Origin of the sequence: Basilea psittacipulmonis DSM 24701, assembly GCF_000743945.1 — a bacterium.
GTDB classification, from domain to species: domain Bacteria; phylum Pseudomonadota; class Gammaproteobacteria; order Burkholderiales; family Burkholderiaceae_B; genus Basilea; species Basilea psittacipulmonis.
Map to the genome: position 1 here is coordinate 57,672 of NZ_CP009238.1, position 115,343 is coordinate 173,014.

The 115,343-nt window shown below is 41.2% G+C and carries 100 protein-coding genes and 1 riboswitch (2 of these 101 cut by a window edge); of the genes, 63 read left to right on the plus strand and 37 right to left on the minus strand.

All coding sequences use genetic code 11. From position 1 onward, the window contains the following. Window positions 1–608: the 3' portion of a glycosyltransferase family 25 protein gene (locus IX83_RS00250; protein WP_038497796.1), read on the plus strand. The gene continues 73 nt to the left of window position 1, outside the view; the window shows 608 of its 681 coding nt (coding positions 74–681); its start codon lies beyond the left edge, outside the window; it ends in the stop codon at window positions 606–608. Between the two features lie 25 nt (window positions 609–633). Here the strand turns inward: IX83_RS00250 and IX83_RS00255 are convergent, their stop codons facing one another. Then, window positions 634–1,074, minus strand: coding sequence for a hypothetical protein (locus IX83_RS00255; protein ID WP_038497798.1), 441 nt, complete (start codon window positions 1,072–1,074; stop codon window positions 634–636). Between the two features lie 2 nt (window positions 1,075–1,076). Next, window positions 1,077–1,331, minus strand: a complete 255-nt coding sequence (locus IX83_RS00260; RefSeq protein ID WP_038497801.1) for a class III extradiol ring-cleavage dioxygenase family protein — start codon at window positions 1,329–1,331, stop codon at window positions 1,077–1,079. Window positions 1,332–1,670: 339 nt separating this feature from the next. On the opposite strand from IX83_RS00260, the gene IX83_RS00265 reads away from it, so the two are divergent. Continuing rightward, window positions 1,671–2,120 carry a Panacea domain-containing protein gene (locus IX83_RS00265; RefSeq protein ID WP_236620612.1) on the plus strand — a complete coding sequence of 150 codons (450 nt, stop codon included), beginning with the start codon at window positions 1,671–1,673 and terminating at the stop codon, window positions 2,118–2,120. A gap of 468 nt (window positions 2,121–2,588) precedes the next feature. Here IX83_RS00265 and IX83_RS08995 read toward each other — a convergent pair whose 3' ends face one another. Together IX83_RS08995 and IX83_RS00275 are read right to left on the minus strand one after the other, a co-directional pair. Continuing rightward, the gene (locus tag IX83_RS08995; RefSeq protein WP_143244849.1) at window positions 2,589–2,795 is read right to left on the minus strand and encodes a hypothetical protein; all 207 of its coding nucleotides are present in this window, start codon (window positions 2,793–2,795) and stop codon (window positions 2,589–2,591) included. 24 nt (window positions 2,796–2,819) lie between these two features. Further along, entirely contained in the window at window positions 2,820–3,419 is a 600-nt protein-coding gene (locus IX83_RS00275) for a glycosyltransferase family 25 protein (RefSeq protein ID WP_051918950.1), read from the minus strand. A gap of 182 nt (window positions 3,420–3,601) precedes the next feature. Here IX83_RS00275 and IX83_RS00280 point away from each other — a divergent pair, with 182 nt between their 5' ends. From IX83_RS00280 to IX83_RS00300, 5 genes are all read left to right on the plus strand, one after another. Next, window positions 3,602–4,621, plus strand: a complete 1,020-nt coding sequence (locus tag IX83_RS00280) for an SMEK domain-containing protein (protein ID WP_038497807.1) — start codon at window positions 3,602–3,604, stop codon at window positions 4,619–4,621. Further along, window positions 4,618–4,851: an ABC-three component system middle component 6 gene (locus IX83_RS09140; protein ID WP_038497809.1), complete on the plus strand. Its 234-nt coding sequence runs from the start codon at window positions 4,618–4,620 to the stop codon at window positions 4,849–4,851. Before IX83_RS00280 ends, IX83_RS09140 begins: the two co-directional genes overlap by 4 nt. Beyond that, window positions 4,823–6,541 carry a DUF2326 domain-containing protein gene (locus tag IX83_RS00290; protein ID WP_038497812.1) on the plus strand — a complete coding sequence of 573 codons (1,719 nt, stop codon included), beginning with the start codon at window positions 4,823–4,825 and terminating at the stop codon, window positions 6,539–6,541. Before IX83_RS09140 ends, IX83_RS00290 begins: the two co-directional genes overlap by 29 nt. Window positions 6,542–6,728: 187 nt before the next feature. Continuing rightward, window positions 6,729–6,773, plus strand: a riboswitch (PreQ1 riboswitch). A gap of 4 nt (window positions 6,774–6,777) precedes the next feature. Continuing rightward, window positions 6,778–7,422, plus strand: a complete 645-nt coding sequence (locus IX83_RS00295) for a 7-cyano-7-deazaguanine/7-aminomethyl-7-deazaguanine transporter (RefSeq protein ID WP_038497815.1) — start codon at window positions 6,778–6,780, stop codon at window positions 7,420–7,422. A gap of 777 nt (window positions 7,423–8,199) precedes the next feature. Then, window positions 8,200–9,240 carry an ornithine cyclodeaminase gene (locus tag IX83_RS00300; protein ID WP_038497818.1) on the plus strand — a complete coding sequence of 347 codons (1,041 nt, stop codon included), beginning with the start codon at window positions 8,200–8,202 and terminating at the stop codon, window positions 9,238–9,240. A 289-nt stretch (window positions 9,241–9,529) separates the two neighbouring features. On the opposite strand, the gene IX83_RS00305 is transcribed toward IX83_RS00300, so the two are convergent. After that, window positions 9,530–10,921 carry a DHA2 family efflux MFS transporter permease subunit gene (locus IX83_RS00305; protein WP_051918953.1) on the minus strand — a complete coding sequence of 464 codons (1,392 nt, stop codon included), beginning with the start codon at window positions 10,919–10,921 and terminating at the stop codon, window positions 9,530–9,532. 345 nt (window positions 10,922–11,266) lie between these two features. On the opposite strand from IX83_RS00305, the gene IX83_RS00310 reads away from it, so the two are divergent. The 13 genes from IX83_RS00310 to rpsJ all read left to right on the plus strand — a co-directional run bounded on the left by IX83_RS00310 (window position 11,267) and on the right by rpsJ (window position 24,198). Next, complete coding sequence (locus IX83_RS00310; RefSeq protein ID WP_038497821.1) at window positions 11,267–12,097, plus strand: shikimate dehydrogenase family protein; 831 nt, start codon at window positions 11,267–11,269, stop codon at window positions 12,095–12,097. Window positions 12,098–12,361: 264 nt separating this feature from the next. After that, window positions 12,362–14,299 (plus strand): MFS transporter, encoded by a 1,938-nt coding sequence (locus tag IX83_RS09065; protein WP_051918956.1) that lies wholly within the window; start codon window positions 12,362–12,364, stop codon window positions 14,297–14,299. 64 nt (window positions 14,300–14,363) lie between these two features. Further along, complete coding sequence (gene rocF, locus IX83_RS00325) at window positions 14,364–15,293, plus strand: arginase (RefSeq protein WP_038497825.1); 930 nt, start codon at window positions 14,364–14,366, stop codon at window positions 15,291–15,293. A gap of 6 nt (window positions 15,294–15,299) precedes the next feature. Further along, complete coding sequence (locus tag IX83_RS00330) at window positions 15,300–15,734, plus strand: PACE efflux transporter (RefSeq protein ID WP_038497828.1); 435 nt, start codon at window positions 15,300–15,302, stop codon at window positions 15,732–15,734. After that, window positions 15,734–16,624: a DMT family transporter gene (locus IX83_RS00335; RefSeq protein WP_038497831.1), complete on the plus strand. Its 891-nt coding sequence runs from the start codon at window positions 15,734–15,736 to the stop codon at window positions 16,622–16,624. Before IX83_RS00330 ends, IX83_RS00335 begins: the two co-directional genes overlap by 1 nt. Beyond that, the gene (locus tag IX83_RS00340) at window positions 16,617–16,874 is read left to right on the plus strand and encodes a DUF1289 domain-containing protein (protein ID WP_038497834.1); all 258 of its coding nucleotides are present in this window, start codon (window positions 16,617–16,619) and stop codon (window positions 16,872–16,874) included. Before IX83_RS00335 ends, IX83_RS00340 begins: the two co-directional genes overlap by 8 nt. Before the next feature lie 439 nt (window positions 16,875–17,313). Then, entirely contained in the window at window positions 17,314–17,772 is a 459-nt protein-coding gene (gene queF, locus IX83_RS00345; protein ID WP_038497837.1) for a preQ(1) synthase, read from the plus strand. Window positions 17,773–17,836: 64 nt separating this feature from the next. After that, a complete protein-coding gene (locus IX83_RS00350; protein ID WP_038497840.1) occupies window positions 17,837–19,045 on the plus strand; it encodes an aromatic amino acid transport family protein in 1,209 nt (402 codons plus the stop codon). 378 nt (window positions 19,046–19,423) lie between these two features. Beyond that, complete coding sequence (rpsL, locus tag IX83_RS00355) at window positions 19,424–19,801, plus strand: 30S ribosomal protein S12 (RefSeq protein ID WP_038497843.1); 378 nt, start codon at window positions 19,424–19,426, stop codon at window positions 19,799–19,801. A 165-nt stretch (window positions 19,802–19,966) separates the two neighbouring features. Next, on the plus strand, window positions 19,967–20,437 hold the full coding sequence (gene rpsG, locus IX83_RS00360; protein WP_038497846.1) for a 30S ribosomal protein S7: 471 nt from the start codon (window positions 19,967–19,969) through the stop codon (window positions 20,435–20,437). 15 nt (window positions 20,438–20,452) lie between these two features. After that, window positions 20,453–22,555 carry an elongation factor G gene (fusA, locus tag IX83_RS00365; protein ID WP_038497848.1) on the plus strand — a complete coding sequence of 701 codons (2,103 nt, stop codon included), beginning with the start codon at window positions 20,453–20,455 and terminating at the stop codon, window positions 22,553–22,555. A 65-nt stretch (window positions 22,556–22,620) separates the two neighbouring features. After that, on the plus strand, window positions 22,621–23,811 hold the full coding sequence (tuf, locus tag IX83_RS00370; protein WP_038497853.1) for an elongation factor Tu: 1,191 nt from the start codon (window positions 22,621–22,623) through the stop codon (window positions 23,809–23,811). A gap of 75 nt (window positions 23,812–23,886) precedes the next feature. After that, entirely contained in the window at window positions 23,887–24,198 is a 312-nt protein-coding gene (gene rpsJ / locus IX83_RS00375; protein ID WP_038497856.1) for a 30S ribosomal protein S10, read from the plus strand. A 303-nt stretch (window positions 24,199–24,501) separates the two neighbouring features. Here rpsJ and IX83_RS00380 read toward each other — a convergent pair whose 3' ends face one another. The 9 genes from IX83_RS00380 to IX83_RS00415 all read right to left on the minus strand — a co-directional run bounded on the left by IX83_RS00380 (window position 24,502) and on the right by IX83_RS00415 (window position 34,894). Then, on the minus strand, window positions 24,502–25,209 hold the full coding sequence (locus IX83_RS00380; protein WP_038497859.1) for a 5'-methylthioadenosine/adenosylhomocysteine nucleosidase: 708 nt from the start codon (window positions 25,207–25,209) through the stop codon (window positions 24,502–24,504). After that, window positions 25,206–25,685, minus strand: coding sequence for an S-ribosylhomocysteine lyase (locus IX83_RS00385; protein WP_038497863.1), 480 nt, complete (start codon window positions 25,683–25,685; stop codon window positions 25,206–25,208). The genes IX83_RS00380 and IX83_RS00385 overlap by 4 nt, the downstream gene beginning before the upstream one ends. Before the next feature lie 681 nt (window positions 25,686–26,366). Continuing rightward, window positions 26,367–27,413 carry a fimbrial protein gene (locus IX83_RS00390; RefSeq protein ID WP_038497866.1) on the minus strand — a complete coding sequence of 349 codons (1,047 nt, stop codon included), beginning with the start codon at window positions 27,411–27,413 and terminating at the stop codon, window positions 26,367–26,369. 9 nt (window positions 27,414–27,422) lie between these two features. Continuing rightward, a complete protein-coding gene (locus IX83_RS00395) occupies window positions 27,423–29,957 on the minus strand; it encodes a fimbria/pilus outer membrane usher protein (protein WP_038497869.1) in 2,535 nt (844 codons plus the stop codon). A 75-nt stretch (window positions 29,958–30,032) separates the two neighbouring features. Continuing rightward, window positions 30,033–30,761 carry a fimbria/pilus periplasmic chaperone gene (locus tag IX83_RS00400; RefSeq protein WP_174407396.1) on the minus strand — a complete coding sequence of 243 codons (729 nt, stop codon included), beginning with the start codon at window positions 30,759–30,761 and terminating at the stop codon, window positions 30,033–30,035. Between the two features lie 72 nt (window positions 30,762–30,833). Further along, window positions 30,834–31,388, minus strand: coding sequence for a fimbrial protein (locus IX83_RS00405; RefSeq protein ID WP_038497871.1), 555 nt, complete (start codon window positions 31,386–31,388; stop codon window positions 30,834–30,836). Window positions 31,389–31,504: 116 nt separating this feature from the next. Then, a complete protein-coding gene (locus IX83_RS00410; protein ID WP_316242963.1) occupies window positions 31,505–32,302 on the minus strand; it encodes a subtype B tannase in 798 nt (265 codons plus the stop codon). After that, a complete protein-coding gene (locus tag IX83_RS08490) occupies window positions 32,215–33,273 on the minus strand; it encodes an alpha/beta hydrolase (protein WP_051918962.1) in 1,059 nt (352 codons plus the stop codon). The genes IX83_RS00410 and IX83_RS08490 overlap by 88 nt, the downstream gene beginning before the upstream one ends. 406 nt (window positions 33,274–33,679) lie before the next feature. Further along, window positions 33,680–34,894 (minus strand): multidrug effflux MFS transporter, encoded by a 1,215-nt coding sequence (locus IX83_RS00415; protein ID WP_038497874.1) that lies wholly within the window; start codon window positions 34,892–34,894, stop codon window positions 33,680–33,682. 462 nt (window positions 34,895–35,356) lie between these two features. Here IX83_RS00415 and lgt point away from each other — a divergent pair, with 462 nt between their 5' ends. Then, window positions 35,357–36,142 (plus strand): prolipoprotein diacylglyceryl transferase, encoded by a 786-nt coding sequence (gene lgt / locus IX83_RS00425; RefSeq protein WP_038497878.1) that lies wholly within the window; start codon window positions 35,357–35,359, stop codon window positions 36,140–36,142. 75 nt (window positions 36,143–36,217) lie between these two features. On the opposite strand, the gene IX83_RS00430 is transcribed toward lgt, so the two are convergent. Continuing rightward, window positions 36,218–36,670, minus strand: coding sequence for a Fur family transcriptional regulator (locus tag IX83_RS00430; protein WP_038497881.1), 453 nt, complete (start codon window positions 36,668–36,670; stop codon window positions 36,218–36,220). Window positions 36,671–36,825: 155 nt separating this feature from the next. On the opposite strand from IX83_RS00430, the gene IX83_RS09000 reads away from it, so the two are divergent. From IX83_RS09000 to lipA, 13 genes are all read left to right on the plus strand, one after another. Next, window positions 36,826–36,984, plus strand: coding sequence for a hypothetical protein (locus IX83_RS09000; protein WP_158074706.1), 159 nt, complete (start codon window positions 36,826–36,828; stop codon window positions 36,982–36,984). Window positions 36,985–36,986: 2 nt separating this feature from the next. After that, on the plus strand, window positions 36,987–37,682 hold the full coding sequence (locus IX83_RS00435; protein ID WP_038497883.1) for a metal ABC transporter ATP-binding protein: 696 nt from the start codon (window positions 36,987–36,989) through the stop codon (window positions 37,680–37,682). A 1-nt stretch (window position 37,683) separates the two neighbouring features. Continuing rightward, on the plus strand, window positions 37,684–38,523 hold the full coding sequence (locus tag IX83_RS00440; protein ID WP_038497886.1) for a metal ABC transporter permease: 840 nt from the start codon (window positions 37,684–37,686) through the stop codon (window positions 38,521–38,523). A 168-nt stretch (window positions 38,524–38,691) separates the two neighbouring features. Next, entirely contained in the window at window positions 38,692–39,603 is a 912-nt protein-coding gene (locus tag IX83_RS00445; protein ID WP_038497889.1) for a metal ABC transporter substrate-binding protein, read from the plus strand. A 130-nt stretch (window positions 39,604–39,733) separates the two neighbouring features. After that, entirely contained in the window at window positions 39,734–41,059 is a 1,326-nt protein-coding gene (locus tag IX83_RS00450) for a 3-deoxy-D-manno-octulosonic acid transferase (protein WP_038497892.1), read from the plus strand. 24 nt (window positions 41,060–41,083) lie between these two features. After that, complete coding sequence (locus IX83_RS00455) at window positions 41,084–41,941, plus strand: biotin--[acetyl-CoA-carboxylase] ligase (protein ID WP_038497896.1); 858 nt, start codon at window positions 41,084–41,086, stop codon at window positions 41,939–41,941. Then, window positions 41,938–42,747 (plus strand): type III pantothenate kinase, encoded by an 810-nt coding sequence (locus IX83_RS00460; RefSeq protein WP_051918967.1) that lies wholly within the window; start codon window positions 41,938–41,940, stop codon window positions 42,745–42,747. Before IX83_RS00455 ends, IX83_RS00460 begins: the two co-directional genes overlap by 4 nt. 191 nt (window positions 42,748–42,938) lie before the next feature. Next, the gene (locus IX83_RS00465; protein ID WP_038497899.1) at window positions 42,939–43,586 is read left to right on the plus strand and encodes an alpha/beta hydrolase; all 648 of its coding nucleotides are present in this window, start codon (window positions 42,939–42,941) and stop codon (window positions 43,584–43,586) included. 31 nt (window positions 43,587–43,617) lie between these two features. Next, window positions 43,618–44,853 carry a D-alanyl-D-alanine carboxypeptidase family protein gene (locus tag IX83_RS00470; protein ID WP_038497902.1) on the plus strand — a complete coding sequence of 412 codons (1,236 nt, stop codon included), beginning with the start codon at window positions 43,618–43,620 and terminating at the stop codon, window positions 44,851–44,853. A 15-nt stretch (window positions 44,854–44,868) separates the two neighbouring features. After that, window positions 44,869–45,735, plus strand: coding sequence for a D-amino acid aminotransferase (locus IX83_RS00475; protein WP_038497905.1), 867 nt, complete (start codon window positions 44,869–44,871; stop codon window positions 45,733–45,735). Further along, window positions 45,732–46,034: a YbeD family protein gene (locus IX83_RS00480; RefSeq protein WP_038497907.1), complete on the plus strand. Its 303-nt coding sequence runs from the start codon at window positions 45,732–45,734 to the stop codon at window positions 46,032–46,034. Before IX83_RS00475 ends, IX83_RS00480 begins: the two co-directional genes overlap by 4 nt. Window positions 46,035–46,137: 103 nt before the next feature. Beyond that, entirely contained in the window at window positions 46,138–46,794 is a 657-nt protein-coding gene (gene lipB / locus IX83_RS00485; protein WP_038497910.1) for a lipoyl(octanoyl) transferase LipB, read from the plus strand. 313 nt (window positions 46,795–47,107) lie between these two features. Then, window positions 47,108–48,055, plus strand: coding sequence for a lipoyl synthase (gene lipA, locus IX83_RS00490; RefSeq protein WP_038497913.1), 948 nt, complete (start codon window positions 47,108–47,110; stop codon window positions 48,053–48,055). Between the two features lie 207 nt (window positions 48,056–48,262). Here lipA and IX83_RS00495 read toward each other — a convergent pair whose 3' ends face one another. From IX83_RS00495 to IX83_RS00505, 3 genes are all read right to left on the minus strand, one after another. Next, complete coding sequence (locus tag IX83_RS00495; protein WP_038497915.1) at window positions 48,263–49,048, minus strand: ChbG/HpnK family deacetylase; 786 nt, start codon at window positions 49,046–49,048, stop codon at window positions 48,263–48,265. A 572-nt stretch (window positions 49,049–49,620) separates the two neighbouring features. Then, entirely contained in the window at window positions 49,621–50,628 is a 1,008-nt protein-coding gene (locus IX83_RS00500; protein WP_051919620.1) for a glycosyltransferase family 2 protein, read from the minus strand. Between the two features lie 213 nt (window positions 50,629–50,841). Beyond that, on the minus strand, window positions 50,842–52,443 hold the full coding sequence (locus tag IX83_RS00505; protein ID WP_051918970.1) for an ArnT family glycosyltransferase: 1,602 nt from the start codon (window positions 52,441–52,443) through the stop codon (window positions 50,842–50,844). Window positions 52,444–53,038: 595 nt separating this feature from the next. Here IX83_RS00505 and IX83_RS09145 point away from each other — a divergent pair. The 5 genes from IX83_RS09145 (at window position 53,039) to IX83_RS00525 (ending at window position 66,733) form a co-directional block, all read left to right on the plus strand. Next, on the plus strand, window positions 53,039–53,239 hold the full coding sequence (locus IX83_RS09145) for an ESPR domain-containing protein (protein WP_077315876.1): 201 nt from the start codon (window positions 53,039–53,041) through the stop codon (window positions 53,237–53,239). Further along, a complete protein-coding gene (locus tag IX83_RS00510; RefSeq protein ID WP_143244804.1) occupies window positions 53,193–60,884 on the plus strand; it encodes an autotransporter domain-containing protein in 7,692 nt (2,563 codons plus the stop codon). Before IX83_RS09145 ends, IX83_RS00510 begins: the two co-directional genes overlap by 47 nt. Before the next feature lie 302 nt (window positions 60,885–61,186). Further along, window positions 61,187–62,266 (plus strand): Fic family protein, encoded by a 1,080-nt coding sequence (locus IX83_RS00515; protein WP_038497921.1) that lies wholly within the window; start codon window positions 61,187–61,189, stop codon window positions 62,264–62,266. A 531-nt stretch (window positions 62,267–62,797) separates the two neighbouring features. After that, entirely contained in the window at window positions 62,798–64,996 is a 2,199-nt protein-coding gene (locus tag IX83_RS00520) for a FepA family TonB-dependent siderophore receptor (protein ID WP_038497922.1), read from the plus strand. A 609-nt stretch (window positions 64,997–65,605) separates the two neighbouring features. Beyond that, a complete protein-coding gene (locus IX83_RS00525; protein ID WP_038497925.1) occupies window positions 65,606–66,733 on the plus strand; it encodes a Fic family protein in 1,128 nt (375 codons plus the stop codon). A 78-nt stretch (window positions 66,734–66,811) separates the two neighbouring features. On the opposite strand, the gene dcm is transcribed toward IX83_RS00525, so the two are convergent. From dcm to IX83_RS00560, 7 genes are all read right to left on the minus strand, one after another. Next, window positions 66,812–67,849: a DNA cytosine methyltransferase gene (gene dcm, locus IX83_RS00530; protein ID WP_051919623.1), complete on the minus strand. Its 1,038-nt coding sequence runs from the start codon at window positions 67,847–67,849 to the stop codon at window positions 66,812–66,814. 157 nt (window positions 67,850–68,006) lie between these two features. Further along, a complete protein-coding gene (locus IX83_RS00535) occupies window positions 68,007–69,539 on the minus strand; it encodes a class I SAM-dependent methyltransferase (RefSeq protein WP_038497926.1) in 1,533 nt (510 codons plus the stop codon). 243 nt (window positions 69,540–69,782) lie between these two features. Then, window positions 69,783–70,718 carry an autotransporter domain-containing protein gene (locus IX83_RS00540; protein WP_158074710.1) on the minus strand — a complete coding sequence of 312 codons (936 nt, stop codon included), beginning with the start codon at window positions 70,716–70,718 and terminating at the stop codon, window positions 69,783–69,785. Next, window positions 70,669–70,956: a hypothetical protein gene (locus tag IX83_RS09005; protein WP_038497933.1), complete on the minus strand. Its 288-nt coding sequence runs from the start codon at window positions 70,954–70,956 to the stop codon at window positions 70,669–70,671. Before IX83_RS09005 ends, IX83_RS00540 begins: the two co-directional genes overlap by 50 nt. 387 nt (window positions 70,957–71,343) lie before the next feature. Further along, window positions 71,344–71,946 carry an autotransporter outer membrane beta-barrel domain-containing protein gene (locus tag IX83_RS08760; RefSeq protein ID WP_077315886.1) on the minus strand — a complete coding sequence of 201 codons (603 nt, stop codon included), beginning with the start codon at window positions 71,944–71,946 and terminating at the stop codon, window positions 71,344–71,346. Window positions 71,947–71,954: 8 nt separating this feature from the next. Further along, on the minus strand, window positions 71,955–73,277 hold the full coding sequence (locus IX83_RS00555) for a hypothetical protein (RefSeq protein WP_038497941.1): 1,323 nt from the start codon (window positions 73,275–73,277) through the stop codon (window positions 71,955–71,957). Between the two features lie 271 nt (window positions 73,278–73,548). Then, a complete protein-coding gene (locus tag IX83_RS00560; RefSeq protein ID WP_201770244.1) occupies window positions 73,549–73,902 on the minus strand; it encodes a winged helix-turn-helix transcriptional regulator in 354 nt (117 codons plus the stop codon). Window positions 73,903–74,078: 176 nt separating this feature from the next. Between IX83_RS00560 and IX83_RS00565 the strand changes: the two genes are divergently transcribed. Together IX83_RS00565 and IX83_RS00570 are read left to right on the plus strand one after the other, a co-directional pair. Then, a complete protein-coding gene (locus tag IX83_RS00565) occupies window positions 74,079–74,732 on the plus strand; it encodes an NAD(P)-dependent oxidoreductase (protein ID WP_038497947.1) in 654 nt (217 codons plus the stop codon). A 166-nt stretch (window positions 74,733–74,898) separates the two neighbouring features. Beyond that, entirely contained in the window at window positions 74,899–75,765 is an 867-nt protein-coding gene (locus IX83_RS00570; protein ID WP_038497949.1) for an MBL fold metallo-hydrolase, read from the plus strand. Between the two features lie 699 nt (window positions 75,766–76,464). Here IX83_RS00570 and IX83_RS00575 read toward each other — a convergent pair. The 6 genes from IX83_RS00575 to gluQRS all read right to left on the minus strand — a co-directional run bounded on the left by IX83_RS00575 (window position 76,465) and on the right by gluQRS (window position 84,744). Then, window positions 76,465–77,655 carry an acetylornithine transaminase gene (locus IX83_RS00575; protein ID WP_038497952.1) on the minus strand — a complete coding sequence of 397 codons (1,191 nt, stop codon included), beginning with the start codon at window positions 77,653–77,655 and terminating at the stop codon, window positions 76,465–76,467. 251 nt (window positions 77,656–77,906) lie between these two features. Beyond that, window positions 77,907–79,067: a 2-methylaconitate cis-trans isomerase PrpF gene (prpF, locus tag IX83_RS00580; protein WP_038497956.1), complete on the minus strand. Its 1,161-nt coding sequence runs from the start codon at window positions 79,065–79,067 to the stop codon at window positions 77,907–77,909. Between the two features lie 7 nt (window positions 79,068–79,074). Beyond that, complete coding sequence (gene acnD / locus IX83_RS00585) at window positions 79,075–81,675, minus strand: Fe/S-dependent 2-methylisocitrate dehydratase AcnD (protein WP_038497958.1); 2,601 nt, start codon at window positions 81,673–81,675, stop codon at window positions 79,075–79,077. 38 nt (window positions 81,676–81,713) lie between these two features. Beyond that, a complete protein-coding gene (prpC, locus tag IX83_RS00590) occupies window positions 81,714–82,868 on the minus strand; it encodes a bifunctional 2-methylcitrate synthase/citrate synthase (protein WP_038497961.1) in 1,155 nt (384 codons plus the stop codon). A 49-nt stretch (window positions 82,869–82,917) separates the two neighbouring features. Next, the gene (prpB, locus tag IX83_RS00595) at window positions 82,918–83,784 is read right to left on the minus strand and encodes a methylisocitrate lyase (RefSeq protein ID WP_038497964.1); all 867 of its coding nucleotides are present in this window, start codon (window positions 83,782–83,784) and stop codon (window positions 82,918–82,920) included. Between the two features lie 99 nt (window positions 83,785–83,883). Continuing rightward, window positions 83,884–84,744 carry a tRNA glutamyl-Q(34) synthetase GluQRS gene (gene gluQRS / locus IX83_RS00600; RefSeq protein ID WP_038497967.1) on the minus strand — a complete coding sequence of 287 codons (861 nt, stop codon included), beginning with the start codon at window positions 84,742–84,744 and terminating at the stop codon, window positions 83,884–83,886. 111 nt (window positions 84,745–84,855) lie between these two features. Here gluQRS and IX83_RS00605 point away from each other — a divergent pair, with 111 nt between their 5' ends. The 6 genes from IX83_RS00605 (at window position 84,856) to IX83_RS00630 (ending at window position 93,959) form a co-directional block, all read left to right on the plus strand. After that, a complete protein-coding gene (locus IX83_RS00605; RefSeq protein WP_038497970.1) occupies window positions 84,856–86,064 on the plus strand; it encodes a trans-sulfuration enzyme family protein in 1,209 nt (402 codons plus the stop codon). A 15-nt stretch (window positions 86,065–86,079) separates the two neighbouring features. Then, window positions 86,080–87,762 (plus strand): arginine--tRNA ligase, encoded by a 1,683-nt coding sequence (gene argS, locus IX83_RS00610; protein ID WP_038497973.1) that lies wholly within the window; start codon window positions 86,080–86,082, stop codon window positions 87,760–87,762. A gap of 1 nt (window position 87,763) precedes the next feature. After that, window positions 87,764–88,414 (plus strand): SPOR domain-containing protein, encoded by a 651-nt coding sequence (locus IX83_RS00615; RefSeq protein ID WP_038497975.1) that lies wholly within the window; start codon window positions 87,764–87,766, stop codon window positions 88,412–88,414. Between the two features lie 17 nt (window positions 88,415–88,431). Next, window positions 88,432–89,064, plus strand: a complete 633-nt coding sequence (locus IX83_RS00620; RefSeq protein WP_038497978.1) for a thiol:disulfide interchange protein DsbA/DsbL — start codon at window positions 88,432–88,434, stop codon at window positions 89,062–89,064. A 623-nt stretch (window positions 89,065–89,687) separates the two neighbouring features. Continuing rightward, complete coding sequence (locus IX83_RS00625) at window positions 89,688–93,203, plus strand: DUF6531 domain-containing protein (protein ID WP_236620613.1); 3,516 nt, start codon at window positions 89,688–89,690, stop codon at window positions 93,201–93,203. A 396-nt stretch (window positions 93,204–93,599) separates the two neighbouring features. Then, a complete protein-coding gene (locus IX83_RS00630; protein ID WP_038497985.1) occupies window positions 93,600–93,959 on the plus strand; it encodes a DUF1840 domain-containing protein in 360 nt (119 codons plus the stop codon). 348 nt (window positions 93,960–94,307) lie between these two features. On the opposite strand, the gene leuA is transcribed toward IX83_RS00630, so the two are convergent. Continuing rightward, window positions 94,308–95,996, minus strand: a complete 1,689-nt coding sequence (gene leuA / locus IX83_RS00635; protein ID WP_038501357.1) for a 2-isopropylmalate synthase — start codon at window positions 95,994–95,996, stop codon at window positions 94,308–94,310. 425 nt (window positions 95,997–96,421) lie between these two features. On the opposite strand from leuA, the gene rpoN reads away from it, so the two are divergent. The 3 genes from rpoN to IX83_RS00650 all read left to right on the plus strand — a co-directional run bounded on the left by rpoN (window position 96,422) and on the right by IX83_RS00650 (window position 100,302). Further along, window positions 96,422–97,804, plus strand: coding sequence for an RNA polymerase factor sigma-54 (gene rpoN / locus IX83_RS00640; protein ID WP_038497988.1), 1,383 nt, complete (start codon window positions 96,422–96,424; stop codon window positions 97,802–97,804). Between the two features lie 318 nt (window positions 97,805–98,122). Next, the gene (locus tag IX83_RS00645) at window positions 98,123–99,733 is read left to right on the plus strand and encodes a peptide chain release factor 3 (protein ID WP_038497991.1); all 1,611 of its coding nucleotides are present in this window, start codon (window positions 98,123–98,125) and stop codon (window positions 99,731–99,733) included. 8 nt (window positions 99,734–99,741) lie between these two features. Beyond that, window positions 99,742–100,302, plus strand: a complete 561-nt coding sequence (locus IX83_RS00650; RefSeq protein ID WP_038497994.1) for a hypothetical protein — start codon at window positions 99,742–99,744, stop codon at window positions 100,300–100,302. Window positions 100,303–100,381: 79 nt separating this feature from the next. On the opposite strand, the gene IX83_RS00655 is transcribed toward IX83_RS00650, so the two are convergent. Both IX83_RS00655 and IX83_RS00660 read right to left on the minus strand, forming a co-directional pair. Further along, window positions 100,382–101,689 (minus strand): MFS transporter, encoded by a 1,308-nt coding sequence (locus IX83_RS00655; protein WP_236719519.1) that lies wholly within the window; start codon window positions 101,687–101,689, stop codon window positions 100,382–100,384. A gap of 94 nt (window positions 101,690–101,783) precedes the next feature. Next, window positions 101,784–102,365, minus strand: a complete 582-nt coding sequence (locus tag IX83_RS00660; RefSeq protein ID WP_038497997.1) for a peptidylprolyl isomerase — start codon at window positions 102,363–102,365, stop codon at window positions 101,784–101,786. A gap of 346 nt (window positions 102,366–102,711) precedes the next feature. On the opposite strand from IX83_RS00660, the gene rplC reads away from it, so the two are divergent. From rplC to IX83_RS00715, 11 genes are all read left to right on the plus strand, one after another. Further along, complete coding sequence (gene rplC, locus IX83_RS00665) at window positions 102,712–103,401, plus strand: 50S ribosomal protein L3 (RefSeq protein ID WP_038498000.1); 690 nt, start codon at window positions 102,712–102,714, stop codon at window positions 103,399–103,401. Beyond that, window positions 103,401–104,021 (plus strand): 50S ribosomal protein L4, encoded by a 621-nt coding sequence (gene rplD / locus IX83_RS00670; RefSeq protein ID WP_038498003.1) that lies wholly within the window; start codon window positions 103,401–103,403, stop codon window positions 104,019–104,021. The genes rplC and rplD overlap by 1 nt, the downstream gene beginning before the upstream one ends. Continuing rightward, complete coding sequence (gene rplW, locus IX83_RS00675; protein ID WP_038498005.1) at window positions 104,018–104,320, plus strand: 50S ribosomal protein L23; 303 nt, start codon at window positions 104,018–104,020, stop codon at window positions 104,318–104,320. The genes rplD and rplW overlap by 4 nt, the downstream gene beginning before the upstream one ends. Beyond that, window positions 104,320–105,147 carry a 50S ribosomal protein L2 gene (rplB, locus tag IX83_RS00680; protein ID WP_038498008.1) on the plus strand — a complete coding sequence of 276 codons (828 nt, stop codon included), beginning with the start codon at window positions 104,320–104,322 and terminating at the stop codon, window positions 105,145–105,147. The genes rplW and rplB overlap by 1 nt, the downstream gene beginning before the upstream one ends. 11 nt (window positions 105,148–105,158) lie before the next feature. Continuing rightward, a complete protein-coding gene (rpsS, locus tag IX83_RS00685; protein ID WP_038498011.1) occupies window positions 105,159–105,434 on the plus strand; it encodes a 30S ribosomal protein S19 in 276 nt (91 codons plus the stop codon). Window positions 105,435–105,437: 3 nt separating this feature from the next. Next, window positions 105,438–105,767: a 50S ribosomal protein L22 gene (rplV, locus tag IX83_RS00690; protein WP_038498014.1), complete on the plus strand. Its 330-nt coding sequence runs from the start codon at window positions 105,438–105,440 to the stop codon at window positions 105,765–105,767. A 9-nt stretch (window positions 105,768–105,776) separates the two neighbouring features. Further along, the gene (gene rpsC / locus IX83_RS00695; protein ID WP_038498016.1) at window positions 105,777–106,541 is read left to right on the plus strand and encodes a 30S ribosomal protein S3; all 765 of its coding nucleotides are present in this window, start codon (window positions 105,777–105,779) and stop codon (window positions 106,539–106,541) included. Between the two features lie 2 nt (window positions 106,542–106,543). Then, on the plus strand, window positions 106,544–106,960 hold the full coding sequence (rplP, locus tag IX83_RS00700) for a 50S ribosomal protein L16 (RefSeq protein ID WP_038498019.1): 417 nt from the start codon (window positions 106,544–106,546) through the stop codon (window positions 106,958–106,960). Between the two features lie 10 nt (window positions 106,961–106,970). Beyond that, window positions 106,971–107,162 (plus strand): 50S ribosomal protein L29, encoded by a 192-nt coding sequence (gene rpmC, locus IX83_RS00705; RefSeq protein WP_038498022.1) that lies wholly within the window; start codon window positions 106,971–106,973, stop codon window positions 107,160–107,162. Window position 107,163: 1 nt separating this feature from the next. Continuing rightward, on the plus strand, window positions 107,164–107,433 hold the full coding sequence (gene rpsQ / locus IX83_RS00710; RefSeq protein WP_038498025.1) for a 30S ribosomal protein S17: 270 nt from the start codon (window positions 107,164–107,166) through the stop codon (window positions 107,431–107,433). 169 nt (window positions 107,434–107,602) lie between these two features. After that, window positions 107,603–107,998 (plus strand): diacylglycerol kinase, encoded by a 396-nt coding sequence (locus IX83_RS00715; RefSeq protein WP_038501359.1) that lies wholly within the window; start codon window positions 107,603–107,605, stop codon window positions 107,996–107,998. Window positions 107,999–108,086: 88 nt separating this feature from the next. Here the strand turns inward: IX83_RS00715 and uvrA are convergent, their stop codons facing one another. Continuing rightward, window positions 108,087–110,942, minus strand: coding sequence for an excinuclease ABC subunit UvrA (gene uvrA, locus IX83_RS00720; protein ID WP_051918978.1), 2,856 nt, complete (start codon window positions 110,940–110,942; stop codon window positions 108,087–108,089). A gap of 453 nt (window positions 110,943–111,395) precedes the next feature. Further along, a complete protein-coding gene (locus IX83_RS00725) occupies window positions 111,396–112,016 on the minus strand; it encodes an opacity family porin (RefSeq protein WP_077315884.1) in 621 nt (206 codons plus the stop codon). A gap of 437 nt (window positions 112,017–112,453) precedes the next feature. Between IX83_RS00725 and IX83_RS00730 the strand changes: the two genes are divergently transcribed. Then, window positions 112,454–113,365 carry a delta(1)-pyrroline-2-carboxylate reductase family protein gene (locus IX83_RS00730; RefSeq protein WP_038498031.1) on the plus strand — a complete coding sequence of 304 codons (912 nt, stop codon included), beginning with the start codon at window positions 112,454–112,456 and terminating at the stop codon, window positions 113,363–113,365. 141 nt (window positions 113,366–113,506) lie between these two features. On the opposite strand, the gene IX83_RS00735 is transcribed toward IX83_RS00730, so the two are convergent. Beyond that, window positions 113,507–114,664 (minus strand): metallophosphoesterase, encoded by a 1,158-nt coding sequence (locus IX83_RS00735; RefSeq protein WP_077315883.1) that lies wholly within the window; start codon window positions 114,662–114,664, stop codon window positions 113,507–113,509. Between the two features lie 89 nt (window positions 114,665–114,753). Here IX83_RS00735 and IX83_RS00740 point away from each other — a divergent pair, with 89 nt between their 5' ends. Continuing rightward, a protein-coding gene (locus tag IX83_RS00740; RefSeq protein ID WP_038498034.1) for an MFS transporter crosses the window boundary here: on the plus strand, window positions 114,754–115,343 show its 5' end (the start). 592 nt of this gene lie beyond the right edge of the window; only the first 590 of its 1,182 coding nucleotides appear in the window; it begins with the start codon at window positions 114,754–114,756; its stop codon lies beyond the right edge, outside the window.

A 115,343-nucleotide genomic window follows, 5' to 3' on the forward strand; every position in this document is an offset into this window, starting at 1 on the left:
GTCGATTAGATGCATTAAATATATCTTTTTCATTTTTTGATGCAGTAAATGGTAAGGCATTAACTGAAGATGAATTATCTCAAGTGGATTTTTCGTTTTATACCAATGAAATAAAATCAAAGAAACCGCTAACTTTAGGTGAGGTTGGTTGTGCCATGAGTCACATTAACCTTTATGAATACATAGTAAAGAACGGTATTGCAGAAGCGATTATCTTTGAAGATGATGCTATTGTTCCGCATGAGTTTAAAAAAATTATAAGCACAGCATTAGCAAAAGTCCCTAAAAGAAAAGAGATTGTTTTTTTTGCACATGGAAAAGGCAATATTTGGCCTGTTAAAAAGAAACTCCCTGAGCGTTACTATTTGGTTCGTTATAGAATACCTTCTAGAAATTCATTGAGGTTTATAACAAATACGTCAGCCTATTATATTACTTTGGAAGGTGCGAAAAAGCTGTTAAAACAGGCTTATCCAATTAGGATGCCAGCAGATTATTTAACAGGCCTTTTACAAAGAAATAAATTAAAAGCATATGGTATCGAGCCGTCATGTGTTTTTTCAGGGGTTCAGTCTGAAATTGACAATATGGAAAAAAGAATAAGGTGATATCTTTCCCCCATATTTATTACAATCAATCAAACACCAATTGATCCAACCCTAAGTGGTGCATGATTTCACGTATAAAAACAAGCAATACCACAGACAAATGATGGCGTAATAGTGGCACAAACTGGTCGTGTGGGTGTTCGATACTCATCGCAACATTATTGAACGCTTGTTCTACTTGTTCACGAGTAAGCTGTTTGAGGTTATCCACGTCCATCACCGTTTTAAACAAATTTAATCCCTCTGCACTTTGGTTGAGCAACGTGTTTGCATGGACGTGTTTGAGTTCGGTCATGTGTGTTTCGAGGAACTCTTCAATTTCATAGATCAATGTTTCAATCTCGAAGAATGAGGCACTGGGCTGTTTTAGATGGTAATACAGAGGTTTTAAATCGAGTCTTAAATTAAGGCTTTCTGCTTTGATCATCAAAACATCTTGTTGTACATTCAATGTAATCGGTTTCATGTTCAACTCCACAAAAAACTGGTCATGGACAAAGAGGCCATTTCGTAGTGACGGTTAAAGATATGCAACTTATCTGTTTGAGCAGACGCACCTAAGCAGTAGATCAATGGATAAAAATGTTCTGGTGTGGGAGCGGCATAAGAAGCCAAAGGATGTTGGCGATAATGCAATAGCTCCTCGATATGTTGCGTGAGGGTATCATTCTGAATCGCATGCATGGGGCTGCCATGTCCGATAAATAATACAGGTGCTTTCATATGCTTTCCTTTATTTAAAACACTATCATAATGATCGCTTGCTTAAAAATAAAGTCAAAAAACTGAAAACAATTTTTAGTAAAGTTAAAGAATCAAAGTGGTAGAGGGATGATAATTGAATACAATAGTGATGGTTGGTGAGTGGTGTGTTAGAACGAGTGAAAAACGGTTTCTGTTGTCGTTGTGTCAAGGTCTTCAATATAAATACGGATTTACTTTAATCACTCCCTATGATAAGGTAGATAGTGTCTCGTACGTTTTATTAATCAGCTAAGGGTTGAAGGAATTAAAGCTTAAAAAGTTAGTCTTATAAGTGGTGCTTTTTTACGATGAGGGGGAATGATGTTAACTTGTTATGATGTGGCTAAGTATTTTTTGTCATTATGTAACGATGACGAAAGTGGCGATTTGATTTCTAATTTAAAAATCCAAAAACTAGTGTATTACGCACAAGGATTTTCTTTGGCTATCCATAACAAACCTCTTTTTCAAGAAAAAATTCAAGCTTGGATGCATGGTCCAGTGGTTCCCGATTTATACAATAAATATAAAAAATATGAAAATGGGGCTTTACCTACTACGGATTTAAATATAGATTTCGATAAATTTTCTGTTGAAGAGAAAAAACTACTTGATGATGTTTATGATGTCTACGGTCAGTTTTCTGCTTGGAAGTTAAGAAATATGACTCATGACGAAATGCCATGGAAAAGTACCTATCAGCTAGGTAAAAGTAATGAAATTTCTAATGAAGTGTTAAAAGAATATTTTCTTACCTTAACTGAGTGATAATGGTCAAAATAAAGAAAAATTACTCGATAATTCAAAGTAAAGGCAAGGTGGGTTTGTCTAAAGCAAGTTTGTCGAATGTTGAAAATAACGATAAAAATCACCTATCTTTTCTTTTTATCAAATGGGAAGACATTATTGTTTAGATGCTTGTGAAGGTGAAGAGAAAATTGCTCTTTTAGAAACACTTCATAAATTAAGTCAACGCACATGGCAGGAATTAAGAAACTCCAATAGACATGGTCTAGGAACTGAAAAGATAGCGTATACTGCCATTAAAGGATGTCCTGTACCAGATTTTATTGTTGAGCAAAATATCCCGTTACTGGCTTTTAGATTTCATGAAAAAAAGCCGATGGTCGGGTATAGGGAGAATCAAATATTCCATATACTTTGGTTAGATAGAAATTTTACTTTATATAAACACTGAGACCCATGCTCGGTAAATCGTTATAGTCGTTCTCTTGTCTAGATTCCCCGCTTCATAATATCAAAGATTTTTTTGTGAAGATTGTCTAGAAATTTAAACCATTCTCGTCTGATGCGAATGGCAAGGGTTCGATTTGATCCGCCTTTATCGTAGGGAATATCGGTATCGTTGATGTGAGGATGGTAAGTAATACAAAAGGGCATCAGTGCAAGGTAAGGGACGTTATGTTCCCAATAACGACTCATTACAATATCTACTTCGTATATCCATTATTGTGCGTAATTCAGGAGTTTTTGGGCGGCTTGAGGGGTGAGGTAGTAACCCATCGTGTTTTCCCAATTTTTGTGACAACGTTGAATGCTGATTTTTTCATTGTATTGTTGAACCAATGTCGTGTGGCGATAGAATTTTTCATATCGTGCTTGGGCTAGCCACATAAACTCAAAGGTGTTATCGAGAGAATTCAGGTATGAATAGATCTCAGTGAAGTTATCTTGAATATAAATATCATCCTCTAACACAATCATGGGCATGTTGAGTGTCACGCATTTCTCCCACAATAGATAATGGCTCGCAAAACAACCGAGCTGCCCTAAATTCATGTGATTGCCTTTTCTAAAGAAACGTTTGGCATCGTTGTATTTTTTGAAGAGAGGATGGTGTGGCTGTTCTTTGCCATAAACCGCATCAAAGAATTCAAAGGTAATGGGTGTCTCGCTAAGGCGGTTAATGCGTTGGAATTGTTCCTGAATCTCAGAACGGCGATGCGTGGATTTTTTTAAATTAATCACAAAAATGGGCAAAGAAGTTGTGTGGCGGGCTGATTGAGTTATAAAGAATGTGGGGATAACAATATTGAGTGAGTTCATTTTATCAAATGTTGGGTGGTAAGGAGTGAGGAGAGGTGTTTTGAATGAGGTGTTGATGATGATTTTGGTAGAGGTGGTTTGGTCTAAGTATTTGTAACAAAAGGATAAGTTCGGATGTTTTGTTCGGTGGTTTTGTGCGAAAATAGGTTTTGTGGTGAAGTGAGTGTATGTATGTTTATTAAATGGATAAGTTAGTGACTATGTTAAATGAAAGGCAAAAGATAATTGCTAATATTAGCCATATATTAGCCACTATAAAACTGGATATTGAACACAGACTGAGAATAAGAGATCTTAGTTTAAATTTTTTTAGCGAAAACTATTTCAGAGATATTCTTAATTTTGTATATGGATATGAATTGGAAAATGAAAATGTTTATATTGAAAATAGTCCATATATTGATTTGATCGATAGAAAGAGAAAAGTGGCGATTCAAATTACGTCTACGCCTACAGTTAGGAAAATGGATGAAACCTTTTCTGCGTTTAAAGACGATAAGTTTAAAGGGTATGATATTAGAATATTCTTTCTGTTAGAGAAGTCTAATCCCACGAAAAAGACACAGGATAAATTTCGTGATAAATATGGGATTGATTTAAAAGCTTGTCTATTTGATAGTAAAGATTTGTTTGTTGATATTAATAATTTGGAACTCACTAAATTAGTTGAGCTTTATGAGAAATATTTTAAATCTATTAAAGAAAGATACACCGATCATATCGTATTAAATCTAGTATGTAATAAGTTAATTTCTAATGTAAATACCATACAGAAAAATTATGACGATGATTTTGGTAGTGTTCATGTGGATAAAAAATTGCAGTTAAATAATCTTAATGAACGAGTAAGGAATTTGATTAATACTGGATTAGATTATGTCACCATACTTTATTCTGGCGATGAATCCATGTTAACGGATTTAAGAACCTATGTGATAGATGTACTCTATAAACAGACGCTTATAGAGTTGTTGTGTTCTAACATATCGGATATTTCGGTGCGTGCAAGGCTAAAAGAAAAAGAAATAAATGAATTGCATCAGTTGGCAGTGAACGCTAAGGTGGATTTTAATAAGGTTATTTTTCAGTTATATCATAAAATAAAAAGTGAAATTCATGAATCTGATTTCAATGCTAGAGATGTCATTGGAGTCATTATTGCTTATTTCTTTGAGATTTGTGATGTAGGAGTAAAATCATGATCCTGCCAAGCAAAACCGTCGCGCCCGTTGATAGTTTAATTTGCATATCGGCATATGTAATTGAGATATTAAAAGATAAGGCGATGAACATTGATGAGTTGCTAGAGCTATTTAATGAGCGATATGACAAACCCATATCTATGGATAAAATGATGTTAGCCATCAATTTTCTATATCTTATTGACGTAGTGGAATATCACGATGAAATTATTAAAATTAACGTCAAGTAACCCTAACTTCCGAACAATAGTGTTCAAATCTGGATTGAATATTGTTGTGGGTACTCAGTTAACTAAGGAACAAAAAAAATCTATTAATGGCATTGGTAAAAGTATGTCATTAAATCTTGTTCATTACATTTTAGGTGGCAGTTTTAAGAAAAGATCTGAACAGAAGTTTGAAAAATTTTTGGCTGAATATGGTGACTTTATATTAATGTTTCACCATAAAGGTAAGGACTATACCATTAAGAAGAATTTTGGGCAGCCTGAATTTTATATTAATGATGAGAAGGTCAGTAAGTCAGCGTATCCTAAAAAATTAAATGAAATTTTTTTGGGAGCAGAAACCACACAGCCCTCGTTTAAACAGATTTTTAATTGTTTTGCAAGACGGTATAGTAGTCAAACCGCTTATTATGGAAATGTGTTGACTCAACAAGGTCGTGATGTGGAAGATTATTTTCAGCGACTGACAAACTTATATTTGCTGGGGTTTGATGTAACGTTAATCCAAGCGTGTCATGACATTAAAGAAAGTATCTTAAAGCTTGAAAAAACACAACAAGTGATTAATGAATATAAAAAAGAGTGGGATGATTCCATTCTCAAAGATATTGAAGAGGGGATTGCCGAAGAGATTCGAGAATTAAGTGTTAAGCTTGAAAATTTTCGGATACAAGAAAATTTTGATTTCTTAAAGAAAAAGGCTGATGATATGACGGCTACGATGGGGAGAATGAGAAATCAGATTTATGATCTAGAACAGGTACTAGCACGGAAAAAAGACAGTTTTGAAACATCGAAAAATACGGAAGTTGATTTAGAAAAAATTGAAAAATTGTTTAATGAGGCCAGTGTCTTTTTTGATGAAAAAATCAGCAAGCGATTGGCGGACGCACAAAACTTTCATGAACAACTGATTAAAAATAGAAAAGAACGATTGGAAAAAGAAATTCAAACCATTAAAGGCCAGTTAATGGATTTGGAAAAAGAACTTATCAAAGTGGGTAGTGAACGAGATAGTTTGCTCAAGGATTTAGATAATTCGGGGGCATTGGAAGAAAGGGACTCGATTAAAAATCGTATTGTTACTTTAAAAAATAAACAGGCGGAACTTGAAAAGTACGAACGCTTATTGGAAGATTTTAAGCAAGACAAAATTCAATTAGAACTTAAAAAAGTACAAAACAGAAAAGAGGGCTTGGATTATTTGGCTATTCATAAAAATAGACTCAATGAGATAAGTAAAACGTTTCGAAGTTTAGTCAAAAAGTTTTATGACCATACTGGCGGTTCTTTGAGTATTGATGTGGCTAAAGATGCTAAATATCTTTTTGATATTTCGGTGAGTATTCCTAAAGAAGATTCTCAAGGAGTCGGCGAAGTTAAGATATTTTGTTATGACGTATTATTGTTTTTGATGAATAAGGCGTTGCTTGGTTTTCTGGCTCATGATGGTTGTCTTTTTTCAGAGATGGATCCAAGACAGAAATCGACTATTTTTAAAGTTGTTTTAGAGTTAATGAAAGAATCAAATGATTTTCAGTATGTTGTGAATATCGGTAATCATTCGCTTAAAGAGGTCTTAGAAGCCGATGTTCTAACGCCAGAACAAAAACGTGATATTGAAAATAGTATTTGTTTAGAACTTTCTGATAAAGATCCCAAAGATTGGTTATTTGGGGTGAGTTTTCATTAAAGCCGCCCCATCCATATAGGTGGCTACTTATGATGAGGTCAATAATGAGTGTTTCCGCCGTGCCTGTTGCAAAGAAGTTATTGGATTTATCTCGAGAAGAACAGATTCAGTTAAATAATATGAATCTTGAGAAACCTCACTTTTAAAAATCCACTATAAATTTTTCTATAAAACCGATATAATCGTGTGTTCAGTGGTTCGTAACCATCCCACTATAAAAAACTAAGGAATGTAAAATGAAATTATTATCGTTAGATTCGTCTTTGGAAAAGAAGACGGTTTTTTGGCTGTGTTTTTGGCATATTGTTGTCATTATTAGTAGCAATTATTTGGTTCAATTCCCTTTCAGAATCGGCCCGTATCACACGACTTGGGGTGCATTCACTTTTCCATTTATCTTTTTAACGACTGATTTGACGGTGCGTTTGGTCGGTCGTGATATTGCACGTCGGATCATTTTTATGGCGATGGTGCCGTCGTGGTTGATTTCGTATTTGATTTCAGTTTGGTTTCATGATGGGCAATGGCAGGGTTGGTCAGCATTGAGTGAATTTCATTCTTTTGCTTTCCGCATTGCGTTTGCAAGTTTTGCTGCTTATGTAACGGGACAATTATTAGATATTTACGTATTTAATCGTTTAAGACAGTTAAAGTCTTGGTGGGTGGCTCCTTCGGCTTCGACAATCGCGGGCAATGCTTTGGATACAGTGGTTTTCTTTGCGGTAGCTTTCTATGCATCCAGTGATCCCTATATGGCGGCACATTGGGTGGATATCGCGTGGGTAGATTACGTCTGGAAAATCGTGATTAGTGGCTTGTTGTTTTTGCCCGCTTATGGTGTGTTATTGAAGTTTTTGATGCGTCAATTAAAGAGCAAATAAGTCAGCATCACGGTTTAACGGTAACGATCTGCAATAATCGCCTATGAATCAAAGCAGTCTAAAATCAGAGGCTGACCCAATCATGTCAATCAGGATATGAAAAGGGCTGTTTACCTAATCGTGTCAAAGTGGTTGTATATTGGCAATTGGTGAGGCTGTTGGAAGTTCAATGAATAAGTCACCGTCACGGTTTAACGGCAACGATCTGCAATGATCGTCTATGAATTAAGGCAGTCTAAAATCAGAGGTTGACGACTAATCATGTCAATCAGGATATGAAAGGGCTGTTTACCTAATCGTGTCAAAGTGGTTGTATATTGGCGATTGGTGAGGTTGTTGGAAGTTCAATGAATAAGTCACCATCACGGTTTAACGGCAACGATCTGCAATGATCGTCTATGAATTAAGGCAGTCTAAAATCAGAGGTTGACGACTAATCATGTCAATCAGGATATGAAAGGGCTGTTTACCTAATCGTGTCAAAGAGGTTGTATATTGGCAATTGGTGAGGCTGTTGGAAGTTCAATGAATAAGTCACCGTCACGGTTTAACGGCAACGATCTGCAACGATCGCTGGGTGTGATTGGGCAAATATTGGATGACATGAGATGGCTTTTGCATCCAGTATTCATTTGATCCTCAAATTTTTCTAGGGTTTTCCCTAGATTTATAAAGACTTATTTTCACTTATCATAGTGTTATACATCATTGTTAAAAAGTTATGCGATTCATCTGGCGGACGTTGGTGAGGCTCGGGCAGATGAATGAGGAGGTTTTATGAAATATACGGAAGCATTGTTGTCTTATTTGTTGCAACCACAAGAGTTGGCAACTATCGTCAAGAAAAAGGGTATGAAAGAGTGTTTGTTGGGTGTCGCTCAATACATTTATGACGATTATTTGCATTGGGATGAGTTTGATAAATCTGCGAGAGTGGCAAAATACATTGAGGATGGAGTTTGTGAATTAATGCCGATTGCAGACAAAGAGGGGTATGGATTTAAGTATGTAAATTGTCACCCCTATAACCCAGACAAAGGTATGTCAACGGTGTTGGCGTTTGGTGCATTAGCTGATATGAAAACGGGAATGCCTTATTTTATCGGCGAGATGACGGTTATGACGGCTATTCGTACCGCGGCGACTTCTTTATTAGCGGCCCGTTATTTGGCTCGTAAAAATTCAAAAGTGATGGCGATTATTGGTAATGGCTGTCAGTCTGAATTCCAAGCATTGGCGTTTCATTATGAATTAGGTATTAACACCTTGCATTTGTATGATACGGATGTGGCGGCTAGTGAAAAGTTGAAAAAGAATTTGGCTTTTACGGGCATGGAGATTAAGATTTTTTCTAGTGTTCCAGAGGCATTAGAGGGTGCGGATATTGTTACCACGATTACGGCTGAGTATTCTAGAGCCCATATTTTGAAACAGGAGTGGATTAAGCCAGGTATGTATATCAATGCAGTGGGTGGTGATTCGCCAGGTAAAACTGAGCTAGAACCAGAGATTTTGAGACAAGCTGATGGTGGCGTGTATATTGAGTTTGAACCTCAAACACGCGTGGAGGGCGAGTTGCAGAATGTGGAAGCGGATTTTCCAGTAAAAGCGTTGGTGGATGTGTTTAAAACAGGCAAAGGTCGTGAAAACGATGAGCAGGTCATTGTTTTTGACTCAGTAGGTTTTGCTTTGGAAGATTATTCTGTATTGAAGTATTTCTTCGATGTTGCCAAAGAATTGGATGTCTTGAAAGAAATTCGTTTAGTGCCGAACTTGGAAAATCCTAAAGATCTATTCTCATACATACATGAGGTCTAATCGAAAAAGATTTTAATTTTAGGGGATCAAAGTCGCTTGAAGTGAATTACTTTGGGCGACTTTTTTTATTTTTTAATGATAGTGAAAGGTAGTATAAGAGGGGGTTTGTAAGAGAACGGTGTGGTTAATAAAAATGAATAAAGTGCGAGGAATGGGTGATCTGGATCGGATAAATAAATCTAATAAGAAACCCCTCTAATACCAAGAACAGCAAGGGTTTGGGGCGTATTGTGAAGTGGTATTTTGAATAAGGTGTATCGTAATTTCTGTAAGTTTTGTTTGTAAGGTTTTATCGTTCCAACAAATTATTGCCACTGTTTTTGGGAAGTTTGAGATAAAAGATGGCTGAAAGTAAGGCAAATAGGGCGATGACGAGGTAGGTGTAATTTACATCGACAAGTGTTGCTTCTGGATGTTGGTTGAAGTATGTGCTGAGATCGAGTGAAACGGTAGCAATACCAATGCCTAGACTAAAGCTGATTTGTTGGGTGGTGGCGGCAAAGCTACTGGCTTGGCTCATTTGGTGTTTAGGAATATCCGCATAACACAAAGCATTCACGCCAGTTAATTCAAGTGAACGGAAAGTGCCAATCATAAAGACGATGGCGGTGATTAGATAAAAGTTGCTGTGTTGATCGAGCAAACTCATGCTGGCAAGGCTAATGCCAAGAACAACAGCCGACAAGCTAAGAATTAAACGGAAGTTGAAAGCATTCATTAATGGGTTGATAATGAATTTAATCAACAACGCTCCTAATCCGCCAATCAATGTAACAATGCCCGCTTTGAACGGTGAATAGCCAAAAAAGACTTGGAGTTGTAAGGCGAGTAAAAAAGGCAAAGCACTCACAGAAAAACGGCAGAAACTGGCTCCATAAGTGGTTAAAGAAAAGGTGGGAATTTTTAACAAAGCGAGATCCAAAATACTATGCGGGTGTTTTTGGGCATAGAAAAAGTAGCAAAGTCCAGTCGCCAAGCCGATGATAATGAGATACCAAGACCATCGTTCATGTTGTCCTAGGGATTCTAGCCCCAATACAAAACACGCCATGGTAATGGTGGTGAGCAAAAAACCGACTTTATCGAGTTGCATTTTTTGATCGCTACGATAATTTTGAACGTACCGATAACTAAGGATGAATCCGATGATACCAATGGGGATGTTCATCAAAAATATCCAATGCCAGCTCGCTATACTGATGATTAAACCACCAAGGGGTGGGCCTAACATGGGGCCAAGCATGGCGGGAATAGAAAGGAATGAGGTGGCTTTAAGCAGTTCTTTAGCATCAATGCTTTTGAGCAAAATAATTCTACCCACAGGAACGAGCATGGCACCACAGATACCTTGCAGGAATCGAAAGAGAATCAAGGTATCAATATGGGTGGCTAAGGCACACGCCAATGAGGTTACTGTAAACCCAGATATGGCAAAAAGGAAAATGGTTTTGGCACCGAAACGATCGGCAAGCCAGCCAGAAATAGGCACAAAAACAGCACAAGCAAGTAAATATGAGGAAATCGCAACGTTCATGCGAACCGTCGTTGTCTGAAAAGATTCGGCCATCGAGGGCAATGCCATGGCAATCACCGCGGCATCAAACAATTGCATAAATAAAGCACAGGTGATGATCCATGGAATGATTTTGGTGTGATGGTGACTTGCTTCATGTGCTGGCATAACGATTAGCATTGAAAATAAGTAAAACGATATTTTAACAAGAATGAAATGATGGTGTATTGAATGGGGTAGGGAGAGGAGGTTGATGTTCTTGTTGGATGGAGATGATTGAGTTAAGTGAAAAGATTGCTGTGATGGGAGGTGTGAGAGGGAAGTGAGAGTGGTGAGATGAGAAGGTTGTGTGCAGTGGCTTGAGGTTGGGAGGGGAGGTGGTGGTGGGTGAAAGTGCTGAGATTTTTGTGTGAGGTAAGTGTTGAAAAGACAAGGGGATGGGTGAGATGAGGGCATGTCAATGCGGTGCTCGTTTATAATGATAGGCCGTTATGAATGGGTGTAGGTTAAAAGATGAATATTACGGGTAACACAAGGGTTATTGGGCATATTGGGTATCCGACTCATACGTTTAAATCGCCGATGATTTATAACCCTTATTTTGAACAAATGGGCATAGATGTTGTTGTGGTGCCGTTTTCGGTAACGACAGAATATTATGCGAATTTTTTGAGAAGTTTATTTAATTGTGGCAATACAGTCGGTGCTTTGATTACGATGCCACATAAAGTGAGTACCACATCCTTAGTGTCGCGTTTGTCAAAAACGGCTCAGATTGCAGGTTCGTGTAATGCAGTCAGATTGGGCAAAGACGGGCAATTAGAGGGCGATATGTTTGATGGAGAGGGCTTTGTTCAAGGTATGTTAAGAAAAGGCGTTAATCCTCACGGAAAGTCTGCTTTGGTGGTGGGCTGTGGCGGTGTGGGACGGGCCATTGCAGCATCGTTGGCAAAAGCAGGAGTGGCCCGTATTGCTTTGTTTGATATAGCTGATTCATCGATGATGTTTTTGGCCTCGCAAATCCAACGATATTATCCAGAAGTGGACGTGTTGACGGGGATTAGGAATCCGCAAGGTTATGAGATTGTGGTAAACGCGACATCTTTGGGTATGGAAGAGGGGGATGAATTGCCGATGGATGTTGCCTTGATTGATAATGATGCGTTTGTTGGTGATGTGGTGTTAAGGGCGGAAATGACTGCGTTTTTAAGCCAAGCAAAAGAAAAAGGATGTCAGGTTCAAGTTGGCACGGATATGTTGTTTGAACAAATTCCAGTCTATTTAGAATATTTTGGCTTACCCACCACGACACCCGATGTGTTGAGACGTTATGCAAAGATTTAATGAAGTGATGAAATGAATGTGAGTTGTTTAACAGGGTCGCTGAAAGTCTGATGAATGGCTGTTTTAAGTAGATGTTGTGAAGTGTTGAAGTGGTGATGGAATGTGATTGATGTCGTGTTTAGTGTTGTTAAGTTGGTGGTGAGATGAATGTAGGGTTGTTGAGTGAAATGGTGTGTGAGGTTGTGGATAAAACAATGAGACGGTGTGTGATGGTGTTAAATAGTGTGATGGAAACGCTGATAGTGTGATGAAATGGGTGTTTAAATGATGGACAAAAATAAGGTAACTCAAAAAACGATTAATGTTAGAGAGCTTTTGGATTCAAGGCCGATTGGAAAGTATCAGTTTTTTATTGTGCTGATGTGCTTTTTGGTTGTATTGATGGATGGTTTTGATGTAGTGATTATGGGGTTTGTGGGTCCGGAATTGAAAGCGTCGTGGAATTGGAGTAATGATGATTTGGCTCCCGTGTTGAGTGCGGCGTTATTTGGGCTAGCAATTGGGGCGATGATGGCAGGCCCTATTGCTGATAAATTGGGTCGAAGAAAAGTATTGTGTGCCTGTGTTTTGTTGTTTGGTTTGTTTACGTTGTTGGTCGTGACGGCTACAGATAAGGTGCATTTTATTATTTATCGTTTTATTGCAGGATTGGCGATGGGCGGTATTATGCCGATGGCGGCGACTCTGGTTAATGAATACTCACCTCGTCGTAAGAGTTCATTTTTGGTAACAATCGTATTTGCTGGCTTTACGGTCGGTGCGGCAGGAGGTGGTTTTTTAGCAAAGTGGTTGGTGCCTCATTTAGGATGGGAAAGTGTGTTTGTTTTGGGTGGGATATTGCCTATTTTGTTGAGTGTGTTGATGTATCTGGTAATGCCTGAGTCGTTGGCATTTTTGGTGCTCAAGGGCGGATCGCATGAACGCATTCTTTGTATTGTTAAAAAGTGCGTGCCAGAGATAGAAACAGAAAATGTAAAATTTGTTGTGCAAACAGAACGAGAGGAAACCAGTCAGTCAAAAATTGAATTAAATAAAAACGCCAATCAACAAAGCACCACCGAAACACAGTCAAATAGCACTTCTCAGCAATTGGGTGTTCAAGGTCAGATAAACGCTGTATCTGAAAATGTGATGCGGAACGATGGTCAGCACCAACAAACCATCTCCGAAACACAGCTAAACAGCACTTCTCAGCAATTGGGTGTTCAAAGTCAGATAAACGCTGTGTCTGAAAATGTGATGTTGAATGATGGTCAGTGCCAAAAAACGAACACCGAAACACAGCTAAACAGCACTTCTCAGCAATTGGGTGTTCAAAGTCAGATAAATGCTGTATCTGAAAATGTAATGTGGAACGATGGTCAGCACCAACAAACCAACACGGAAACACAGCTAAACAGCACTTCACAGCGATTAGGTGTTCAAAGTCAGATAAACGCTGTATCTGAAAATGTGATGCGGAACGATGGTCAGCACCAACAAACCATCTCCGAAACACAGCTAAACAGCACTTCTCAGCAGTCGGGTGACGGTGATCGGATAAATAGTCATTTGAGTGATCAAGTTGGAACGCAGGTAGATAAACGTTTTTCGTCAAGTCATCACAATGCGATTAGAACGGTATTAAGTTCTGTTTATTTGTTGGGCAGTTTGACGTTGTGGTGTGGTTATTTCTTGCATTTATTCTTGGTTTATTTATTGGGTAGTTGGATGCCGACGATGATAAAAGATTCGGGGATGAGTTATGAGTATGCGGCGGTGATTTCAGCGACATTCCAATTAGGCGGACCTTTGGGATCAATTCTACAAGGTTGGTTAATGGATAAGTTTGAGGAACATAAGGTCATCATTGCGGCTTATTTGATTGGGGCCTTGTCGTTGGTGTTGATGAGCTATTTGGGCCATCAATACGTGTTGTTGTGTTTGGTGGCTTTTGTGATGGGAGCTAGTTTGAATGGCGGAGGCACGGCGTTCAATGCTTTGTCCAGTAATTTCTTCCCCTTGTCGGCTCGGGCAACGGGCAATAGCTGGATGCATGGTATTGGGCGTTTAGGTGCGATTTTATCGGCATTTTCGGGAGCATGGATGTTGAACGCGGGACTTGATTTTTCACAAGTGGCGTTTATATTGAGCGTCCCTGCACTCATGATTGTGGTGTTATTGTTTGTGAAATCTTGGTATTATCAAAAATGTTTGCCTTGATGACGGATGGCGTCATGCTATGTTATGCAATGAGGCTTGAATAGTCAGTGTTAGGAGTAAGGAAATGAGTGAAGTAAATAAGCATATTAGTTTGATTGGTGTGCCAACAGATGTGGGGGCGGGGCATCGTGGTGCGAGTATGGGGCCAGAAGCTTTGCGAGTGGCAGGGATTACGCAGACTTTGGAAGCTTTGGGGTTGCATGTAAAAGATTGTGGTAATTTGAGTGGGCCACCTAATCCTTGGCAACGTCCTGATGATGCGGGTTATCGTCATTTAGATGAGGTTATTGCATGGAATAAATTATTATGCGAGGCTTCGTATCAAGAGTTAAAAGCGGGTCGTTTGCCGATTATGTTGGGTGGCGACCATTGTTTAGGTGCGGGATCAGTCAGTGCCGCCGCTCGTTATTGTAAGGAAGCGGGCAAAAAGTTGTTGGTGGTGTGGTTAGATGCTCATACGGATTTTAATACGCATGAGATTTCGCCAACAGGCAATATCCATGGTATGCCAGTGGCATGTTTGTTTGGTCATGGTCCAAAGGAATTGACGCATTTAGCGGGTTTTTGTCCTGCTTTGAACGCTCAACAAATCAAGCAAGTTGGGATTCGTAGTGTGGATGCGGAAGAGAAAAAGTTTGTGCATCAAGCAGGTTATGAAGTGTTTGATATGCGTTATATCGATGAAAATGGGATGCGTAACACGATGGAAAGAGTGTTAGCCAAAGTGGATTCCAATACGCATATTCATGTGAGTTTTGATGTGGACTTTTTGGATCCAGAGATTGCTCCTGGGGTGGGTACAACGGTTCGTGGCGGTCCGAATTATCGTGAAGCACAGTTGTGTATGGAGATGATTGGCGACACAGGTTTGATGGGGTCTTTGGACATTGTAGAATTAAATCCTGCCTTGGATATGCGTAATTTAACGGCTGAAATTGCTTTGGAAATGATTCAAAGTCTTTTTGGTTTAAATACGTTGGTCAGACCTAAATAATCACTTATGAAGTACGAAAAACCTAAATCAAAGCTAGAGCGTGTGTTGTATGCTATCGCCTTTGAGTTCTTTGGGATTGTCATCAGTGCACCCTTGATGTCGTGGTTGTTTAATCATTCGGTGTTTTCAATGGGCAGTGTAGCGATTGTTATTGCGATGATTGCTTTGCTGTGGAACGTTGTTTATAACTGGATTTACGATCGATTGAGATGGCATTTTGGGTGGGAAAAAACGCCCGTCACAAGGATTTATCACGCGGTTGCTTTTGAGTTAGGTTTGGCCTTGGTTTCAGTGCCATTGATTTTATATGGTTTGGATACGGATATTATCGAATCAATCGGCGTGGAGATTGCATTTATGGTGTTTTATTTAATTTTCACGTACTGTTTTAATTGGATTTACGATATATTGCGTGCAAATTGGTGGGCAAAGGTGTCTTAATGTCAGATAAGCGTATTTTGGGGTTAAGTCGTCAAGAATGGGCATTGGTGCTGGTGACGATTTTCTGGGGCAGTACGTTTGTCGTGGTGAAAAATGCCATGCAATGGTCAGGGCCGTTTAGCTTTGTGGCCATGCGGTTTTTGATGGCTGGGGTAGTGACGTTTTTAATTTTTCGCCGAGATGTCTTGCGGATCACGAAAAAAGAATTGTTTAGTGGTGTATTGATTGGTGCCATGGTGTTTATGGGCTATGGGTTTCAAACAGTAGGGTTACAAACAATTTTAAGTAGTCAGTCTGCATTTTTGACCGCTTTGTATGTACCGATTGTCCCGTTTTTACAATGGATTGTGACTAAAAAAGCACCCAGCAAAATGAACTTTCTAGGGATCGCTTTGGCGTTTGCGGGTACGATTTACATCACAGGTGGAGGCATTACCCAGATTAGCTTGAGTTTTGGCGAGTTGATGACGGTTTTGGCGGCCATTGCCTTATCGTTTGAGATCTTGCTATTTAGTTTTTTTGGATCAAAAGTGAACGTGCGTGGAATGACGGTTATTCAGTTGTTTACCGTGTCGTTGCTGGGTTTCATCGTGGCCCCGTTGTCTGGAGAAGCGATGCCTGAATTTTCTTGGGTATTATTAGGCAGTATTGCTTTTATGGGTGTGGGCAGTGGGGTGGTTCAGTTTACGATGGCATGGGCCCAAAGTTCTATTTCTGCCACGCGAGCAACGTTGATTTATACGGGTGAGCCGATTTGGGGAGCCGTTGCTGGTCGTATCGTAGGTGAGCGGTTGGGAATGGGGGCTTTATTTGGTGCCTTGTTGATTTTTCTTGGTGTGCTGGTTAGTGAGTTAAAATTTAAATTTTCAAAAGCGGATAAACGTGAGTGAACAATTAGAACTATTTGATGTACCTAGTCCCTGTATCGGCGTGTGTACATCAGGTCCAGAGGGATATTGCAAAGGATGTTTTCGCACCCGAGATGAACGCTTTCACTGGAATTTATTTACCAACTCACAAAAAAAACAAGTCATCCATTTATGTCGCATCAGAAAAATTAAATTGATTCGTCAGATGTTGGCTAAAAACGCCACGCCAGAAGAGGCACCATCGTCACCTCAAATGGAATTGTTTGAGTAGTGGTGTTTATCGATGTTTCGATCGTTCGCTTGTAACGCTCGCTAAAACAGCTGGATTCAAGCACCTTGTCCGTGGAACACAAAAAAAACAAGTCATCCATTTATGTCGTATCAGAAAAATTAAATTGATTCGCCAGATGTTAGCCAAAAACGCTACGCCAGAGGCCACGCGGTCATCGCAAACAAACGCCACGCCAGAAGCCACGCGGTCATCACAAAACAAATACCGTCCTAGAAGAGGCCCATCACCGCCCCAGAAGCCACTCCATCCTCACTCATCCTATTACAACATCGCGTCCATCGCTTTCGTGTCTTTGATCATCTTAGAAAACATCAAAATTACCTCAACGTCATGTGAGAAAGCGTAAAACTTATCTCTGTTTTAAGGTTTTGACGATACAATAGGAGGGTATAAGATTGATGAAAAATAAGGATGTTAAATGTCAAACGAAACATTAAGTTTACTTGGTTCAAAACGTACGGAATATCCGACGGATTATGCCCCTGACGTACTAGAGGCTTTTGAAAATAAACACCCTGATAATGATTATTTTGTGACCTTTGTTTGTCCTGAATTTACGAGTTTGTGTCCCATTACCAACCAGCCTGATTTTGCCACGATCTACATCCGTTACATTCCTAACATTCGGATGGTGGAAAGTAAGTCGTTGAAGCTGTATTTGTTTTCGTTTCGCAATCACGGGGATTTTCATGAGGATTGTGTGAATATCATTATGAAAGATTTGATTAAACTCATGGATCCCAAGTATATCGAGGTCAAAGGGGTGTTTACGCCACGAGGCGGGATTGCCATTCATCCTTTTGCAAATTATGGACAAGCGGGAACGATGTTTGAAGAGATGGCTCGTGAACGTTTGATGAAGCACGAGATGGCGTAAGGGTTTAAAAGATTTTGTAAAACAGTGAAATAATGAAAATAGCGTTGTTCAAAGGAAAGATAAGATGAAAAAACCATCGATATTAGGGGGTGCTTGCATTATTGCAGGTGTTTGTGTGGGTGCAGGAATGCTAGGCTTGCCAGCAGCGGGAGCAGGGGCGTGGACGTTATGGACAGGGTTTGCGTTATGCTTGACGATGATAGTGATGTCAGTGTCTGGATTTTTGTTGTTAGAAACCTTTCAGCATTATGATAAACACGTTTCTTTTGATACCGTTACTCGCTCGTTGTTAGGCCCTATTTATAATTTTATCAATAATTTATCGGTTTACTTTGTGGGCGGTATTTTGTTGTATGCGTATTCGACTTCATTGGGTGATATTGTCGGCAATATGTTCGGCTTGCCCATGTCGGTGGCTTCTATTCTGTCTGTGTTGGCATTCTCGTTTCCTGTTTGGTTGTCAACGCGTTCGGTCGATCGTTTCTCGGTATTGCTGATTGTGTTTATGATTGTCAGCTTTGTTGCCAGTATTTCAGGGTTGTTAAATAATATTTCCAGTGATGTGCTGTTTAACGTGGACGACCAACACGCGTCCTATCTGCCTTATTTAATGATGTTGTTCCCTGTTGCATTGACTTCTTTTGGGTATCATCATTCGGTGGCCTCGTTGCGTATCTATTATCAAGACGAGAAAAAGGCTCAATACGCTATTTTAGGTGGTACATTGATTGCCCTAGTGCTTTACCTTGTGTGGGTGGTGAGTATTTTTGGTAATTTGCCACGCCAAGAATTTCCTGCCATTATGGCAAAGGGCGGTGAGGTCAGTGCTTTATTATCGGCTTTGCAGGGCGTAATTGATACAGAATTCGTGCCCAAAATGATCAATGCTTTTTCAATTGCAGCGATTGTGTCATCGTTTGTGGCAGTGGGATTGGGCGTGTTTGATTATTTGGCGGATTTGTTTCACATCAAATCAGAAACCCCATCACAACGTACTCGTGTGTGGGCGGTTACCTTTTTGCCCCCTTTATTATGTTCCGTGTTTTTTCCAATGGGCTTTTTAAAAGCAATCGCCTATGCGGGAGCGGTCGCAGCGATATGGACATGTTTAACACCACCATTATTGGCATGGCGAGCAAGAAGTCGCTATGGCAAAGGTCATTACTCAGTTCCAGCTGGATACTTGTTTATGATCTTGGTGTTTGTGTTTGGTGCAGCCGTGATGATTTTCCATATGTTGAATTTATGGGGTTATTTGCCTGTATTTAAATAAGATCTGTGTCGCTTTCGTATCTATTTGTTGAAATATTTGATTAAAATCTTTGATTAACTTGACCTTTTCTGCTTTAAGGTGTTATATTTGTATGTTCACTTTATAGAGGTGAGGATTTTTTGCACGTTTTTGGTAAGGCTAGTTTTTATAGTGTTACGGAAAATAGCGAATGTTTTTACCGACTTATGAAGTGTTTTAGGTTGCTAGAGAATATCGAACAGCCTGCGATAGTCTGTTAGTGAAATGCTTGACATCGCTTAAACACAGGTTTCGATTTTGAAATGATGTGTTGGTAGGTGTTGTTTGAACGGATGGATTAACGCGTAAGTGAGGTATTTTTTAGTGTTTTTTGAATTTATCATTTTATAGGAATGATTCATGCCAACCATTAGCCAACTCGTGCGTAAACCGCGCGAAAGTAGCCATGTGAAGTCTAAGAGTCCCGCTCTTGAGAACTGCCCGCAGCGTCGTGGTGTATGTACTCGTGTATATACTACAACGCCTAAAAAACCTAACTCTGCGATGCGTAAAGTTGCTAAAGTTCGTTTAACTAACGGCTTTGAAGTGATTTCATACATCGGCGGTGAAGGCCATAACCTACAAGAACACAGTGTTGTACTTGTTCGTGGTGGTCGTGTTAAGGACTTGCCGGGTGTCCGTTACCACATCGTTCGTGGTTCTTTGGACTTGCAAGGTGTTAAAGACCGTAAACAAGCCCGTTCTAAATACGGTGCTAAACGTCCTAAGAAAGCTTAATTTGCTGATTAGTTCCAGGTATGCTTCCGATCTATAACAGAAAGAAAGCGTGCAATAACCGCTGCTGGGTAAATTTAAAGCGGTAAGTAAGGGGTTGCATTTGAATGGGCAACCGTGGCCACGTAAAGTGGTTCAACTGAATTAACACAATTTAAAGGAAGTTATATGCCACGTCGTCGTAAAGTTCCAAAACGTGAGATTCTACCTGATCCAAAGTTCGGTAGCGTAGAACTTGCAAAATTCATGAACGTTGTGATGCTATCTGGTAAGAAAGCCGTAGCAGAACGTATCGTTTATGGTGCATTAGATAAAGTGCAAGAAAAAACAGGCAAAGATCCATTAGAGATTTTTGCATTAGCAATTAATAACGTTAAACCTGTTGTCGAGGTAAAAAGCCGTCGCGTAGGGGGTGCTAACTACCAAGTACCGGTAGAAGTTCGTCCTGTACGTCGTCTTGCTTTGGCAATGCGTTGGGTACGTGAAGCAGCTAAGAAACGCGGTGAAAAGTCAATGGACTTGCGTTTGGCTGGAGAATTGATTGATGCGTCAGAAGGTCGTGGCGCTGCAATGAAGAAACGTGAAGATACTCACCGTATGGCGGAAGCTAACCGTGCGTTCTCACATTTCCGTTGGTAATAAAAGGATACAAAAATGGCTCGTAAAACCCCCATTGAACGTTATCGTAACATTGGTATTTCTGCTCACATTGATGCAGGTAAAACAACCACTACTGAGCGTATTTTGTTCTACACAGGTGTAAACCACAAAATCGGTGAAGTGCATGATGGTGCTGCAACGATGGACTGGATGGAGCAAGAGCAAGAGCGTGGTATTACTATTACCTCTGCTGCGACGACTGCATTCTGGCGTGGTATGGCTGGTGATTGGCCTGAACACCGTATTAACATTATTGATACCCCAGGACACGTAGATTTCACTATTGAGGTGGAACGTTCTATGCGTGTATTGGACGGTGCTTGCATGGTGTATTGTGCGGTAGGTGGTGTGCAGCCACAGTCTGAAACAGTATGGCGTCAAGCGAATAAGTACCGTGTACCTCGTTTAGCGTTCGTGAACAAAATGGACCGTACCGGTGCGAATTTCTACAAAGTTGTTGACCAAATGAAAACACGTCTTCGTGGTAATCCAGTGCCTATCGTATTGCCGATTGGTGCAGAAGATCAGTTTAAAGGCGTGATTGATTTGATCAAAATGAAACAGATCATTTGGGATGATGAGTCTCAAGGTGTGAAGTTTGAATACGCGGATATTCCTGCTGATATGCAAGCCGAAGCCCAAAAATGGCGTGAACAAATGGTTGAATCAGCAGCGGAAGCCTCAGAAGAGTTGATGAACAAATACCTTGAAGAAGGTGATTTGAGCGAAGCAGATATTATCAAAGGTCTTCGTGCTCGTACGATCGCTTGCGAAATCCAGCCAATGCTTTGCGGTACAGCGTTTAAAAACAAAGGTGTACAACGTATGTTGGACGCTGTGGTTGAATTGTTACCATCACCAAAAGATGTACCTCCAATCCAAGGTGAAGATGATGAGGGTAACCAAGTCGTTCGTCACGCAGATGACAAAGAACCGTTTGCTGCATTAGCGTTTAAATTGATGACTGACCCATTCGTTGGTCAATTAACGTTCATTCGCGTATATTCTGGCGTATTAACGTCAGGTGACACAGTGTATAACTCTGTGAAGATGAAGAAAGAACGTATTGGTCGTATTTTGCAGATGCATGCGAACAACCGTGCTGAGATTAAAGAAATTTTGGCAGGCGACATCGCTGCGGTGGTTGGTTTGAAAGAAGTGACAACGGGTGAAACACTTTGTGATGTGAACTCTCACGTGGTACTAGAACGTATGGAGTTCCCAGATCCAGTGATTTCTCAGGCGGTTGAACCTAAATCTAAAGCTGACCAAGAGAAAATGGGCTTGGCATTATCTCGTTTGGCACAGGAAGACCCATCTTTCCGCGTGAAAACGGATGAAGAATCTGGTCAAACCATTATCTCTGGTATGGGTGAGTTACACCTAGACATCATTATTGACCGTATGAAACGTGAATTTGGTGTGGAAGCCAACGTCGGTAAACCTCAAGTAGCTTATCGTGAAACGATTCGTAAAGTTTGCGAAGAGGCTGAGGGTAAATTCGTTAAGCAGTCTGGTGGTCGTGGTCAATACGGTCACGTGGTGCTTAAACTTGAACCTATGGAGCCAGGTAGCGGTTACGAATTCGTAGATGCTATTAAAGGCGGTGTGGTACCTCGTGAATTTATCCCTGCCGTGGACAAAGGTGTTCAAGAAACATTGAGTTCAGGTGTGGTAGCGGGTTACCCAGTTGTTGACGTTAAAGTGACGTTGCATTTTGGTTCGTACCACGATGTGGACTCTAACGAAAACGCGTTCCGTATGGCGGCTTCTATGGCATTTAAAGAGGGTATGCGTAAAGCATCGCCTGTACTTCTTGAGCCAATGATGGCGGTGGAAGTAGAAACGCCAGAAGATTATGCAGGTACGGTCATGGGTGACTTGTCTTCTCGTCGTGGTATGGTTCAAGGTATGGACGATATCCCTGGCGGCGGCAAGATCGTAAAAGCAGAAGTGCCTCTAGCTGAAATGTTTGGTTATGCGACTAACTTGCGTTCTTTGACTCAAGGTCGTGCAACTTACACAATGGAATTTAAGCACTACGCTGAAGCACCTAAGAACGTTGCTGATGAAGTCATCAGTGCACGTAATAAGTAATTAACCGAGTAAGCTACTTGTGATGAGTAGCTTACGTTTAACTTTTTTGATTTATTGGAAATATTATGGCAAAGAGTAAGTTTGAACGTACCAAGCCACACGTAAACGTCGGTACGATTGGTCACGTTGACCACGGTAAAACAACTTTAACAGCAGCGATCACCACGATTTTGGCGAAGAAATTCGGCGGTGAAGCTAAAGACTATTCACAGATTGATGCGGCTCCTGAAGAGCGTGCACGTGGTATTACGATTAACACGGCTCACGTTGAGTACGAAACAGCTAATCGTCACTACGCACACGTTGACTGCCCAGGACACGCTGACTACGTGAAGAACATGATTACGGGTGCAGCACAGATGGACGGTGCGATCCTTGTGTGTTCAGCTGCAGACGGTCCAATGCCACAAACACGTGAGCACATTCTTTTGAGCCGTCAGGTAGGTGTACCTTACATCGTTGTGTTCTTGAACAAAGCGGACATGGTTGACGATGAAGAATTGATGGACTTAGTAGAGATGGAGGTGCGTGAGTTGTTGAGCAGCTACGACTTCCCAGGTGACGATACACCTGTGGTTAAAGGTTCTGCTAAGTTGGCTCTTGAGGGTGATACAGGTCCTTTGGGCGAACAAGCGATCATGGCATTGGCTGAAGCATTAGACAGCTACATTCCTACACCAGAGCGTGCAGTTGACGGTACATTCTTGATGCCAGTAGAGGACGTGTTCTCTATTTCTGGTCGTGGTACAGTGGTAACAGGTCGTGTAGAGCGTGGTGTGATCAAAGTTGGCGAAGAGATCGAAATCGTGGGTATTCGTCCAACAGCGAAAACAACATGTACAGGTGTAGAGATGTTCCGCAAATTGCTAGACGAAGGTCAAGCAGGTGATAACGTGGGTATCTTGTTGCGTGGTACCAAACGTGAAGAAGTAGAGCGTGGTCAAGTATTGGCGAAACCAGGTTCTATCACACCACACACTAAATTCTCAGCAGAAGTGTATATTCTTTCAAAAGAAGAGGGTGGTCGTCATACGCCATTCTTCCAAGGTTATCGTCCACAGTTCTACTTCCGTACAACGGACGTAACCGGTACGATTACACTACCAGCTGATAAAGAGATGGTATTGCCAGGCGATAACGTTGCAATGGACGTTGAGTTGATTGTGCCTATCGCGATGGAAGAAGGCTTACGTTTTGCGATCCGTGAAGGTGGTCGTACAGTAGGCGCTGGCGTGGTGTCTAAAATCACTGCATAATTTAAAAAAGCTTGCCACTAGTGATTGGCTTGTGGCAGGTCATGTTCTTTAATTTTGTTCTTTTTAGGAAACGTTATGAAAAACCAACAAATTCGTATTCGTCTTAAAGCGTTTGATTATAAATTAATCGATCAATCTGCTGCGGAAATCGTTGAAACTGCAAAACGTACAGGTGCAGTAGTACGTGGTCCTGTTCCACTACCTACTCGTATCAAGCGTTACGACGTATTGCGTTCACCACATGTGAACAAAACTTCTCGTGATCAGTTTGAAATTCGTACACACCAACGTTTAATGGATATCATCGATCCAACGGATAAAACAGTAGATGCTTTAATGCGTTTAGATTTGCCGGCTGGTGTAGATGTAGAAATCAAACTACAGTAATCGAATCATTACGTTGTGAATATAAAAGCCTCCGAAATACGGGGGCTTTTTTAATGTTTATTGCTGATAAAAATGACAGAATACTTATGTAAAGACTGTATCGGCATAGTCTGCTATTTGGGTTAAAGTTAGGGTTACACCGTTTAATAAGTGCGTTTCTGAAAAGGAGCATGATTGGTTGAACTGAGGGTAAAGTTTAGAAAGTTGTTGAAGTGTTTGTCATAAGGACTGATGGTGTTGACGGTATCAGTCCTTATTGATTATAAGAATTTGATAGGGGGTAAACCGCTATTTAAGTATCCGCTAAATCTCTCGAATCATTGCTTGTACCATTTGTGAAGAATGTTTTGACGCGATGGTGAGAAATTCTTCAAAGCTAATATCTGCTTTTTCATCAGCACTATCGGAGATAGCACGGATGATGACAAAGGGTGTGTTCAGTACATGACAAGTCTGTGCAATGGAGGCTGCTTCCATTTCGACAGCTTGTGCATCATTAAAATGATGATGGATAGTATGGATTTGTTCTTTACTATGAATAAAACTATCACCACTGACAATTAAGCCTGTCTTTACTTGAGCGTTATCAAAATGCTGGGCAGCAGTTTGTGCAGTCATAAGCAATTGCTCAGAGGAATGATAGCGAGTGGGCAAGGCAGGGACTTGTCCATAATCATATCCAAAAGCGGTCACATCTACATCGTGGTGAGCAACTGTAGCACCAATCACGACATCACCAACTTTCAAACCAGATCCAATACCACCTGCACTACCTGTATTAATCACACAGTCAGGTTTAAAGCACTCAATGGCGAGACTGGTAGCAATACTGGCATTAACCTTGCCAATGCCGCTTAAACATAGGATAATGTCCTTGTTTGCGTACCGTCCTGTATCAATTTGGATTGCACCAAATTGATGTGTTTGTCTATTAGATAATGCCTGCTTGAGAATCTCAATCTCTTTTTGCATCGCACCGATAATGGCGATTTTAGAGGGTTTTTCGTTCATGCAAAAATCTCTTCCCATTCTTGACGATGATCTAAAAGGTATTGGGCGTATTTTTTAGCCCCTTCCAAACTATGACTGGCTGCCCAACCACACTGCACCACGTTACAAGCGGGAACCGCTGTGGCTTGAACAACATCTTTTAGTGTGTGTTCAATCAAATTTAAAGCGTCTTGGTAATTGGGTATATTTAACAACGTCACATAAAATCCCGTCTGACAACCCATTGGGCTAATATCCACGATTTTATCCGAGTGATTACGTGATAATTCCGCCATTAAATGTTCTAGTGAATGTAGTGAGGGCATATCCATATGATCTTGATTTGGCTGACAGACGCGTAAATCATATTTATAAATCATGTCGCCATGGTCGCCCTCTGTGACACAAGCTAAACGAACATAGGGGGCTTTTACTTTGGTGTGGTCTAAATTAAAACTTTCCACATTCATACGTTTTTCAGAAATAATCTCACTCATGTAGGATCCTTATTGGGTTTTTATTGTGTGGTTGATTGTAACATTATGCATGGTATCGTAACGTTGTTCAATAAGTAAGTGTTCGAATCGGGACCCTCTTATTTAAATAGACAAGTATGTCCAGTTTATTTCATCACAGAAATAGCACTATATTAATTTTTAATAATTGTGTTGCTTAGGTGCTGATAAGAATATTATCGATTTTGTGATGAGATTCCTAGTAATTCCAATATTAATAGATAAATGCTAAAAAGATGTTATAGCTTAATTTATATAATGTCACTATGAATTTAAATCATATTAATGCTGTTTTATATTCCATTTTACTTATGGGATGACACCAACGAATGCTATGTAAATACTATTTATTGTTAGATAGTAAGGGCGTGAAGTTCTATATAGTATTTGGGTAAGTGTTGAGGTTATATGTAGCAAACAAGCAGATGTTGAAAATAAGACTAATTCATTATGATCTGTTCTATATTTAATATGTATTACGGTTAATATTGAAATAGCAAATATGTTGACTCAATAGGAGATAATTGATGATAGTTAGACAAACAGTTCTCTTTATTTTAAAGCTTTAAAAAAGCCTAAGAATACTTTGTTATGAGGTGATTAAAGATGCATTAAAAAAAGGAAATAAAATAAAAAAGCGGTTATTCATAACCGCCAGAAATTTTATCGATAGTAAATGTCGTAGATCATTTGAGCTGATACGCTACCCGCAGTAGGTGTACCATTTTTGACATATTTAACTGTAAAGTTTTTGGTTACCATGCCTGTTCCAGCAATGCTTGAAGCAAAAACGCTGACATTACTTCCTGTTGTATCAATAATAGGTAAGCTTAAACTCTTGCCATATGTTAAAGCAGTAGTGGAGTCGCTTGGATAAATTTTTAAGCCAACACCTTTTGCTGTTGAAGTAGAAGATAAAGAAAGGACTTGAGAGGTGTTGGCGGTATTATTGGCATCAGTGACCGATATATATGCCGTATTAGCGGTAGCACTGCCACAATTTAATGAAATAGGAAATTCTCCGCCTGTTACTTCTGTGTCAGAGTTTAGTTTACCGACAAATATAGGTGTTAAATTAACGGTTTGCTCAGTGGCAGATGCTAGAGAGCATGTTTTTCCCAATGAGATAGATCCAGCAGTTGATTTCATATAGAATGTTGTTGATTGAAATTCATTCAAACCCATAGTCTGACTTCTATCCACGTTATATCTATCATCAGTACAGTTTGTCTGAGCATTTACTAGGTTGATATTAGTTAAATCAATGGTATCAGCATTAAAAATAGCAGTTGGGTTTAGCGTTAAAATCATGCGAACACGTAATGATGCATTCTTGTTGATAGTGGGAATAGTACTAGCTATCCACCCAGATGCAAGTTGCGTCCACGTTCCATTATTTACACTGTAATATAATGCCGGAGAGAAATAACGATATAAAATACTATCAGTTGTATTAAATCTAAAATCCATGCGATAGTTTGAGCGACTATAATAATTATTATCATTTTTGGCACATAAATCGATCCCTACATTATTTGCCAATGTAGCCGTATAAGTGATTTTTAAACTTGAACCTGAACCACTAATTTCTGGTCCGACATTAAGCGTTTTATCTACTCTACAATAAGTGCCCCAGCAAGAACCATAACCAGCCCAAGAAAGATGAGAAATAAAACAAAGAACGAAGAGAATAATCAATCTTTTTAACATACAAACACCTTAATCACAAGTAACCGGAATAATCACAGGAGTCGTGCTATTTTGTTTATCGTTAGGAATACGATAGTTGATGCGGCAACTTTGTTCACCCCAGCTAAGTTGAAGTTTACCTGAAGCAGGAGCGCCACGAGTATAAATACGACCACCTTGTGCAACGATACCAATATGTTGTCCTTTACTATCAAACACTTCTGTTCCGATAGGTGGAATACGGTCGGTATTTTTGATCTCGAAGAATACCACTGAACCTGTGGTGGTTTCAAAATTAACTAATAAAGCAGTATTTGCGCGTGGAATTACCTCTTGATTTGTTGCTGATAATTCAACGGTGTCAGGAACAGAGTTAATATCCAAGCCTACGTTATTGATAGCGTAAGGCGTTAGATATGGCATAATACCATTACCAAATCTATCAATCTCATTGCCGATAGATCCAGTAATCTTCGCACCTTTGGCACCCTTAGCATGGATGATCGCGAAAGTGTTGCCCAGACTGTTTGTAAATGTCACCCCTTTAGGATGGGCGACGATTGCACCAGATACGCCAAGTGATATCTGCTGACTACCATCATTTGATTTTGTAAAGCCACCGTCAAGACGAGCATAAGGACTTGCATAGCTATTATTAAAGCTAAACGAGTTGTGGCGAGATTGTGACTGGTGATTAAATGACATACTATAAGTGTATTGACTTTCCTTACCTAAGCTACCAGATAGGTTTGTATTGGTCGTTACACCATTCAAGCGACTATGCGTCAAGCTTTGAGAAACATAAGTGCTGTTGTCTGAACCTAAAGGCATCGATAAAGATAGATAAATCTGACGATCACGCTCACCAGTACTATTGCGAGTTTGATAGAAAGAAATATTGTAGTTAATATTCTTGTATTTGTTGCTATACCCAACTTGGTAATCGAACTGGCGTTTGTTACTACTCCAATAAGTGCTGGTACTGCCTGTTAGATATAGGTGACCCCAATTATCTTTGAGTTTTTGATCAATAGTTACTTGGAACTGGTTCTTAGGTCTATAGCTGAATAGACGATGATTAATCTTTCTAGGCTCGTAGAAATAATCTCTATTATGTTCGATGAAGTCTGTTAAGCTATAGTAACCATTTGACAAATAACGATAAGCCGCTACAGTTAAATTGGTGTTTGTTGGATTTATGCGTGTGTTGTAAGATGCATAGAGATTGTAACCTTTAATCCTATCACTCTTACCGGCTGAATTTAAGTGTTCAGGGGAGAATTTGGCACTGGAGAATGTTGCATTGGTTACAAATGCACCGATTGGCGTATTGAAGGAGATGCCAAATAATTCTGAATGATAGTTGTTTGATAAGATAGTACCTAAGTTTACGGTTAAGCCATTAGTGACACCGTACTGCCATGTACCTTGCAATACTTTTTCTTTGTATAGTCGGTTGGCATAGCGATAACGACCTGCTGCAATGACATAACGGCTGTATCCAGGACGAATAAGCTGTGCGGTAGCTGTATAAGGTACAGTGAATCGACGTACTTCACCATTAGATTCACGAATTTCTACTTCAAGATCGCCAGCGTAGCCTGTTGGATATAAGTCGTCGATGACAAATGGGCCAGCAGGCACCGATACTTCTTTTAATACATTACCATTTTGACGAACGGTGACTAAGGCATTAGAGTTTGCAATACCTCTAATGGTGGGTGCGTAACCTCTTTCAGAGGTGGCTAACATGCGGTCATCGGATGCTAGCTGTGCCCCACGGATAGAAATTGCATCCATCACCGTACTGTTAGTGGTAAAGTCACCAATGGTAAGTTGACCTCTAACGGTAGCAATATCTCGTTGGATATAGGTTGAATTACTTTGATAATGCTGACGTTTACCATTCACCCATGATTGAGAACCACGATGACGGAATGCCCAACTTCCAATATTAAAGCCTGTATCTAGGCTGAGGTATGTTTGGTTGTAGTGCTTGTTATTCGTTTTTGTGTCATAGTGATTCGCATAATAACGAATAAATGCCACAGGTACTCCTGTTTGCCAACGTGAAGGAGAGATGTATCCTCTTGGGCGTTGAACGACAAATGCTTGAGGAATTTCTACAGACAGATTTAATGTACTAACATCAAAATTTACTTTTGCCTCAGGAACTACTTGAGAAAAGAGTAAACAGTCTTGCACAGGCTTAGCAGAGTGGATGGCATCTGATGTTAAATCCAATGCGGTCATTAGTTCTGGTGAGGCACATAACTGTGCTAAGTGATGATCCCTGCTTTCAATGAATTTTAGATTAATACGACCTCTGTGTTCACCGTTTAAATTGATATCTGCAATATAGTTACCCGCACCAACAGGGTTGCTGTAACTAAAGCGACTGACATCAATAGTATTACCTGCTATGCTTTGTAGAAAGTGCGGGTCAAATTCAATGAACTCCTCATCGGCCCATGCTGTATAGGGAATAAGACCTATCAACATGATGGCAGAATAGATTTTCGTCAATCTATGCGAAGATGTTATTGTCCGTTTATTCTTTTTCATGATACATCTCTGGTTATGTCCTGTCGCCTATAAGCATACAAAACGACCATTTATCCATAAAGAACAGCATAAAGATTAGTGAAGTTCTGTTGTTCCTTTAGTACGACCACCGTAATCATTGATCGTTGTCCATATTATTTCTTTTGCTGATTTGATCGGGCTATTTAACAAGAAACGAGCTTGAGAAAAAGGGGCGACCATATCAGCATTGGGTGCTTGAATTTTCTTGCCGTTTTGTAGGGCATATAACGTTCCATACGTAATATAGTAGGGAGTAGGATTGTCTGCCACTAAATAAGTTTTGCCTTTACTGTTTTCCAATGACCATTTCACTTGTTGGTACGCTTCACTAGGAGAAATGCTTAATGTCGTTGGACGGAAAAATAATTTAATGCGACTGCGGATGGCAATCTGCAAATAATTCGGAGAGGCTTCCCCTGCTTTAGGTTTAGGCGGAATGTCTAACACATTCACATAAAAAATTGATTCACGATCGGTTGGCAATGGTTCACCAGTATAAGTAATACGTAAAGTTTGTCCTTTGCCATTATCTACCCGCGCAACGGGAGGTGTAACAACAAAAGGAGCGGTAATTTTTTCTGGGCTGGCATCAGGATTGCCGTTATCGATCCAAACTTGTACTAAAGATGGACGTTTACCTGAATTAGTTAATTCTAAGCTGACGCTTTTCTGATCGGAGGGATAAATAACGCGTGTGGCCATGATCACATTCGCTTGACCTTGTACAAAACACAATACAAAAAATATGGCTACGAAAAAACGATAAAATCCACGTGCTAGCATTATCTCACCTAAAAAATTGGATAAAAACGAGGTGGGTGAATTATCCCGCCCACCTAATACTTCTAAAGTAGATTATTTGTAAACTACAGAGAAGTTAGCAATTGCTTGAACGTCACCTGCTGTAGCTTGTCCTGTTGCATAGTAACGAGCTGAGAATGGAATTTTTGTTTCAGCAGATGTACTAGATTTATCTAAATTCTTGTAGTTGATACTAGCAGTTGCATTTGCATCACCTACTTTAATCGCTGAGCCATCTTCGTTAACCAATTGGATATTAACATTACTAGCTTTTGGAGAAGTTGAAGCTTGGTTAATTAATGTACCAGTTGCTGCATCAACATTGTTGTCTAGTTTCCACTGAATACCACCAGCAGTTACGCTATCACCAGTAGAACAACCAGTAATGATTAATTCAAAGCCAGTATCACCAGTTGTATTGCCTGCTGTAGTTAATTCGCTTGACGGAACGCTAGGTAAACTAACAACTTTGTTTTCATCATCTGATTTAATAATACAAGTTGTATCAACTACTTTACCATTAAAAGTTACTTTACCACTGTTGGCAGCAAATGCAACTTGAGCCGACAAACCAGCTAGGATTGCAGAAGTTAGCAATAGTTTTTTCATGTCAAATTTCCTTGTTTATTTAAAAACATTAAGACCAAAATGGAATATTTCATTCATTAAAAATGAAACGTATTGGCTATTATTCCAAAAATAATCGGGGGGGGTAGCTGATTGTTTCAAAAATATTTCTGTATGGGTTTAGATATGGTATTTATCCAACGAAACAATTCGGTCAAGTCATAATCTCCGCTATGAGGCATCCCCCAAACAAGGCCGTAATCAACGTTTTTATGCTGATTTTGGAGCTTTGTTGTGAGTATTGCACTGATGGCATGAGAGGTGTCTGAGTCATGTGTGCCAACACGAATACGCCAGTATTTTGTGGGGCTTTGATGTAAATAATTCATAGGATTCATTAACTTAATGATAGTGCTATCAGCCATCTGTGCTTGCGGTGCAATATTACGGTGCATTGCGTAGGAAGTGAAGTGTTTTTGATCCCTATCGCTTGTTCCAAATAATTGATTTTCACCAGAAGATAGGTCGAGATGGTCAAAAGCGGGTACGCCTTTTTGTCTGCCAATGGCTTTGATATAGGCCTCAAAATCTATGTCCACGACTTGATGATGCTCAATGGTGAGATAGCTGACTTGACTAAGATCTTGGCCCTCGTCAATGGCTTTTTGAGCGGATGCCATGAGTTGTTGAATAAGGTAATCCTTAAAACTGCCGTTGCCGTTTTGATCAAGCGTTAATGGTTGGTTTTGTGTGTCACGTAGGTTTAAGCTGTTGAGATATTGGGGGAATTGAGTTTTTAAGGCTTGACTCATTTTGATTTCCGAATCACTTAAAGCCGTTGAGGTGACCTCGTGTTTGATATGGTAATCTAACATAGAAATGGACATTTTTTGATAAGTGTTGATGCCGTTAAACTCCCATTCATAGGCCATGTCAGCGTGTTCAAGATTGGTAATGGGACAATAGGCCGATACCGCGAATACATTATCGTCTTGGATAGGGGCTCTGCACCAATGTCATCTAGATAAGGCTGGTAGTCAGGTTGATTCCCGCTGGCCCCCATCAATGCAGATAATGCGCCGCCTGCACTTGTTCCGTTAATAATGATTTTTTGAGCGTCTCCTTGCATACGTTCATCGTTGAATTTCAAATAACGAACCGCTGCTTTTAAATCCACTATCGCAGCGGGTGCCTTACCGTAGCTTTGCGTGCGACCCCTTGCTCCAGGGCTTACCACTACGTAACCTTGTGCCAAAGCGGCGAGCAAAGTGTTGGGATGGTCCATGTTTGGCGGTGTTTGAGGTTGGGTGGCGTTTTGCGAGTGGTTGGTGGAAGATGGATCGTTGTGCGTTGAGGCAGATGGAGACACGTTGCTGTTTGTTGAGGTGGGTGATGAGGTGCGGGGTGATGTGTTGGAATCCGCTTGGTTGTTGGATGACAGCGTGTTGTTCGATGATGTGGGGGATGATGCGGTTTGTGTGGCAGGAGGTTCCGCTCCCATTGGCTTATTTTCTATTGTTCCAGGCAAAGCAGGCATATAACCACCCACATTGTTTTGCATAAAAATAGGGGCGGTGTCTTTGTTAAAACCGTTGATGGATTGGTCCTCAAAGTACGCTTCAGGGATATAAATATTCATACTTTCGTATTGCGTATCAATGGGTTTTTCCACGTATATCAGTTGTTCAAACGCACGGAATTTAATTTCTTTGCCCTCATAATTCATAGATTTTTTAACCCCTTTTGTAGGGTCAAAATATAAGTTATGAAGCGTGTTTTGGGTGGGTGTGGAGCTGGATAGGTTGTTGGCAGAAGCATTTTGGGTGGTGGTGGATGAGTTTATTGAGGTATTTTCTATATCTTGAGCCATGCTGTGCATGTTTAAACCCAATAGGATAGAACTAATAAGTAAGCGTTTAAATTTCATGATAAATCTTCCTTGCAATCGAGATAATGAATAGGACAAATATAAAAATAAAAAGTTTCTATGATTTTTGTTGTTTAAAAACCACTTTTTGATGAATTTGTTGTTTTTGTGCAACGGTAGTGGTGAAGTGACAGGCGATATGAACGTGAATAATTGAGTTGTTTTGGTCAAAGAATGATGGGGGATGGTAGGACGAAGCCGTAAGCCTCCCCGCATCTTAACAGTTGTTTTGCCTAAGAATGGCATGTGAAAGTAGGTTTAATGAGGGCGATGTGATGGGGGGGGGTAAACGAATGCTATAGATAGGGGAGTTGTAAAAAAATAAAAAACGATAAAAGCGGTTATATAAAGTAAAAAGGGGTGTTTGGCCCCTTTTTTACGGATAGGTGTTAAAGTTTGTTTGGGTTTATTGGGCGATGATTTTGGCTTTTTTGACTTTTGGAATCACCCACAACATAATCAAGAACGCGATAATCAGCCATGAAACCATGCCCGAAATCAAGGTATGAGGGGTTTGTGCATGAAGATGGCTCATAATAGCCCCTGCAATACTACCCATGATGATTTGGCACGATCCAATAAGTGATGAGGTGGACGCGGCTAATTGTCCATATTTTTCCATGGCAATAACAGTGGAAGTAGGAATGGTCCATGCCATGCACATTGAACCCAGCATTAACAAAGGCATAAAGACATAGAGGTTTTCGCCTAAGAAATGCAGATATATCCACAGTATCCCCAATGCAGTCACCGAACCGCTCATTCCAATGCGTACCAGATTAGGAAGTCCAACGCGTTTGCCAAGAAAGGAGTTGAGTTGGGCACTCAAGAAAAAAGTGGCCGCGTTGAGTCCGAATAATAAGGCGTAATGGCTGGAACTTTGATGATAATACCCTTGGAAGACAAAGGAAGAGGTAAATAAAAAGCAAAAGAACGCCGCAATATTGCACGCCCCGATAAGTGCTAGCCCGATGATATGCGGGTCTTTGATAAGGATGCCAAAGTTTTTGAATGCCTTGGTTAATGTTGCACCTTGACGTTTTTCTGCAGGTCGGGATTCTGGAATAAAGAAGTAAGCCAAACAAATATCAATGGCGGCAATCACGGTAATGGTCCAGAAAATCCAACGCCATTCGCCTTGAGAAATCGACACAATGAAACTGCCTGCAATGGGTGCCAAAATAGGTGAGACGCTAAAAACAAGCATCAAAAAAGAGATGAGTTTGGTTGCTTGTGTGCCAGTGTAAAAATCACGCACAATCGCATAAGCAGTCACTGAACCCGCTGCGGCCCCCATCCCTTGAAAAAAGCGAAACGCAATCAGTGCTTCAATGCTAGAGGCTAACGCACACGCAATGGTACAAATCGTAAAAATGCTCAGTCCGATAAGTAGCGGTTTTCTACGACCGTAAGTATCGGATAAAGCTCCATAAAATAATTGACTCATCCCCATTGCAAAAGAAAAGGCAACAAGTGTTAATTGCGTTTGACCTTCAGTGGTATGTAAATGTTCAGTAATGGTGGGCAAAGAGGGTAAGTACATGTCGATAGCAAAAGGACCAATAGCGGTCATAATGCCAAGAATTAGCCCGAGTGTATAAAATCCAGGATTTTTAGTCATGGTCAATTCAGAAAATTTAAAAAAGGAAGAGTATTTTATTATAAATGAATGTGTTAAGGGGTTTGTGCTGATTGTGGGAAGTAAGAAGCGTGCTACTACGCAAGTAAATGTACGTATTAAGAGGGGTGGAGATACGTCAGTAGATCTACGTAATCATATGGTTAAAAAGATACGTTCGTTTAGCGTGCTACTACGCAAGTAAATGTACGTATTAAGAGGGGTGGAGATACGTCGGTAGATCTACGTAATCGTATGGTTAAAAAGATATGTTCGTTTAGCGTGCTACTACGCAAGTAAATGTACGTACTTAAATGAGGTAGAGGGATTGCCGTCACAAATATTGGATTCATCTATATACGGTGTTTTTAGAGGTTTTTGGACGTGATAAACTGATAAAATGTAGGGTTTGACTTGCGTGTTTGAACAAGAAATTTTGATTTTTATTCCATGGATGTGAGATAGATGTTAGTTTTTCCTGATTTTGATCCCGTTGCAATCAGTGTGGCAGGTATTGATATTCATTGGTATGGTTTGATGTATTTGCTAGGTTTTTTGCTTGCTTATTTATTAGGACGGTATCGTATTCGCCATAAGCAGCTTCCTTTTACACTGAAACAATTTGAAGATATGTTGTTTTATGGTGCGATGGGGGTGATTATTGGGGGACGCTTAGGATTTATTTTGTTCTACCAATTTCAAGAATACATGGCTAATCCGATCATGATTCTTGAGGTTTGGAAAGGCGGTATGTCTTTTCATGGGGGATTTTTAGGGGTGCTGTGTGCTATGTGGTTGTACGGGTATCGTCAAAAAATCTCGTTTTTTACCTTGACGGATTTTATCGCTCCGTTGATACCTTTAGGCTTGGTGGCTGGACGTTTGGGGAATTTTATCAATGGCGAATTGTGGGGAAGAGTCACGGATGTGCCTTGGGCGATGGTTTTTCCAACAGGCGGCCCTGTTCCACGCCACCCATCGCAGTTGTATGAAATGTTTCTAGAGGGGTTTTTGCTGTTTGCGATTTTATGGGTGTATTCACGAAAACCGAGAGCAACAGGAAAAGTGTCTGGGTTGTTTTTAATCGGATATGGTTCGTTCAGGTTTTTAGTGGAGTTTGTGCGTGAACCCGACTATTTCTTAGGCAAATTGGCTTTAGGACTAAGCATGGGTCAATGGCTATCGTTGCCTATGATAGTGATTGGGGTGTGGTTGTATTTTGTTTGGAGCAAAAAACGTTCATCTGAATAAGGGTGATGACGTGACGTGACGCTGAGACTAAGCACGGGTCAATGGCTATCGTTGCCCATCGTTTCGCACGGTGTATTAAGGCTGTTCAATACAATTAGGGCAAATAACTTGGATTTCGGTTTCTTTCCCCGTTGTCTGATAACCATGTTCATGAAGCATGTTGGTAAGATGATGGGTAACGGTTTGATTTTCAATTTCTTTGACACTGCCGCAGCTTTTGCACGCCAGTAAAAGACTCTCGCCATGTTCACAATCTTTCTGGATATGTTGGCACACCGCCCACGCGTTCAGGGAATCAATACGATGTATAAAATGTTGTTGTTCTAAAAATTCTAACGCACGGTAAACAATGGGTGGTTTGGTGTTCGGATGTTCTTTTAGCATGGCCTTTAAAAGATCATAGGCTTTTACGCTTTGTGGTGATTCAAGAATGAGTTCAAGCACCTGACGACGAGATTGGGTCAGTCGTGTGCCGTTTGCCTCACAAATATCCTCGATTTTCTTTAGTTGTTCTGAAATATTATTCATATCTGATTTTCCTTGAAACGTACTTATATTCTACATCAATCTAGATGAATAAATAAGGAATATATCAGTCATATTTGTGTGCGTTTAAACACGACTCATACTTTGCATAATCAGACAGATGTTATACAATAACATTTTTGTTACCGACTTTTTTTATGTCAATTGAAAATATTTCAAGAATCCCGTCCAAACAGATTCAATCCGTAAAACATTCTTTTTTATTGTCTAGTGCGATGACGCGAGTGGCTTATGTGATTTTTCCTATCTTGATATTGTGCTGGTGTGCATGGATGATTTTAAGAGGATTGGACTGAGCATGAATGTCTTTGAATGCGAGCATTTATCACTGTCTTGGGGAAACAAACAGGTGGTGGTTGACTTGAATGTTGAGTTTTCTCAAGGTGAATTGATAGCGATTTTAGGTCCAAATGGAGCGGGAAAATCGACATTGGTCAAGGCTATGATGGGCCTTTTAAAACCGAGTGCTGGGGTGATTAGAAAAAATCCAAATCTGCGTTATGCCTTGTTGCCACAGTCTTCCGAGATTGATAAAACCTTTCCGATGACGGTTTATGATTTGGTGGCGATGGGGGCGTGGAACCAAGTTGGGGTATTTAAAAGTTATTCAAAACAGATCAAACAAAAGATCGCTGATGCAATGGAACGAGTAGGGCTGAAAAACCACAGCCATTCTTTGATTGGAGAATTGTCAGGCGGACAGTTTCAACGTGCATTGTTTGCTAGATTGATGGTCACTGATGCATCGGTTTTTGTGTTAGATGAGCCGTTTGCTGCGATTGATGCTTACACGCGAGATGATTTGCTTTGTATTATTCGTGATTGGCACGCGGAGGGGCGAACCGTGATTGCGGTACTACACGATATTGATTTAGCCAAAGCAAACTTTAACCAATGCTTATTGTTATCGGATACGATTCGGGCTTGGGGAAGTGTGGATGCCGTCATCACGCCAGAAAATTTAGAAAAAGCCAGACAACAAAGGAGTTTTTAATATGTATTCTTTATTGATTGCTCCGTTTGTTGAGTATGATTTTATGCGTCGTGCTTTGTTGGGCGGGCTGTTTTTGGCTTTGTCATCCGCTCCGTTAGGTACGTTTTTACTATTAAGAAGAATGAGTTTGGTGGCGGATTCGATGTCGCATGCGATTTTGCCAGGCGTGGCCTTGGGTTTTTTGATTTCAGGAAATTCGATAGTGGCTATGGCCAGTGGCGGGTTGGTGGCAGGTCTGGTGGTCGCGGTATTGGCGGGTTTGGTGACGCGTTATACCAATATGAAAGCGGATGCAAGTTTTGGTAGTTTTTATATTATTTCTTTGAGCTTGGGTGTGCTATTGCTGTCGTTGAAGGGCAGTAATATGGACTTGGTTCATGTGTTATTTGGTACGATTTTGGGCTTGGATAATGATTCCCTCATGTTTATGATGATCGTGAGTGGGTTGACAACATTGGTGATCGCGATTATTTATCGGCCTTTGTTAATTGAATGCTTTGATCCGATATTTTTTCAAAGCGAGGGGGGCAAAGGATCGTTGGTGCACCTGTTTTACTTGGTGTTGCTCGTGATTAATTTGGTAGCAGGATTTCAAGTATTAGGTACTTTAATGGTGGTGGGGATGATGTTGTTACCTGCCTCGGCCGCAAGTTTGATGGTCAAAACGGTTGGAAAGCAAATGATTGCCGCGGTTTTGATTGGAGCTGTATCGGTGTATGTCGGTTTAGCGGTTTCTTTTCATCACACCATGCCATCGTCTTCAGGCATTATGCTAACAGCAGGCTTGATTTATATCTTGGCCTTGTTAATGGGCAAACGCGGTGTTTTGAAAAGACGATAACTAGAAGTTTAGCGATCGTGACGTAGATGATAATCGCTTCGATAGCGTGATGTTGGCTCGTTGTGCTGCGATCGTGACGTGGATGGCGATCGTGATGGGTTCGTAAGGAAATGAAATAATCGCGATTAATTTTGATTAAAAAACTAATGACTATAAGAGGGTGTTTGTATGAAAGGTTGGGTAAAACTTGCAGTGGTGCTGGTGTTGAGTGTCGCCAGTCTCGTGGCAGAATCAAAAGTTAAAGTGGTCACGAGTTTTTCGATTCTTCAAGATATGGTGCAACAAATTGGTGGTGAGGCGGTTGAGGTTGTTTCTTTGGTGCCGATTGGGGCGGATGTTCATGAGTTTGACCCCAGTCCTCAGTCGGTCGCCACGTTGGCCAATGCGAATTTACTGGTGATAAATGGCTTGGGTTTTGATGATTGGACGCAACGTTTAGTAAAGTCGGCGGGTTACAAAGGTCTGACGGTGGTGGCGACGAAAGGTGTTGTCCTTATTGAGGTGGATGAGGCACACCATCATCATGATGGACCTCATCACGACCATGAACATCACGGAAAATGGGACCCTCATGCGTGGCAAGATTTAAGCAATGCCGTGATTTATGTTCAGAATATCGTAGAGGCGTTAAGAAAGATTGATCCTGAACACGCCAGTGATTATGAGCAAAGAGGCGATGCATACGTGGCATCGATTAAGTTGTTAGATGCAGAAACAAAAGCAAAATTCGCATCTTTGCCACCTGCACGTAAACAAATGGTCACGAATCATGATGCGTTTTCTTACTTTGCAAAAGCGTATGGCATTAAGGTTCATGCGGCAATGGGCATTAGTTCGGCTTCACGACCATCGGCAAAAATTATCGCCTCCCTCATTGATGAAATTAAAGAGGAAAAAGTGCCGGCAGTATTTTTTGAAAATATTTTTAATGCACGATTAATTGAACAGTTGGCTCGTGACAGTGGGGCCAAAGTCGGCGGTAAGTTGTACACCGATTCGATTAGTGAAAGCGGGCCAACCAGCACGTATTTGGGCATGTTCCAATACAACGTTGACACGATTTTTAATGCGATTCGTTAAGATGGCGATTACCCCATCGGATGTTCTGGGCAAACGATAATTAAATAAATTCTAGGGTAAATGCTAGGTTAAAATATCAGTAATATTTGATATGCTAAGCAGTGATATATCACGGAATTTATAAGCCAAGATGAATCGTTTCTTTTACACCCAGATTTTACGACTGAGTAAACCTTTTTTATTTAATATTCTGAAAAAGCGTGCGAAAAAGGCAGGTGGGGAATGGGGTATTGATGATAAACGACGTTTGGGCCACTATGAACAATTATCTTCAGATGAACCAGCGAATGCAGGGTTTTACGATCCGAAACGTCAAGAGTTAATCGCACCTGTATGGATTCATGCAGTTTCTTTGGGTGAGACACGTGCGGCGTATCCGTTGATTCGTTATTTATTAGATAAAGGGTATCCGATTTTATTGACGCATATGACGGCAACAGGGTTTCGTCAGGGACAGCGTTTTTTTGCGAATGCCATTATTTCTGGCCAGTTGGTCCAAACTTGGATACCTTTTGATTTTCCTCAAGCGGCACAGGCGTTTTTTGATCATTGGCATCCTCGATGTGGTTTGTTGATTGAACGTGAGATTTGGCCGAATTTATTACATGAAGCGAAAAAAAGAAATATTCCGATGATTCTGGTCAGTGCAAGGTTCTCAGAGTCTGCTTTAAGATCCGCGAAGTTGCTAGGTAAGGTGATGCGAGAGGCGTATGGCAGTCTGTCTTTGGTGTTGCCTCAGACGAAAAAGGATTTACATCGTTTACAAGAAATCGGAGTCAAATGTCCCTCAGAAGTCGTTGGTAACTTGAAGTTTGATTTACAAGTATCAGGCATGCAGGTGCATTACGCCACAGAAGTGAAACGTGTGTTAAATCGTCCGATTGTGGCGTTGGCTTCGATTCGTGAAAATGAAGAAGCCCTGTTTATTCAGGAAATCGCTCGCTTAAAAGACGAGGGCGTTCATTTACCTTTGTTTTTACTCATTCCTCGACATGCAGAAACGTATGCTTTGTGTAAGAATTTACTGGGTACGTGGAGTTTGAGTTTTGTGGTGAGGTCAGAACATCCAGATGATGCCAGAGCGAGAGCGGCAGATGTCATCCTAGGTGATACGGTCGGCGAGATGTATTTTTATTATGGGATGTCGGATGTGGCCATTATTGGCGGTAGTTTCCTGCCTTATGGGGGTCAAAACCATATTGAAGCATGTGCCTTAGGGGTTCCAGTGATTTTTGGCCCGCATACAGAAAATTTTTCACAATCGGCTGACAACGCCTTATTTGCTGGGGCGGCGAGACGAGCAGAAACGGTATCAGAAGCGATAGAGATAGCGTTGGACTTGCTTGCACACGAAGATGAACGAAAAGAAATGGGTAAGGCAGGTAAAGATTGGTTATCGCTTCATGAGGGGGCGACCCGACGCATTGTCAAAGCGATTGAATCATATTTAAAATAACAAATTTACAAGCAGTATCAGTATATGGAAAGTATCGATTCAGGGGTGATGACAAAGGAATTGCTGAGTGCATTGCCCCAATTCAACATGGTGTCGTGGGTGGATACCGTCGATTCGACTAATGCAGCGTTAATTCGTCTTGTTCGTGAGGGTAGTGTGAAACCCTTTCGTCCCGCGATATTGGGCGCCAGATTCCAGACGCAAGGCAAAGGCCGTCAAGGCAAAAAATGGCATAGCATGAAAGATGCGAGTTTAATGTTTTCATGTGCGTTTGATGTGTTTATGGATCCGATGAAAGTTCCTGCTTTAGCACCGATTTCTGGATTAGTGGCGTGTGAGGTGTTGCGACAGAATTTGGATTTTGTTCAACAAAAAAAATTGACTTTAAAATGGCCAAACGATATTTATTTTAATGGTGCTAAACTGAGTGGCATTTTGGTAGAGTCTGTAAGACCGACTTTGGCAGAACGCACAGGGCCTAAACATCACGTTATTGTGTTGGGTATGGGGATGAACCTTGCACGAGCGGCTTTTTTGAGCCAAGAATTAAATCGCCCGATTATTGATTGGACCTCGATTTTAGATGGCAGTCATCGCCGTCAAAATGAAAGCTTAGCGATGTTAGTGGCTAAAATCGCTTATGCGTGGCAAGAAGCCTTTGCACGATACGAACAAGAAGGTATTGAGCCATTTTTAGAGCGTTTTAAATTGGTCGATGAATTACAAGATAAAATGGTGGATGTTTTTCACGACCAGCAGTTGGTGTTGCAAGGACAAGCACTTGGCATTGATCAAGATGGACGATTGTTGGTTAGAGATGATCAAGGTCATGAACACCGTGTGCTGGTGGGTGACGTTTCAGTGCGTGAGACAGAAGAATGATTGATATATTGATAGATGCAGGTAATTCGAGAATAAAAGTTTGTTTTGTTGATTCACAAAATGAAACCCCTCAATCTTATTTAGTGATTAACCATATTCACATCGATGAATTAAAAAAATGGGTAGCTGATTTGCCCGATTTACCTAAACGAGCGTTTGGCGTGAATGTGGCGGGACAAGTGATTAAGGCACAAATCGAATCCATGATGCCTTGCCCTGTAAAGTGGCTTAAAAGCGAGCCTCAGACATTGTGTTTAACATCCGCTTATCGACACGAGCAATTAGGTGCAGATCGATGGTATGCCTTGTTGGGCTTGAGATGGCATTGTCCAAAAGATGTGGCGATGTTGGTGAGTATGGGAACGGCTACAACCATTGATTCCATTAGTGAAGCGAACGAGTTTTTAGGTGGATTAATTTTGCCAGGTACGTTGATGATGACGAAAAGTCTGCACAGTGGTACCGCGAATTTGCCTCAAGTCAGAGTGGACAAAAAAGTATATTTTCCGCCAGATTTTCCAGTCAATACGGTGGATGCGATTCGTTCGGGTATTATTGCCGCCCAATGCGGTGCGATTTTAAGACAATGGCAAGCGTTAAAGTCTTATTATGCCCAAAAAGGCGTAGTGAAAGAACCCAAGATATACCTGTCAGGCGGGGCGAGACACGACATCATTCCTGAGTTAAAACAGCAGTTTTTGAGACTAGAGGGATATGAGCCAGTGTTATCAGAAATTCGTTTCCCTGTATTGGATGGACTGCGATTCTATGCCTCGAAAATCAGTGCTGATGGGGTTGTTGGTTAAACGTGATGAATGCGGGACTCGATACGTGTTCCATGATGAAATGGTTGAGTGGTGCGATAACGAGGAATGAACGCGTGCTTGATGGGATGGCGATGTGGAGCCTCAAAAATCAGTGCTGATGGGGTTGTTGCTTAAACGTGATGAATGTAAGCGAAAGTAGTTTTTGATGAACACCAAAAAAGGAAGATGAGATGAATCCAAAAACAATGCAGTTTCAAGGACAAGTAGGGATCGTAGATTGTGCGATAGATTGGCCCACCACACCTGAAATCACGGGGTGGGCTTTATTACTTCATCCTCATCCTTTGTATGATGGTAGTCGCGATAATAAAGTTATTACGACCATGGCACGTCTTTGCACGCAATTGGGTTTTGTGGTGGTGCGTCCGAATTTTCGTGGTGTGGGGTTATCAGAGGGTGTGTTTGATAAAGCTCATGGCGAAACCTTTGATATGTTGGCGGTTTATGAACAATTTTTACAAACCTATCCTGAGTTGATGGATAAGCGTTTTGTGTTAGGAGGCTTTTCTTTTGGCACTGCAGTAGCAACACAGCTATATAATGAATTAAAGGATAGAGGTTTAACACTCCCAGATTCTTTGGTATTAACAGGGCCTGCTGTATGGCGTTTTACATGGCGTGAGATAGTGTTGCCCGCCGAAAACACTTTGGTGGTGCATGGCGAAAATGACGAAGTGGTGCCTTTGCAAGAAGTCTTTGATTGGTTTAGACCTTATCATGTTCCAGTGGTGGTGGTGCCTGAGTCCACGCACTTTTTCCATGGAAATTTAATCATCTTGAAACGATTGGTGCATGATTTTATCAATCGTTTGAGATAAACAATAGATATGAATAAATGGTTGGAATGATATGAAAAAAATAAAACTTTTGGTGTTGATTCTTGTGCTGGTTGTGGTGGCTGTTTTGGTATTGACGGATAGCGGACAGCCTGTTAATCAGGTGAATCGAACGGTTTACACGACCCCGAGTGCGGTTGAAAAAGCGATTCAAAATGCCGATAAAATCAGCTTGAGTGAGATCAGTCATTTTAATCCCCCGCAAGTCAATGCAAAAGCATGGATGTTGTTGGATGTGAATAGCGGTCAAGTTTTGGCTGGTCAAAACGCTAATGAACGCGTGGCACCTGCTTCTTTGACTAAATTAATGACTGCTAGTTTGGTGTTTTCAGCAATTCAAGATCATCGAATTAGTCTGGATCAAAAGGTCACGATTTCTGAACGAGCGTGGCGAACAGGCGGATCGCGTATGTTTATCGAAGTGAATAAAACGGCGACCGTGGGTGAGTTATTACAAGGCTTGATTGTTCAATCGGGTAATGATGCAGCGGTACAGTTAGCGGAATTAGTCGGTGGATCGGTTGAGAATTTTGTTTTGTTAATGAATAAACGTGCCAAAGAATTTGGTATGAATCAAACGCATTATGATGATCCGACTGGACTGCCTTCTGATACGCATTACACAACGGTACATGATTTGGCTATTCTGGCTCAACATATGGTGAAAGATTATCCCGAGTTTTATCATTATTTTAGTCAACAGTCGTTTACATTCAATAAGATTTCGCAGTCAAATCGCAATGGCTTGTTGTTTAAGAATTTAGGTGTAGATGGCTTGAAAACAGGGCATACAGACGATGCGGGATATTGTTTGATCGCCACAGCTTTGAGAAATGATCGTCGTGTGATTTCAATTGTGGTGGGTGCAGATAGTATTCGTGAACGCGAACAAATGAGCGAAACCCTGTTGAATTGGGCGTATGGAATGGTTATGGATAAAGAAATGACAGCTGCTAAAGGTGTCGTTGCCCACGTGCCTGTGTTGGGTGGTCAAGAGAAAACCGTTGCGGCAGGTAGCTTAGAGGCGGTGGTATTGAGTTATCCAGTGGGTCAAGATAACAAAATATCGGTCGTCGCGGTGCCTGAAGCCAATCTTTATGCACCTGTGAAAAAAGGCGAAATACTGGGACAAATCGAGTATCGTTATGATGACAAGGTATTGAAAACGGAGCCTTTGGTCGCTTTAGAAGATATGCCCCAAGCAGGATTTTTTGGGCGTTTATGGGATAGATTGTTGAACGTTTTTTAATAAAAGGTGATAGTCATGATTCAAGGGATTAATGACGATAGAGAAGTTTATTTAAATGGTGAATTTTTGCCACTTTCTCAAGCAAAGATTTCTGTTTTAGATCGTGGATTTATTTTTGGTGACGGCATTTACGAGGTGGTGCCTGCTTATAAAGGAAAACCCTTTCGTTTAGATGAGCATGTCGCTCGTTTGATGAGAAGTTTGTCCAAAATAAAATTGGAAACGGGAAAAACGGCTGAGGACTGGAAAGCCTTGATGAAAGCGATGATTGACCGTTCTGATTATGAAAATACATTTGTTTATTTGCAAGTGACAAGAGGCGTGGCTAAACGTGATCACGCTTTTCCGCGTCCTGCCGTGGCACCGACTATTTTTATGATTGCCTCACCTTTTGATCGTCCATCTGAACATTATCGCGAAGACGGGCTTAGAACCGTGAGTATGGAAGATGTGCGTTGGTTGCATTGTGATATCAAGTCTGTTTCTTTGCTGGGAAATGTGTTGGCAAAAGAATATGCTTTGGAACGTGAGGTGGATGATGTGATTCAATTCCGTGACGGTTATTTGAGCGAGGCATCTTCTGCCAATATTTGGGTGGTCAAAGGCGGTAAGTTATTGGCACCTGTTCGTGATAACTTGATTTTAGAGGGTATTCGCTACGGCTTTATTGAAGAATTGGCTAAAAAAGTAGGTGTGCCGTTTGAAGCAAGAAAAATCTCCAAAGAAGAAGTGGCACAGGCTGATGAAATCATGTTTACATCGGCGACTAAAGAGATTTTGCCTATTACTGAACATGATGGTAAGGCGGTGAATGGCGGTAAACCGGGTCCTGTCTATCGTCAGTTACGTCAAGCTTATGATGAGGTCATTGAACAATTATGACAAAAGATCCAAAAGCAACGTTACAACAGGCACAACGTTTAGAAGAATCGCTTATCGAGTATCCATGCGAGTTTCCGATTAAGGCGATGGGGGTTAATGAACCAGACTTTGCTCAAAAAATCGTGGATTTGGTGAAACAGTTTGATCCTGATTTTGATGCCAGTACTGTGGTGATGAAACCGAGCAGTGGCGGTAAATATCTGGGCTTGACGTTGTTTGTGAATGCTACATCAAGAGAACAATTAGATAATATTTATCGTGCCTTAACATCGCATGAGTTAGTGAAATACGTGTTGTAGCCGATGTTGCCTGCTAGTTCGGATGATGTGAACGTGGTGGGTGAGTTGGCGAGAAGTGCGGTGGATGAGGTGATTCACGACGTGTTGAGATGAGTGAATGAAAATGTCTGATGGTATTGAAGTTCGTTATTTTGCAGGATTGACTCCTTACCAATCTTGCTGGGATGCGATGAAAGCGTTTACTGAACAGCGTGATGAACAGACGACTGATCAGTTGTGGATAGTTGAACATGAGCCTGTGTACACTTTGGGTCAAGCGGGCAAAACAGAACATATTCTTAATCCGGGCAATATTCCAATTGTGAAATGCAATCGTGGCGGACAAGTTACTTATCACGGACCGGGGCAAGTCGTGCTGTATCCTTTGATTGATTTACATCGATACGGTTTGTTTGTGCGTGAATACGTAACTTTGTTGGAAGATGTGGCATTAGATACCTTGCGAGATTTAGGCGTGACAAAGGGGTGTCGCAAAGAGGGGGCCCCAGGTATATATGTGAACATGCCAGAGGGTGATTTGGCGAAAATCGCAGCGTTGGGCGTGAAAGTGACCAAAGGCAGTACCTATCACGGCATGGCATTTAATGTGGATATGGATTTACGTCCGTTTTTAGGCATTAATCCATGCGGGTATGCAGGTATGAGAACGATTGATTTAAAGACATTGGGTATCCAAAAATCTTGGCAGGAAGTCGCAACCATACTTGAACAACATATCTTAAACCGCTTAAAACAGCGAAGACAGGCTGTTGTGGGTTAATGTGAGTACCTATCCAGAAACTTTGTAAGCATGCCTTGATTGCGGTGAGTGATGGGGTGTTTGGATGAGTGATGTTGATTTGATCGATAATCAAGTGAAGTTGGTTTTTTGATAGCTAGGTGAGACAAAAATAGCTGTAATCTGGCTTTGGAGAAATCAAGGACTTTATAAATTGTTAAAATAGGAACGAAGTGCTAACTGACGGATGTGCAAACATTGAAATAGTGCGATGAGTGAAGAGGCAGTTAGACAGATGTTTTGAAATAGTTGCGATAAGTAAATCGTATTAATGAGTACACAAAGAGAATAGAAAATGAGTACAGGAACATATGATCCTACTAAAAAACAAAAGGCTTATGAGAAAGTGTCTCGTATTCCCGTTAAGGTGGTGCATAGTGAGCGTCTGAAAAAACCTGAATGGATTAGAGTAAAAGCGGCGGCTCCCGGTTCTCGTTTTAATGATATTAAGCGAATTTTAAGAGAAAACGAGTTGCATACGGTGTGCGAAGAGGCTTCTTGTCCGAATATTGGAGAGTGTTTTTCTCGAGGCACGGCAACGTTCATGATTATGGGTGATAAATGCACGCGACGTTGTCCGTTCTGTGATGTAGGTCATGGTCGTCCTGATCCATTGGATGAGAAAGAGCCTGAAAACCTCGCTCGTACCATTGGTTTGATGAAATTAAATTATGTCGTGATTACGTCGGTTGATCGTGATGACTTGTTAGATGGCGGTGCAGGCCACTACGTGAATTGTATTAAGTTGATTAGAGAGCGTTCGCCCAATACAAAGATTGAAACATTGGTTCCAGATTTTCGTGGACGTTTAGAAAAAGCGTTGGCGTTGTTTGATGGCTATACGCCTGATGTATTGAATCATAATTTGGAAACAGTGCCTCGTTTGTACAAACAAGCCAGACCTGGTGCGAATTATGAGCATTCTTTGAAATTGCTAAAAGATTTTAAAGCGCTTTATCCTCATGTGACCACAAAATCAGGCTTGATGGTGGGTTTGGGTGAAACAGATGAGGAAATTTTGGAAGTGATGAGAGATTTACGCCGACATAATGTAGAAATGTTGACGATTGGACAGTATCTTCAGCCGTCCGAGCATCACTTGCCCGTATTGCGTTATGTTCATCCTGATACTTTTAAAATGTTTGAAGAAGAAGCTTATAAAATGGGCTTCTTGCACGCAGCGGTAGGAGCGATGGTACGTTCATCTTATCACGCTGATAGTCAAGCAAAAGAAGTGATTTAAACAGTTTGTCACCTGTTTGCCCTGCTTTATGCGGGGCTTTTTTTTGAGTGTTTCGGATTCGAGGAAGTGGGTTGATGATATGTTTGTGTGTCGGAGAACCTGTAGCCTTGAATGATAGTAAACATCAGATGATCGGCTGATGATGGGGAGATATAAGGTTGTTGGCGATTGTGGGTGTAAACATCAGATGATCAAAAAGGGTGGTGTTTATAAGAGATCTTGGATGTTGTGTTGGTTTAAAAACTGAAATTCTAATAAACGTGCGTTGCTAATCTCATCTTCTGACGAATGTGCGTTCATCGCGGGATGACACATGATGATTGCGGGTTCGGTTTTGGCTGCGGTTATCCAGTTTTGCCATAAAGTGGTTAACGTCGTTTCGTCACAATGTTTGAAATGATACACCCCTCCAAAAGCTTGGTTCGTTTGAAATCCTTTTTTTAAGGCAAGTTTTCGCATCTGTCGTCCGCCTAATAAGTAGATAATATGGGCTTTTGCGTTTTTAGTGTGAGCAAAAGGTCGTGTGCTACGAATAAAAGGTAGTTTTTCTTTGGAGTACCTTTTTAAACATTCATTAAGCAGGATGTGACGAATTTGTGCAAATTGATGAACGTGCTGATGGCCATCAATAAAATCGGGTGCGTGATTCCATGTGTCTTCAAATCGGTCCAGCTGTGCTTTAATGCTGTTTTCAATGCTGTAGCGACTTAATGATCGGAAAAAAGTAGTCAAAATAAGTTGCCTAAGCGGCAGGCTAAGGTGTTGTTCGGGGACCAAGTGACTGGTCATGTCAAGGTGTAATCCAATGTACTGAAACCCTTTAGGTGTGTGTGTTTCACGAGTTTTGGTGAGTATAGAACGATGTTCATCTGATAAATGTCCAAACACCATATGGCTACACGCATTGATATGATGTTTTTGAGCCAACAATACAATGGCTTCGTTAATGGCATCATTAAAACCCAAGTCATCAGCATTAATGATTAGTTTCATCAAATTCTATCCTTTAAATCGTTCAACCTCAGCATTCATCAGCGTTTTCATTGCGGTTATCAGAATCATCATCGATGTTAAGTCACCTATTAAGTTACCATAATACTCACGTTGATGAGAGGGTTAACGTTCCAACTTCACTATTCATCAGCGTTTTCATTGCGGTTATCTGAATCATCATCGATGTTAAATCACTTATTAAGTTATCACAATTTCACGTTGATGAGAGGGTTAACGTTCCAACCTCAGCATTCATCAGCGTTTTCATTGCGGTTATCTGAATCATTATCGATGTTAAATCACCTATTAAGTTACCATAATACTCATGTTGATGAGAGGGTTAACGTTCAAACCTCAGCATTCATCATCGTTTTCATTGCGGTTGTCTGAATCATCATCGATGTTAAATTACCTATTAAGTTACCATAATACTCACGTTGATGAGAGGGTTAATGCTCCAACCTCAGTATTCATCGGCGTTTTCATTGTGGTGATTTGAATCATCATCGATGTTAAGTCACCTATTAAGTTACCACAATATTCACATTGATGAGAGTGTTGATGCTCCAACCTCAGCATTCATCAGCGTTTTCATAATGGTTGTGTGAATCGTTATCTGGATGATCGGTGTTTTGTGGTTCAATGATTTTGTTAATGACGTAAAGCGGACGGCCTTTGACTTCGTTATAGATATTGCCAATGTACTCGCCAATCACGCCTAAAGAAATGAGCTGAATGCCTGATAAAAACATCATCCCCGCCGCTAAGGTCGGCCAACCAGGTAAATGATTGCGAGAGGACAGTGTATCTATGATGATGTATATCCCATAGAGAATTGAGCAAAGCGAAATGATCATGCCGATGTGTGACACCCAACGCAAAGGACGTGAGGAAAAGGCCGTGATGCCGACTAGTGCTAATTCAAATAATCGTGAAAAATTGAATTTGCTTTCGCCTTTGATTCTGTCTAATGCTTGAAAAGCGATGTATTCTGTTTTAAAGCCAGCCCAAGCATACAGGCCTTTCATAAAACGTTTTTTCTCGGGCAATTGGTTTAATACGTTGACGACTTTTTTTCTCATCATTCGGAAGTCGGCTGCATTGGCTGGGATTTCAAAATGTTGAGCGTCGGCTACTAAACGATAGAATAAACGTTTGCTGGTGCGTGTCAGCCAAGATTCGTGATGACGGGTGTGTTGAACACCTGCAACCACATCCGCTCCCGCTTTTATGAGGTCAACCATTTGAGGAATTAAGTTGAGGGGATGTTGTCCATCAGGATCCATTAACAACACCATGTCGCCTTGTGCTTGTTCCAGTCCTGCACTGATAGCGGCTTCTTTGCCAAAGTTTCTGGAAAATTGGATAAGTTTGCTGTGATAATCGTTAGGCAAAACGTATTGTGAAAAATGTTGAAAAACAGATTCGGTGCGATCGGTGCTTCCATCGTCAACAATGATGATTTCATGAGGGCCAGCGATGTTTTGAAGACACTGGCTCAGCAAGGGCAAAAATATTTCCAATGAGTCCGCTTCATTGTAAGCAGGAAGAATAACGGAGATCGCAAAGTGATGATTCATGTTGTTGTCTAAAGTTATACCATCGCTTATTTTAACTGTGATTGCGGGTTTTGGCATGACTTTACATCAGCTAAGATTTAAATCATTAGACATTATGAAATTCGACCTGTCTGTACTCACTGATGTATGCTTGTTTTCCGTCCCACGGCAATGTCACCACGCCGTCGTAACCTCAAGCCGCATCCCAACACCCACATCTCTAACGAATAATCATCACGGCTTAGATGATTTGCATCCGTACACGGCATTGATTTTGTCAGGATCGATTTTGGCAAGGATTAAATTTCTGTCTTGATGAATGATGGTGCTGAACGCTCGGATGTCTAATAATGTCAAGCGATTGGGGCTACTCACGATCCAAGAGGGGGTAGAAATTTGGCATAAATCCAAGTGTGAGAGGTCTTTGTACAAATATTCATCTTGTGGTTTAAATAAAACCGTCCCCTCCATTAGCTCACGTTGCCAGTTATCCGTATTCAAAACCTGTTCTTTGTTCCAGTGATCGATGATGTAAACTGGTTTTTTTAATCCCGCATAAAAAGGAAAGGAATAGTAATAATAACCGAGCATATATACCTCATCATTGGCTTGAATAGATGAAGACAAGGTTAGGGCGGCGGGTTGATAGTTTTTAGGGGAACGGAAAGTAAGCCAAATAACCGTCATGATTAAGGCGGTGGCAAAAAAAGTTACCCCTGCAAAATAAGACAAACGTTTGATAGCAGTGATTTTGCAGGCATAATACGCGTCAGCAATCAAATAAGCTAGAAAAAATGTAACGGGAAAAATATAGCCGATTAATTTGGAGTTGGGGATGGAGAAAAAAAGAGTCATCCATAACACCGCCACCCATGCCATTAAACGAATCTGAGCAGAAGGTTTGAAAGGGTGTTGAATGAGGCTTTTGAGCAGCCAATACAAATAAGGCAATACACAAGGCACCAGATAAATTAGGTAAAACCAAGCTGGATTGGGGTTGTTGAAGCTTTCATCGGTATAACGTTCAAAATGTTGCACGATAAAGAAGTAATGAAGAAAGCAGGGGTATTGGATTTGTACCGCGATTAACCATGGCAAGATGATGATCAATAATGTCAGCCAAGCCCAAGGAGCAGCGAGCAAAGGCAACATCAGTCGCCATTGTGCGGTTAAAACTAGCCAAAGACCGATCGCACCCGCAGGCAATACGATGCCGATTAAACCTTTGGCCAAAAAAGCCAATCCCGCTAGGCCATAAGCGACTATTAACCAGCTTTGATGGGGGTGTTGTGCGTTGATCAGTAAGGCACAATGCACGAAACAAACGATACACGCACTAATCAAGCCAGCTACCAGCATGTCTAAATTCGCATATTCGGCTCCCATAAATAACAAGGGTAAGGTGCTGGCAATGATGAGGTATAGCAAGGCAGTTCGTGGGTGTTGGTGTTTTTTGATTAAAAAATAGAAACTAAATATCCCAATCAAAGCCCCTAAAATCGGGGTTAAACGTGCCGCATATTCATGATGTCCAAAAATATTGAGGAACAAAGCGGTTAGCCAATACATCAAAGGCGGTTTATGAAAAAAAGGCTGATCATTTAAGGTGGGAATCAGGTAATTGCCTGAACGTATCATTTCCCAAGCGACCCCCACATATCGCCCCTCATCAGGGATTAAAAAAGGACGACTCCACGCATACAGAAAAAACCACAGAAAAACGCCTACTATCAGCCAAATACTGGATATTTTTTCACCACGATTCAGTAAACGATGGCAAAAGTCAAAAAGAAAAGCAAACTTGTGTTGAATGGTTTCGTTCGTACGATTGGGCATATTGGCTCACTGATTAAATGGGGTGACGAGGATGTGAAACGAGCATTTTAACATTCCCCAGATAGATTGTTGCAGCGAATGAGACGATTGGAGGGAGAGACAGCCCCCGCACCAGAGTGAAGTCGTGGCGGGATGATTGCAGCGAATGAGACGATTGGAGAGAGAGGCAGCCCTGCACCAGAGTGAAGTCGTGGCGGGATGATTGTAGCGAATGAGACGATTGAGGGAGCAATGATCTGAAAAGCATCGTTTAAGCATCGCAGATAGATCAAAACCTATGCAATGCAAGAAGTCTTAAAGATAATCTATTATTAAATCAGAAGATTTTGAATTGTTAGGTTGCAAAAAAAGCAACGCTTGTATTTCATAAATATTTCATTTTCATCGGGGAGGGGGTAGGCCTAAAAACAAGGGTTAACTATATGAAAAATAAGTAAGATGGGGTGTTTGGCTGACAAGAGTTAAATTGTTGGTCTTTGTTCTAGGCAAAGGACTACTATAAAATATAGGGTAGTTAGAACTTTTCTCTGAAAAAGTGAAAGGTAATGAAAATAATTATTGGTACTTACAAGAGTTTCTTATAGAGGGAATCGTTATGAATCGCCATTATAAAACAGTCTGGAGTCATGCCCGTCAACAGTGGGTGGTAACCTCTGAGTTAGCTAAATCTCATTCTAAATCCTCACGTTCGTCTGTTGTTAAAGCTGCAATAGCCACGTCTTTACTAGCTTTGGCAAGTGGTACAGCCTTTGCAGAGTGTACGGGGGGGTACAGCCACGATAACTTGTACAGGTGATACAGCTGGTCAACGCCAAAAAATCACCGATGACAATACGATATTTACTGTTGATTCAGGGGCTTCATTGAAGATAACAGGTGCTGAAGATAAAAGAGCTGGTTTAGAAACGACCCTTGATTATTCTGGATCAGGAAGTGGTCTTGGTGTAGTCATTGATTTAGATAATAAGAATTATAGCGGAACGAATAATGTTAATAATGCCACAATTATCAACAAAGGAACGATAGCTTGGAATGAAGCGAATAAAACAGGTGAACTTATCAAGTTCGGTAAAATAGGTTCGCAAGCACCTACAGCTACCAAGCTTTCTTTGACGAACGAGGCAGATGCCACCATTTCGCTAGATGTTGGGGATAGTAGTAAAGCATCTAAAGTAAGAGTTATCCATACGGCAGTTTATCCTGATAATCCTACTGATCCTAATGATTATTCTACAAGCATCATTAATAAAGGTACAATTTCTGCGACGAATGCGACTACCCCAGTTTCTAGTAGTGGCATAATGCAAGGCATTTATGCGGGTAACTATAACCCTAGCGTGACTAACTCAGGTACGATCTCCGTAAAATCAACAGATGCCAAAGTTGACGTAGATGGGCTTTTATTTAATACGACGACGGTTACTAATGGTCAGCCGATTGTTAATAATGAGGCAGGCGGTAAGATTACAGTTGAGGGTTTAAAGCAGTCTTCTGGTGTAAGAAGCACAACAGCTCAAAGTGCATTAGAAATGACCAATGCGGGTGAGATAACCGTTACTGGTCAAAAATCTTATGGCATTAACACAACGACCAATAACGGTGCGACAACAATCGAGAATAAAGGTAAGATTACAAGTAAAGGGGTGTTAGCAGGCCAAACCCTTGCCGAAGCTTATGGTGTGTATATAAATAGTCAATACAATGGTTATTCTAAAGCAGACGGTAATTTGACGGTTGGTGTGACGAATGAAGGTACGATAGACGTATCCTCTGAAATAGGGACTGCGACGACCATAGCAACCACAGACAGAAATAAATTCAGTAAGGCGGTGGGTGTTTATGGATATATTTCTGGTACAGATAATGATGTCACCCTTACTAATAAAGGGACTGGTAGTGCGATTAAGGTAACAGGTCCTCAAGCAGTGGGGATGTATGCTTCTGTAAATGCTGCAGGTAATGCGACTACCACAAATGAAGGTAATATAACGGTTACGCAAAACGCCAAAGGAATCCAGGAAGATTTATATTTGTATAGTAATTCAGTCGGTATGTATGCATTTTCTAGAGAAGGTAATGCGACCGCTGTCAATACAGGTACTATTACGCTTAAAGGCGAAGAGTCGAATGGACAGTCCTCTTATTATGATAGTAAGGAGATATCAGGAAGTACAAATAATAATACAGAATCTGGGCTGTATCCCGATAACCCCAAATTAGTGGGTATTATGGCAAATGGTCAAAATGCTACTGTAACGAATAGTGCTTCAATTAACGCCACATCAACGCTTTACGGCGTTCGTTCGGTGGGTATTGCACTTGAATTTGCCCCGAATGAAAGTTATAGACGTAAATCACTTTCCAATTATGAGGTTAAAAATAGTGGTGCTATTGATGTTTCTGGTGTGGGAGCAGGCGGTATTCTTGGTAGATCGTTTGGTAAGATTACTATTACCAATGAAGCAACAGGAACGATTAAGGCTACTTCAAATTCGTATGCTGGGGTAGATACCACTAAAACGAAGATTGATAATGCGGTAGGGATTCAAGGCTTCTCTTTCACAAACGATGTAAGCATTGATAACAAAGCCGATGTGACGGCCACAGCGAATGATACTTCTACCAATCTTAACGGCGGTGCATTTGGTATCTATGGTGCAGCAGCTGCTTCCATTACATCTCGTAATAATACGGCTCCATTATCTGGCAATCTCACTATTAAGAATACAGGAAATGTCAAAGTATCTGGTCAAACATCGACAGTAGGTATTTTTGGTGAGTCTTATAACAATACTTATTTTAAGGATCCAACAACTGTTAAGATTGAGAACTCTGGCGATATTAGCATTACGAAAAATCCTAGCTCTTCGACTTCCTTTGCGGCAGGTATTTATGCCAGTGCAAACACCACTACTTCAACTGTTGAGGTAAAAAATACCGCCTCAAAACTTGATATTAATGCAAATACGGCGACTGACAATGCTAAATCAGCAACAAGCCGTTCTTCAGCTGAGATGCAAGGAATCATTGCTAAAGGAAAATCAGCAAAAGTGGAGAATAGTGCCGTTATTACCGCTAATTCAAATTTAGCTGGATTAAATATGACGGGGATTCGATTGTACGCAGGCGACGGTGATGCTACCCTGACCAATACCGCTAAGATTACCGCTACCCAGACAGGGAAAATGGAAGCTAGCGCCACTTATCCAACGGGTGATGATATCTATTCCGCAGCGATTAAGGTAACAAACCGAGGAGCTACTGAGATTAAGAACAACGGTGCCATAAGCTTAGCAGGTAACTTGGTATCGGATGTATCTTCAGTATTTAATAATGCAGGTAATAGCCAAAATCTCAATAATATCTACAGTGATTATGTCAGAAAACTGATGGGTATCTATGTCAAAAATTATTCTAGTACAGATACACCAACAGTTGAAAACACGGGCGATATTAAAGGTGAGTCTAAACTATTTGCTACCCAGATTACTGGTGTTTATGTAAATAGTAACAGTGTAGCCACAGATGGGGTTATTAAAAATACAGGTGGAGAAATTGACCTTAAAGGTGCCTCTGCAGTGGGCTTGATGTCCTATGCAAATAAAGGTAAAGCAGAGATTACGTCAACAGGTACTAAGATTAAAGTCACCTCTCAAGCCAATACAGAAGCTGATGCAGCGAGTAAGTCGGAATTCTTACGCGTAGGCCCTGCAGTAGGGATTTATGCCCGCTCAACAAGTGGTGTGGCTAACATTACGAACCAAGCGGTAATCGAGGCAGAAGGTCCTACTGCAACCGCCATAGAAACTTATTCTGGTAGTAATACCACAAGCGTGACTAATGGGGCTGCTTTAACGGTAACAGGTAATGTAGCAACAGGGATTAAAGCTTATGGCAGTACCACTGCTGCAGGCGAAGCTACTAAAGTTACTAACTCAGCTGATATTACGATTACTCGCACTCCATCTAATACGACCACTAGTAGTGCAGCGATTTATGCACAAGCAGGTGGTAAGGGTGATGTAAAAGTTGAGAATACTAATACTGCCAGTAAGATTACCTTAACGGCAAATGCCGCGAGTGACAATACAACTGGCGGTGGTACCTTGTATGGTATTTATGCTTCAGGACAAGGTAAAAGTACGGTTGTCAATAAGGCAACGATTGTCGGTAATTCTAATCTAACAAGTCAATCCATTACAGGTATCTATGCTTCTGCAAGTAGTTTAGCAGCAGGTGATGTAAGTGTTGATACGGATAAAGATATAAACTTAACAGCGAGAACAGTCACTGGTATTAGTGCACAAAATGGCAATGGCAGTACCGCACTTAACTTAACAAAAGGCAATATTACGGTTACCGCTCAACCTGTAACATCGAATACAAGCTACGGTAGTGATACAGTAGGTTCGGCAACAGGTATCCAAGTAAGTGCTTCAGGAACAGGCAATGAAGCTAAAGTTGAAAATGCTGTGGCAGTGATGGCTAAAGCTATTGTCGATGCAGCGACTTATGGAGCAAGTGTCGGTAAGTATGAAACCGCACTCGGCATTAAAGTTAATGGCGGATCTGGTACGAATGCAACGCTAGTGAACAAGGGTGCGATTACCACTGAAGGGGCATCTTCTATTGGTTTAATGGCTACGGCATATTCTAGTACAACAATTGCAAAAGTTGAAAACAATGCCGCGATTACTACCACTCAGAAAGGTAAAAATATCAGTGGTGTAGCGTCTAATATTTCAGCGGCAATCATGGGCACTGCTCAGTATGCTAACGTAGATGTTACTAACAATGGTGCAATTACCTTAAATGGCGAAGCTCTTTCAGATGATACAACTGTTGCTACAACTCCTACATTAAGCACGACTGAATCGAAATTAGTCGGTATTTATGGTGAATTAACTAACAGTAGTAACACTAAAGAGTTAACTGTTAAGAATAACGCTGCCATAACAGGTACGTCAACACTTGATAGTACCTCAGTGGTGGGTGTGCTAGCGACCTCAGAAGGAAATGGCACAGTTAAGATCATTAACGATACTAGTGATAGCACTATTAACTTAACAGGTGCTTCAGTAGCAGGTTTGATGACCTCAGGTGGTCAAAACATTGATATTCAGTCTAAAGGCGGTGATATTACTGTAACAGCAACGGCTGACAAAGGTGTTGCAAAAGGTATCTTTATCAATACGAACTCTGCCGTTATTACAGGTACTTCTGATTTAACCAATAAAGCATTAGTAGGTATTCGTGCGGCTAGTAATGGCAGTGGTGGTGCAAGCGTTACCAACAAAGGTAATATTGCACTTACACATGACCAATCGGCTGTTCAAGGTAATAAGCAAGGCTTTGAAAGTGTAGGTATCTACGCAAGTTCTTCAACTAGTGTGGCGAAAATTGAGAACACTGGTGCAACGGTTACTGTTGAGAATCCAATATCTTTTGGTCAAGTAAATTCACGTGCTTTGAAAGCAGAAGGTGCAACTAAGGCTGAAGTAACGAATGATAGTGCTTTGACTATTAAGAAAACAGCTTCCGTATATGCAGAAGGAATCAGAGCAACTGCTAATGCTACTACAGGAACCGCCACGGTGAATAACAAAGGTGAGATTAATGTAGAGTCTAGTGCTAGTAACGCTTATGCTGCGGGTATTTACAGCACTGCAGGTGAAGTAACTGTGGAGAATACAGCTAATATTACTTCCGTTGCAGATAGCTCGAATAATTATGCTGCAGGCATTGTGTCGACTAACAGTTCAGCAACGGATGTTACGCTTAAAAACTTAAATAATGCGGTCATTAAAGCCACTAATAATGGCACTGGTAGTGCTAGAGGTATTTATGCGACTGCATCAACTACGAAAGGTACCGTTAAGATTGAAACGGCAGCAGGGACTAGTATTGTTACTGACAATGCTGCAGGTAAAGCACAGGGTCTTTATGTAGCTAGCGCACTAAATAGTAATATCCAGAATAATGGTACTATTACAGCAACCACTGCAAAAGATGCTTATGGTATTCAAGATGGTAGCTTAAATAGCGTCATTACAAATACGGCAGATATTAAAGCAACAGGCACTTCTTCTGCTTATGGTATGTACGTTGAAAACACAACTTCGAAAACGGTAGGTGGAACAACAAAACAACAATGTTTTGGTAATTTCTGCTTTGATGTTACTGAAGGTGGTACTAACGTATTCACTTCTAACTTAGTGTCTAGCAATATTACCAACGATGCGAATCTAACCGTTAAGGCTAATAATGCCACGGATTCGGCTGGTATTTATGTTGGTTTTGGAGCTGATACGACAGCTGCTTCGATTACTAACACGAAAACCATTGAACTTACTGGCTCATCAGATAAAGCAACGTCATTACGTCGCAGTGCGATTACATTTGCTAGTGATGGTAATACCGCGAAGGCTACATTCACGGTGGATAACAGTGGTACGATCCAATCTGATGATAATAGCTATGCGATTACATTAAGCCAGATAGCTAATCCAGCTACTGGTGCTATCGAAGACAATGAAACAAACATCGCCATTACCAATACCGGAACGATTAGCTCGGCGTTAGGTGTGAAAACACAAGCTGGTGCGGATAGTTATACTCAGACAGGTTCAAACTCTATGTTTGAGGGTGTGCTAGATATGGATAAAGGCGATGATGTAGCAACTTTCGAAGATGGATACATTATCGGCAAGATCTATATGGGTGAAGGTAGTGATACGGTTTCGATTGCGTCTAATGTTGATACTACTGGTTTAACCGTCTTAGATGGTGGCGATGATTATGGTACTGCAGATGGCTGGGTAGATACGCTAATCTTAAACGGTGAGCGTCAGATCTTCACGGATAATCAAGGAACGACCGCTACTTCTCGTGCTGGCAATACAGGAATAAACCTATTGGATTGGGAAAACATCGATTTGGGTGATGGCACGACAGAATCTGTTGCAACCTTAGCAGGTAACTTAGAGGCTGAAACAGTCAACATTGCAAATAATGCTACCTTGAAGATGAGTGAAGATATTAATTCTCCAACGATCAAGGGTAGTGTTGTCAACTCAGGTACGATTGACCTAACAGGTAATAAACAAACAGGCGATACCCTTACTATCGATGGTAACTATACAGGTAATAGCGGCAGTACGATTAAACTTAACTTTGTACTCAATGATGACAAAGAGTTTGCAGCTTCTGACAATGTCGTTATTACGGGTACCGCTTCTGGTGAATCAACAGTAGAGTTACTTGGAGAAGATAATACGGCTGTCGTGTTAGACGGTAATGCGGAAGAAGTTAGCTTGGCAACAAGCAAATTACCGATTATCTCTGTTCAAGGAAATAGTGACTTCCAAGTGACTGACTTTAAACTAACAGGTACATTAGAGACAACAGGTGCATCTGATGTTAAGTTGGTAAGAAACGGTGCAAATAACTACTACTGGGGACCTAGTTATGCTTGGGTAACTAACCGAGTGGGTGCAAACGCGACTAACTACTTAGGTATGATTCGCGTCAACCAAGAACAAGGCTTTATGACACTTTCTACGTATCATGAACGCCGTGGCGATAATATTTACACCTATCCAGAAAACAAACAAAGCTGGGGACGTATCTATGGTCGTCATATTTCTCAAGATGGTGCACAGTTTATCGGTTTAGATACAAACTTCTATGGTATCCAAATCGGCCATGACTTCCGTATTCGTTATAACGAAAATGGCAGACGTGATCAAACAGGCGTGTACTTTGCTTATAACCAAGCATCAGCTGATTTCATGAACTATACACGCGATGATCCTAAGACTGGTCGCGGTACGGCTAAGAACTTCAGCTTAGGTATTACTCATACTCGTCTATACGCGAATATGACATACATTGACTTAGTTGCTCAAGTTTCGCATACACGCAACAAATATAAACCGATTGCTAAAGAGGCGAGAGGTCAAGACACTTGGGGTTATGCGTTATCTGCTGAATACGGTCGTCCATTCGTGATTAATGAGCGTCGTGCTTTGGATAATGCTTATACTACTCGTTGGACAATTGAACCACAAGCTCAATTAGTGTATCAGTATATGCACATGAATGATTTCCGTGATGAAACACGTGAAATTGCTACGAATGTCCAACACGCCTTGAGAGGTCGCTTGGGTGCAAGAGCGGTTTACCATACCAATGAGAAAAATACCGTGTATGCAGTGGCTAATATTTGGCATGATTTCTTGAAACCAAGAAAAATGAATATTGGTGAAGATGCGATACGTGAAACTTACGCCTCAACATGGGGTGAACTCGGTGTGGGTAGTTCAATGAAGTTTAACCGCAATACCGCTATCTATGGCGATGTACGCTATGAACGTAGTTTATCAGGTACTAAACGCCATGGTGTGAGAGGTACTGTAGGATTGAGCTACAACTGGAAATAATTTTTCTAAGTAACTAATCTCCTCCCATATTCCTCCCTAGCCCCAATACTAGGGAGGTTTTTTTGTGCACGTGGTGGATCTCATGCACAAAAAATCGCAAAATTTGTGCACGTGGTAGATCTCATGCACAAAAAATCGCAAAATTTGTGCACGTGGTAGGTCTCATGCACAAAAAATCGCAAAATTTGTGCACGTGGTAGATCTCATGCACAAGAAATCGCAAAATTTGTGCATATGGTAGATCTCATGCACAAAAAATCGTAAAATTTGTGCATATGAAATGTTGATGAATGAGGTGGATCATGGGGCAGGAGAAAACTTATCAGTTACCTGATTTATTTAATCTGGGCAATATTGAAAATAAAACTATTTTAAAAGCGTGTAATGTGGCTCATCAAGCACTAGGGGAGCTGAAAGGGGTGGTGCATAGCATGCCAAACCAAAATATTTTGCTGACAACATTGCCGATACAAGAAGCAAAGGAAAGTTCTGCCATAGAAAATATTATCACCACCCAAGATGATCTATATAAAAGTAATGCCGATAATTTAGAGTTTCCCTCGATTGCCGCGAAAGAGGTGCATCGTTATGGTTTAGCGATGGCAATTGGTTATGAACAGGTTAAGCAACATAAATTAATCACATTAAGATTAATTAAAGATGTACAAGAGCGATTAGAGGGAAATAACGCGGGTTTTCGCCAACAAGCGGGTACTGCTTTGATTAATCAACACACTGGGGAAACGGTTTACACGCCCCCACAATTACCGTCTGAAATTGAAAATGGTATGGCAAAACTGACTGAGTTTATCAATAATTCAGAACAAATTGATTATGATCCATTGGTTAAAATGGCATTAATTCATCATCAGTTTGAAAGTATTCATCCATTTTATGATGGTAATGGTCGAACAGGTCGAATTATCAATATTCTTTACCTTATCCAACAAGATCTGTTGGAAACCCCTATTTTGTACCTTTCACGTTATATTAATCAGCATAAAGAACAATATTATCGATTAATTCAACAAGTCAGAGATACGCAAAATTGGGAAGAGTGGATTTTGTTCATACTCCAAGGCATTGCTCAAACAGCGAAACAAACAACCGTATTGATTAATCAAATCAAAGAATTTATGCAAAAACATAAGCACCTCATTCGCCGTGAATTACCTAAGATTTACAGTCATGAACTTATCAATAATATTTATCAGTATCCTTATACAAAAATTGATTTTGTTGCCAGAGACTGTCGTATTCATCGCAATACTGCAAGTAAGTATTTAGAAGAACTGGTCAAACTCGGGGTGCTGAAAAAAGAAAAAATAGGTAAAGATAATTTTTATATCAATACCAATTTATTTAATTTGTTGGGGGAGTAAGCAAAAACCCACAGCAACAATCGCCATGGGTTTGGGTTGATTAGAAGTAGTCGTTTATCGTTCCTACTAAGATGATGAGGGTGAGGGCAGCTAGTGACAAGGCGAAAAAAGAACGCTCTTGCCTTAAACATAAATGCACAATCTAGAAAAATGTCGTTGAAACAAGTGTTCATAACAGTGTGAAAGACAAATAAGTGGCATGAAACTCACAAAAAACGCGATGTTGTGGTTATTTTTATACACTTTGAATTTGAATTAAAAAAGGATGTGTGACTAGGCAAATTTTGGCTTTCCAAAGATTTTTGCCTAAAATTCAGCTGAATAATAATCAGATTTATATTGAGAATAATTATCATTAATAGTATCTTTATAAATGTTTCGTTGGTTTGTGAAGCGTTGGGGCCACCTGCTAACGAAGTGGACACAAAGGCAAAAGGCGAGTTTCGGATATGAAACGGATGCAGGATCGCGTTTTTGCGGTAGTAAATGTTCTCTATGACAAACAGGGATAAAGTGGTACAAGGAGTAGGTATGAGGTTGTACAAAACAAAATTATCGGTGGTGACGTGTTTAGCACTGACTTCTGTGGCATTTGCACAGGAACAAAATGACGTTGAATTAGAAAAAATTGTGGTGACCGCAGAACGCAAGCTCAAGCAGTCTTTGGGGGTGAGTGAGTTACCTGCCCAAGAGATAGAAAAATCGGCGGTTGTTAATGATGTGTCGGATTTGTTGCGTAAAATGCCGGGGGTGAATTTAACGGGAAATACCGCAACGGGTCAGCGTGGTAATGCCCGTCAGATCGACATTCGTGGGATGGGGCCTGAGAATACGTTGATTTTGATTGATGGTCGTCCAGTGACCTCGCGTCATTCGGTGCGTTATAGTTGGCGTGGTCAAAGGGATACGCGTGGTGATACGAACTGGGTGCCTGTTGAGGATATTGAGTCAGTCGAAGTGCTAAGAGGTCCAGCGGCTGCCCGTTATGGTTCAGGTTCGATGGGTGGCGTAGTCAATATCACGACAAAGAAAACATCTAAGGTGTTCAAAGGCTCGCTTACCTACTATACGAATATTCCTGAAGATGGCGATGAGGGTGGCACAAATCGAGTCGGCTTTAGCGTCTCGGGGCCGATTATTTCGGATACCTTGGCGTTCCGTTTGTATGGTAATTACAATAAAACTCAGGCGGATGCTTATGATATTAATAGTGGAGTCGTTGTTGGAGGAGCGGATGCTCGTGCTGCGGGTCGTGAGGGCGTGAGAAATAAAGATATTGCAGGACGATTAAATTGGAAAATCAATGAACATCAATATGTGGATGTGGACGTGAGTTACAGTCGTCAAGGTAATATTTATGCAGGCGATATTCAGAATACGAGTTTGCATAGCTTGAATAAAGAACTTATTCCAGCTTTGTACAAAGCAGAAACTAATCGTATGTATCGTCAAAGCTATGCCATCACCCATCATGGTGATTGGGATTGGGGATCGGTGAGATTAACAGCCCAATATGATCGCACCACAAACAGTCGTTTAAAAGAAGCGTTGACTGGGGGGCCAGAAGGTAGTATTACGGCTCCTTTTATATATTCTGACAGTATTTTAAAAACGTATCGTACTGCGGCAGAAGTCAGTGTGCCATTTGAATGGGCGGTACCTCATGTGGTCACGGTAGGGGCGGAGTTTTCGCATGACAGCTTGGATGATCCCGCTTCGATGAGTCAAACCTTTACTGATAGAGGTCAAACAGCTACATTTAAGCGATTTGAGGGGGTAAACCGTGGCAAGCAATCACAAAATAGTTTTTCTGTTTTTGTCGAAGATAATATTTCGGTAAGTCGTCCGCTTAGCTTGGTTCCGGGCTTGCGTTTTGACTATAACAGTCGTTCAGGCGGAGCTTTAAGTCCATCTTTGAATGCCTTTTATAATGTGACACCGACCTTGACGATTAAAGGCGGGGTCGCACGGGTGTATAAAGCACCTAATTTATATCAAAGTTCAGAGGGGTATTTGCTTTATACCAGAGGCAATGGTTGTCCTTTAAATATTAAGTCAACTCGATTACAAAACAATGCTTGCTATTTAATGGGGAATGCAAACTTAAAACCTGAAACCAGCTGGAACAAAGAGTTGGGGTTTGAGTACGATCCAGGTACATGGAAAGCTTCACTAGCGTACTTCCATAATGATTATCGTAATAAAATCGCTGCGGGAAATACAGTTCTAGAAACCTCAACTAGGTTCTATTTGATTCAATGGGAGAATATTCCAAAAGCCGTGGTATCAGGCGTAGAGGGAAATATTACCCTTCCTTTGGTGAAAAATACCTTGAATTGGGCGACAAACTTCACTTATATGATTGACAGTAAGGATAAATCAACAGGGAATCCTTTGTCGATTATTCCTAAATACACGATCAATACCTTTTTGGATTGGCAGATTAACGATAAATGGGATGCTCAGTTAAATGCGACTTTCTATGGTCGTCAGAAACCACGTCAATATGTGGAAAATTATATGGAGAACAATAATGGTTTGTCGACAACAGCTGTCGGTGCCTATACCTTAGTTGGTGTGAATACGGGTTATGCCTTTAACAAAAATTTCAAAATCCGTGTGGGTGTGTCTAATTTGTTTAACAAAAAGATCTATCGTTCAAACGATGGGGCAAATACCTATAACGAACCAGGTCGTGCATACTATGCAAGGGTGACCATGTCCTTTTAACCCTTATTAACCTCGAGGCAATGTGCTTTATCCCTGTCAGATTGATGGCAGGGATATTTTTTTGAGCAAAAAACGTAAAAAGTCGAACTAACGGGTTTGCTTAGTTCGAGAAAACGCAAAAAGTCGAACTAACGATGTTTCTTAGTTCGAGAAAACGCAAAAAGTCGAACTAACGAAGTTTCTTAGTTCGAGAAAACGCAAAAAGTCGAACTAACGAAGTTTCTTAGTTCGAGAAAACGCAAAAAGTCGAACTAACGATGTTGCTTAGTTCGAGAAAACGTAAAAAGTCGAACTAACGGGATTGCTTAGTTCGAGTTTTTTATTAAAAAAGAGATTAAAATGGAAAAAGCAGAGGGTTTTTATTTAGATGCATTGAGTAGAATGTGGACCATCGGGTAATAGCGTCGCAGTCATTATTAGGAAATGTGACACGTTCACAGTGACATAGCTGTGTTAGTGAAGATAATCTCGCCTAACAAAGGATGCTGCTTTGCTCGGATCATGGTGACATGGCTATGTTGTTGACGATAGTCGTCAGAAAAAATCATATGAGTAAAAGAGCTTGTGTTTATTGAGATGGCTTTTGCTCAATTATCAGGTGGATAGATCATGAAAATCGAAGAATTTAAAGCAGGAACATGGGAAAAACGTTATCAATACGAGAGTTTTGAGCCATCTTTGATTAATACAGAGTGGACATGGGACTCACCAAAGATTCATTTAGCACTGGAGCGAGCAACGAGAGCGTTGGGAGAGCTGAACGCGTTTTCATTGATTGTGCCAGACGTGGATTTATTTGTTCAAATGCACATCGTTAAAGAAGCCCAAACGTCTAGTAAGATTGAGGGCACGCAAACACAGATGGACGAAGCTTTGATGTCCAAGGACCTGATTCAGCCTGAAAAACGAGACGATTGGCAGGAAGTGCAAAACTATATTCAAGCGATGAATAGTGCGATCGCAGGATTAAGTCGGTTGCCACTTTCTAATCGTTTGTTAAGAGAGACGCATGCGGTATTGGTGTCAGGTGTGCGAGGACGTGAAAAACAACCAGGTGAGTTTCGCACAAGTCAAAACTGGATTGGCGGATCGAACTTGAATGATGCGGCCTTTGTGCCACCTCATCATGAAGGATTGCCTGTGTTGATGCGTGATTTGGAAGAGTTTTGGCATAACGATATGATTCTGGTGCCTCATTTGATTCGGATTGCCATTAGTCATTATCAGTTTGAAACTATCCATCCTTTTTTAGATGGGAATGGGCGAATTGGGCGGTTGATGATTCCGTTGTATTTGATGAGTCATGGCGTGCTAGAAAAACCGTCGTTGTATATCTCTGACTTTTTCGAGCGTTATCGTAGTAGTTATTACGATGCGTTGATGGCTGTGCGTATGCGTAACGATCTAACGCATTGGGTATTGTTTTTCTTGCAAGCGGTTGAAGAAACTTCTAAAAAAGGTTGCATGGTGTTTAAAGGGATTTTGAGATTCAGAGAAGAAGCCCAAAGCAAAATTATGAAACTAGGCAGACGTGCGGAATTAGCTGTACAGCTGTTGAATTTGCTATATCGAAACCCCATACAAACCGCCCAGAATATTGAAACCCATTTAAATATTTCAAAATCGACAGTGAATCTTCTGATAAAAGACTTTTTGGATGCGGGATTAATCAAAGAAGTAACAGGTAAAAAAAGAGGACAGGTTTTTGCGATGAATGACTACTTGACGTTGTTTTAACGTGTTTAGAAACAATACACGCAAGAATAGCTACTTCTCAACTGTTGAGTATGTTTTATTGCTGAATGGGAAAATGAATCATGCTTGTGGAGATGGGGTTAATAAATGGGTGGTTTGTTTTTTTGTAAGTTCATACATCACCCGCAAAATCCTTTCTGCAATACGTTTGACTAAAGGCATGCTGACGCTGTTTCCAGCCTGCATATAAAGTTTGCTATTTGCAATGGGTGGTAAGACAAAATGATTCATGTCATACCCTTGAAAAGCAAAACACTCTTTAGGCGTGAGTTTTCGGATGCCGTAGTCATCAAGAAGTAAGGGGACGTTATGTCCACCTGTACCCATATTGGCAGTTAAGGTGGGGCAAAGATTATTTTTATTCTCACGAACATAGACTCGTCGCCACTGATATAAGGTGTTTTTCGAGCAGATATGTTCTTTTAGTGTATCGATGTATTTTGAGTGGTCGTAATAAAACTTATCGTCTTGTTTTTCTGAATCAATAAAGTCATGAATGGTCTTAGTGAGCGGGATTTTCGAGGGAAAAGAAAACTGCTCGTAGTTCAAATGACTTTCTTTATTAAAAGCTACGATAAAAATACGTTCTCGATTCTGGGGAATATTCGCATATTCAGCCGTGTTCATCACTTGATAGAAAACGTGGTAATTTAGCTTATCCAAAATAGAGAGAATCGTTTGGAATGTTCGCCCTTTATCATGAGATACTAAGTTCTTCACGTTTTCAAGGAAGATAACTTTAGGACGATGTTTTTCAGCAATCTGTTCAATATCAAAAAATAAAGTGCCTCGACTATCGGCAAATCCTTTCTGATAACCTGCAATAGAAAAAGCCTGACAAGGAAAACCCGCACAAAGAATATCGAATGTCTCTGGGATTTTCGCTTTAGTTTCAGCTAATGTAATATCGCCGTAGGGTAGGATGCCATGGTTAGCAAGGTAGGTTTTCTGTGCATCTTTATCCCATTCGCTACTAAAAACGCAAGTGCCCCCTAATGCTTTTAAAGCAAAATGAAAGCCTCCTACGCCCGCAAATAAGTCAATAAACGTAAATGCGGCAGCTTGAGTATGAGAATGTGTTAAATCGCTATTAGACATAGATAGCCTATCAAATGACTGAGTGGTAATCATAACATTAATCATACATGAAAGTCTTTGAGGCAATCGACCGATTGTAAGACAATGTCCATGGTGATAATTACGTCATAAAAAAGCCCTATCATCAGTGGATAAGGCTTTGGGTAAGCTAGGGGCGTTAGGATACGATGCCTAGTGTTTTGAATAGTTTGAGGTGGTGTTGGAAAAAGTTTGTTTTTAATTCCTCAAGATAGGCTAAGCTTTCTTGTTCGTCTTGGATGGTTTTGCCCTCTTTAATTAATACTTGATGATGTTGTTTTAACCGTTTAAAGGCATGGTTGACGTATTGATCTTTAGGGATGTTTTGCAAATACGCTTCTAAAAATAGTTGATTTACCGCGGTAATAAGCCAACCTGAGCCAATGACGGGACTGGCAAAGTAATTCACCTGTTGAGGCGATAGCGTAAAGTCCAATAAATACTGATTGAGACGTTGGCAGATTGATTGATTGTGTTTGATGGTTGATTCAGGCTGTACAACGGCCAATTCTTTTTTGCCAAATAATAAAGCAAGCGATGCATAAATCGTGTTTGCATTCATTTTGTCTGACAAAGATGTCACGAGTTCTGAGACGTGATGTATTTTTCCATCTTGTAATATGTCCAATAAAGGCTCAAAGACTTCGTGATTCATAGCGGTGGTGATGTGATTGGTGACAGTCAGTTCGATGCCTTTTTCAGGCGGTGTCAAAACCACGCGTAATGATTGCCATTGTTGATCACGTTCTGCAGGTGTTAATTCGCGTTTGCCTTTGATCCAATAATCGCGACGGAATTGCTTATTCAGCAAATAATCTTTGATGGTTTGTTTTAACGAGGGGTGGGTAATATCATCCAAATAATTTTGTTGTTCATCACTAAATAAACAATTATTAAAATCGTCTAGATAGTAGGCAGAACAAGCAAAACTAAGCTTCGCAGGTTCTAACCATTCTTCCATTTGGGCATAGAACATGGGTTGCCAATCACGATTTAAGTATTCATGAGCAATGTAATTAGAGGGTTTTTGTAATAAATCCTTGACGCGTTGGAGAAGTTGGGGAGAGGTGTTAAGCAGGTGGTGACTATGTTCTAAGGTTTTAATGGTTTGTTCAATAGCATGTTTGGTATTGTTAGAGCGATTGTTTTCTTTCGTTGAACCAAAACGATCATGTTCGCACAATAAATGGCGTAAGGGCGAGGGTGACGACCAGCCTGGCAATGTGTTGTAACTTACGTATAAAACACCGCCTACTTTTAATTTTCGTTTTAAAAAATCCACGATAATTGCTCGATTCTCATTCGAGATCCATGACCAAATACCGTGTAAGGCAATAAAGTCAAAGTCAGGCAAATCCTCACGTTTGCAAAATTCATGAAAGCCTTGTTCCGCGATTAATAATCGTTCTGGATCCGCGTGATTGGCTAGGGTTTGAGCAAAAAGAGCGTGTGAGGGATTAAAGTCTGTTCCATACCACTTCGCAAGGCCTGTGGCGGCATGAATATTGAGTGATAAACCTTGACCAAACCCAAGTTCGCACGCGTGTTCAATCTTGGGGATAGCAAGATTACTCATTAAAAATGGAATGGTAATTTGAGCGGGATTGAGTTCTTGATAATAACCGTAGGTGTAATTAATATCGCTGATATAACCTTCTGACCAAGCTGACATCGTGTGTTCCTTTGTAATCATGCAATGTAATCTATCCGTTCATTATAACGGTTGGTGCTTGTTTTTTATAGCATAAATTCCAAAAAAATGAAAAAGGTAGATGAATAAAAAACAGCAGTCTGCAAAGACCTGATGGCGGGTGTGAGGATGGGCGTGTGTTAAGAGATCGAAAAGTAAGGTGTATCGGGATGGGGAAGTGGGGTGAGGAGAGTGTGAACTCCCCTCTGTTAGCTTAAAAGCGGGTTACCAGAAGTAACGCACGCCTAAATGGCCACCATAGCCACTCAATTTCTTACCAGAAAGGTTGTGAGTGTATTGAGTGTTGATGTAGAATTGGGCCGCTTTGGTAATGTTGACATTAGCACCTAAACCAAGGCGAGCATAGCTTTCAGCGTATTTTTCATACGTATCGCTAGTCTCAATGTACAAATCTTTACTTTGAATAAAGTTATGATGAACACTGGCATTAGCGTATATCGAGAAGTTTTGACCTTGGTATTCAGCACGAGTACCTACGCCTAATCTCAATGAATGCTGGTTCTGACTTAACATATGTTGTTTCTTTGTATCCGTAAAGTCATTCAAATGCAAAAAGACGTAATCGGTTTGAACGTAAGGTTTTAACCACCATCCAGACGAGGAGTTCGATAAAGAGAACGCTTGGGTGTAGCGAGCAGAAAGTGCTGCTGCATAACCTGATTGATCGGCTGTCATATCGCTAGCACGGTAGTTATTGTCTAAATACGTGCCTTGAACTAAGAAATCAAAAGAAGCGGTACGAGACAGGTCATAACGATGTGTTAACCCCAAGTTATACGCACGAGAGATAAGGCGATATTGGTAGCCATCTTCTTTGTCGTAGTATTTTGTTTTGCCGTAGTTGTAGCTGAAATACGCACTGGTGCGAGATCCTGAACCTGCTTCATTATGATGAGATTGAAGTTGGTAACCTAGGTGGAAGTGATAAAAATTGCTGTCAAGGTTGAAATCGTTTTTGCCGTCTTTTTCAAGATGATCAATGTTTGTTTGAATCCACGTGCTCAAACCATGTTCAACATCGGGATTATCTAGGGCTTGATCAATTGACGTTAAGGTCTGATGTAGGTTGATGCTAGTCGCATTAATAACCTTATAACGGGGGGGGGGTATTGGAATCTGATGCTCCTCCTGAGCAATCACTACACACAGCTGAACCGCCTGATGAGGGAGATTTTGGTTTCCCAGAATATGTGCTACCAGAAGTTGATGATCCTGGTTTTCCTTGATTAGAACTACCAGATGATGGAGAGTTGTTTTGAGAGTACCCACCAGAGGTTGATGATGAACTACTTGATGAGTCTGATGTTTCCGCAGCATAAGCCACGCCCGATAAGGCCAGCAATAATGCGGTTAATGACGTTTTATATAAAGGTTTCATATTTCTTTTCCTTAAAAAGGTTAGGAGATTTGAGCCATCATTGTATCGTTGTATGTGTTTATAAAAAATGCATAATTCAGAAATATTGAATTTGTCTATTTTTTTGAAATAATTAGAAATATAGTTGTTGTTTTTTGGTTTTTTTGACAGGTATTGAATACACCCCATCCACATGACAAGAGAAAACGTATAACGAATGTTTGATGAGGGTGATGACAGGCGTATAGGTGCATGTTACTTACCTGACGAGACCCGTATTCACTACTAAAAACGGCGGTGGTCACGCTTCAAGTTCTCTTTGATTGCATAGTATGTTTATGGTGATGTTATCGATATTGAAGCGTGGCCAGATAAAAGTAATGCACTACATATTAGAGTGGGCGGTAATTACCAGCGATAGTTCACCCCTGCAGTAATGGTTTTTAATCGAGCTGATTTTTTATGCTCATAACTCATATGTAGGTAAGCCTTGATAGTTCGGTTAATAGACGTTTCTAGACCAATGGCGGAATAAAGCCCATACTTATCATTAGGCACTTGGATCGTTTCATTATCAACATGAATCGTATTTTGGTCAATAAATTCTCTGCCGACAGCAAGGTCAAGATAAGGGCGAATATGAGTATTTGAATAACGCCAAGTATAGGCAAAACGTGAACCAACCGCACCATAAACCGATCGGAAGCCATTGTCTTTGACGAGCGTATCGTTGATAGAATAGGACTGGCTTTTTTGGTAGGCCATGGCAAGTTCAACGTAAGGTTCTAGGAAAAATCCTTGCTCGGAATGGAGGTGGAATCCTGATTTGCTTCGTATGCCATATCCCGTGCTATTAAATTTAGTTTGATACGTATGAGATTGCCTGATTGGGGTGGTCAATAACCGATTGTTTTGGCGAGATATCAGTGCTTGCAGATCGACAAACAGTCCATTATTCGCAAAGTAGCTGGCATAGGCCTGTAATGAGTGGGATTTGACACGAGCCTCAATCGCCTTTTTTAAGGTTTTGAACTAGCAGTGCTGACAGCCATACCGAGTAAATATTTTCCTTTTTGGCTGAGCAATACGGTATCGGCCCCTAAGGAGACACCATGTGTATAGACATCAAGAGGTGTGTTTTCGATGCGAAGCTGTACATCTTGATAAAACGGTTTTATCCAGACGGTGCCTTGATCATGCTGGTCTTGACGCAGTTGTGTGGCACGATGGTTAATCGATTTTTGATGAATTTGATTCGCCAAAAGTGTGGTGCTAGCGATGGATTGTACGCCTACACTTAGGTTGGATGGGCCTGCGGGAGTGTAATAAAATCCTGCGATACCTGAGGTGGTTTCCTCTGCTGTGTAGTACTTCACGGCATAAGCGGTCGTGCCTTTTTCTTTTATCGCTTGGCCTTGATTAATTTGTAGCTTGGGCGTGTCAAAGCCGTAGTAATAGATCAAAGGATGTTGATTAGAACGTCCTCTGGAGGCGATGGAACCTTGATCCAGAATGTTTAGCGATCCACTTGCTTGGGTCAAAATCGATAGGTTCTGACGATCATAATCTGAATTGATAATGATCGTGCCGTTGTTGGCTTCTAAGTCATTGATGATCAAACCAGCAGCGGTGTCCCCATCCGTATTAAGGTTCAATACCCCTGCTTGAGATAAGTAGAGTTTATCCACAAAAGAGCTGACGATGATTCGACTTTGTCGTGTTGTAATGAGCGAAGCATTATTTTGTAGGCGAGATTTTATATCGCTCCAACTAGACGTATCGCCATTCTTTATGGCATTAATCTTATCGTTAAAATCATTGCCAAGAATTAAGGATGCCCAGCTGGGTAATTGAGTTAATTCAGGATTGGCAAGAATAAATGCTTGAGCCTTATCCTCTGATAGATGACCTACCATGCGTGAGAATTGATTGGCCCCTCTTGCTGCTGTTAAACTCGTTCCTTGAACTTGCCATTCGGCCTGCTCGATGTTAACTGTTATATGACCATTTGGTGAAAAGGTTGGGCCATACCAAGTCGCGTGATCAGATAGATTAATAGTAAGGTTGCCTCCATTGGCATAAGCACTTTGGTCCCACTTCGCACCCGAACCGTAAACATTAAATAAGCTATCGCCTCTAAAAGCATATAGGCTTTCTGATGAGGTGTTGCTGGTTGACGTGCCATCGAGCTTGAGCGTATCGCCATACAATACCCATTGATCATTGCCTTGTATAAAGGTCCATTCATGTTTTTGTTCGAACTCAATATTAGCCAAGGCAGGTTGAGTCAATAAAAGTAATGATGTTGCGATGCTAGTTAATAGGAATTTTCTTTGTGTCATAGTCCCCTCCTTTTTGTCAGCCTTATTTTATCGTGTTATGCGTATTATTTCAATTGAAATAATTTGTTTGAAGACGTAAAAATAAGACTTGAAGCTGATATGAGAGGATGAAGGAGGCTTAATCTTGGCAAAATGCCTTAGTTAGCGTTCATCGCGATGTTAACGACTGGGTTTGTGCGTCGTTTAGAATTTCCTCTAAGTGGGTTTCGAGCCAGTTTACAAGAGAACGTAACTGCATGCACAACGTTCATTACAGTGTTGACGACTGGGTTTATGCATCGTTTAGAATTTCCTCTAGGTGGTTTTCTAGCCAATTTACGAGTGAACGTAAATGTTTGGCGGCTTGTTTTCCATGAGCGGTAAGTGAGTATTCCACATGAGGTGGCACGGTATCATAAGATTTACGAAGTACCATACCATCTGCTTCGAGTTCCTGTAAAGTCTTGCTGAGCATTCTTTCATTAATGCCCTCAATTTCATTTCTTATTTCGCTAAAACGTTTTGTTTTTTTATACAAACAGGTCATCACGAGAACGCCCCATTTACTAGTAAGGTGGTTTAAGATTTCACGAGAGGGGCAATTTGCGGCTAATACATTTCCTTTTTCAGGTTCGTGGTACATCATATTACAGCTTGATACTATCTAAGGTTTATAAAATTTGTGTAAAATTTACAGCACTTACTTTTTTGTAAGTACTTCCATTTTGTTAGTAAGTTGATATAATACACCATGTAGTAAAACAAAACAATCTTTAAATGATTGTTTACAGACTTAAACGATTTAATAGAAAGGAAATGATTATGTCAAAATTTGCTGTGATTGGTGCAACAGGTTATGTAGGGCGTGCTGTGGTAGAAGAGTTAGCACGTCGTGGTCATCAAGTGACTGCATTCGCACGTTCTGTAGAGAAAGTCACGAAAGCTGATAATGTACAAGCAGTCGCTGCTGATGTGAACAGTAAAGATTTTTCTCAGCAGTTATCAGGTTTTGATGCGGTAGTGAGTGCCTTTAATCCCGGTTGGTCGAATCCTAATATTGCGGCTGATTTTAAAAAAGGTGCCAGTGCCATTGTAGAAGCAGCAAAACAAGCCCAAGTACCTTATTTATTAGTGGTGGGTGGTGCAGGCAGTTTGTATATTGCACCAGGTGTGCAGTTGGTGGATACACCAGAATTCCCAAAAGACATCTATGAGGGTGCCAATGCTGCTCGTCATTTGTTAAATGATTTACGTGATCGTCGTGATGTGAACTGGGCCTTTATTTCACCACCTGCTTTATTAGGTGAAACAGGTGAGGAACGTACAGGTAAATATCGTTTGGGTGGCGAAGAGGTCTTGATGTCAGGTGATGAACCAGCAGGTATCAGTGTGGCAGATATGGCGATTGCGATTGCAGATGATGTCGAACAAAAAGCACACTTATTTAAACGTTTCACTGTAGCGAGTGTGGAATAGTACGAGGAAACTCGCCAGTAGTGAATGAGTAGTGATGTTTTGTTTGCATGATGATTCGTTCACTCGTTTGAGAAGATGATGTGCGGGACTTTTTTAGTCTCATCTCAGAAAGTTGGAAGCAGACAAAGTAAGTTAGTTGTAATTTTTAATATAAAAAGGAAACAATGTGAAATTATTAAAAGCGTTATTAGTAGGGTCGTTGCTGACGGTATCGAGCATGGCCATGGCACAATTAAAATTATCTGTATTTTATGCAAAACCCGATGCGTTCGCTGTTACGTCAACGTTAGTAATGGGTGAAAAAGAGGCGATTTTGATCGATACAGGATTTTCTCGTGCAGATGCTTTGCGTATCGCGGCAGAAGTGTTAGACAGCCAAAAGCGTTTAACTACTATTTTGGTGAGCCAAGCGGATCCTGATTATTACTTTGGTGTATCGACATTGAAAGCTATATTCCCTGAAGCCAAGGTTGTTGCACCGCCTCAGGTATTGGCAGAGATTAAAGAAAAGCTAGAAACCAAGTTGTCGGTTTGGACACCACAATTAGGTACGAATCAACCTTTGTTGCCCATGGTTTTACCTGAAGCATTGGATAAACCTCAATTGACACTTGAAAATGAAGTGATTGAGATTCGTGATAGTGAGGGTCAATACGGCAACCGTCCTTTCGTGTGGATTCCATCATTGAAAACGATTACAGGGAATGTGAATGTTTATGGCAATATGCACTTATGGACGGCTGATAGCCAAACTAAAGCCTCTCGCGAAGCTTGGCAGAAACAGCTTGATGAGATGTTGGCATTGAATCCAGAATGCGTGATCCCAGGTCATCAGATCGGTGGTGCGAAAGAAGACAAATCACTGGTTGAATTTAATAAAAAGTATTTAACTCAGTTTGAGGAAGTACTATCAAAAAATCACAAGAGTGAAGACGTGATCAAAGCGATGGAAAAACTATATCCTAATTTACAAGGTGTGGATAACTTGGAGTTTAGTGCCAAAGTGAACACGGGCGAAGTGAAGTGGGATTAATTTTCGCAGTGATTCGCTAAAAAGCTATTCTAGAGAACAGGTCGATCCAATGTGATCGACTTGTTTGTTTTTTCTCCTTGTTCATCAGAAATTTTATTAATGCAAAGAGGTGTTTAAACACGTGAAATAGTTTCTTAAACACTGTTTGGTGGCACGGGGTTTTAAAACACGTAGCAGGATTTTATACAGATCAACCGTTTCTCGCATCGTCTGTTTTTAATCATAATGTCCATTAAAAAACGAGATAGAAACGATGCCGATCGTTCGCGTAATGCCTAGCATCCGCATGATATTCATGATGAGAAGTGAGTCATTATCACTGAGATTCTGATTGAGTGAAAAGGATAGAAACGATGCCGATCGTTCGTGTAATGCCTAGCATCCGCATGATAGTAGCGATGAGAAGTGAGCCATTATCACTGAGATTGTGATTGAGTGAAAGAGATAGAAACGATACCGATCGTTCATGTAAAGCCTAGCATCCGCATAATATTAACGATAAGAAATGAGTCATTATCACTGAGATTGTGATTGAGTGTAAAGAATAGTCACGATGCTGATCGTTCGTGTAATGCCTAGCATCCGCATGATATTCATGATGAGAAGTGAGTCATTATCGCTGAGATTCTGATTGAGTGAATGAGATAGAAACGGTGCTTAATGTCCTTTGTGTTTGACTCAACTTCTCATCACATAACATTACTTTCTTACTTCTGCAATGACCTTATCTAAGGTGTCTAAAGCAAGTTGTAATGTTGCTTCGCTAAGATTTAAAGCAGGCATAAAACGTAGTAAATTAGGGCGTGGTGCATTTAATAATAAACCAAACTCTGGGTACTCACGAGCCGCATCAACGATTGCATGACCATCTTCCTTATCGAGTAATAAGGCTCTTAATAAACCCATTCCACGTTCACCTAACATATTCCATTTTTGGCTGATATTTTGTAAACCTTGTGATAGCTGTTCAGCACGCTCGTTAACTTGTTCTAAAAATCCCGGCTCGGTCAATACATCAAAAACTGCACAACCCACTTCTGTGCAAAGTGGATTACCGTTGTAAGTGCCTCCTTGATCGCCCGGTTCAAAACTACATACAAATTCTTTAGCAAGTTGGGCCGCTAAAGGCACACCGCCACCAATTCCTTTGCCAAGGCTCATTAAATCAGGTTCGATGTCGAATAACTGGTAAGCAAATAGACTGCCACAACGTCCCATGCCTGTTTGTACTTCATCGACAATTAATAAAATTCCTTTTTCTTTCGTTAAAGCTCGTAAATCCTGCATAAATTCACGTGTAGCAGGAATCACACCTGCTTCACCTTGTACAGGTTCTAACATCACGGCAACCGTGTCTGCATCGATTAATTTTTTGACCGAATCAATGTCGTTTAACACTGCTTTTGGGAAACCATCAACTTGTGGTGGGAATTTTTGATCCCAGCCCGGTTTGCCAGATGCCGACATCGTCGCTAAGGTACGTCCATGAAAGCCATTCTCAAAAGTAATGATTTTATAGGCCCCGTGACGATGTTTTTGCCCCCATTTACGAGCGAGTTTGATATTGCCCTCATTCGCTTCAGCACCGCTATTGGTGAAGAATACGCGATCAAAGCACGACGCTTGAATCAGCCTGTTTGCTAAGCCCATCGCGGGTTCGTTGTAAAAAGCGGGTGATGGGTTGATTAAAGACAGTGACTGTTTTTGAAGTGCTTGTACCATGCTGGGGTGGCAATGTCCCAAACAGTTTACTGCCCAACCTTGAATCAGATCTAAATACTTTCTCCCACGACGGTCCCAAAGCCAAGATCCTTGGCCTTTTGTAAAGACAATATCTGGGCGTGACGTGATCGTCATCAGTGCATCGGTTTCATGTGCAAGTAAACTCATTTTTGATTCCTCATCATTAAAAGGGACAGTCATTTATTATATAACCATAATGTTTAGAAGCTAATCTAATGAACATAGCGAAACATAACGGATGCAAAACGTAGCGGTTAAGTTTGCTCATGAATAAACGTCACTGGTTTTGCATGTGCATCTGTGTCTCGGCTTGTTCCAGATTTCTTGGCGAAACAAGAAAACTCGTCTTTGTTTAAATAGATTCAATCTAAGTTTCAAAGCAAAAGTGCCTTGAATGCTTAATCAAACGGTGGCACAAAAACATATCCTTGCATTAAGATTCTGGCACTTCGGCTCATGATGGCTTTATCGATATACCATTGTCCATTTTTAATCGTAGTGCACGCTCCCACCGTCAGCAAACCAGAGGGGTGTGCAAAAATAACCTCAGACGAATCACTGGGTGTTTTGTTTAAATTAGGAATGGTATTGGGAATGCTGGCAGCACTGGCGATTGCAACAGAAGCCGTTCCCATCATGGCGTGATGGAGTTTACCCATGCTCATGGCTCTGACTTGTAAATGATAATCTGATGCGTTTATCTGTTTTCCATCAGAGGTTTGGTAATCTGCAGGAGGGGCTACCCATGCGATTTTCGGTGTATGTTGTTGTGTGATGGCTTGTGAAGCATCCTGTATGATGCCCATTTTTAAAGCACCTGCCACCCTGATTTTTTCAAGTGTTTCACGAATAATAGGATCGTTATTAATCCTATCTTGTGTTTCAGACCCTGTGAGATTTAAGGCGTGGGCATGAATAAAAACAACAGGAATACTCGCATCAATCAAAGTTGCTTCAATTTGGCCCAGTTCGGGGATGTCTAGTACATCGATGAGATGTCCCGTGGGAAATAATGCTGCATGACTAGGTTCTATAAATTCTAATTTGATTTCTGCACTGGGAAAGGCAATTCCATCTAAATAGAAATCACCGAGTTCTTGGACTTGATACTGTTTAATTGGCACATGAGCAATGATTGTTTTTTGAATATTCGCTTGCCAAATACGAACCGAACACACGCCATTTTCAGGAATTCTATCGCGTGCCACAAAACCCTCACGAATCGCAAAGGCACCGACTGCGGCACTTAAATTCCCACAATTCCCACTCCAATCCACTAAACTTTTATCAATAGACACTTGAGAAAAGAGGTAATCGACATCGTGATAAGGCACGCTAGGATGGTCGATAATCACTGCTTTGCTGGTTGATGAACTGGCGTTACCTAAACCATCCATTTGTTTTTGGTAAGGGTCAGGACTGCCTAAGACCCTTAATAGTAGCTGGTCTCGTGAGATACCTGGTTTTTGTGCAGATGCAGGTAGATCGCTACGTTTAAAAAACACGCCTTTGGATGTGCCACCACGATAATAAGCAGCGGGTATGTTGATTTGTTCCATATGATACTCACTTAGAATGGGTCGCCAAAAAGTCTTGAGCAAAACGTGGTAAAACGCCACCTGCCTCGTAAACAAGCGTTTCTTCATCTGTGTTTAAACAACAGTGGACAGGAATGAGATCGATTTGACCGTTTTGTCGCGTGATTTTTAAGGTGAGCGAACCTTTTGCTTGAGGTGTACCGATAACGTCATAAAGCTCGGTGCCATCTAGTTTAAGCGTATGGCGATTGGTACCTGCTTCAAATTGTAAAGGTAAGATGCCCATGCCGACTAAATTACTTCGATGAATCCGTTCAAAGCCCTCTGCCACGATGGCTTGTACGCCCGCTAAACGCACCCCTTTAGCTGCCCAATCACGGCTAGAACCTTGTCCATAATCCGCACCTGCAATGATGATGAGGGGTTGTTGACGACTCTGATAAGTCTCAATCGCTTCCCAGATACGACTGATTTTCCCCTCAGGTTCAATGCGGGTGAGTGATCCTTGGATGGTTTGTCCGTGTTCGTCTTTCACCATTTCATTAAATAGTTTAGGATTGGCCAATGTGGCTCGTTGTGCGGTGTGATGGTCACCTCGATGAGTGGCATATGAATTAAAGTCTTCCTCTGCCAAGCCCATTTTGCTGAGGTATTCACCTGCCGCACTATTTGGCAAAATGGCGTTACTGGGTGATAGGTGATCGGTGGTGATATTGTCTGGCAAAATGGCTAAGGGTCTCATTCCTTTTAATGAACGAGGTTGCGACAATTCACTATTCCAGTAAGGTGGGCGACTGATGTAGGTAGAATCTTTTTTCCAATCGTACAAAGGATGAGTGGTTTTGTTAATGGTTTTAGAGGCAAACATGGGGGTGTAAACCGCATTGAATTGTTGAGGTTTCACAAAGGTTTTGACTATCTCATCAATTTCATGATCATCTGGCCAAATATCTTTAAGATAAACGTCTGATCCGTTTTTATCTTGCCCCAAACTATCCTGTTCAATATCGACGTGGATATTGCCCGCAATCGCATAGGCAATGACTAAGGGAGGAGAGGCTAGAAACGCTTGTTTTGCGTAAGGATGAATGCGACCATCAAAATTACGATTGCCTGATAGCACGGCTGTGGTATAGACATCTCGTTCGATGATTTCTTTTTGAATGGCAGGATCTAACGCTCCACTCATGCCATTACAGGTAGTACAGGCAAAAGCAACCACTCCAAAACCCAGTGTTTCCATTTCTTTGAGCAAGCCTGCTTCGTTGAGATACATCTCAGCGACTTTTGACCCCGGTGCAAAAGACGATTTCACCCAAGGTTTTCTTGTTAATCCGCGTCGATTAGCATTTCTCGCTAATAAACCTGCGGCAATGACGTTTCTAGGATTACTGGTATTTGTGCAACTGGTTATCGCTGCAATAATCACTGCACCATCAGGTATTTCGTTGTTAATTTGCGTGTGAGGTTTGGCAATGCCTTTTGTTTTTAGATCGCGTGTTGATAAGCGGGCATGAGGATGAGAGGGGCCTGCAATATTTCGTTCTACTTTTGATAAATCAAAACTTAATGTTCGTGGATAGACGGCCGTTTTCATCATCTCCGACCATAGGCCAGTTGCCTGTGCATATTCTTTGACCAAAGCTACTTGTTGCGGATCACGTCCTGTTAAGGTGAGATAGTCTAGTGTTTGTTGATCGATATAGAATAACGCTGCGGTGGCTCCGTATTCGGGAGTCATATTGGAAATGGTGGCACGATCGCCAATGGTTAGACTATCGGCTCCCTCACCAAAAAATTCTAAAAATGCACCCACAACTTTTTCTTTTCTTAAAAATTCCGTTAACGCCAGTACGATGTCGGTCGCGGTAATACCGGGCTGTCGTTTGCCAGTGAGATGAATGCCGATAATATCCGGCACCCGCATCATGCAAGCTCGTCCTAACATCACTGTTTCGGCTTCCAATCCGCCGACACCGATGGAAATAACCCCCAATGCATCGGTGTGAGGAGTGTGGCTATCCGTGCCGACACAGCTGTCTGGAAAGGCGGTATCTCCGTTGACTTGGATAACAGGAGACATTTTTTCAAGATTAATTTGATGCATGATCCCATTTCCAGCAGGAATAACATCCACATTTTCAAAAGCTGTTTTTGTCCAGTTAATAAAATGGAATCGGTCCTCATTGCGACGATCTTCGATCGAACGGTTTTTTTCAAAAGCATCAGGATCATCGCCTCCATATTCCACCGCTAAGGAATGATCCACGATTAACTGGGTTTGAACAACTGGGTTGACTTTAGAGGGATCGCCTCCTTTTTCGGCAATGGCATCGCGTAACCCCGCTAAATCAACTAAGGCGGTTTGACCTAAAATATCGTGACAGACAACTCGTGCGGGATACCAAGGAAAATCAATCTCTTTTTTGTGCTCGATTAATTCGTTTAACCAAGTATTGATCTGATCTTCTTCGTATCGACCCTCTGCTTTTCGGACGATGTTTTCTGCCAGAATTTTACAGGTATAGGGCAGTTGTTCATAAGCATTAGGTTTGATCTCATCGCATAGCTTTTTGGCATCATAATAATAGCGATGAGATTGGGGTAGTAATTGACGATTTGACATCATAAGTTCCTTGTAAGTGACACGGATAGACCGCTATTTGTTTAACGCTGAGCAAGATGTACAAAATCTTTATCATCAGGACCGATGTAATTTGCACTGGGGCGAATGATTTTGCCATCATGTCTTTGTTCAATCACATGAGCCGACCAACCTGTGGTGCGTGAAATAACGAACAAAGGTGTAAACATCGCGGTGGGTACGCCGAGTTTTTGGTAAGAAACCGCCGAGAACCAATCTAGATTAGGGAACATTTTTTTCTCATTCCACATCAAGGTTTCAAGACGTTCAGCGATGTCAAATAAGGTCATATCGCCTGATTCTTCTGACAGATCTTTGGCGACTTGTTTGATGACCACATTTCGAGGATCAGAAACGGTGTAAACAGGATGACCAAAGCCAATCACAATTTCTTTGCGAGCGATACGTTCACGAATATCGGCTTCGGCCTCATCCGCATGACGATAACGTTTTTGTATATCGTAGGCGACTTCATTTGCACCGCCGTGTTTAGGGCCTTTTAATGCACCGATGGCGCCTGCAATCGCCGAATACATATCCGATCCAGTTCCTGCAATGACTCTAGCCGTAAAGGTTGAGGCGTTAAATTCATGTTCCGCATATAAGATTAAAGAAATATGCATGGCTTTGATTTGTGAGGCAGTGGGGCGTTTTCCATGAAGTAAATGTAGAAAATGTCCACCAATACTGTCTTCTTCACTTTCAAGGCTAATCGATTTTCCATTATGAGCAAAATGATGCCAATACAACAAAATACTTGAAAGACAGGCAATGAGCTTGTCTGCAATGTCTCTTGCTTCACTTTCAGGATGTCCCTCGCGTTCGGGAATCGTACAGCCGAGTGACGAAACGCCTGTTCTCATCACATCCATTGGGTGCGTGTGAGCAGGTAGTTTTTCCAATACTCTTAGAACATTGGCGGGTAGGCCTCGTAGCGAACGTAATTTTTCTTTGTAAAGTGCCAGTTCGAACTGATTCGGTAATCTTCCATGAATCAGTAAGTGAGCGACTTCTTCAAACTCACAATGTTTCGCTAAATCTAAAATATCGTAGCCTCGGTAACTTAAATCATTACCGCTTTTACCTACGGTACAAAGAGCTGTATTACCAGCGGGTACGCCCGATAAAGCTACGGATTTTTTGGGTTTAAACGTCAGGGTTGATGTGTGTTCTGACATATTCGTCCCCTTGTCTTGGTGGGATTGTTTTTATTAAAAGTGAGGGAATTTATTTTTTATAGAGTTCATCTAACTTTTCTTCAAACTGATGGTAATTCAAGTGCTGATAAAGCTCCATGCGTGTTTGCATCAGATCGATAACATTTTTTTGGTGCCCTTCTTTCAGAATGCTTTGGTAAACCAACCATGCGGCTTTGCTGGCAGCTCTAAAAGACGAAAGTGGGTAAAGGACCATGGATACTTGGTGTTCGGCTAATTCTTTTTGGGAATATAAAGGCGTGGCACCAAACTCAGTGATATTCGCAAGAATCGGCACCTTGACCGCTTGAGCGAATAATTGGTACATATGGAGATCAGTAATGGCCTCTGGAAAGATCATGTCCGCACCCGCTTCGACGCATGCAACAGCACGTTCTATCGCTTTATCTAAGCCCTCCACAGCTAGGGCATCGGTTCTTGCCATGATGACAAAGTTTTCATCTACCCGAGCATCCACGGCTGCTTTGATGCGATCGACCATCTCTTCTTTGGATACGATAGATTTATTCGGTCGATGTCCACAACGTTTTTGGGCGATTTGATCCTCAATATGAACCGCTGCCACGCCCGCTTTTTCAAACGATCGAATGGTGCGAGCGATATTAAAAGCACCACCCCAACCGACATCAATATCTACTAATAAAGGCGTATCCACATTATCCGTAATGCGTTGGGCATCAATTAACACATCTTCCATCGTGGTGATGCCTAAATCGGGAATGCCACAAGAACAGGCAGCGACCCCTCCTCCTGATAAATAGATTGCTTTAAAACCTGCTTGCGTCGCTAAACGTGCAAAATAAGCATTCACACAGCCCGCGATAGCCAAAGGATGTTCGTTCTTGACGGCTTCACGAAATTTTTTACCGGGTGTCATATATTGTCTCCTAGACTGAATGTCTTTTAATCTTTTAAGTATATTTAATAAGAAAAAATACGGACCGTCAATCTAGGGAAAACACTATTTTATGGATTTTTAAGGGTGTGGAAAACGTTGTCGCCATTGATACGATGCTTGTAACCAAAAATCATCAATGGATGTGACGTAAAGAGGCTGAAATCCCAAGAATGTCCATGCTTGATTGAGGGTTTGAATAGGGTTAAGTAGGTCTAAAGCAGGTGCGTGGTTTTGTTTAGATAATTTATGGCCTTGATCATCACAACGTAGTGGGGTGTGAAAGGTATGAGGATAAGGGTGGTTTAATTGTTGAGCTAATAATATTTGTCGAGGCGTGGAACTTAGTAAATCTCGGCCTCTTACAATATCTGTAATCCCTTGATCGATATCATCGATGACCACCACAAATTGGTAAGAAAATAAACCATCAGAGCGTTTGATGATGATGTCACCGACTTCTTTGGCTACATTTTGTTCTTGTCTGTTTTCGTATCGATCGTTAAAGACAATATTTTGGTCAGGCATTATTAATCGCCAAGCACGAGCGTTTTTCAGTGATAAAGCGCGACAGGTGTTGGGATAAGGATATTCGCCCCATTTGTTTTTAGGGACAGAAGTTAGGGTTTTGCGATTGCATTGACAACCGTAAATAAGATGTTTTGTGTGGAGTTGCTGAAAAATTTCTTCATATCGCGAAAGGCGTTGAGATTGCCACACGACAGGACCGTCCCAAAACATATGTAATGTTTGGAGCTGTTGCATGATGAATTGGTCAGCACCTGCTTGAACTCTAGGTGTATCAATATCCTCGATTCGCAATAGCCATTTGCCTTGATGGGATTTTGCATCTAAATAACTGGCCATGGCCGCAATCAGCGAACCATCGTGCAAAGGACCCGACGGACTGGGTGCAAATCTGCCAATATAAGGTTTCAACATGAATATTAGAAAATTAAAGATAAGTTAGTGTAACTCAAAGAGCCATGAGATAGCCAGTTCAGTCTATAATGAGGGGTATTGATCAATACAAAGGTAAATAGGCAAAATCATATGAAAAACAATGAGAGGAAACAATCGCGATCGACTAAACTCACTCATATGGGATTGGCGGTTTGTGATGAACAACACACACAATCACCTGTGAGCGTACCAGTGATACGAACCAGTACCGTGCGTTTTGAAACAGTGGGTCGATTGCATGAGTTTGAACAAAATAAAGCAAAAGGTCAAAGAACCTCGGTATATGGCCGTTATGGCTTGGAAACACGAGATGTATTAGAAGATTTGTTTTGTGAGTTAGAGCATGGGAAACGTTGCTTTTTAGCGTCTTCTGGCCTAAACGCGATTAGTACCGCCTTATTATCTTTGGTAAAAAGTGGTGACCATATTGTGTTTGCTGACGGAGTATATGGTCCCGTTCGCATTTTTGCCAAGAACATGCTGACTAAGCTCGGTGTTTCGTATGATTTTGTGAACATGGAGAATCCTGATACTTTAAAACAATACATAAAACCGAATACGGTAGGGGTATATGTTGAAGTACCGAGTTCTCTATTTTTGAGAATGAATGATTTGCCTGCGATTGCAAAAATAGCCCATGAAAAAGGTCTGTGGGTGATGGCTGATAACTCTTGGGGTTCAGGAGTTGCCTATCGTCCGTTAGATTTGGGGGCGGATGTGAGTGTGATCGCTGGTACGAAGTATGCGAACGGACACTCTGACGCATTAGTTGGTGCCATTGTGGTCAATGACAATGAATCGTTGATTAAACAGATTGGTGCAGGTCACTATGCTTTGGGAACCACGATCAGTCCTGACGATGCTTGGTTGACCACACGTGGTATTCGTACGATTGAATTGCGTATGAAACAACAAGCCGCACACGCGATGACCGTGATTCATGCTTTAGAAAAGGAACCTTTGGTTAAACGCATTTATCATCCAGCGTATTCACAAGATCCCCATCATGAATACTGGAAACGTGATGCCACAGGGTCGAATGGTCTGATGAGCATTGCTTTGGATTTGTCAGATAATCAAATGGAAGTCTTTGTGAATGCTTTGTCTTTGTTTGGTATTGGATATTCTTGGGGTGGTTATGAATGCCTTATCCAATGGGTTGATAAAGATTCAGCTAAGGTGCATGCTTGCTTTGAGGATGACGGTTGCCAAATCGCTAGATTGCATATTGGATTAGAAGATCCAGAAGATGTTATTGCCGATATTCAACAAGCCTTAGACAAGGCAAAATCAGTTTAATGAGAAGAGAAAAATATGTTACCTGAAGTGCAAACCTTATTGATACAAACGATTGAGAAAGTCGTTCATCAAATTTTGCCCGATGCTAATGTTCAAGTAAATTTAGCACGTCCAAAACAAGTGGAACATGGCGATGTTGCGACTAATATTGCCATGCAGTTGGCCAAACCGTTTGGACGCAATCCTCGTGAATTGGCCCAAGAAATCGTCGATCGACTTTTAATAGAACCCAAGATGAAAGGGGTGCTAGACAGTGCGGAAGTGGCTGGACCTGGCTTTATCAATCTTCGTTTGAGTTTGGCGGTACACCAATCTGTGATTCATAAGGTGTTAAAACAGGGACAGCAGTTTGGTCGTCAACCTCAAACAGGCGAAAAAATCATGATTGAGTTTGTTTCGGCGAACCCAACAGGCCCGTTACATTTAGGTCATGCTCGTCAAGCGGTGTTGGGCGATTGTTTGAGTCGTTTGCATGAGGCGGTGGGTTATCAGGTACATCGTGAGTTTTATTATAACGATGCAGGTAATCAGATTAATAACCTTGTATATAGTGTTCAAGCAAGGATCAAAGGCATTAACCCTGACGATCCAGCTTATCCAGCAGATGGTTATCGCGGTGACTATATCGTGGACATTGCTAACGATTATATGGCAGGCAAAACGGTGCAGGCCGATGGTAAAACCATTGTTTCCACAAAAGACGCGGATGATGTTGACAATATTCGAGCGTTTGCAGTGGCTTATTTGCGTAATGAACAGGACTTGGATTTAAAAGCGATTAATCTTAAATTTGACCAATATTATCTAGAAAGCTCCTTGTACGTAGATGGTAAGGTTGATGCCGTTGTTCGCCATTTGATCAACGCCGGCTTTACTTATGAAAAAGAGGGTGCGTTGTGGTTGAAAACTACGGAATTAGGCACAGGTGATGATAAAGACCGTGTTATGAGAAAATCAGACGGTTCTTACACTTATTTTGTTCCCGATATTGCTTATCACGTGACGAAGTGGGAACGAGGGTATCATCACGATATTCAAGTTCAAGGAACAGACCATCATGGCACGGTGGCTCGTCTAAGAGCAGGTTTGCAAGGGATGCAGATGGGGATTCCAAAAGATTACCCCTCTTATTGTTTGCACAAAATGGTTAAAGTTGTTCGTAATGGACAAGAGGTCAAAATTTCTAAACGTGCTGGCAGTTATGTCACCATGCGTGATTTGATTGATTGGGTCGGCCAAGATGCTGTGCGATTTTTCATGATTCAAAGACGTGCGGATACAGAGTTTGTGTTTGATATTGATCTCGCCTTGCAAGCCAGTGATGACAATCCTGTGTACTATGTTCAATATGCCCATGCTCGTATTTGCAAGCTATTAAGAGATTCAGCAGACTTTTTGTCAGCTCGCCAAGAAGCCGATACAAGCTTATTGACCGCTCCGACTGAGTTGGCTTTGATGAGACGATTGGCAGAGTTTCCTTCATTAATTATGAATGCGGCTAAAGAATTAAGTCCTCATTTAATGGCCTACTGGTTGCTTGATTTGGCAGCGGATCTTCACAGCTGGTATGGTTCAGAAAGAATTATGGTCGATGATGAGACGCTTAAACACGCTAGATTAACGCTAGCCGATGTGGTGCGTCAGGTATTATCGAATGGTTTAAATTTATTAGGCGTATCATCGCCAGAGCAGATGTAATATGGCTAAAAATAACTCATCTTCCAATCGTGGTGCGGTCATTTGGATTGCACTGTTGTTCGGTTTTATTTTAGGGGTGCTGGTGGCAGTGGTCGTTATGAACTATTTGAACCCAGTCAAATACAGTCCTACCAGTCAAGAAGCACCGTTAGTTCGTCCTGTTAAATCAACTGTGCCGACGAAACAGACGGAAACATTGGCTAAACCTGACGATCAGGCGTCGCCTCAACCTGTGGTAGAAGATAAACCTATCGCACAACAAATGGTGGCAACGACCCCCGCTCCTAAGATTATCAAAGGCGACACAACGCAGGAGACGACAAGCTCTAATGCACAGCCTGTTAGTGAGCCAGAAAAGCCAGTCCCTCAGACGACGGCACCAAAGAGTGAGGATGCGATTGGTGAATTGATTAAAGAACGTTATCAACCCACTGCGTTACAAGTCGGTGCTGTGGGAACAGAAGCGTCCGTACAGGCTTTGAAAGCTAAGATGTTGATGTTGGGTTTTGAGGCAAAATCTAAACAAGTCAAAAGCCAGAATCGAACGTTCTATCGTGTTTATATCGGTCCGTTTAAAACAAAGAAAGAGTATGATGCGGCGATTTCTCGCTTAAAAGCAGAAAAAGTTGGTTATACTGTGTTTTCTTATTAACTTATGGAGTTTGATTAATGAAATCCCTTTTGAAAAAACTATTACTTGCTTGCGGTATCGCGTTATGTGTGGTGCCAGCTGTTCAAGCACAAGAATACAAGACGTTGGATAAGACATTACCGTCTAATACGCCTGATAAAGTTGAAGCGTTAATTTTCTTCTCTTACGCTTGTGCACATTGTGCGGCAATGGAACCTATGTTTCTAGAGTGGCAAAAAAATACGCCTAAAGGTGCAGAGATTAATTTTGTACCTGTAGGGTTCAATACGTTAACAGAGGCACTTCAACAATTGTTCTATACCTTGCAAGCCTTGAATCGCATGGATTTAAGCCCAAAGGTGTTTGATGCCATTCATCAGCAAAGATTGAATTTGTTTACACGTGACAATATCCAAGCTTGGTTGAAAGATCAAGGTGTCTCAAAAGAACAGTTTGACGCGGTTTATGACTCATTTGGTGTGAATGCCAAAATCAAACAAGCGAATAATCTGGTTCATGCTTATAATGTAACCGCTACGCCTACCATTGCGATTGCTGGAAAATACGTCATTTCGCCAGATATGGTGGAGTCAAATTCTCCAAGCGAGGCCTATCAACGTACATATGAAATCGCTCAAGATTTGCTTTTGAAATCGGTCAAAGCAAAATAATGATTTAGACGGATTGTTCGTGAATTTGACAATTTAAGTGTTGTTGAATTTAAATACTCAAAACCTACATTAATGCTGGTACGCGGTTAATGTAGGTTTGTTTTTTTTTGGAGGGAGGTGAAAGCGATCGGGCGGCATATGTGGTGTGGTTTGTGTGGCTGGTGAAAGCGATGTGTTTGCTAATGAAGCGTATCCACGTAGAGATGAAATGGATCGAGTATTGTTTTAAGGTTAGTTAACGCTTTGATGAGACGGTGATGCGGATTTGACAATTTAAGTGTTGTTGAATTTAAATACTCAAAACCTACATTAATGCTGATACGCGGTTAATGTAGGTTTGTTTTTTTTGGAGGGGGTGAAAGCGATCGGGCGGCATATGTGCGGTGCTTGGTATGGGTGGTGATTGAGTATATTTGCGAATTTTCTTAAATAGCTATTTCAGGTAGTATGGTTTTATCGGTTAGGTAAAAGGTCATGCTATGCGATTCTTGGCGTGTTTATGTCTGTTTTTTTCTTTAACTTCTTGGGCGGCGGAAAGTACCTCAGAGAAAGCTAGATTCACTTGTTCCGTGATAACAGGTTCTCCGTGTCAGTCTGGTCGGATAGTCCATCGAGCAGATGAATTGAATCGATTATATTCGGTGGGTAATCCTGTTAATTTTATTACTGGAAATAAATATCAGGAAGAGATTGATTTATTTCCACAGTCATCGGGTTTAGAAATTGTTCGTTACTATAATTCTCGAAATCCTAGAGTCCATGTGCTAGGGCAGGGGTGGAGTTTATCTTTTGATGAACATCTTTATAAAAATTCAGGGTCAATGATACAGCTGGTTTTGGGGGATGGACAGCGAGTGACGTTTGGTGCGGTCATCGATGATCGAGCTTTTTCCTCTAAAGGTGTGTTGCTACTGACACGAGATAAAGATTATTTTGTTGAATACGCTTATGAATTTTTAATCCATGAATTTGACCAAAGAGGGGATTTGATACGATTAATTGCCGTGCCTGATGGAAGTTTAACCTTGCCACAGATATTGGCTTATCTTGCTGATGCGAAAACAGAAAAAATACTTGCCAAGTTTGATGAACATAAAACATTGCATTCATCTGCAGAAGTGCATGAGTACATGGAAATGGATGAACGAAAAACTAGTAAAGGAATCGATTCGTCAGAAGTGGTTAAACGCAGTAGTGTGGGTGAACATAGAAATAAAACTGGCGTAGATTCATCTGCAGAAGTGCATGAGTACACGGAAGTGGCGGAACGAGAAAATAGTAAAGGAATCGATTCGTCAGAAGTGTTTAAACACAGTAGTGTGGGTGAACATAGAAATAAAACTGACGCGGATTCATCTGCAGAAGTGCATGAGTACAGGGAAGTGGCGGATCGAGAAAATAGTAAAGGAATCGATTCGTCAGAAGTGGTTAAACGCAGTAGTGTGGGTGAACATAGAAATAAAACTGGCGTAGATTCATCTGCAGAAGTGCATGAGTACACGGAAGTAGCGGATCGAGAAAATAAATATCTTGTGTTAAAGAAAGAAAATACAGAAACGAAACTTGATGTAAAGGAATCGGTTTTTTCGTCATTTAAACAATTGGTGATAGAAAGAAATTCATTAGGATTTATTACGGCTATACGTTCTTTATCTCAACCCGAACAATCGCTGAGTTTTCACTATCAGAGAGATGGTTTTTTAAGTCGTATTGTTAGAGATGATGGATTTTTTGTGAACTATGTTTATGAGGGGTCATTGCTCCAATCTGCTAATCTGAATGATAGGTTTAAGTTGGTCTATGTCTATAAAGATGGGTATTTACACCAACGTTACATCCAAGATTTAGAGAAAAAAGATCGGATTCATTTGTTAGGAACTTGGTTCTACGATGATAAAGGTAGAGTGACGTTTTATGACGGTTTGATGGAACGGTTTAGTTTTTCCTACGAAAATCAGCTTACCCGAATGGTTGATCGTTTTGGTCGATCTTATGAGGTGGCTTATGAGCGGACAAAAGATCATTACCGCATTACTAAGAACGATTTGAGTAAAGCTAAGGACGTTCAAGTGCCGAATTATTCAGTAGGAGCGTACCCGTATGCTCGCATTGAAGAAGGAATACTAGTCTTTAAAAATGGGGTGAAACAGTTTGTCAGAAATAATGAACATTTTTTGTATGACGCTAATGATCGTTTGCTATGGCATTCTCTCGTGTTACAAGACGCACAAGAAAGAGTCGATCAGGTAGTGCAGTATTTTCAGCCTGTATCTTTAGTTTCCTCACTGGTATTAGCGTATAACCCTAAATCGCAACTGATGGCTTCTAATTTTAATGGTGAGATAAAAACTTATGAATGGCGTGAGAATGGCTTAAATAAAGAGTTTTCAGTTTCTTTAAATGCCCAAGGTCTCGTGGAAAAAGATGAGGATAAACATTATCGATATACGACCGATAAACGATTGTCAGGTATATCAGATGGACAGGAGGTGTTGGTCAAATACGAGTATGGTTTTGATGAAAAGTTAAAAAGCTATGTTCGATATAAGTATATTCTTGATGATGATCGATATGAGCTAATTCAAAAGTTATATTTTGATGATGGGAAAATATTATATGAATGGGATAAAGAAGTCGATCCTAAGGAAGAATTCGCCATCACACGTCAATATATTTGGCAAGGAAAGGCACCGATTGCTTTGATTGATTTTTCATATGATGAGCCAAAAGTTTTTTATATTCATGTGAATCATTTGATGGCACCTATTGCGGTCACCAATGAAAAAGCAGAAGTCGTGTGGCTTGCCCAATACGATGCTTTAGCCAATGCGGATATTTTGAAAAGCGATATATCCTTGCATTTACGTTTACCTGGCCAATACTACGATGAAGAATCTGGTTTGCATTTCAATCATTATCGTTATTATGACAGTTATGCAGGGCATTTTTTAGAACCTGATCCAGTCAAAGGCTTGCCTTTAGGTAGTACATATGGCTTTGCTGATTATTATCAAGGCAAGTATGTTGATCCATTAGGCATGTACTTAATTGCTTTTGATGGGACCAGTGTTACAGAAAAATATAACTCAAATGTTAGACAGTTATATGATGAATATGATCATGATAAAACGTACTTGACGGGGGCGGGAACCAACCCTGTTTCAGGAATTCTTCGCGTAGTCAATGCAGCACTCGGGTTAAATGCTGTAAACAAAGTTGCATCAGCTTTCTTTAATTTAAGAAGATACCTTTCTGATATTCAGAAAAAGCGTAAGGAAATGCAAGATCATCATACTCATCGCCTGTTTGAAAATATTATTGTTCCGATAGATATTGTTGGATTTTCAAGGGGTGGGGTTCAATCTATGCTACTTGCTTATTTGCTTTCATATGTTACGAACAATGGGCTTTTTAAGTATAAAGATACCAATTTTGATATCGAGATGTGTTTGGATTTGAGATTTGTAGGTATGTTTGATGCGGTTGCTCAAATGCCTGAGACTAAATACAGGCTTTCTAGAATGGATCCAGAAACCTCAAAAATGAAAGATAAAGAAATAATATTGCATAAAGAAATTCCCCAATCATGGAAATGGGTGGCTCATGCAGTGGCTTTGAATGAACGAAATAATCATTTGCCTTTGACTCCTTTGGCCAGTTCTTCAACAAACGGAAACGTCAGAAATCAAGCAGGTTTCATTGGTGCACATGGTGATATTGGTGGTGGATATAACGAGAACGATAAGAAACATAAAAATCGTAAGTTTACGAATAATGAATATTCTGATTTGGCGGTTGTTGCTAAAAGTTGGATACATTGGCAAGCAAGGCAAGCAGGTGTACCGTTTAAAGAACCGAGCGAAGAAAGTCGCCAAGTTAAAAATCCTATTGCCCATCGCAGCAATTTATCAGCGTTTCTGTCAATTGCAGATGATGATGAAGACAGGGATGTTGAATTTGGCGATAAAAAGATCAAGCAAGGCGAAGTAGAGAGTATTGGTGAAGCAAAAAGAAAAGAAGTGAGTGCCTTTATTGAATATATTGATAAGGACCAAGGAAATGGAGCAATTATGGGAAAAGTGGATATGGAGAAATATCGTGAGTGGTTGAAAAAGGAATATGATGGGTTTGATTTTTAATGGGATGCGATAAGGAATGAGGTGGTTGGTAAACGTTGCGAGATAGATGCGGTTGTATGAACGTTTGTTGGTAAGGTGGTGGTGCGATGAGAAAGATGTAAGTAATTGGGATGCGATAAGGAATGAGGTGGTTGGTAAACGTTGCGAGATAGGTGCGGTTGTATAAATGTTTGTTGGTAAGGTGGTGGTGCGATGAGAAAGATGTGGGTAATTGGGATGCGATAAGAAAGATGTTGGTAAATTGAGGTGTTGATAAAGAAGTGGTGTATGCGAGCGAAGGATAGGTGTTTTGATCGGAGGGTGTAATGTGCAGAAATGTTGATGAGAAATGAAATGGGGGATTGAGTCATGATGTGAAAATACGCTTTATAATCTTTTTTATTCGAGGAGATTATTATGTTGTATTGTTTTAGAACGCCGAATGTTGCAGAAATAACGATGTTAGGTAAACATGTTCAGCTTTTGTTTAAGGCATTGAACAAACCCGTTGAATCTATTCCTGATCAAGGTGCTTTCCCCAACGAGTACATGGCGGAATATATTGAACGAATTGAACGGGCGATTGCACAAGATGAGGATGCTGATAATCAAAAACAGTATCAAGAGTTGGATGAGGCCAAAGAAGAGGGGGAAAAAATCGATGTCTTTGAACAAGGTGTTAGTTTGAAGCGAAGACTTTGGCCTATTCTAAACATGATGAAAGAAGCGTTAAAACATCAAGAACATATTACTTGGGAAAAAGTAAATCCTTGGTAATTAATGTAGCGTAAGCAATCGCTCAATTCGACTGGATTTAGTTAAGTTGTATGGCCAATCGTTTATACCTGAAAGGGGAATATTGTAAAACCGATGTGGTTGGAAAGGGTGTCAGTGAATCGGTAAGGCATCAAACACAGAAGTTGGGCGTAATAACAGTGTCGGGATTTAAGATCGGGTGGCGTAAGCAATCGGTCGATCCAATTGGATTTATTTAAGTTGTATGGCCAATCGTTTATGCGTGAGAGGGAATGTTGTAAAACTGACGTGATTGGAAAGGGTGTGAATAGGTGAGGAATCTAGCACAGAAGCTGGGGATAGCGACTGTGCCAGATAAAGATAGGTGATTTAATCTTTAAGATCGGGTGGGTTTTTTGCGTAGGCAATATGTCGATTGATCGCACTTAGTACGGCCATGAATGAAGCAGCACCAATATCTTTGTGGATACCGACACCAAAACCACTGGGTGAATCACCTAATCGTAGTTCAACGTAGCACACAGCTTGGGTATCTTCGCCTGCACTCATGCCGTGTTCGTGGTAATCCATGAATTTGATCGGTAGGTTTAATCCGCGAACAAAGGCTTCTAAGGCACCTGAACCAGACCCTTGTACTTCTACGGTTTTGCCATCATTGTCTAGAACCGCATGAATGGTGACGGTGTCTGAATCATCGTGGTTAGAAATGATTTGGTGTTTAACCAGTTTCCATGGAGCTTTGCGATCAAGGTATTCTGTTTTGAATGAATCGTAAATCTTATCAGCACTGATTTCTACGCCACTGGCATCAGAAAGCTGTTGGATGATTCGACTGAATTCAATTTGTAATCGACGTGGTAAATTTAGTCCTTTCTCATGTTCAAGTAGGTAGGCGATACCACCTTTACCAGACTGGCTGTTGACGCGAATAACAGCATCGTAATTTCGGCCAACATCCGCTGGGTCAATAGGCAAATAGGGGACTTCCCAAACTGCATCGGGTTTTTGTTGAGCAAATCCTTTTTTGATCGCATCTTGATGTGAACCTGAGAAAGCTGTGTAAACAAGATCGCCAACATAGGGATGTCGAGGATGAACGGGTAATTGGTTGCAATATTCTACGGTGCGGCGGATTTGGTCGATGTCGGAGAAGTCAAGACCTGGGTGAATACCTTGTGTGTATAGGTTTAATGCCAAGGTAGCTAGGTCAACGTTACCCGTACGTTCGCCACTACCAAATAAACAGCCCTCTACGCGATCAGCTCCAGCTAACATAGCAAGCTCCGCATCCGCGATGGCACTACCTCTGTCGTTATGTGGGTGAATACTGATGATGCAGTGTTCTCTTTGATCGATATGACGACAAAACCATTCGATTTGGTCCGCATAAACATTCGGCATATTGGTTTCTACGGTAGCAGGTAGGTTGTAAATGATAGGTTTTTCTGCAGATAAGCCCCATTCTTTACCTACCGTATTGCAAATATCTACTGCAAAATCAAGTTCTGTTGTGCTAAAGACTTCGGGACTGTAGTTCAGCGACCATTGTGTTTCAGGATATTTTGCCATTTCTTCTTTGATCCAGCGGATACCTTGGATAGCAATGGCTTTAATGTCTTCTTTAGATTTATTAAAAACAATTTTACGGAATTGTGGTGCTGTTGCGTTGTAATAGTGGATCATGGCTTTTTTAGCACCTTTTAAACTTTCCACTGTACGCTGAATAAGGTCTTGTCTGGCTTGAGTTAGTACGACGATGGTGACATCATCTGGAACAAGATTTTCTTCAATGATTTTTCTAACAAAATCATAGTCAGTCTGAGAAGCGGATGGGAAGCCTACTTCAATTTCTTTGAACCCAATATCCAAAAGCATTTTGAAAAAACGCATTTTACGTTCTGCGTTCATGGGTTCGATCAAAGATTGGTTGCCATCACGTAAGTCTGTGCTTAGCCAAATCGGTGCTTTGGTGATGGTTTTACTGGGCCAAGTTCGGCTAGAAAAGTCTTTATCAAATGGTTTGAAAGGTTGATATTTTCTTTCAGGATTAGTATGCATCATGATTCTTATCCAAAGTTAAGAACACAAAAGTGTTTGAGTATGATAGGGAAAATGTTTTCGTGGCATAGATGGGCTACCGAACTACCACGAGCGGGCGCTAGGCTCGGTAACCGATCGTAAGGAGGAGAGATAATACGCAAAGAGATACCGCAGCTGTCAAAGCAACTGCAAAACGAGATAATACGAAAGATATAGAAGATTGCGTATTCATAGCAACCCATTATCCTACTTAAAATATTAGTTTGTCAAGCCGATTCATTAAGATTTTGAACGTTTAAGCGGGTAAAGAAATAATGGCTATAGCGTGAATGCCGTAAAAAGTGATGTTTTGAGGTGCGATAAAAACACGCAATGACGTATGAACGGGTATCAGTCGAAAGTGTGATGGATGCTTGCGATGATAGGCAAATAAAACAAGATGGATGAATGCCGTAAAAAGTGATGTTTTGAGGGGTTACAATAATGGCATGGTCAATCTGAATACACAACTGGGCATTAAACAGCAACAGCAATTACACTTGACGCAGTCGATGCGACAGTCTTTGCAAATGTTGCAATGTTCAAGTTTAACTTTACACGAAATATTGCAGGAAATGGCATTGAGCAATCCTTTGCTGAGTTATGAGCCTGCAGTTGCTTATTCTTCCAGCGATGAGGATATGAATCTGGATATCGATGCAAAAGAATCTTTGCTTGATTATCTGGATCAGCAAATATCCAGTTTAATGCTGGATGATGATATGCATTTATTGGTGAAGTTTCTGGCGTTTCATTTGGATGAGCGAGGGTATTTAATCGATGAATTGCCTGATTTGTTTGAGGAATTGGAGCAATATGATGATGTCGATGTGTCGATGCCAATGTTGCAGCAAGCTTTATCGCATTTACAAAGTTTAGAACCCGCGGGGATTGGGGCAAGAAATCTTAATGAGTGTTTGTCCTTGCAATTGGCGAGAATGGCTCCTGTTGCCACAGTTGTATTGGCCCAAAAAATGTTGAAACAAATAGCCTCCTCTTGGTCAAAGATTGATTTAAAGGCGATGCAAAAAGCTTTTCGTGTTTCTTTGGGTGAGGTGCAACAAGCCTATCAGTTATTAACGCACTTAAATACGTCACCTGGCAGTCAGTGGTCGCCTCAAGATGTGTCTTACATAGTGCCAGACGTGCTGGTAAAAAAGGAAAATGAGGCCTTTACGGTGTCTTTGAACCCTCAGGTATGTCCTACATTGCAGATTAATCAGGAATATGCCACATTGATTCAAACGCATAAAAAAGAGATGGCTAAACCGCTGGAACAAGCCAAACAAGCGATTGGCCAGTTGGCCTCACGTTTGGAAACGATTTCAAAAGTGGCGATATTGGTGATGAAAGCACAGCAAGGTTTTTTGGAAAAAGGGGTGGAGGGGTTGCTGCCTTTGACCCTCAAAGACATTGCTTCTTTGGTGCCTTGTCACGTCTCTACGGTGTCTAGGACGATTCATCAAAAATACATTGATACGCCTTGGGGTGTGTTCGAGTTGAAATTCTTTTTTGGTTCGGGCGTTGCTTGCCGTGATCAAAACGCTGATGAATCTAAGGTCATCTCCGCCAAAGTGGTGAAACAACATATTCAGAAAATGATGGCTCAAGAGAATAAAGAACGTCCTTTGTCTGATATGCAGATTCAATTATTGTTGTCTAAAAAAGGGATTTTTATCGCTCGCCGCACCGTCTCAAAGTACCGTGAATCCATGGGATGGCCTAATCGTGCTAAACGTCGTTTGAAGTACCAGCTTTTGGATGTATCTGTTCAAAGTGATAGATAGAATATAGGCACATGTTCAAAACGATATGCGGATCTACGCGTCATCAGTGTTTATCATCGCATCTTAAATATTCAGAATAAACCGCTACAAAGGATCGGTTTAAAAATACGATGGTGGGTGTGAGCTGTAATAATACGGCTTGATTCGTTCATTAACACAGATTTACGAACGACTTGTCATATCTACAAACCATAACGCTTGAGCATCAGGCATTCACCAAGTACACACAACGATTATGAAGATTTTGTGGGCGAGGGAAAAAAGTATCGTGGGATGAAGTAAAATAAATGGTTTTACTTTTTGTTTTTAAATACGATTATGGCGGAAAATTTTCTTCACGAGATACAGAAAAGACGGACGTTTGCGATTATCTCGCACCCTGATGCAGGTAAAACAACGCTGACTGAAAAGTTATTGTTATTTGCAGGGGCGATTCAAATTGCAGGTAGTGTTAAGGCGAGAAAAGCAAGTCGTCACGCTTCTTCGGATTGGATGGAGATTGAAAAACAAAGAGGTATTTCAGTTGCTTCTTCGGTGATGCAGATGGAATATCGTGATTGTGTGATTAATTTGTTGGATACGCCAGGACACCAAGACTTTTCTGAGGATACGTATCGAGTTTTAACGGCGGTGGATGCGGCTTTGATGGTGATTGATGCGGCTAATGGTGTGGAACCGCAGACGATTCGATTGTTGCAAGTTTGTCGTGCGAGAAATACGCCTATCATCACATTTGTGAATAAGATGGATAGGGAAGTGCAGCAGCCGCTAGATTTGTTGGCTGAGATTGAAGATCATTTGGGCATGGATGCGGTGCCGATGTCTTGGCCAATTGGGATGGGTAAGTCTTTTGGTGGTGTCTTTGATCGTCGTTTTGATCGTATGCGTCTGTTTCAAGCGGGACAGGAAAGACGTAATGAGGCTGATGAGTTTATTAATGGGCTTGATAATCCCGAGATTGCTAGACGCTTTGGGTCGCATTATGAAAAGGCAAAAGAAGAGTTAGAGTTGATTCAAGAGGCGGTTCCAGCCTTTGATCGTCAAGCCTTTTTAGAGGGCAAGCAAACGCCTGTGTTTTTTGGTTCAGCCATTAATAATTTCGGGGTTCAAGAGGTATTGGATGCATTGGTTGATTTTGCACCGACCCCAGGCCCTCGCGAAACGGTTCAACGTTTGGTCAAGCCCGAAGAACCTAAGTTTACGGGGGTGGTGTTTAAAGTACAGGCTAATATGGATCCCGCTCATCGTGATAGAGTGGCCTTTATTCGCGTCTCTTCAGGACATTTTCAAAGAGGCATGCGTTTGAAAATTTGTCGTACAGGCAAAGAAATTCGTCCTAATAATGTGGTGTCTTTTTTATCTCAGCGAAGAGATTTGGTGGAAGATGCTTATGCAGGCGATATCATCGGTATTCCCAATCACGGTTTATTGCATTTAGGTGATGTCTTGACCGAGGGCGAAAATCTACAATTTATGGGTTTACCGTTTTTTGCGCCTGAATTATTTATGGGAGTTGAAGTTAAAGATCCGCTTCGTACGAAACAGTTGCGAACAGGTTTAACGCAGTTGGGCGAAGAGGGGGCGATTCAGGTGTTCCGCCAAGAGTTAGGTAGTACCATGCTGTTAGGTGCTGTGGGTCAGTTGCAGTTTGAGGTGGTCGCCCAACGATTGAAGTCTGAGTATAATGTTGATGCGCGTTTGATCCCTTCTCGTTATACGATGGCAAGATGGGTAACGAGCGATAATCCTAGTGCATTGAAAAAGTTCATGGATAGTAATGCTCAACATATTGCATATGATGTAGCAGATGCAATAGCGTTTTTAGTTTCTTCTCCCGCCCAATTAAGAGTGGCTCAGGAATTAAATCCTGATGTTACTTTTCATACGATGCGAGAACATGGTGGTAAAATCTTCGTGGAAAATCAATAAGGAATATCATGTCTTGGCGTTCAATAACTTTTATATTAATCGTGTTGGCCATATTGGCGGTGATGGCAGGGGTGCCATTAGGTGAAAAATTAGGACGTAATGTGCCGACAAAATCGAATCTTGCTGATACGACAGCGAATGACTTAAATCCTGCAGTGTCGGCAAATGGGTTGCCGATTATGCACCAACCTCCACAGCCTTTGATGGATGGTACCATGGGCGTGCCTAAAACATTGCCTATTGTGGATTGGCGAATTGATCCAGATAATCGAACACAGGCGGATACCGCGGCTTTGTCTAGTTCGTCGATTCAGTTTAATTTTGTTCAAGGCAGCACAGCAACGAATATTGCTCATACCGAGGATGTGGAAACGATCGATCATAATCGTTTCAAAGTGGATGTAATGGATAGTCAAGCACCGCTGTGGGTGTCCTCATTTAAACGTGCAATGAGCGAATGTCGAGCAAAAGGGTTTAATGAAAGACCCGCCTGCATTAGAGAGGTTAGACAGTTGTATTGTGGTGCGAATCACGCGTGGGGTGAGGTTGAAGATTGTCCTGCACAGTGATGATGCGAGGCTTGTGATGTTGAGCAATGTCTGACATGCGGATGCAAATATGAAAGGGAGTGTGTGATACTCCCTTTTTTTATGCTCGTTTTTGTAAGGCTGCACGGTAGTTGTTGCACAAAATCACGATACTACCAATGCCCATTAGGACTGAAAAAATGATGATCCCAGATTGTGTGGATCCCGTCGCTTCTTTTAGCCAACCCATTATGGTGGGGCTAGCAAATCCGCCCATCAAGCCGATACTGTTTATTAGGGCAATGGCTCCTGCGGCGGTATTGCCTGCAAAGTATTCGCTAGGAATGGTCCAAAATACTGTGTATGAGGCCATCATAAGGGCCGTTGCAATACTCATGGTGATCATGATGGTATGAATGCTGTGAGGCAGGAAGCAAGAGCTAATCAACACTAGCGTGCCTAGTAACATGAGTAAGCCACTGTGAAATCTTCTTTCTTTGAAGTAATCGGAACTTTTGGCGGCCAAAAACATGCAAACGATGGCAATTAGCCAAGGAATGGAAGTGAGTTTTCCGATAGTTTGGATATCCTGAATGCCAGCTTCTTTGAGCATCGTGGGTAACCAAAAATTGATGATATACAAACATGCAATCACGCAGAAATAGGAATAGGACATCAAATAGACGCGAAAATCTTTAAGCACTGATAGGAACTGTCCTTTCACTTTGTTTTTTTCTGTGGCAAAGGCACTGTATGAGGCTAGGTAAGCTTTTTCTTTTTGGGTGAGCCATTTTGCTTGTTCAGGATGATCGGCAAGTAAAAAATATACGCAAACGCCCAAAATAACGGTGATGCCTCCTTCGATTAAAAACATCCATTGCCAACCCATCAATGAAGCATGTGTATCAAAGTGAGCAATAATCCAACCCGCAATTGGTCCGCCAATCACGCCAGAAATGGCTCCTGCCGACATCGTCGCGGCGGTAGCTTTGCCTAGGTCTTGGTTACTGTACCAATAGGTGAGATAAAACACCATGCCAGGTGCAAAGCCAGCTTCAAAGATACCTAATAAAATTCTTAGTACGTAAAAGCTAGTGGGGCCTTGTACAAACATCATGGCAACGGTAGTCAGCCCCCATAGTACCATGATGCGACTAAAGGTACGTCTTGCCCCTATTTTGGGAAAGAGTAAATTGCTGGGAATTTCAAATAAAACATAGCTGATAAAAAAGATGCCAGCGGCCAGTCCAAAAACTTTGTCAGTTAAGCTGGGAATGCTTTCTGCCATCTGAATTTTCGCAAAGCTCAGATTCATACGGTCGATCGTACACATGATGTATGAAAGAAATAAAACGACCAGTACGCGCCAAATCAGTTTTTTGTCCAGTTGTTTTTTTTCGATACTTGTTAATGTATTGGGTGTATTCAAGATTGTCTCCTATCATGAGTGTCTAAAAAGCCCATCCAATGCGGATGAGCCAAAGACTATCATAATATATCGTTAAAGTATATGGTTATTTACCCTAGTTACCAATCGTTACACCAGTAATGACAACGGGGGTGACAGGGACATTTGAAAAAGGCCCTAATGTTCTGGTTTTGACTTTTTCAATTTTATCAACGACATCGTGAGAATCTTCTTGGACTTTTGCAAAGACCGTGTAACCAAAGTCTCGATTGTTGTTTTTATAGTTCAGCATATCGTTATTGGCCACATTGATGAAGAATTGGGCTCTAGCAGAATCAGGATCTTCAAAACGGGCCATCGCAATGGTGTATTTTAAATTAGGGGTGCCGTCTTTTGATTCATTGATAATAGGTGGGTGTGTAGGGTTTTTAGGTTGCAGTTCCTCATTAGCGTCACTTTGAGTCATGCCACCACCTTGAATCACAAAGTCAGGAATCACGCGATGAAACAAGGTGTTGTCATAAAAACCCTCTTTGGCGTATCGGATAAAGTTTTCAACGGTCACAGGTGCTTTTTTGTCAAAAAGGGAAATGTGAATGTCGCCCATGTTCGTGTGAATGGTCGCTGGAATCGCTGCATGGGCAAGTGGTGAAAATAAGGATGTGCTAATCAGAACCGATGCCAATAGTTTTCTCATAATATTCCTTTTGTGAATCTGACGCTAATCATGATGTTTTAGATGATTAGCGGTATTAAAAAATCGTTTGCCTCGTCATCTTACTTGCTAAAACGGGTGCAAAGGTGTCAATGATGAGGTTAAAAATAATGCTTGTATTGTAACGTTGAATAGGTGAAGTGGCAGAAGGTGTGGTTTTTTATATTCAATTTTTTTGATTTTTATCGACAAAGTTTAAATAACTTCTTGATTTTACCTATATTTAATGTTATAGTATAGGGCTATTCATTAGATTAGTCACTTAATCTAAGTGAATGTTTTCGTTAACCTTTCTAGCCAATCGTAGCTAGATTTTGGAGTAAAAATAATGTCTTTAACTCAGACTACACCTGCCGCTTTTAGGCTAGGCTTAGTGGGTCGCAAGGTCGGTATGACACGTATTTTCACAGAAGACGGTGAATCTGTTCCTGTTACTGTGTTAGACGTATCTAACAACCGTGTGTCTCAAGTTAAGTCTATTGAAGTAGATGGTTACGCTGCAGTACAAGTTGCTTATGGTACTCGCCGTGCTAGCCGTGTTACAAAAGCATTAGCAGGTCATTATGCAAAAGCCGGCGTAGAAGCTGGTTCTATCCTAAAGGAATTCCGTCTTGATCCTGCTAAGGCTGCAGAATTTACTGCAGGCTCAGTGATCGCTGTTGAGAGCGTGTTCAGTGAAGGCCAAAAAGTAGATGTACAAGGTACTTCTATTGGTAAAGGCTTTGCAGGTACGATTAAACGCCATAACTTTGGTGCACAGCGTGCTTCTCACGGTAACTCTCGTTCTCACCGTGTTCCAGGTTCTATTGGTCAAGCACAAGATCCTGGTCGTATTTTCCCTGGTAAACGTATGGCAGGCCATATGGGTGATGAAACTGTTACAACACAAAACCTATCAATCGTTCGCGTGGATGCAGAACGTGGTTTGTTGTTGGTAAAAGGTTCTGTTCCTGGTCATAAGAACTCGAATGTTGTGGTTCTTCCTGCTATTAAAATGACACTTAAAGGAGCCAAATAATGGATCTTAAGCTCCTAAATGAACAAGGTCAGGCAACTTCTACAGTAAGTGCTTCTGACGACGTATTTGCACGTGAGTATAATGAAGCATTGGTACATCAGATCGTAGTGGCATTCCAAGCTAACGCTCGTGGTGGTAACCGTGCTCAGAAAGATCGTGCGACTGTAAAACATAGCACTAAGAAACCATGGAAGCAAAAGGGTACTGGCCGTGCTCGTGCTGGTATGACTTCTTCACCATTATGGCGTGGAGGTGGTCGCACATTCCCTAACTCTCCAGATGAAAACTTCACTCACAAAGTAAACAAGAAGATGTACCGTGGTGGTATGAAGTCTATCTTGTCACAATTAGTTCGTGAAGATCGTTTGGCTGTGGTGGATTCGTTCACTTTTGATAGCCCAAAAACAAAACAAGCGGCTGCTCGTTTGAAAGCATTAGGCTTAGAGTCTGCTCTTGTTATTACAGACCAAGTTGATGAGAATACATTCTTGGCTACTCGTAACTTACCAAAAGTTGCGGTAATTGAGTCTCGTTATGTTGATCCTTACGTATTGGTTTACTTCAAGAACGTGATCGTTACGAAGGCAGCAGTTGCTGAATTAGAGGAGATGCTAGGATGAAAGCAGAACGTTTATTGCAAGTGATTCTGGCTCCCGTGATCACAGAGAAAGCAACATTTATCGCTGAATCTGGTGCTAAGCCCCAGTTTGCATTACGTGTTGCATCGGATGCCACTAAACCAGAAATTAAAGCAGCTGTTGAAATGCTTTTTAAAGTTGAAGTTGAATCTGTTTCTGTATTAGTGCGTAAAGGTAAAGCTAAACGTGCGGGCCGTTTCGTAGGTCGTCGTAAGGATGTTCGTATTGCTTACGTTAGCCTCAAAGAAGGTCAGGAATTAGACTTGGCGGAGGTTAAATAATGGCTTTAGTTAAAATGAAACCAACGTCAGCAGGTCGCCGTGGTATGGTTAAGGTGGTAACACCTGAGCTACATAAAGGTGCTCCTTATGCTGCTTTGCTAGAACCTCAAAAACGTGGTTCTGGTCGTAACAATAACGGTCACATTACCGTTCGTCACCGTGGGGGCGGTCATAAAGCTCACTACCGTGTGATTGATTTCCGTCGTAATAAAGACGGTATTCCAGCGAAAGTAGAACGTTTGGAATACGATCCAAACCGTACAGCTCACATTGCTTTGTTGTGCTATGCTGACGGTGAACGTCGTTATATCATCGCTCCACGTGGTTTGGAAGTGGGTGCTACTTTGTTAAGTGGTAAAGAAGTGCCTATCCGTGTAGGTAACACAATGCCTATCCGCAATATCCCAGTAGGTGCAACGATTCATTGTATTGAAATGTTGCCAGGTAAAGGTGCTCAGTTAGCTCGTGCTGCGGGTGCTTCTGCTGTGTTGCTTGCTCGTGAAGGTATCTACGCCCAAATCCGTTTACGTTCTGGTGAAGTTCGTTTAGTACATATTGATTGTCGTGCTACTATCGGTGAAGTGAGTAACGAAAACCATAGCTTGCGTCAGTACGGTAAAGCTGGTGCGATGCGTTGGCGTGGTATTCGTCCAACCGTTCGTGGTGTGGCAATGAACCCGATCGATCACCCACATGGTGGTGGTGAAGGTCGTACAGGTGAAGCACGCGAGCCAGTTAGCCCATGGGGTACTCCTACTAAGGGTTACAAAACTCGTCGTAACAAGCGTACAGACAATATGATTGTCTCTCGTCGTAAACGTAAATAAGGGGCATTGAGATGTCACGTTCAATCAAAAAAGGCCCATTTGTAGATGCACACCTTGTGAAAAAGGTTGAAGCTGCGATCGAGGGCAAAGATAAGAGACCAATTAAAACTTGGTCACGTCGTTCAACAGTGTTGCCTGATTTTATCGGGTTAACAATTGCTGTACACAATGGTCGTCAACACGTGCCTGTGTACATCAACGAAAACATGGTCGGTCACAAATTGGGCGAATTTGCTCATACCCGTACATTTAAGGGTCATGCTGCCGACAAAAAGGCTAAGAGGTAAGCGATGGAAACTACTGCTATTGTTCGTGGTGTTCATATTTCAGCGCAAAAAACTCGTTTGGTAGCGGATCTTATCCGTGGTAAATCAGTTGCTCAAGCGTTGAATATTCTAACGTTCACCCCTAAAAAAGCTGCCGTCATTCTTAAAAAAGCCTTGGAGTCTGCTATTGCAAACGCTGAGCATAATGATGGGGCTGATATTGACGAGCTTAAAGTAACAACGATCTATGTTGACAAAGCTCAGTCTATGAAGCGTTTTTCCGCACGCGCTAAAGGCCGCGGTAACCGTATCGAGAAGCAAACCTGCCACATCGTGGTTAGGGTTGGCGTGTAAGGAGTCATTATGGGTCAGAAGATTAACCCAACGGGGTTCCGTCTCGCTGTAAACCGCAACTGGAGTTCTCGCTGGTATGCTAGCGACAAAGACTTCGGTGCTATGTTAGCTGAAGACGTACGTGTTCGTGAATACTTAAAACGTAAATTGAAACACGCATCAGTAGGTCGTATCCTTATCGAACGTCCTGCTAAAACCGCTCGTATTACTATCTTCTCTGCACGTCCAGGTGTAGTGATCGGTAAACGTGGTGAAGATATTGATGTGTTGAAGAACGATTTGCAACGTCTAGTAGGCGTGCCTGTTCACGTAAACATTGAAGAAATTCGCAAACCTGAAATTGATGCACAATTGATCGCCGACTCAATTGCTCAGCAATTAGAAAAACGTATTATGTTCCGTCGTGCGATGAAACGTGCGATGCAAAACGCAATGCGTATGGGTGCACAAGGTATCAAGATTGCATCATCAGGTCGTTTAAATGGTATTGAGATTGCTCGTACAGAATGGTATCGTGAAGGTCGTGTACCTCTACATACATTGCGTGCAATTATCGATTACGCAACTTCAGAAGCTCACACAACTTACGGTATTATTGGTATCAAGGTTTGGGTTTACAAAGGTGAATTATTGCCAAATGGCGAAGTTCCTGCAGAAGCTCCAAATCGTAATGGTGAAGAGCGTCAGCGTCGTCGTCCTCGTGGCGATCGTCCAGAAGCGAAGCGTGGTCGTTCTCGTCGTAAAGCAGCTACCAACGCTGCAGAAGGAGAATAATTATGTTATCACCAGCGCGTAGAAAATACCGTAAAGAGCAAAAAGGTCGTAACACGGGTTTAGCGACACGTGGTACACATGTTAACTTTGGTGATTTTGGTCTAAAAGCTACAGGCCGTGGTCGTTTGACAGCTCGTCAGATTGAAGCGGCTCGTCGTGCAATGACTCGTCATATTAAACGTGGTGGCCGTATTTGGATCCGTATTTTCCCAGACAAACCAATTTCTCAGAAACCTGCAGAAGTTCGTATGGGTAACGGTAAAGGTAACCCAGAATACTGGGTAGCTGAAATCCAACCAGGTAAAGTTTTGTATGAAATGGACGGTGTACCTGAGGAATTAGCACGTGAGGCTTTCCGCTTAGCTGCAGCTAAGTTGCCAATTTCTACAACTTTTGTCACTCGCCAGTTGGGTGCATAAGGAGAAATGTATGAAAGCTATCGAATTACGTTCAAAAGACACTGCAGCATTACAAACTGAACTTGAAAGCTTGCTAAAAGAGCAGTTTAACTTGCGTATGCAAAAAGCTACTCAACAGCTTACTAATTCAAGTCAGCTAGGCAAGGTACGTCGTGACATCGCTCGTGTTCGTACTGTGTTAACTGAAAAGGCAGGAAAGTAATATGAGCGAAACTAAAGAAAAACGTACCCGTACCTTGATTGGTAAAGTGGTGAGTAACAAGATGGACAAGACAGTCGTTGTGCTTGTTGAACGTCGTGTAAAACATCCTTTGTATGGCAAGATTGTGGTTAAATCTGCTAAATACAAAGCTCACGATGAGAACAACCAGTATAACGAAGGTGATACGGTTGAGATCGCTGAATGTCGTCCAATCTCTCGTCATAAAGCATGGCGTGTGACTCGTTTAGTTGAAGCAGTTCGCGTCATCTAATACGAAAGCGATATTATTGCTGAGAAAGCCCCTCTTTTGAGGGGCTTTCTTTATTTTTAGAACCTATCTTTTTGGGAACAGACAATATCGTTATTTAATGAAACGGATTTTTGAGATGTTTTGATTTGGTATAAAATAATGAGGTCAAAACATGGTGATAGGAACTCATATGCCAGAAAAATCAGATTATGCGAGTCAAATGAAAGGTAAATCGGGTGTGAGCCGAATATTTAAAGCGTTTTTTTACTCGCTTTCAGGGTTTCGTTTTGCTTGGGATGAGCCTGCATTTCGTCAAATCGTGTTATTAAATCTGGTTTTGTTGATAGCCACTTTTTGTTTGTCATTTTCTTTGCCAGTCGTCATGATGTTGGTGATGGGATCGTTTATCAGTTTGTTAGCAGAATTGGTGAATTCAGCGATTGAGGCGGCGGTCGATAATACCTCATTAGAAAAACGCCCCTTTGCCAAACGTGCGAAAGATATTGGTTCAGCCTTGCAGTTTTTAAGTATCGTATTGTTAATCGTGTTGTGGGGATTGGCCTTGTACGGGCGTTTTGGCATGTAATTGTCCAAACATCGCCCGTTTGCAGGTGTGCTTAGCCCCTCTACGGCATCTCACATTTAACTCGTAATCGTTTTGTACGATGAAATGTTTATAAAAACGGCCCTGTTACGCTATCAGGATGTTTTTTGATGTCATCAGGGGTACCTTCTGCGAGGATGTAGCCACCAGCTTCTCCGCCCTCGGGCCCCATATCAATTAACCAATCCATTTGAGACAATAAATCAATATTATGCTCAATCACCACAACGGTATTGCCTGTATCGACAAGCTTTTGAAGCACATCAGAAAGGATGGCAATATCTTCAAAATGTAGTCCAGTTGTGGGCTCATCCAGTATATACAAGGTTTTGCCAGTTTCTTTTTTGGAAAGTTCAAAAGCCAGTTTAATGCGTTGAGCTTCACCACCCGATAACGTGGTTGCACTTTGTCCCAGACGCAAATAGGACAAGCCTACATCGACCAAAGTTTGTAGTTTACGGACAATAGCAGGTACGGCACTGAAATACGTCATCGCTTGGCTAATCGTCATATCCAAGACCTCGGAGATGGTTTTGCCACGATAACGAATTTCCAAAGTTTCGCGGTTGTAACGTTTTCCCTCGCAAGCCTCGCACAGTACGTACATATCTGGCATGAAGTGCATTTCAACTTTGATAACCCCATCGCCTTGACAGCTTTCACAACGTCCGCCTTTGACGTTAAATGAAAAACGACCTGAATCATAACCACGGCTTTTGGCTTCGGGGGTGCTGGCAAATAGTTCACGAATAGGCGTAAATAATCCTGTGTAGGTGGCTGGATTACTGCGAGGAGTGCGACCAATGGGGCTTTGATCCACGCGAATGACTTTGTCAAAATGCTCTAGACCATAAATTTGTTTGTAAGGCAAAGGTTCGTTTTTAGCATGATTCAAAACGTTGGCACAAATCGGGGCAAGGGTATGGTTGATCAAAGTGGATTTTCCTGACCCAGAAATCCCTGCAATCCCCACGAATTTACCCACAGGAATTCGCAAGGTTAGGTTTTTAAGATTATGTCCTGTGCATCCTTCTAAGACCAGCCAGTCTTGGTTTTTAGTGATTTTTCTGCGTTTGGGTTTGGGCATATTACGCTGATGACTGAGCCATTGACCCGTGATAGAGTTTTTGTTTTGAATAATGTCATCAGGTGTGCCTTGAGCAATAATGTATCCACCGTGTTCACCCGCACCAGGCCCTAAATCAATGAGGTAATCGGCTTGTCGAATCATGTCCTCATCATGTTCCACAACAATGACGGTATTGCCGAGATCACGAAGATGTTTAAGTGTGTCGATTAGACGTAGATTGTCGTGTTGGTGCAAGCCAATGGAAGGTTCGTCCAATACATACATGACACCAGAGAGGTGGGAACCGATTTGACTGGCTAGACGGATGCGTTGGGCCTCTCCGCCTGAAATCGTGGTGGTTGCACGGTCCAATGAAAGATAGGACAGACCGACTTCATTCAAAAAGTAAAGACGGTTTTTAATTTCTTGGATGAGTCGTTGGGCAATTTCCGCTTTTTGAGAGGGAAAATGAGCCTGATTAAACCATGATAAACAGTCTTTTAAGGACATATGGCTGATTTCATCAATGCGTTTTTTATCCTCGCCAATATACACGTTCAACGCATCTGAACACAGTCTTGCACCATGGCAGAATGGGCATTTGCTGAGGGTTCGCATTTTGTCCATTTCATCTTTTAGCCCCTGAAATTGCGTTTCTTGGTATCGTCTTTCCAAATTAGGAATGATTCCCTCAAATTTTTCAGTGTGAGTATGCGGTTTGCCAGCACTATCAATGTGTGTCATGTTAATGGGTTCATCGCTACCGTATAAAAGTGCGTTTTGCACCGATTCAGGAAGCTGGTTAAAAGGGGTGTCGGGATCAAAATGATAGTGTTTAGCAAGGCTATGAATCGTGCTAGCCGCCACAGAGTTTCGGTAATCCCAACCATAGATGGCACCAGATTTTAAGCTGAGGTCAGGGGCAGGCACGATTTTTTCTGGATCAAAAAGATATAAGGTTCCCATTCCCTCGCAATGCGGACAAGCACCGCTGTGATTATTGAAACTAAAGAGTTTGGGGTCCAGTTTCCCAATGCTGAAATCACATTCAGGACAGCTGTAATTGCTTGAAAATCGTGTTTGCGTATCGGTGTCTAAGTTGAGAATCGTCACTTTTTCTTTACCGATAGATAACGCGGTTTCAATACTTTCCGCCATTCGGGTACGATTTTCTTTTTTAATTTTTAGACGATCGATGACAACATCTAATTGAAATTCGCCAGCTGCTAATTTCTCAATGATAGGTAAACGAGGGATTTCAGTTAGTTCATACGTTTCTTTGTTCAGTCTTGCTCGCACAAAACCTTGAGTTTGTAGATCGTAACAAGCATCTTTTAAACTGTGTAGATCATTTGTTTTCAAGGTATAAGGTGCAAGAATGGCTATTTTAGTCTCTTCTGGCCAAGATAAAAGTGTGTCTGTGATTTCAGCTACGGATGTGATTTCAAGCGGTAAGTGGTGGTGTGGACAGTAGGGTGTACCAGCTCGAGCAAATAAAAGACGTAAATAGTCGTGAATCTCGGTCATGGTGCCAACGGTTGAGCGAGGATTATGGCTAATTGTTTTTTGTTCAATCGCGATGGCAGGTGACAAACCTTCAATCAAGTCCACATCAGGTCGTTGCATCAAAGGTAAAAATTGACGAGCATAAGTAGACAGACTTTCTACATAACGTCTCTGGCCCTCGGCATAGAGGGTATCAAAGGCTAAAGATGATTTCCCCGAGCCTGATAAACCCGTTAATACGACCAATTTAAGTCTCGGGATGTTCAAAGAAATATCTTTTAAATTATGTGTTTTTGCCCCACGAATGGCGATATGAGAAACATTCTGAACAGGTAATTTTTTAGATTTCATAATGATCATCAATTTTTGAGTAACCTATTATGATAACGCAATTTGTGCTGACTTGTCTTGTTGCTTAAATGCTTGGTTTGGAATGGGGCAGGGGATCGAGACCTGAATGACTGGTGATGCAGAGAGGAGTGTGAGAGAGGTGGATGCTGTGAAACGTGCGAACAGATATTTAAGTGGATGTTGAATTGGGAGGTGAGTTGTATATGAGGAGTGGAATGGTGGTGGTATGTAGTTTTGAGTTGGGGGATGAGATGAGGATAAAAGTATGTTTTTTAGGTGATGGGTGTGTTGATGTATGGGGAGACGAGAGGGATTAATGTTTTGTGAAGGTTGCAGCGGTGGATGTTGAGTATGTAATGAATGGGTATGAGATGCTGAAATTAGTATGTTGATGAAGTAAAAAATAGCCCTGTAAAAACTACAGGGCTAGATGGAGATTTGTTCGTTTGGATATTAGAAACGATAAGATGTTCCTAGTTTAATACCAAACTGACGAATTCGAACATTATCAAATTTAGGAATGTTATTGAATTCTACGCCTAGGTGAGCATCCCAGTTACGGCTATATGTATAGCGAGCACCTAGTAAAAGACCATAACCAAATTTGCGATGGTTTGATTTTTCTGTAAACGCATCACCTTCATCTTTACCGTTTTCCGAATAATCAATATGGTTTGCAGAAAAACGAACGCCAAGATAAGTGGTTAAATCTTGATCGGCAGGAATATCAAGAATTGCTGATACCCCTAACCCACTTACTTTCGTTTTTATAGTACCGAAAGTATTGGCATCATCCTTATATGAGCCTTTAGCCTGACCATAATAAGAATAGTCTGCTAATAAGCGAAGATTGATGTCTTCAAAACGATAGCCCCCACCAATAGTAAATGCAAGATTATTGTCGTTAAGTTTTACGTCCGCAACCTTAACATTTAACTTAGAATAACCTGTTTCAACAAAAACGATCGGTTCTGCAGAAACACATGTTGCTAAGTCCAAGCCTAATAATGCTGCTAGTAATTTACGTTTCATACTTTTCCCCCTTTTTGGATGATTAAACGTTACTTTCATCATACTGTATTTTCCAGTTGATTGAAATAAAAAATATTTTCGGGGGAGGGGAGGTAATTTGCTGATTTTGTAGAAATATTGCAACGTGGACAAAAAAACATGTGGGAAATTGACGTGTGAACAAAGGGTATTTACGAATCGTTTTATTCCTGTTTTTTGTGGATAATAAAATGAATACGTGTTTTTAGAGAAGCGCGAGGATTAACGATCATGAGGAAACACGAGCGATTGAGATGGGATGAGAGGTTAGAGCGGAGTAAGCAGGCGTGTTGATTAGGGATGTGAAATCTAGTATTGAGGATGAGGCTTGTTTGCTATCGTTCGCATAAACATAGTAATGATGCGATGAATAGCGTATGTGTTAGGGCTTGATGCGTGTATAAAGGTCGAGTGATATTTGGATTACGAGACCACGAGATTGTACGGATAAGGAGGATGGAATGAGGTATTTTTCTGCAAGTGAAACCGCTGAGTTAATCGGTATTCGAGAATTGGTTATGAAATTGAAAACGGTGGTTAAAGATTATGATAGCGATCGGATTCATTGTCCAGAAAGGCAGGTAGTGCCTTTGTTTTCAGAGGGTGGATGTGTGCTATCGATGCCTGCCGCGGCAAATGACATAGCGATTCATAAGTTTTTGACTTATTTGCCAGATAATGCGACTAAAGGTCGTCCTGTCATTCAAGGAAATGTGTCGGTTATGAATGCGGAAACGGGGGTGCCAGAATTTTGTTTGGATGCAGTGACGGTTACAGCAAAACGTACGGCAGCTTTGTCTTTATTAGGAATGTCGTTGTTTTTACCTCAAGCACCGAAAAAAATAATGCTGATTGGTGTGGGAACGCAGGCACAAGGCCATTATCAAGCGATTCGTGAAATCTACCCAGACAGTGATATCGTTGTAGTGGTGCGGGATGGACGAGAATCAGCACTAGGTGAGTTTGCAAAGTATGTGCAAGACACTCATTTTGAAGGAACCATTTTGTCCAAAATGCCCAAGGATGTGGATGTTGTCGTCACGTTAACAAATGCTAAAGAAGCGTTTTATAACTTAGAAGCAATGCCAACTAGACTCGTGATTGCGGTAGGTGCCTTTCAACCGAGTATGTGTGAGATTGCTACTGATGTCGTGAATGGTAGTGATTGTTATATCGATGATTGGCATGGTGGGCAACATGAGGCAGGGGATTATATACAAGCGGGTCGAGACTGGGCGAGTATTAAACCTTTATCAGAAGCCTTAGATCGCCCTGTGTCTTTTGATCGTCCGATTATGTATAAAACCGTGGGATCGGCGGCTTGGGATTTGGCGGCAGCACGAGTTGCACGTCAAACATTAAACGAGGTGTAAAAAGGCGGTGATGATAGGCTTTTCACAGCAGGTATAAAATAGTTAACTCTACGAGACTGAGGATGGACGGGGCTCAGCCTGAATACCCGCCCTCTCAGTATCGCCTACCATAACGTCAAATAGTCATCACACCAGTATCGTTTATCGTGGCTCTAAAGTAAATACGGTGATTTCAGAGGGAACGCCCAGTCTAAATGGAAAGCCATTCCAAAGACCTGTGCCATTGCTGACATACAACTGCATCTGGTCAACATGGTATAAACCTGAAACAAACCCCTCGTTAAATTTGGCAACGAGGTAGTTCAGTCCGATTAATAAGCCTCCGTGGGTGTGTCCAGATAGCTGTAGATCCACGCCTAGCAAAGCATTCTGGTGAGCCCCTTTGGGTTGATGGCTCATAAGAATAATAGGCATGGTTTTTTCTTTGGTGCCGATGGCTTTCTGCGTATCGGGAGCTTCTAAACCTAGGTTCAATGCGGTAGGATCTGTGACCCCTGCAATCATGAGTTGATCGGTGCCTTTGGTAATAATGTGGTGGTCATTATTTAACATTCGCATTCCTAACTGCTTGGCAAAATATGATGACCACGCATTGGCATCGAAATAATATTCATGATTGCCTAATGACGTGATAACCCCATCTTTGGCTTTTAAGGTCGCTAAAGGTGCGATGTCGTTTGATCGTTGAGCGGTTAAGCCATCAATTAAATCGCCAGTGATAAGAATTAAATCAGCTTGTAGTTCGTTAGTTTTGTTGACGACAGAGGCGGCCCACTGTTTAGGAAATATAGGGCTAATGTGCGTGTCGGTGAGTTGGACGATACGGTAATGATGGAAACTAGGCGGTAGTTGGTCGATTTTGATGGTTACGTATTTTACGTCTGGTACGCGTGTGCCTTCATATACGCTGAATAAGGTTAATCCCATCGATAAGATAAGCAGTAGTGGGTACAAACGTTCTTTTCGTAAAAAAGGAAAGGGAAGCACTTTGCGGATCAATAGGAGAATGTCTTTGATCACAGTCAGTACAAATAAAAACAAAATCCAACCAAAACTGCTGGTGGCAAGTAATAGTTGCCATCGTTGAATTTCGGGGTTAAAGAAATTGTCCGATGAAAGACGAACGATGCTATTGAGTTCGGCAAGGAATAGCAACAGCAAGCAAATAGGGAGTCTAAGCCACTTTTGTTTTATCCAAGGCAGAATAAAACGAATACATAGGTAAAGTCCCATGATAAGGGGAATTAGTGAAAAAATCATGATGGTAAGTGATGATTGAGTGATTGGTTTAAACATCATGCTCGTTTGGTCAGTCCATAAACGGCATGAATCATTTGATCAATCTATTATAATAAGTAACTTGTTTCAAAAAATCAAAAACGAAGTTTATGTCTAAATCTGCACTTGCTTTTACGCCTATTGAGAAAAAAGCCAGTTATTCATTAGCGATATTATTTGCCATCCGAATGATGGGGCTGTTTTTATTAACCCCCGTTTTTGCTGAGGTTGCCCAAGTATTACAAGGTGGTCAAAATGTCCTGTGGGTGGGGATGGCGTTAGGGGCTTATGGTGTCACGCAAGCATTGATGCAGATTCCTTTTGGGATGGCTTCTGATCGTTGGGGGCGACGTCGCATCATTATTATCGGCATGATATTGTTTGTGCTGGGAGGCGTGATTTGTGCCTTGAGTGATCATGTCTTGGGCGTGATGATAGGGCGTTTTGTTCAAGGGTTAGGTGCAGTGTCGGCTGCGATTATGGCTTGGATTGCTGATGCGACTCGGCCAGAAATTAGAACACGAGCGATGGCGATGGCAGGCGGTTCGATAGGGTTTTCTTTTGCTTTGTCTTTAGTGTTATCGCCTTTGTTATTAAAGATAGCGGGCTTGTCAGGCTTGTTTTGGACGATTTCTTTGCTAGGTTTTTTGTGCCTCTTACTGGCGGTATGGATGGTGCCAGTGGTACCTATTCATGATCG

Bases quoted from the DNA above. Each gene is read 5' to 3' on its own strand.
- IX83_RS00255 (WP_038497798.1), bottom strand. From the start codon at position 1,074: ATGAAACCGATTACATTGAATGTACAACAAGATGTTTTGATGATCAAA.
- IX83_RS00260 (WP_038497801.1), bottom strand. From the start codon at position 1,331: ATGAAAGCACCTGTATTATTTATCGGACATGGCAGCCCCATGCATGCG.
- IX83_RS00265 (WP_236620612.1), top strand. From the start codon at position 1,671: ATGATGTTAACTTGTTATGATGTGGCTAAGTATTTTTTGTCATTATGT.
- IX83_RS08995 (WP_143244849.1), bottom strand. From the start codon at position 2,795: ATGAGTCGTTATTGGGAACATAACGTCCCTTACCTTGCACTGATGCCC.
- IX83_RS00275 (WP_051918950.1), bottom strand. From the start codon at position 3,419: ATGAACTCACTCAATATTGTTATCCCCACATTCTTTATAACTCAATCA.
- IX83_RS00280 (WP_038497807.1), top strand. From the start codon at position 3,602: ATGGATAAGTTAGTGACTATGTTAAATGAAAGGCAAAAGATAATTGCT.
- IX83_RS09140 (WP_038497809.1), top strand. From the start codon at position 4,618: ATGATCCTGCCAAGCAAAACCGTCGCGCCCGTTGATAGTTTAATTTGC.
- IX83_RS00290 (WP_038497812.1), top strand. From the start codon at position 4,823: ATGAAATTATTAAAATTAACGTCAAGTAACCCTAACTTCCGAACAATA.
- IX83_RS00295 (WP_038497815.1), top strand. From the start codon at position 6,778: ATGAAATTATTATCGTTAGATTCGTCTTTGGAAAAGAAGACGGTTTTT.
- IX83_RS00300 (WP_038497818.1), top strand. From the start codon at position 8,200: ATGAAATATACGGAAGCATTGTTGTCTTATTTGTTGCAACCACAAGAG.
- IX83_RS00305 (WP_051918953.1), bottom strand. From the start codon at position 10,921: ATGCCAGCACATGAAGCAAGTCACCATCACACCAAAATCATTCCATGG.
- IX83_RS00310 (WP_038497821.1), top strand. From the start codon at position 11,267: ATGAATATTACGGGTAACACAAGGGTTATTGGGCATATTGGGTATCCG.
- IX83_RS09065 (WP_051918956.1), top strand. From the start codon at position 12,362: ATGATGGACAAAAATAAGGTAACTCAAAAAACGATTAATGTTAGAGAG.
- rocF (WP_038497825.1), top strand. From the start codon at position 14,364: ATGAGTGAAGTAAATAAGCATATTAGTTTGATTGGTGTGCCAACAGAT.
- IX83_RS00330 (WP_038497828.1), top strand. From the start codon at position 15,300: ATGAAGTACGAAAAACCTAAATCAAAGCTAGAGCGTGTGTTGTATGCT.
- IX83_RS00335 (WP_038497831.1), top strand. From the start codon at position 15,734: ATGTCAGATAAGCGTATTTTGGGGTTAAGTCGTCAAGAATGGGCATTG.
- queF (WP_038497837.1), top strand. From the start codon at position 17,314: ATGTCAAACGAAACATTAAGTTTACTTGGTTCAAAACGTACGGAATAT.
- IX83_RS00350 (WP_038497840.1), top strand. From the start codon at position 17,837: ATGAAAAAACCATCGATATTAGGGGGTGCTTGCATTATTGCAGGTGTT.
- rpsL (WP_038497843.1), top strand. From the start codon at position 19,424: ATGCCAACCATTAGCCAACTCGTGCGTAAACCGCGCGAAAGTAGCCAT.
- rpsG (WP_038497846.1), top strand. From the start codon at position 19,967: ATGCCACGTCGTCGTAAAGTTCCAAAACGTGAGATTCTACCTGATCCA.
- fusA (WP_038497848.1), top strand. From the start codon at position 20,453: ATGGCTCGTAAAACCCCCATTGAACGTTATCGTAACATTGGTATTTCT.
- tuf (WP_038497853.1), top strand. From the start codon at position 22,621: ATGGCAAAGAGTAAGTTTGAACGTACCAAGCCACACGTAAACGTCGGT.
- rpsJ (WP_038497856.1), top strand. From the start codon at position 23,887: ATGAAAAACCAACAAATTCGTATTCGTCTTAAAGCGTTTGATTATAAA.
- IX83_RS00380 (WP_038497859.1), bottom strand. From the start codon at position 25,209: ATGAACGAAAAACCCTCTAAAATCGCCATTATCGGTGCGATGCAAAAA.
- IX83_RS00385 (WP_038497863.1), bottom strand. From the start codon at position 25,685: ATGAGTGAGATTATTTCTGAAAAACGTATGAATGTGGAAAGTTTTAAT.
- IX83_RS00390 (WP_038497866.1), bottom strand. From the start codon at position 27,413: ATGTTAAAAAGATTGATTATTCTCTTCGTTCTTTGTTTTATTTCTCAT.
- IX83_RS00395 (WP_038497869.1), bottom strand. From the start codon at position 29,957: ATGAAAAAGAATAAACGGACAATAACATCTTCGCATAGATTGACGAAA.
- IX83_RS00400 (WP_174407396.1), bottom strand. From the start codon at position 30,761: ATGCTAGCACGTGGATTTTATCGTTTTTTCGTAGCCATATTTTTTGTA.
- IX83_RS00405 (WP_038497871.1), bottom strand. From the start codon at position 31,388: ATGAAAAAACTATTGCTAACTTCTGCAATCCTAGCTGGTTTGTCGGCT.
- IX83_RS08490 (WP_051918962.1), bottom strand. From the start codon at position 33,273: ATGAAATTTAAACGCTTACTTATTAGTTCTATCCTATTGGGTTTAAAC.
- IX83_RS00415 (WP_038497874.1), bottom strand. From the start codon at position 34,894: ATGACTAAAAATCCTGGATTTTATACACTCGGGCTAATTCTTGGCATT.
- lgt (WP_038497878.1), top strand. From the start codon at position 35,357: ATGTTAGTTTTTCCTGATTTTGATCCCGTTGCAATCAGTGTGGCAGGT.
- IX83_RS00430 (WP_038497881.1), bottom strand. From the start codon at position 36,670: ATGAATAATATTTCAGAACAACTAAAGAAAATCGAGGATATTTGTGAG.
- IX83_RS09000 (WP_158074706.1), top strand. From the start codon at position 36,826: ATGTCAATTGAAAATATTTCAAGAATCCCGTCCAAACAGATTCAATCC.
- IX83_RS00435 (WP_038497883.1), top strand. From the start codon at position 36,987: ATGAATGTCTTTGAATGCGAGCATTTATCACTGTCTTGGGGAAACAAA.
- IX83_RS00440 (WP_038497886.1), top strand. From the start codon at position 37,684: ATGTATTCTTTATTGATTGCTCCGTTTGTTGAGTATGATTTTATGCGT.
- IX83_RS00445 (WP_038497889.1), top strand. From the start codon at position 38,692: ATGAAAGGTTGGGTAAAACTTGCAGTGGTGCTGGTGTTGAGTGTCGCC.
- IX83_RS00450 (WP_038497892.1), top strand. From the start codon at position 39,734: ATGAATCGTTTCTTTTACACCCAGATTTTACGACTGAGTAAACCTTTT.
- IX83_RS00455 (WP_038497896.1), top strand. From the start codon at position 41,084: ATGGAAAGTATCGATTCAGGGGTGATGACAAAGGAATTGCTGAGTGCA.
- IX83_RS00460 (WP_051918967.1), top strand. From the start codon at position 41,938: ATGATTGATATATTGATAGATGCAGGTAATTCGAGAATAAAAGTTTGT.
- IX83_RS00465 (WP_038497899.1), top strand. From the start codon at position 42,939: ATGAATCCAAAAACAATGCAGTTTCAAGGACAAGTAGGGATCGTAGAT.
- IX83_RS00470 (WP_038497902.1), top strand. From the start codon at position 43,618: ATGAAAAAAATAAAACTTTTGGTGTTGATTCTTGTGCTGGTTGTGGTG.
- IX83_RS00475 (WP_038497905.1), top strand. From the start codon at position 44,869: ATGATTCAAGGGATTAATGACGATAGAGAAGTTTATTTAAATGGTGAA.
- IX83_RS00480 (WP_038497907.1), top strand. From the start codon at position 45,732: ATGACAAAAGATCCAAAAGCAACGTTACAACAGGCACAACGTTTAGAA.
- lipB (WP_038497910.1), top strand. From the start codon at position 46,138: ATGTCTGATGGTATTGAAGTTCGTTATTTTGCAGGATTGACTCCTTAC.
- lipA (WP_038497913.1), top strand. From the start codon at position 47,108: ATGAGTACAGGAACATATGATCCTACTAAAAAACAAAAGGCTTATGAG.
- IX83_RS00495 (WP_038497915.1), bottom strand. From the start codon at position 49,048: ATGAAACTAATCATTAATGCTGATGACTTGGGTTTTAATGATGCCATT.
- IX83_RS00500 (WP_051919620.1), bottom strand. From the start codon at position 50,628: ATGAATCATCACTTTGCGATCTCCGTTATTCTTCCTGCTTACAATGAA.
- IX83_RS00505 (WP_051918970.1), bottom strand. From the start codon at position 52,443: ATGCCCAATCGTACGAACGAAACCATTCAACACAAGTTTGCTTTTCTT.
- IX83_RS09145 (WP_077315876.1), top strand. From the start codon at position 53,039: ATGAATCGCCATTATAAAACAGTCTGGAGTCATGCCCGTCAACAGTGG.
- IX83_RS00515 (WP_038497921.1), top strand. From the start codon at position 61,187: ATGGGGCAGGAGAAAACTTATCAGTTACCTGATTTATTTAATCTGGGC.
- IX83_RS00520 (WP_038497922.1), top strand. From the start codon at position 62,798: ATGAGGTTGTACAAAACAAAATTATCGGTGGTGACGTGTTTAGCACTG.
- IX83_RS00525 (WP_038497925.1), top strand. From the start codon at position 65,606: ATGAAAATCGAAGAATTTAAAGCAGGAACATGGGAAAAACGTTATCAA.
- dcm (WP_051919623.1), bottom strand. From the start codon at position 67,849: ATGTCTAATAGCGATTTAACACATTCTCATACTCAAGCTGCCGCATTT.
- IX83_RS00535 (WP_038497926.1), bottom strand. From the start codon at position 69,539: ATGTCAGCTTGGTCAGAAGGTTATATCAGCGATATTAATTACACCTAC.
- IX83_RS09005 (WP_038497933.1), bottom strand. From the start codon at position 70,956: ATGAAACCTTTATATAAAACGTCATTAACCGCATTATTGCTGGCCTTA.
- IX83_RS00555 (WP_038497941.1), bottom strand. From the start codon at position 73,277: ATGACACAAAGAAAATTCCTATTAACTAGCATCGCAACATCATTACTT.
- IX83_RS00560 (WP_201770244.1), bottom strand. From the start codon at position 73,902: ATGATGTACCACGAACCTGAAAAAGGAAATGTATTAGCCGCAAATTGC.
- IX83_RS00565 (WP_038497947.1), top strand. From the start codon at position 74,079: ATGTCAAAATTTGCTGTGATTGGTGCAACAGGTTATGTAGGGCGTGCT.
- IX83_RS00575 (WP_038497952.1), bottom strand. From the start codon at position 77,655: ATGAGTTTACTTGCACATGAAACCGATGCACTGATGACGATCACGTCA.
- prpF (WP_038497956.1), bottom strand. From the start codon at position 79,067: ATGGAACAAATCAACATACCCGCTGCTTATTATCGTGGTGGCACATCC.
- acnD (WP_038497958.1), bottom strand. From the start codon at position 81,675: ATGATGTCAAATCGTCAATTACTACCCCAATCTCATCGCTATTATTAT.
- prpC (WP_038497961.1), bottom strand. From the start codon at position 82,868: ATGTCAGAACACACATCAACCCTGACGTTTAAACCCAAAAAATCCGTA.
- prpB (WP_038497964.1), bottom strand. From the start codon at position 83,784: ATGACACCCGGTAAAAAATTTCGTGAAGCCGTCAAGAACGAACATCCT.
- gluQRS (WP_038497967.1), bottom strand. From the start codon at position 84,744: ATGTTGAAACCTTATATTGGCAGATTTGCACCCAGTCCGTCGGGTCCT.
- IX83_RS00605 (WP_038497970.1), top strand. From the start codon at position 84,856: ATGAAAAACAATGAGAGGAAACAATCGCGATCGACTAAACTCACTCAT.
- argS (WP_038497973.1), top strand. From the start codon at position 86,080: ATGTTACCTGAAGTGCAAACCTTATTGATACAAACGATTGAGAAAGTC.
- IX83_RS00615 (WP_038497975.1), top strand. From the start codon at position 87,764: ATGGCTAAAAATAACTCATCTTCCAATCGTGGTGCGGTCATTTGGATT.
- IX83_RS00620 (WP_038497978.1), top strand. From the start codon at position 88,432: ATGAAATCCCTTTTGAAAAAACTATTACTTGCTTGCGGTATCGCGTTA.
- IX83_RS00630 (WP_038497985.1), top strand. From the start codon at position 93,600: ATGTTGTATTGTTTTAGAACGCCGAATGTTGCAGAAATAACGATGTTA.
- leuA (WP_038501357.1), bottom strand. From the start codon at position 95,996: ATGCATACTAATCCTGAAAGAAAATATCAACCTTTCAAACCATTTGAT.
- rpoN (WP_038497988.1), top strand. From the start codon at position 96,422: ATGAATGCCGTAAAAAGTGATGTTTTGAGGGGTTACAATAATGGCATG.
- IX83_RS00645 (WP_038497991.1), top strand. From the start codon at position 98,123: ATGGCGGAAAATTTTCTTCACGAGATACAGAAAAGACGGACGTTTGCG.
- IX83_RS00650 (WP_038497994.1), top strand. From the start codon at position 99,742: ATGTCTTGGCGTTCAATAACTTTTATATTAATCGTGTTGGCCATATTG.
- IX83_RS00660 (WP_038497997.1), bottom strand. From the start codon at position 102,365: ATGAGAAAACTATTGGCATCGGTTCTGATTAGCACATCCTTATTTTCA.
- rplC (WP_038498000.1), top strand. From the start codon at position 102,712: ATGTCTTTAACTCAGACTACACCTGCCGCTTTTAGGCTAGGCTTAGTG.
- rplD (WP_038498003.1), top strand. From the start codon at position 103,401: ATGGATCTTAAGCTCCTAAATGAACAAGGTCAGGCAACTTCTACAGTA.
- rplW (WP_038498005.1), top strand. From the start codon at position 104,018: ATGAAAGCAGAACGTTTATTGCAAGTGATTCTGGCTCCCGTGATCACA.
- rplB (WP_038498008.1), top strand. From the start codon at position 104,320: ATGGCTTTAGTTAAAATGAAACCAACGTCAGCAGGTCGCCGTGGTATG.
- rpsS (WP_038498011.1), top strand. From the start codon at position 105,159: ATGTCACGTTCAATCAAAAAAGGCCCATTTGTAGATGCACACCTTGTG.
- rplV (WP_038498014.1), top strand. From the start codon at position 105,438: ATGGAAACTACTGCTATTGTTCGTGGTGTTCATATTTCAGCGCAAAAA.
- rpsC (WP_038498016.1), top strand. From the start codon at position 105,777: ATGGGTCAGAAGATTAACCCAACGGGGTTCCGTCTCGCTGTAAACCGC.
- rplP (WP_038498019.1), top strand. From the start codon at position 106,544: ATGTTATCACCAGCGCGTAGAAAATACCGTAAAGAGCAAAAAGGTCGT.
- rpmC (WP_038498022.1), top strand. From the start codon at position 106,971: ATGAAAGCTATCGAATTACGTTCAAAAGACACTGCAGCATTACAAACT.
- rpsQ (WP_038498025.1), top strand. From the start codon at position 107,164: ATGAGCGAAACTAAAGAAAAACGTACCCGTACCTTGATTGGTAAAGTG.
- IX83_RS00715 (WP_038501359.1), top strand. From the start codon at position 107,603: ATGCCAGAAAAATCAGATTATGCGAGTCAAATGAAAGGTAAATCGGGT.
- uvrA (WP_051918978.1), bottom strand. From the start codon at position 110,942: ATGAAATCTAAAAAATTACCTGTTCAGAATGTTTCTCATATCGCCATT.
- IX83_RS00725 (WP_077315884.1), bottom strand. From the start codon at position 112,016: ATGATGAAAGTAACGTTTAATCATCCAAAAAGGGGGAAAAGTATGAAA.
- IX83_RS00730 (WP_038498031.1), top strand. From the start codon at position 112,454: ATGAGGTATTTTTCTGCAAGTGAAACCGCTGAGTTAATCGGTATTCGA.
- IX83_RS00735 (WP_077315883.1), bottom strand. From the start codon at position 114,664: ATGATGTTTAAACCAATCACTCAATCATCACTTACCATCATGATTTTT.